The sequence below is a fragment of the Mesorhizobium sp. B2-1-3A genome (assembly GCF_006442655.1).
Lineage (GTDB): Bacteria > Pseudomonadota > Alphaproteobacteria > Rhizobiales > Rhizobiaceae > Mesorhizobium.
Window position 1 is genome coordinate 55658 of record NZ_VFWK01000009.1, and the last position, 111567, is coordinate 167224.

A 111567-nucleotide genomic window follows, 5' to 3' on the forward strand; every position below is an offset into this window, starting at 1 on the left:
CGAGGACGTCGTCTACGTCGCCCGCATTCCCGGCCGCCGTATCCTCAGCGTCTCGCTCGATGTCGGCACGAGGCTGCCGGCCTATTGCACGTCGATGGGGCGGATCCTGCTTGCCGGCCTGGCATCAGGGGAACTGGACACATTTCTCGGCCAGGCGACCATCGAGAGACGAACGCCAAAGACCATCACCGATAAGCGTGCGCTGGCCGGCGCCATCGGCAAGGCGAAGGCGGACGGCTTCGCCATTGTCGACGAGGAGTTGGAGCTCGGCCTGCGCTCCATTGCCGTGCCGATCCGCGACCGGGCGAAACGCACGGTCGCGGCCATCAATGTCTCGACCCAGTCGGCGCGGTTCACCGTCGCCGAGATGGAGCGGGAAATCCTGCCGGCACTGCTTGGAGCCAGAGAGCGCATCGAGGATTTCTTTGTCGTCTAGACCGCGTCTGGCGACCTCAATGCTTGATCCGGTCCCGCATCGCGTACCATAGCATGCCCAGCACATAGAGCGGCCCACGCAGCGCCGTGCCGCCGGGGAACGGCATGGGCGTGAGCGTCGAGAACAGATCGAGCCGTGAGGCATCGCCGGTGATCGCCTCGGCGAGCAGCTTGCCCGACAGCGTCGACAGGATGACGCCCTTGCCGGAGTAGCCATGCGCGAAATAGACCTCGCCATAGTGCCCGACATGCGGCAGCCGCGACGTGGTCACCGAAACCAGGCCGCCCCAGGCATGATCGATGCGGCAACCCCTGAGCTGCGGAAACGTGCCTTCCATATGCGGCCGCACGAAGCCGGCAATGTCGGCCGGCGGCGACGGCGTGTAGCGCTCGCCGCCGCCGAAAAGCAGGCGGCCATCCGCCGACATGCGGTAGTAGTTGACGACGAAGCGTGTATCGGACACCGCGACATTGGCCGGGATGACATTGCGTTCGCCCTCCAGCGGTTCGGTGGCGACGATGTAGTTGCCGACCGGCATGATGCGGCTGTTGACGCGCGGCTCCAGCCCGTGCAGCAGCGCATCACCCGCCAGCACGACATGTTTGGCCCGGACCGAACCCTTCGATGTCGAGACGCGGATCGAAGGCTCGCGCTCCAGCTTCACCGCCACCGAATTCTCATGGATGACGACGCCCGCAGCCACTGCCGCGCGGGCAAGGCCGAGCGTGTAGTTCAGCGGATGCATGTGGCCGCCGAGCGACTCATACATCGCGCCGTGATAGGGCGTGTCGACCTTGGCCCGCGCATCCGCCGCCGATAGGATCTCGACCTCGCGGAACTTCATCACGCTTTCCAGGCATTTGGCCTCTTCTTCCAAATCCTTGAGGTCGGAGCCGTTGACCGCGCCCACAAGATGGCCGGTCAGCCGCAGGTCGCAATCGATCTTGTGGCGCTCGATGATGTCGAGCACCAGGCCGCGCGCCTCGAAAGCAAGGTCGAACAGCACCTTCGCCCGCTCGGGACCGTAGAGCTTGACCAGACCCTTGGCGCCCTTGCGCAGGCCGGGGATCATCTGGCCGCCATTGCGCCCCGAAGCCCCCCAGCCGATCTTGCCGCCTTCGAGCAGCACCACCTTCAGGCCGCGCTCGGCGGCGTGAAGCGCGGCGGACAGCCCGGTGCAGCCGCCGCCGACGACGACCAGGTCGGCCTCGACATCGCCGACAAGCGCCGGATGGTCCGGCGCCGGATTGGCCGTGGCGACATAGTAGGATTTGCCGATATCGAGACCGGAATTGAAGCCTGTTGAAGATGCCATGATCACACCTTCAGCAGCAGATGGTCGCGTTCCCAGCTCGTCACCACGCTCTGGAACAGGTCGAGCTCGACACTCTTGACGCGCAGATAGGTCTGGAAAAAATCCTCGCCGAGCAGTTTGCGCACCGGGTCGCAAGCCTCGAAACGATCGAGCGCCTCCTCCATGGTCTTCGGCAGCGTGCTCTTGATCTTGTAGGCATTGCCCGACGCCTCGGCCGAGCGCGCCAGCTTCTGCTCGACGCCGAGATAGCCGGCGAGCAGCGAACCGGCGATTGCCAGATAGGGATTGGAATCGGCTCCCGGCAAGCGGTTCTCCACGCGCCGCGCGGCGCGCCCGCCGGCCGGCACGCGCAGGCCGCAGGACCGGTTGTCGTGCGACCATTCGATGTTGGCCGGCGCGCTGTGGTTGGGCCTTATGCGGCGGAACGAATTCACATTGGGTGCGAACAGCGGCATGATTTCCGGGACAAATTTCTGCAGGCCGCCGATGAAATGGCCGAACATCTCGGTGTCGGCATCATCGTCGCCGGCAAACAGCGCGTTGCCCGCCTCGTCGACCACGGACATGTGCAGATGCATCGAGCTGCCGGCCTGCGCGGCGATCGGCTTGGCCATGAAGGTCGCATGCATGCCGCATTGCTGCGCGGCCTGGCGCGTCAACCGCTTGAACAAAAGCACCTGGTCGGCCAGCGGCAGCGCGTCGCCATGCAGGAGATTGATCTCCAGCTGCGCCGTGCCCGATTCATGGATCAACGTGTCGAGCGGCAGCCCGGCGGCCGCGGCATACTCATAGACGCGCCGGATCACCGGCTCGAACTCCTCGAGCGCCGCCATGTCATAGGGATGCTGCACGGTTTCAGCGCGGCCATTGGCGCCGACCGGCGCGGTCAGGGGCTTGTCCGGATCGGGATTGTGCGCGGTCAGATAGAACTCGACCTCCGGCGCCACCACGGCCCGCCAGCCGCGCTGGCGGTAGAGATCGAGCACGGCGCGCAGCACATGGCGCGGCGAGGCCATCCATGGCCTGCCGTCCATGTGGAAGGCGTCGGCGAAGACATAGGCCTTCCCCGCCCCGGCGCCTGGCGCCAGGCACAGCGTCGAAACGTCAGGCACCATGCGCATGTCCGGGTCCGAATAGGCAAAACCCTCGTCGATCGAGCCGGAATAGCGGCCGTCGATGCTGACCAGGAAAGCGCTGCTTGGCAGATAGAGCGCGCGGTCTTCCAGCGCCTTGAGGAATTTTACCGTCGGCAGCGCCTTGCCGCGCAGCACGCCGTTCATGTCGGGCACCAGGCATTCGACCTCGTTGATGCCGTGCTGGGCCAGCCAGGCCTTGGGGTCGTTGGTTGCGGTATTCGTCTTCTTGTCGAGCATTTCGTTCACGTCCGTATCAGGGAGAGTATGGCTTGCGCGGCCACGTCCGTTCCGGGTTTCAGCGCCATCTGGGCTGCATTGTCCCTCAGGCGGGCGCGCATGGCGTCATCGGCCAGCAGGCCGAGAATGGCTCTCTCCAATACTCCTTCGGTCCAGCCGTCGCGGCCGATATGGTCACCGGTGCCGGTCTCTTCGGCGCGGCGCGCATTGTCGTGTCCGTCCCAGCAATAGGGCATGATCAGCGACGGCACGCCGAAGCGCAGCGCCTCGCAAAAGCTGTTGTTGCCACCATGGTGGATGAACAGGTCGGACTTCGCCACCACCGAAGGCTGCGGAAACCAGGCGTCGAGATAGACATTGTCCGGCACCGCGCGATAGGCGTCGCGCAGGCCGCCGGCATTGACGATGAAACGCGCCGGCAGCCTGTCGAAGACGGCGAGCATGCGCTCGATCAGCGCGACATCCATGGCCCCTAAGCTGCCGAAGCTGACATAGACCAGCGGTCCGCCATTGCGCGGGAAGACTGGCACTTCGAATGGTCCTTCCGACCGCACACAGCCTTCGAGATAGACGAAGCGGGCCGGATCGAGCGGCTCGGCACGCTCGCGGCGCACGATCGTCGGCGTCAGCAGCAGGTTGAGGTCGGGCGAGCTTTCCAGGAACAGGCCCTTCGGCAACGGCGCCAGGCCGGCGTCCACGCGAAAACGGTTGAAGCGGTCATGCACCGGCGCGGAGGCCGCGAGATAGCGGGCCTCGAACGCCGCGCGTTGCGGGTCATCGGCGCCGAGGCCGGATAAATAGGGTGGCACCCGGGCGTCGGGCAGCTCGGTCTCGGCGCAGGAGACGACGCGCACCCAGGGACAGCCGGCGGCGGCGATCGCCGGGAACATGATGACATTGTCGAGCACCACCGCGTCGGGCTTCAGCCGCGCCAGCAATTGGCGTAGCGGCCCCTCCGCATTGACCGCCGTATCGACGATCGCCTGCCAGGTCGGCGCGACATAGGTTTCGAGCTGGTCGATCGGGCTGAGCCTGAAATGCGGCAGGTGCCGGCGCACGAAGGCCTGCCAGTAGCTCTGGCGCTCGCTGTCGCTCAGCGGCTCGTCGGTCGGCAGCTGGTATTCCTGGAAACCATAGTCGGCAAAGACGCCGGAGAAGCCGGCATGGCAGATGAAGACCGGCCGGGCGCCCTTGGCACGCAATGCCTGCGCGATGCCGACGCAATTCAGCGCCGCCCCGAAACTGGCTTCGGGAAACAGCGCGATGGTCGGGCTGGCTTTACGCGTCAATTAATCCTCTTCATTCCGGCCGGCTGATCATGCCGAACAGCGCGGGTGCGCCGCGGCTGGCCGCCTGCGGTCGCTGGTTGCGGGAGAGCCGCAGGTGGATGCGAAGCAGATCTGCAGCCACCTCATACTGCCGGCTTTCGAGATGGTCGAGTATGTTCAGGTGTTCCAGCAAGGATTGCCGGAGCCGGAAGACGTTGACGCCGCCATAGAGGCCCGGCAGCCGGCGCAGCCTGAGATGGTCGGCCAGCGCGTCGGCGACGAAGCGATTGGCGCAACCCTCAGCGATCATGCCGTGAAAATCGATGTCCAGCCGCTGGAACTCGCGCGTGTCGAACGCGGCATCCGGCAGCGCCGATAGCGCGTCCATGCCTTGGCGCAAGGCCGCCGCCCGCGCGCCGTCCAGCCGGAAGCCCGGCGTCAGGATCGCCACGGGCTCCAGCACCAGGCGGAATTCATAGCTTTCGCCTTGCGCCTCAGGATCGTCGGGCGTGCGGCGGAACAGCCATGACTGGCCGGGCGCACGGTCCAGAAGATTCTCTTCCGTCAGTTTATTAAGCGCTTTTAGTACCGTCTTCCTCTCGGCACTGTAGCGTCGCATCAACGCTGCGGCGGTCACCGTCTGGTCCAGCCTGCGCGCCGAGCGGTCGCGCAGGATCGCCTCGGCCAACTCGTCCTCCTCCGCGCTGGGAAGCTCGGTGGCAATAGCCGGCTGCGCGGCGAGGTCGACCGCCAGGTGGTAACCGGTATCGGCCTCCCAGCGCACGACGCCCCGTTCCGCCAGCAGGCTGAGTGCCGCCCGCACCGGCGTGCGCGAGACATTGCACAGCGAAGCGATCTGCTGCTCGGGCAGGCGCGCGCCGGGCTCGAAGCCACGCTGCCGCGCCACATCCAGGATCCGCTGCGCCAGATCGAGATGGTTGGTGCGAGGTCGTCGGGCTGCGGCTTGCATGACTGGTCTCGGGGGACGGATGGGACCTTACTGGTTTGGCCGATCGCCGGGACAAGCGCAATCGGCCAGATTCCTCGGTCGGTTGGCAAATTATGGATTGACGTACTTTTTTCTGCAATAGTACTGTCAGCGCAATCGGCGATAAAAAGACCGAGGGAACAGGATCGAGGGCAGCGGCGTGGGTCGCACCCGGTCCAGCACAGAATTCGACGATCAACCGGAATGGGAGTCTGCCATGACCGCTACCAGCCCGCGGCGCCGTGCGCTCAAGGTTTCTTCAATCGCTGTCGGCCTTGCCCTGGCGCTGTCCGCACCGGCAATGGCCGCCGGCCTCGTCATCTCCAACTGGGACGGCTACATGGCGCCCGATGCCATGGCCGCCTTCAAGACCGCGACCGGCGTCTCCGGCGAAGTGGTGGTGCACGCCACCAATGAAGAGATCATGGGCAAGCTGATCGCCGCCGGCGGCAAGGGCTATGACGTGGTCTTCGTTTCCTCGCCCTTCGCCGAAGTGCTGAACAAGCTCGGCCTGACCGAGCCGATGGACCACGCCAAGATCCCCAACCTCGCCAACCTCTATCCCGAGGCAACCAAACTGCCGCACGATGTCGGCAACGCTTTCTCCGTGCCCTACACCTGGGGCACGACGGGCCTCTGCTACCGCTCGGACCTCGTCAAGGCGGCGCCAACGAGTTGGAGCGACCTGCTCGCTCCTTCCGACGAGCTGAAGGGCAAGACCACCATGCTGGCGACCGATCGCTGGCTGCTGGCCGCCGGCCAGCTCGACAAGGGCTTTTCCGTCAACGAGACCGATCCGGCCAAGATGGCCGAGGTCAAGGACCTGCTGATCTCGGCCAAGAAGACCCTGCTCGCCTATGACGACACCACCTTCTATTCGAAGCTGGTTTCCGGCGAGGCGCTGATGGTGCAGGCCTGGGACGGCTGGTGCAATTACGGCATCGCCGAAAAGCCGGAGATCAAGTACGTCATCCCGAAGGAAGGTTCGGACCTGTGGGTCGACACGATGGTGGTGATGAAGGCTTCCGAGCACAAGGACGACGCCTTCAAGTTCATCAACTTCATGCTCGACGCCAAGAACCATGCCTGGGCGGCGCAGAACATCGACTACAAGGTGCCGAACAAGCCTGCGATGGAAAGCCTGCCGGCCGACTTCCTCGCCAAATTCCCCAATATGGCGATGCCGGTGGCCGATCTCGTCAAGTTCGAGCAGCTGCGTGACGTCGGCGAGGCCCAGCGCGACTATTCCAAGATCGTCAGCGAGATCAAGGCCGCGCAGTAAGCGGCTTGGACATCACGGCCGGCGGCGCTTCGTCTGCCGGCCCTGAGCGGTACCTTAAATTGTCCCAGACCCGACTTCGCTCCTCCTTGCTGATGGCCCCGGCGCTGGTCTGGCTGACCGCGCTGATGGTGGTGCCGTGCGCACTGGTGCTGGCGCTCGCCTTCTTCCGGCGCGGCATCTATGGCGGCATCGACTACACCTTCACGCTGGAGAATTTCGGGCTGGTCTTCGACCCGCTCTATGCCGGCATCTTCCTTAAATCGGCGCGCATCGCCGGCACCGCCACCCTGATCGCGGTGGTGGTCGGCTATGCCGCCGCTTATGCCATCGCTGCCGCGCCGCGCCGGTGGCAGCCGGTGTTCCTGTTCTTCGCCGTGCTGCCGTTCTGGTCCAACTACCTGATCCGCACCTATGCCTGGATCGTGCTGCTCAACCGCGAAGGCCTGATTACGCAACTGCTGCGCTGGTTCGGCTACACCGGCGAGCCGCCGTCGATGCTCTATACCGAAGGCGCCGTCATCGCCGGCTTGGTCTACAATTATTTGCCCTTCGTCATCCTCGCCTGCTACGCGCCACTGTCCCGGCTCAACCCGGAGCTTGCCGAAGCCTCGCGCGATCTCGGCGCCTCGGCCGCCACGACCTTTCGCCGTGTGATCCTGCCGCTGACCGTGCCCGGCATCGCCGCCGGCGCGGTCTTTGTCTTCGTGCTGTCGATCGGCAACTTCGTCACCCCGGCGCTGCTCGGCGGCGGCCGTTTCCAGATGATCGGCAATCTGGTCTACGACCAGTTCCTGACCGCCAATGACTGGCCCTTCGGCGCAGCGCTCGCCATGGCGCTGATCGCCATCATGCTTCTGGTGCTGATGGCGCAAGCGCTGGCCGCCGATCGCGCCTCGGGCCGGGCGGCGGAGGCCAAAGAGAACGCCGATGGCTGAGCGTTCCCCAGCCACACGGCGCACGCTCTGGTTCGTGCTCACCCTCGTCTTCGCCTTCCTCTACATCCCGATCGGCGTGCTGGTGGCCCTGTCCTTCAATGAAGGCGGCCTGCCGACGGCATGGTCGGGCTTTTCGCTGAAATGGTATGTCTCGCTGGCCAACAACTCCGCGATCCTTTCCGCCGCGCTCAACACGCTGATCGTGGCGCTGGTTTCCACCGCCATCGCCACACTGCTCGGCACGCTGCTGGCGATCGGCGTCGAGATGCGCCGGCAATATGGCAAGGGCCTGGAAGCGCTGATCTTCGCGCCGATGATCATTCCCGACATCGTGCTGGCGATCGCGCTGCTGTCGTTCTTTTCCATGCTCAACCTGACCATGGGGCTGCACACCATCATCCTCGCCCATGTCGTCTTCAATCTCGCCTTCGTCTGCTCGGTGGTGCGTGCCCGGCTGAAGAGTTTCGACTGGTCGATCGTCGAGGCCTCCGCCGACCTCGGCGCCTCCGCCGTGACCACCTTCCGGCGCGTGACCTTGCCGGTCATCCTGCCGGCGGTGATCGCCGGCGCGCTCCTTGCTTTCACGCTTTCGGTCGACGAGTTCATCATCGCCTTCTTCACATCCGGCGCCGGCCGTGCCTCGACCACACTGCCGATGCAGATCTACGCAATGATCCGCTTCGGCATCACACCGGAGATCAATGCGCTGGCGACCATCGTCATGGCTGTCTCCATCACCGCGTTGACCCTGTCACAGCGGCTTAACAGGGGGATTATCGGCCAATGAGCGAACCGCGCACGCTGCTGGCCATCGATCATGTGTCGAAGAAATTCGGCCGGGTCACCGCAGTCGACGGCATCTCGCTCGACATCCGGGAGAACGAATTCTTCGCGCTGCTTGGCCCCTCCGGCTGCGGCAAGACCACGCTCCTGCGCATGCTGGCCGGCTTCGAGACACCGACCGACGGACGCATCCTGCTCGACGGCAAGGACATCGCCAGGACGCCGCCCAACAAGCGGCCGGTCAACCTGATGTTCCAGTCCTACGCGCTGTTCCCGCATATGAGCGTGCGTGCCAATGTCTCCTACGGGCTGGAGATGGAGCGCTTGCCGGCTAAAGAAATCCGCTCCCGCGTCGACGCCATCCTGGCGACCACCGAACTGGTCCCGTTCGCCGACCGCAAGCCTGAGCAATTGTCCGGCGGCCAGAAGCAGCGCGTCGCGCTCGCCCGTGCCCTGGTCAAGCGCCCCCGGCTGCTGCTGCTCGACGAGCCGCTCGGCGCGCTCGACAAGAAACTGCGTGGCGCCATGCAGCTGGAGTTGAAGCGCCTGCAGCACGAGGTCGGCATCACCTTCGTCATCGTCACCCACGACCAGGAAGAATCGCTTGTCATGGCCGACCGCATGGCGGTGCTGAAAGACGGCAGGCTGCTGCAATGCGACACGCCGCACGCGATCTATGAACATCCCGCCGACCGCTTCGTCGCCGATTTCATCGGTGTGATGAATTTCGTGCCCGGCAAGGCCGCCGCCGATGGCGTGCTGGCCGCGAACGGCGCGCGCGTCGCCGGCGAGGTTCCCGCCACACTTTCACCTGGCGCATCGGCTGTTGCCTCGGTGCGGCCCGAACGCATCCGATTGTTTCCGTCAGCCGAGACCGCCAACCGCACGACCGGCACAGTCGAGGCGCTGGCCTATCACGGCCTCGACCTGCAGCTGCATGTCCGCACGCCTTTGTCGCCAAAACCGTTCCTGGTGCGCGTCACCGCGGACGCCGCCGACCGGCGGCCTGTCGCATCAGGCGACCAGGTCGAACTCGGTTGGGACGCCGCCGACGTCAGAATTTTCGCAGAATGAGAGGAGCAGCTGATGGCCCAGAAGACGATCGCCTTTTTCCCTGAAGCCGCCTACGGCCCGGCGCTCAATTCCGTCGGCATCGCGCAAGCCATCGAGGCGCGCGGCCACAAGGCTGTGTTCCTGTCCGATCCCGGCTTCGTCGAGGTCTACAGGGGCTATGGTTTCGAGGCGCATCCGGTGAACCTCTCCGAACCGATGCCGCCCGAGCAGATGGCGAAATTCTGGGAGGATTTCATCAACGGCCACATCCCAAATTTCCGCAAGTCGCCCTACGACCAGGTCGACAATTACGTCAAGGATTGCTGGACCGCGATCGTCGACAGCGCCAAATGGGCGCAAAAGGATCTGCCGCGCGTGCTGGCCGCCATCAAGCCCGACGTGATCTGCGTCGACAACGTCATCCTGTTCCCGGCCATAAAACAGTTCGGCAAGCCGTGGGTGCGCGTCATCTCCTGCTCGGAAAACGAGATCGAGGACGAGGATATCCCGCCGCATCTCTCCGGCTGCGGCGAGAACGACCATGCCGGGCACCAGCGCTACCGCGACCATTTCAACGCGGTGATCAAGCCGATCCATGACGACTTCAACGCCTTCCTCACCGCCAACAACGAAGCGCCCTACCCGACCGGCCAGTTCTTCGAGGCCTCGCCCTATCTGAACCTGCTGCTTTATCCCGAGGCCGCGAAATTCAAGCGCCGCCATCCGCTCGACCCGGCGAAATTCCAATATCTCGAGGGCTGCGTGCGGCAAGAGAAGCCTTATGCGGTGCCGACCTTCGCGAAGAACAATGATGGCCCGCTGCTCTATGTCTCCTTCGGCAGCCTCGGGGCCGGCGATGTCGATTTGCTGAAGCGTATCATCGCGACGCTGGGCAAGACGCGCTACCGCGCTCTGGTCAATGTCGGCGGCTACAAGGACCAGTACACGGACGTACCCGGCAACGTCATTGTCGAGAGCTGGTTTCCGCAGCCTTCGGTCATCCCGCAGGTCGATGCGGTCATCCACCATGGCGGCAACAACTCGTTCACCGAGTGCCTCTATTTCGGCAAGCCCGCCATCATCATGCCCTATGTCTGGGACGGCCACGACAACGCCACCCGGGTCGAGGAAACCGGCCACGGCTTCGGCATGCCGCGCTACGACTGGAGCGATGCCGAGCTGATCGCGAAGATCGAGACCTGCCTGACCGATCCCAGGATGAAGGCGAAGCTGGCCAGGACATCAGCACAGATGCACGCGCAGAATGGACCGGAAAAGGCGGCCGGATTGCTGGAGGCACTGCTGTGACCTCTTCCGCCCCACACCTCCACCAGGCCTCCACCCGCACCGACCTCGTCGACTGGGGCGCCCAGCCCGATGCACTGGAAGGCGCCTCGCATTCCACCGGCAGGCTGGTGCACAAAGGGCCGAACAACCAGCCGGAATCCGGTATCTGGGTGTGCACGCCAGGCCGCTGGCGGCTCTCGATCCCGCGCGATGAATTGTGCCATTTCGTCGCCGGCCGCGCGACCTACCGGTCGGATGTCGGTGAAGTGATAGAAGTATCGGCCGGGACCGTGGTCATGTTCCCCGCCGGCTGGACGGGCGAATGCACGGTGCATGAGACCATGCGCAACGTCTACATGCTGGCCTGACCGAGGAACTGATATGCCGACACCGCACTGGCCAAAGGCCTCAACCGTGGAACTGGACGACTGGGGCGCGGGCAGCAACACGCTTGCCGGCGCGCCGCGCGCCTCCGGCAAGATCCTGTCGCGGAACCCGGACGGATCGAGCGAATGCGGCCTGTGGTCCTGCACGCCGGGCACCCGCAAGGTCACCTTCGCCGCCGACGAGTTCTGCCACTTCCTGTCCGGCCACGGCAGCTATGTCCACGAGAACGGCGAAGAGATTCCGGTCGAGGCCGGCACGCTCGTCTTCTTCCCCGCCGGCTGGACCGGCATCTCCATCATCACGCAAACGCTGACCAAGGCCTTCATGTGCCGGTGAGCTCCATTTCAAGGAAATCGATATGACCACGCCCATCATGCAATCCCCCTTGGCCATCACCGACCTCGTCGACTGGGGCGTCATCCCGACCATGATCGAGGGTGAGTCCCATACTTCTGGCAAGCTGCTCTACAAGGGGCCTGAAGGCCGCTCCGAATGTGGGCTGTGGGTCTGCACACCGGGCAAATGGCACTGCCACGTTACCCGCGACGAATTCTGCCACTTCCTCGAAGGCCGCTGCACCTATGTCCATGAATCCGGCGAAGTGATCGAGATCGAGCCCGACACGGCGGCCTTCTTTCCGCAGGACTGGAAGGGCGTCTGCACCGTCCATGAGACGATCAAGAAGGTCTACATGATCCGCTGAGCCTTCTCCGATCAGTCTTCAAGGAGCACAGAATGCATTTCTCGCCCGATCGGCCGACCTTCTTCGTCAATCCGGACTACCGTTCGATGGCCGGCACAACAAAACCGGTGATCGATCCCGCGACGCTGGAAACCGTCGGTGCGATCACCGCAGCCAGCGACGGCGAGATAGACGCCGTACTCACAGCTGCGACCTTGGCGCAACTTGCCTGGAAAAAGCTCGACGCCAAGAGCCGGGCGAAACACCTGCATGCCGTCGCCAACGCCATCGAGGCGGCGGACTTCACGCGCTGCGCCGAACTGATGGTGCGCGAGATGGGCAAGCCCTATCCCGAAGCCATCGGCGAAATCGCCAATTGCGCGCCGATCTTCCGCTACTATGCCGAGATGGCGCGCGACGACGCCGGCAAGGTCGCTGGCACGACGCAGGCCGGCTCCTTCCAGTATGCGCGCTACGAGCCCTATGGCGTCTCCGTCCACATCATGCCCTACAATTTTCCGATCCTGCTGATGTGCTGGACGGTGGCCGCCTCGCTTGCATCAGGCAATGCCTGCGTCATCAAGCCGGCCGAGGCGACGACGCTGTCGACGCTGGACTACATGGCCGTGTTCCGCTCGCTGCCGGAAGGCCTCGTCTCCTGCCTGCCGGGCGGCGCGGCCACGGCGCAGGCCTTGATTACTTCGGATCGCACCCATGCGGTCGCCTTCACCGGCTCGGTCGCCGCCGGCAAGGCGGTCGCGATGGCCTGCGCCGAGCGCATGAAACCTTGCGTCATCGAGGCAGGCGGCAGCGATCCGCTGATCATCAGCGAACACGCGCCACTGGAGGTCGCGGCCGCCGGCAGTGTCACCGCCGCCTTCCACCTCACCGGCCAGGTCTGCACCTCGGCCGAGCGCTTCTTCGTCGTCGATGCCGTGCACGACCGATTTGTCGAATTGTTCGCCGAAAGGACCCGCGCGCTGCGCATCGGCAACGGCATGGACAAGACCGAGATCGGGCCGCTGGTCAGCGAAAGCGCGCGGGCCAAGGTGATGCGGCTGGTCGATGACGCCATTGCGCACGGAGCGAAGGCCGTCACCGGCGGGCGCATCCCGCCGGCGCACAACACCGGCTGGTTCTACGAACCGACGATCCTGACCGGCGTCACCCCGGACATGGCGATCGTGCGCGAGGAATGTTTCGGGCCGGTCGCCGCCATCTGCCGGGTGAAGGATTTCGACGAGGCGATCCGGCTCGCCAATGACAGCCCGTTCGGGCTCGGCGCCTCGGTGTTCACGACGGACCTCGCCGAGGCACATGAGGCGGCCGAGCGGCTCGAAGCCGGCATGGTTTGGGTCAACAACCCGCTGATCGACAATGACGCCCTGCCCTTCGGCGGCTGGAAGGCGTCCGGCCTCGGCCGCGAACTCGGCCGCCAAGGGCTCGACGCCTTCCGCCGTTCCAAGATGGTCATCATCGACCACAAGCCAGAAATCCAGGGCTGGTGGTATCCCTACCCGGACAGCTGGTTCCGCGAGACCGGCGGCCGCAAGCATGTGTGAGATATGCGGCGCGGCACAGCCGCGCTGCTCCGACGACTCATGCCTCGATTGCTTCCACCAAGGCGCGCGAGACCGAGGCAATCGTCGCATTGCGCTTGGCCAGGCTCTGCTTGGTACCGGTCAGATAGACCGACATCAGGACCGGATTGCCTGACATCGGCCAGATGACCGCCGCGTCATTGGTGCTGCCGTGTTCGCCGGTGCCAGTCTTGTCGCCGCATTTCCAGCCTTTCGGCAATCCTGCCCTGATGCGGTCGTCGCCGGTCTTGTTGGCGACCAGCCAGTCGACGAGCTGCGCCCGGCTCTTTTGCGACAGGCTGTCGCCGAGCGTGAGGCGCTCGTAATCCTCGATCATGGCCAGCGGCGAGGTCGTATCGCGGGGGTCGCCCGGCACGGATTCGTTCAGCTCCGGCTCGATCCGATCGAGCCTGGTCACCGTGTCGCCGATCGAGCGCAGATAGGCGGTCAGTTGCGGCGGTCCGCCAAAGGAGGCCAGCAGCAGATTGGCGGCGCCATTGTCACTCACCGTCACCGCGGCCTCGCAAAGCTGCGCCACCGTCATTACTCCGCCGGCATGGTTCTTGGTCGTTGGCGAGTTCGCGACAACGGCGTTATGTGGCACTTCTATGCTGCGGTCGAGCTGTTCGATGCCGCCGTCGACGCGATGCAGGATGAACGCCGCGGCAAGCGTCTTGAAGGTGCTGCACATCGGAAACAACTCGTTCTCGCGATAACCGAACTGCACCGCCGTCCCCGCGATCCGGCAGGCAACACCAAGCCGACCGCCGCTTTTCGCCTCGATCCGCCTTATTTTCGGCAAGACGCCATCAAATTTTGTCGGGCTTGTTGCCGCCTTCGCCACCGCGCCAAGCGTGATGGGGGCCGTCAAAACCACTGCGAGACCACCAATGAAACTGCGTCTGCTCGTCATGTCCACACTCTCTGTTGCCCCGCGCCGCAGAACTGGACCGGATCCGACGCCATCGCAAACGAGTAAACGTCGCCTCCGCCATAAGAAAAATTAGGGCTGCACCCGATGAAGCGATCGCATCTTCCGCTGAACGGCCTGCGCGCCTTCGAGGCCGCCGCACGGCATCTCAGCTTCACCGGCGCCGGCCTCGAACTGCGCGTCACCCAGGCCGCCATCAGCCATCAGGTCAAGGGCCTTGAAGAGGTGCTTGGCGTCCGGCTCTTCCGCCGGCTGCCGCACGGGCTGACTTTAAGCGATGAAGGCGAAGCCTTGCTGCCGGTGCTGAGCGACGCCTTCAACAGGATCAGCATCACGCTCGACCGTTTCGAGGGCGGCCGCTTCCATGACATCGTCACTGTCGGCGTCGTCGGCACCTTCGCCTCGGGTTGGCTGATCCCGCGATTACCGCTGTTCCACCAGGCCTATCCGGACATCGAATTGCGCATCTCGACCAACAACAACCGGGTCAACCTCGCCGCCGACGGCCTCGACTTCGCCATCCGCTTCGGCGACGGCTCCTGGCAAGGGACGGACAACACGCCGCTGATGTCGGGTTCGTTCTCGCCTGCTTGTGCGCCCGACATAGCCGCGCGCCTGCGCGACCCCTCCGATCTCGCCCGCGAAACGCTGCTCTGCTCCTACCGGGAGGACGAGTGGCTGCGCTGGTTCGAGGCGGCGGGGCGCCATTGCCCGCCGATCAAGGGCATCGTCTTCGATTCCTCCGTCACCATGGCCAACGCCGCCGTCCAGGGCGCCGGCGTCGCGCTGCTGCCGGTCTCGATGTTCAGCCGGGAGTTTGGTTGCGGCCAGTTGGTGCAGCCCTTCGGCAGCACGGTCGATGTCGGCCGCTACTGGCTGTCGGCAAGACGCAGGCGGCAGAACTCGCAGGCGATGACGACCTTCGCGGACTGGCTGACGGCGGAAACAGCTCGGAGCAATTCCAGAAAAAGTGTGTAGCGGTTTTCCCGGGAAAAGCGCTTGGCGCTTTCCCTGGGGAATTGCGCAAAATCAGGGGTCAGCCGATGCTTTCGCCGCCGTCGATCACCAGCGCCTGGCCGGTCATGAAGGATGACCGGTCGGAGACGAGGAACAGGATCGCCTCGGCAATCTCCTCGGCACTCGCCCAGCGGCCCATCGGGATCTTGGTGCGGACATAGGTCTCGATCGCCTCGCGTCCGCCCATCTGGGCGATGAACGGCTCGTTGAACGGCGTGTCGACCCAGCCCGGGCAGAGCGCGTTGACGCGCACATTGTGCCGGGCATAGTCGAGCGACATTTGCCGCGTCATCGCCACCACCGCATGCTTCGATGTCGCGTAGGCGATCATCTCCCGGTCGTAGAAGACACCCGAATTCGAGGCGGTGTTGAGGATGACGCCGCCGCCTTGCGCGATCATCGACGGCATGACGATCCTCGCCGCCAGGAATTGCGCCCGCACATTGACCCGCCACGAGGCATCCATGCCGTCGGTCCCGACCTCGGTCAGCGTGCCGCCGACCTGGATGCCGGCGTGATTGTGCAGGATGTCGATGCGACCATGCTTTTGGAGCGTGCCGGCAAGGAGCTGCTCGACATCGGCGTCATCCGAAACGTCGGCGGCAATTGCCTCGGCACTGCCGCCCGCCGCGCGGATATCCGAAGCTGTCGCCTCGCCGCCGGCCTGGTCCCTGTCGGCGATGACGACCATCGCGCCTTCCCTGGCCATGATCATGGCGCCGGCGCGGCCGATGCCGGAGCCGGCGCCTGTCACCACGGCGATACGGTCTTTGAGGATCATGATGCGGCTTTCAGTTGGACGGCTTGCGCTGGCGCAACTGCCACTGGGCAAGCACCACGAGCAGCACGGAAGCGACGAGCACGATCGTCGCGATGGCGTTGATCTCCGGCGTCACACCGCGCCGGATCGAGGCGAACACATAGATCGGCAGCGTCGTCTGCGCGCCGGCGACGAAGAAGGCGACGATGAAATCGTCGAAGGAGAAGGTGAAGGCGAGCAGGAAGCCGGCGACCACCGCCGGCATGATCTGCGGCAGCACGATCGAGCGGAACGTCGTCAGCGGCGTGGCGTAGAGATCGCTGGAGGCCTCGACGAGATTGCGGTCGAGGCTGCCGAGCCGCGTGCCGACGATCATCGTCACCAGCGCCATCGAGAACAGGCCATGCGCCGCGATGATTGATCCATAACCAAGCGACAGTTTGGGCGGCTGGTCACCAGGCCAGATCGAGGCCAGGAACGGATTGACGACGGCGAACAGCTGGACGAGCGCGACCAGCGTCGAGATGCCGATGACGACGCCGGGAACCACGATCGCGGCACCCAGCAGCGCGTCGAAGACAGCCCGGGTTCTGACCCCGACCCGCGCCAGGCCGAGTGCCGCCGCCGTGCCGCACACCGCTGCCAGAAGCGCGCTGGTGGTGGCGATGAACAGGCTGTTCTTCAGGGCCTCGACCAGGAACGGATTGGACAGCGCCGTGCCGTACCACTGCACCGAAAAACCGGTGAACTCGCTGGCATGGCGACCGGCATTGAACGAGAACAGCACGACCAGTGCGATCGGCAGATAGAGGAACGCAAAGATGGCGGTGACGAAGGCGCGCATCAGATCAGGTCCACACGGCGAGCGCCCGAGACGCGGGTCGAGATGCGGTTGGCCACGATCAGCACAACCACCGAAACCAGCACCAGCGTGATGGCGATGGCCGATCCGAACGGCCAGTTGCGCGACTGCAGGAACAGGTCGACCAGCGCATTGCCGATGAAGAACACCTTGCCGCCGCCGAGCAGCGTCGGGATCAGGTATTCGCCGAGCAGCAGGATCATCACCAGCGAGAAGCCGGTCATCACGCCCGGCAGCGAGAGTTTCAGGGTCACGCCGAGGAAGGTCGACAGCGGCGTCGCGCCGAGATCGGCGGATGCTTCCAAGAGCCTTCGGTCTAGCCGCTCGAGGCTGACATAGATCGGCAGGATCATCAGCGGCAGATAGCCATAGACGATGCCGAGCAGCACGGCGCCCGGCGTGTTGATCAGCCTGACATCCTCGATGCCGACAAAGGCGAGCAGCGCCGGGATACCGCGTCCGCCCAGAATGTACATCCAAGCATAGGTCCGCATCAAAAGGCTGGTCCAGAAAGGAATGACGACGAGCGCCAGCAGGATCAGCCGCCAGCGCTGCGGCGCCTGCAAGGCGAGATAATAAGCAACCGGATAGGCGACGAGCAGACAGGCCAGCGCGCCCACCGGCGCCAGCACCATCGTGTTCCAGAAGGCCGTCGCCCGCGCCGGAAGGTTGGCATACTGCGCGAAGGTGAAGGCGGCCTGATAGCCGCCTTCCGGTGCCCGCTCGCCGACGCTGAAGACGGCAATGGCGATGAACGGCAGCACCAGGAACACCACCAGCCACGCCGTTGCCGGGGCAAGCAGCAAGGCGGTCAGGAAATTATGACGAAATCTGTTGCCGCGCATTTGAAACCGCCCCTATGCCGGCGGGCATGCGCCCGCCGGTCAATTGTCCGCGTCAGGCCGGCGCTCAGGCCGACTTGAAGCGCGCCATCAGCTCGGCGCGGCCCGGATCGGTCAGCGTTGCCGCGGCGCCGAACTCCAGCGGCGTCAACAGGTCGGCCGCCGGATAGAGGATCGGATTGTCGAGCACTTCCTTGGGCAGCAGCTTGTTGACGCGAGCGTCGGTCGAGGGCGCGCCGTTTGCAAGGTGCTCCTTCACCGCGACCTGCGGGTTCATCAGATAGTTGAGCAGTGCATAGCCGGCCGGCTTGTTCGGCGCGTCCTTCGGGATGGCGTAGAAGTCGGTCCAGATCTCGCCGCCCTCCTTGCCCAGCACATAGGCGATCTCGGGAATGTCGCGATGCAGTTGCGCGCCGTCATTGGTCCAGCACATGGTCATCCAGGCGTCGCCCGCGCGCATGCCCGGCTGATAGTCGGACGAGACCGCGAACAGATGCGGCTTGACCTTCAGCAGCAGTTCCTCGGCCTTGGCGAGTTCGTCCTGCTTGAGCGAGTTGAAGGAGTAGCCATAGTATTTCAGCGCGTTGCCGATCGTGGTCAGCTGGTAGTCGTGCACCATGGTGCGGCCGTCGCCCTCGGCCATGGCCGTGTCCCAGAACTCCTTCCAGCTCGTCATCGGCTTGGTCAGCTTCTTGGTGTTGACGGCGAAACCTGTCGTGCCCCAGTTCTTCGGCACGGCGTAGATCACCTTGTCGATCGTGCCTTCCGAGGTGAAACGCGGGTCTTCCTGCGTGCCGTCGAAATTCGGCAGCTTCGCCATGTCGAGCGGCTCGATGATGCCGAGCTTCTTGTAGGTCGAGATCGTGTAATTGGTCGGCACGAACAGGCTCCAGCCCGAGGCGCCGGCCTGCAGCTTGGCCAGCATCTCCTCATTGGAGCCAAACACGTTGACCTCGACGGCGACGCCGGTGTCCTTCTTGAAGTTCTCGAAGGTCTGCGGATCATGGTAGTTGGGCCAGGTGGCGATCGACATGCGGTCGCCGAGGTTCTCAGCGGCAAAAGCCGGCGTTGGCATGATGCCGATCTCGCGCGCCATCACCGCCGTCGCGATGCCAAGGCCGGTAAGGCCCAGGAAGTCGCGGCGGCCGATCGAGCCGCGCTTGAGGCGCATCAGTTGGTCGACGAAGTTTTCAGGGCTTATCGGCAGTCCGTCACGATATGATTTCGACATTTTGGTTTACCCTCTGGTTGGTCCCGTTGTTCTTGGTTTCCGGAAACGCCAACGGCGTTCCGGCGGCATAGCCGATGGCGACGGGTTCGCCCGGCTTGAAGAGATTGCCTTGGCCGATCAGATGGTCGGCCTTGGCCAGCAGCGTTCCGATGCCCTGGACCTCGATCGCGTATTCCGCGGTCGAGCCCAGGAAGATGCGGTTGCGCACTATGCCCTTGAGCGGGCCGCTTTGCGGAGCGCCGAGGCTGAGTGATTCCGGGCGCAGGCTGACCGAAACGGTCTCGCCTTGCCGCAACGCGGTCCGCTTGCGCGCCGCTATGACGGTGCCGTCGGCCAGCGCCACATCAACCAGATCGCCTGAATGCCCGGTGACCTTGCCGCTCAACAGATTGGTCTTGCCGACGAAATCGGCGACGAACAGATCGGCCGGTTCGTCGTAGATTTCGCTCGGCTGGCCGAGCTGGACGATGCGCCCGCCATTCATGACGCAGACGAAATCGCTCATCGACAGCGCTTCCTCCTGGTCGTGAGTGACCAGCACGAAGGTGATGCCGATCTCGCGCTGCAGGTTCTGCAACTCGATCTGCATGTCGGTGCGCAGCTTCTTGTCGAGCGCGGCCAGCGGTTCGTCGAGCAACAGCACCGCCGGCTTGTTGACCAGCGCGCGCGCCAGCGCGACACGCTGCTGCTGCCCGCCAGACAGTTCGTGGATCTTGCGGCCGCCATAACCGGCAAGCCGCACCATTTCGAGCGCTTCGCCGGACCGTTGGCCGATCTCGCGGGACGACAGCCGCGGCCGTGCCTGGCGCAGCCCGTAGGCAACGTTGTCCTCGACATCCAGATGCGGAAACAGCGCGTATTGCTGGAACACCATGTTGACCGGCCGCCGATAGGGCGGCGTGCCGGCCATGTCCTGGCCGCGGATGAACACGTGGCCTTCGCTCGGCTGTTCGAAGCCGCCGATCATGCGCAGGCACGTCGTCTTGCCGCAGCCGGACGGGCCGAGCAGGGCGACAAAGGCGGAGGGCGGGACAGAGAGATCGATGCCGCTGACCGCGGTCACCGCGCCATAGCGCTTGGTGACGCCGCGAAACTCGATGTCGGGCACTGCGGTCAAAGGCTGCGGGCTCCAGCAACAGGGCTATTCCAGGACGCTACCAGAGCCAATGGCGACTAGTATATACCTCGCAGGTGGTATATCTGATCTATTTTCTTGTTTAAGGGGGTAGGGATTGGGTGCGTCCCGCAGCGACGAATACAGCCGGCTCGCCGCCCTCGTCGCGGCGACGCGGGAGACGAGCGGCGACCTGTTCGGCAAGGCGATGGTCGATTGGCTGCGCCAGCATGTCAGCTTCGACCATTGCGTGGTCTTCGGTTATCGCGGCGCCTCGCGCCCGCCATTGCTGTTCGAGACCTTCTCGCCGGCCGAAAGCCATGTCTTCGTCGCGCTCTACCAGGAAGGGCCCTATCTGCTCGATCCATTCCACCACGCCGCGGTCGAGCGCAAGGAAGGGTTCTGGCGCATGCGCGAACTGGCGCCGGACCGCTTCTACGCCAGCGAGTATTTTCGCTCCTATTACAGCCAGACCAGGCTGGCCGAGGAGGTCGGCTTCTTCGTGCCGCTGCCCGGCAAGGACGCGCTTGTGCTGTCGCTGATGCGGCTGCGCGCTTCGGGCCCGTTCGGGACCGCGGACGCCAGGCTTCTGCGCGACATGGCACCGGCCGTGATCAGCTTCATCAGGTTGCGCTGGCCTGCCCTTCCCGCCGACCAGCCAGCTGAAGTCAGACAAGATGAGACGATCGCCGCGGTCAACGAGTTCGACCGTGCCCATATCTGGAAGAGTCTGTCGCTGACGCCGCGCGAAAAGCATGTGGTCGACCTGGTGCTGCAGGGTCACTCGACGGAATCGATCGCCAGAGCCATGCGCATCGTGCCGGGGACCGTGAAGGTCCACCGCCGCAACATCTACCGCAAGCTCAAGATCAAGTCGCAGGCCGGCCTGTTCGCCCGCTTCGTCGAGATCATCGACGCGCGGATTCGATAACCGCCACAACCATCAGCAGTCATCTGATCAGGCGGTCGCGTCGGTCTCCCAGGAACCGGTCTCGGCCATCCGCTTCAGCAGTGGGGCTGGCTTGAACACGTCCTTGCCGGTCTGCCGGGACCAATGCTCGAGCCGTTCGACAATCCTGGCTCCGCCTTCGAGGCCGGCCCAGAACATCGGACCACCCTTGCCGATGGGAAAACCGTAGCCATTGACCCAGACGACGTCGATGTCCGAGGCGCGGGCCGCGATCTTTTCTTCGAGGATCTTCGCCCCCTCGTTGATCATGGGATAGAGCGTGCGCTCGATGATCTCCTCGGCGCCGATCGCGCGCGGTTCGATGCCCCGCTCGGCCGTCTTGTCGCGGATCAGCGTCTCCACCTCGGGATCGGAAACGCCGGCCCGGGCGCCGGCCTCGTAGAGGTAGAAACCACGGCCGGTCTTCTGGCCGAAGCGCCCCTGCTCGCACAGCGTGTCGGCGATCACGGCCGTCAGGCCGCGCGCCTTGCGGTTGCGCCAGCCAATGTCGAGCCCGGCGAGATCGCCCATCTGGAACGGCCCCATCGGCCAGCCGAAATCGGTGAAGGCCTTGTCGATCTGGCTGGGTGTCGCGCCCTCCAGCAGCAGCGCTTCCGATTCCGAGCCGCGCGCGGCCAACATGCGGTTGCCGACGAAGCCGTGGCAGACGCCGACGACGACAGCCACCTTGCCGATCCGCCGCGCCAGATCAACGACGGTCGCCAGCGCATCCGGCGCGGTCTTTTCGGCGCGAACGATCTCCAGCAGTTTCATGACATTGGCCGGCGAGAAGAAATGCAGGCCGAGTACATCCTGCGGCCGCGAGATCGAGCCGGCGATCTCATTGATGTCGAGATAGGAGGTGTTGGTGGCAAGGATGGCGCCCGGCTTGGCGACGGCATCCAGCTTGCCGAAAACCTCCTTCTTGACCGCCATGTCCTCGAACACCGCCTCGATGATCAGGTCGCACTCGGCGAGATCGGCATAATCGGTCGAGCCCTTGAACTGGGCGAGCCGCTGACGCTTGGCGTCTTCGGTCAGGGAACCGCGCGAAACGGAGACCGCATAGTTTTTCTCGATCGTGCCCAGCCCGCGTTGCAACGCCTCCCCGCTGGTTTCCAGCAAGGTCACGGGATAGCCGCCATTGGCGAAGGCCATGGCGATGCCGCCGCCCATCGTGCCGGCGCCGATGACGCCGACCCGGGCAATCCTGCGCTTGGGCGTGTCCTTGCCAGAAAGCTTTGCCGCCTCGCGTTCGGCGAAGAAAAGATGACGCTGGGCGCGCGACTGGTCGCTGCCGACAAGCGTCACGAACAGCGCGCGCTCCGCCGCCAGCGCCTCGTCGAAGGGCAGCGTGACGGCATTGCGCACCGCTTGCGCACAAGCGATCGGCGCTTCCAGCCCGCGCGCTTTCCTGGCGAGGTCGGCGGCCTCGGCATCGAAAGCCCTGAGGTCGGTTTCCTTGAGCCCGTCATCGCGATCACGCACCGGCGTGAAGGGGCCACCCTTGCGGGCGATTTCCCGGGCGAAGTTCACGGCATGCGTGGTCAGATCGCCTTCGAAAACGGCGTCCACGAGACCGGCGGCATGCGCCTCGGCCGCACCGATCGGCGTGCCCGAAACGATCATCTTCAGCGCCTTCACCGCGCCGACGAGGCGCGGCAGCCGCACGGTTCCGCCGCCGCCCGGCAATAGCCCAAGTTTCACCTCGGGAAGGCCGAGCCTGGCGCCGGTATCGGCAATGCGGAAATGGCAGCCAAGCGCCAGTTCCAGGCCGCCACCGAGCGCGGTGCCATGGATGGCGGCGACCGTCGGTTTGGCGATGGTCTCAAGCATGACGATCAGAGCGCGCAGATCGGGCTGTTGCACCGGCTTGCCGAATTCCGTGATGTCGGCGCCGGCAACGAAGGTCCGTCCAGCGCAGGCAATCACGATGGCCGCGACCGAAACATCATCGCGCAAGGAAACCAGCGCGTGCATCAGCGGTTCGCGGACATGAAAACTCAGCGCGTTGACCGGCGGATTGTCGATGATGACGACGGCAACGTCGCCGTCCCGGCTGACCTTCACGAAATCGGACACACAAACCTCCCAGCAATGGTGAGCGGCCTAGCCGCGATCGGGATTTACAGGGCTATGGCGCGGATGGGAACCAGATGCCTGCCTGGCACAATGTTTACCGTTTGGATCAGCGCCGGCCGGCACCCTCCGCCACCAGCATCTCCGGCATCGCGGTATCGATGGTGCGCCCGCCACGCCAGGAGGCGAAAGCCGCGACAAGGTAGAGAATGGCCGAGAAGGTGAAGGCGAAGACCAGGCCATGCTTGAACGGCCCCGACATCAACTCAGGGAAGAAGACGTGGCCGGTCAGCGTGTCGATGCTCTGCTGCGGCAGCGCGTGCAGCACATTGGCCGGGATCAGTTCGCCCATCGGATTGTAGCCGAGGAAGGCTGCGAACAGGCTGGCGACCGGCGGCATGTTGGCGATCTGGTGAGCGACCGCTTCAGGCACATGCTGTGCTAGCAGGCCGGCCTCCATGCTCTGCGGCAGGCTGGCGGCGAGGCCGACGATCATCAGGCTGAAGAACAGGCCGATCGACAGCACCTGGCCGGCATTGGTGGTGGTGGCGCGCATGCCGGAGGCCTGGCCGCGTTCGCGCGCCGGCACCGAATTCATGATCTGCGTCGAGTTCGGCGCCACGAACAGGCCGGAGCCGAGACCGTTGAGGAACAGGAGCGCGGCGAAAACCGTGTAGGAGAAATCGGCCGGCAGCGCCATCAGCGCCACGAAGCTTGCGGCGCCCACGACCATGCCGCCGACCGCGAACGGCACGCCGCCGACCCTGTCTGAGAAATAGCCCGAGACCGGCCCGGCGATAAGGAAGCCGACCGTCAGCGGCAGCATGAAGATCGCCGACCACAGCGGTGTCTCCTCGAAGGAATAGCCATGCAGCGGCAGCCAGATGCCTTGCAGCCAGACGATGAGCATGAATTGCAACCCGCCGCGCGCTATGCCCGAGGCGAGATTGGCTATGTTGCCATAGGCGAAGCCGGGGATGCGGAACAGTTTCAGGTCCAGCATCGGCTTGGCGACGCGCTGCTCGATGAAGACGAAGGCGATCAGCGAGACGAAGCCTATGGCAAACAGAACAAGCACTTTCGGGCTGGTCCACGCCATCACCTGGTCGCCATAGGGCTGCAGCCCGTAGGTGATGGCGGTGAGAATGAGCACGAGGCCGAGGCCGAAGCTGATATTGCCGAGCCAGTCGATCGTGTGGGTGGAGCGGTTCGGCGCGTCGTGCAGCTTGAGATAGGCCCAGACCGTGCCGACGAGGCCGAACGGCACGTTGATCCAGAACACCAGACGCCAGTCGGTATCGGCAAGCAGGCCACCGATCAGAAGTCCGACGAACTGGCCGCCAATCGCCGCCACGACATTGATGCCGAGCGCGAAGCCGCGCTCGTTTTCAGGAAAGGCATCGGTGAGCAGCGCCGTGGAGTTGGCCATGATCAGCGCGCCGCCAATACCCTGGATGATGCGCACGGATATCAGGTACATCGCGGCGAAATCGCCTTGTCCCGGCAGCAGGCTGAGCGCGATCGAGGCGGCGGTGAAGACGGCAAAACCGAGATTGTACATTTTCGCCCGGCCGAACTGGTCGCCGAGCCGGCCGAAGGCGACGACCAGCACCGCGGTGGCGATCATGTAGCCGATGATCGCCCAGAGCAGATAATTGATATTGCCGGGATCGAGCGCCTTGAGGCCGATGCCGCGGAATACCGCCGGCAGGCTGATCAGCAGGATCGAGCCATTGATGGCGGCGGCCAGCATGCCGAGCGTGGTGTTGCTCAGGACCATCCATTTGTGGCTCTGCGGGCTTCTGTCTGCGGCGGTATTCATGATGGTAACGTCCAACAGTGCTGGCGCGGTTGCCGTCAGCGCTATATATGAGGATAGTCTCAGGTTTGGAAATATGAGGATGGCCTCGGAAAAAGCAAGAGTGTCGGCGACGAATCCGCGTGCACCGCAGCAAAAAAGAGGGCGCGAACGGGTCGCGGCACTCATGGCGAGCGCGGCGGCGCTGTTCGTTGAGAAGGGTTTCGACGCCACGACGATGACCGAGATCGCCGCCCGCGCCGGTGCCGCCATCGGCACGCTCTACCTTTTCTTCCCGACCAAGGAAGCGTTGGCGCAGGCCATTCTGGCCGAGAACGCGGAAACCCTGTCCACTCAGCTTGACGCCTTGCAGGAACAGGCCAGGGGCTTGGCGCCGGCAGCGATCGCCGACGCACTGTTCGAGGTGCTGGGCCGTTTCGTCGCCACGCACCCGGTCTATTCCGCCTTGCTCGACCTGCCCGGCGACGATGGCTGGCGCCGCAAGATGCGGGCACGCCGGCGCGACCAGATCGCCGCGCTGTTCGCGCAAGCCGAGCCACCGCTTCCAGCCGGCCAGGCCGAGCGGCTCGCCGTCATCGTGCCGCAGCTGATGCGCATCCCGCTGGCGCTGGTCGGCGAAAAGCGGTTGCGCGATGGCGTGCTGGAGGAGCTGAGGCTGATGCTTGCGCGGCACCTCGAGGACAGTGCGTAACGGGACGACTCAGCGCACTGCCTTCTCGCCACCCGCAGCCGTAATCACCCCGACGATGATGAGCCCCGTCAGCAGCAGCCGCACGCCGGCGCTGACGCCGAACGTGTTGAGCATGGTGAGCAGCAACACCAGGAACAGCGCCGCGCCCCACACACCAGGCACATTGGCCTTGCCGCCCGCGACCGACGTGCCGCCGATGACCACCACGGCGATCGAGGCCAGCAGATATTCATTGCCGATATCGACATTGGCGCCACGGAAATAACCGGCGAGCAGCGCACCGTCGATGCCGCCGAGCGCCCCAGACAGCGTATAGGTGAGGAAGCGGATGCGGCCGACATTGACGCCGGCGAGCCACGCGGCGCGGATGTTCTGGCCGATCGCCAGCACCGAGCGGCCATAGATCATACGCTGCAAGGCGATGGCCGCCCCGATGGTGAACAGCACGGTCAGGATCGCCAGCACGGGAATGCCCAGGATCTGCCAATTGGTGAAATCGGCGAAGCCGGGCGGCGGCTTGATCTGCAGCCCGCGCCCATAGCTGATGTCGATCGACTGGATGATGAAGCTCGCCGACAAGGTGGCGATGATCGGCGGAATGCGCAGCGCCCAGATCAGCAGGTAGTTGACCGCGCCGATCGCCGCGCCGCAGGCGAGCGCCGCCAAGAGGCCAACGACGATCATGGAATCGCTGCCGGCCATCACCTTCATGGCAACGGCGCTGGCGAGCCCGATATTGGCCGGCAGCGACAGGTCGACATTGCCGGGCCCGAGCGTGATGACGAACATCTGGCCGACGCCGACGATGACGGTGAAAACGGCGAGCGAGAGCGCCGCCGTCACCATGCCGCCGGCGCCATAGCCGCCGGTGAAGGCGATCGTCGCCAGCCACACGACAAGCGCGCCGACGAACGACCAGATCCAGGGTTTGGCGGCCAGCGATTTCACCAATGCCATCGCTCACCTCTCCCTGCGGCTGATCAGCACCCGCGCCGCCAGCACGATGATCAGGATGGCGCCGTTGGCGGCCACCTGCCAGTCGGGTGGAATGTGCATGAAGGTGAGCAGCGGCGAGGCCGCCAGCGCCAGTGTCAACGCGCCGATCACCGCGCCGATCGGCGACACCCGGCCGCCGACGAATTCGCCGCCGCCGAGGATGACGCCGGCGATCGCCAGCAGCGTGTAGCCATTGCCGATATTGGCGTCGGCCGAAGTGGTGATGCCGATCAGCGCCATGCCGGACAGCACGCCGAACAGGCCGGCCATCGCGAACAGCACGACCTTGGTTTTGAGCAACGACCAGCCGGCACGTCGAAGCGCTGCCGGATTGCCGCCGGAACCGCGCAGGATCGCGCCATAGGAGGTGCGCATCAGGCCAAAATGGACAATGAGACCGATCAGCAGCGCCGCGATGATCGGGAAGGGAATGAATGGCGGCTTGAACGACATGATCGCCAGCAGCCAGTCCGGCGCCTTGCCGCCGGGCTTGGGCAAGACGAGAATGGCCAATCCCTGCCAGACGAAGCTCATGCCGAGCGTCACCACGATCGACGGCAGATTGCGCAGATGGATCAGCGCGCCGAGCAGCGCATAGATGCCGATCGAGCCGAGCAGGATGGCGACGCCGACGAGCGGCGCGTCCTTCAGCCAGGTCGCGGTGACGCAGCCGACGAAACCGACGAAGGTGCCGATCGACAGGTCGAGCTCATTGCCTGATATGACAAACATCTGCGCGATCGTCGCCAGCGCGATCGGGATCGCCAGGTTCAGCATCAGGCTGAAGCCGAAATAGCTGATTGCACGCGGATTGAGCCAGGCAATGGCGAGCAGCACCAGCGCCAGCGACAGCGCCGGCAGCAAGCCACGCAGCAGGCGGGCGCGCGCCGCCGCATTGCGCGCCGCCGCCCCTTTGAAGCCATTGTCGATGGATGCTGCCGTCATCTCAGGCCGCATCGCCGAACGAGGACTGGATGATCTTCTCCTCCGTCAGTTCGTCGCGCGTGAGGTTGGCGACGATGCGGCCGTTCTTGAAGACATAGACATGGTCGCAATTGTCGAGCTCTTCGGTTTCGGTCGTGTACCAAAGGAAGGTGCGGCCACGGCCAGCCTCCTCGCGCACGAGGTCGTACACTTCGAGCTTGGTGCCGATGTCGACGCCGCGCATCGGGTCGTCCATCAGCACGATCTGGGCATCGGAGCCGAGCGCGCGGGCAAACAATGCCTTCTGCTGGTTGCCGCCCGACAGCGAGAAGATGTTGTTGTTCATGTCGGGCGTGCGGATGCCGATCCTCTTCTGCCAGACCTCGGCAAGTTCAGCCTCGCGCTGTGGCGAGATCAACAACCCCTTGCGCAGGCGCGCCAGCGAGCGGATGCCGATGTTTTGCGCGATCGACCATTGCGGGAAGATGCCGTCCGACTGACGGTCGCCCGCGACAAGCGCCACTGGGGCGGTCACCTCGATCCCTGTCCTAGCACGCGAGGCTCCGCTGAAGATCGCCAGCAGCAGGTCGGTCTGGCCATGACCGGCCAATCCGGCAAGGCCGATGATCTCGCCGACGCGCGCCTCAAGGTCGGCGCCATCCTGCTGCGCGGCGGGCCGTGCCCGCACCCGCAACGGACCCGCCCCAGGCTTCGCGGCAGCGGCTTGCGCCGCGATCTTGCGGCGTGCTTCCGCTCCGCCCATCACCGTCACCAGCCGGTCGCGGTCGAAGACATCAGCCGCATCCGACGCCACCACCTTGCCGTCACGCATCACCACGATGCGGTCGGCGTTCTTCAACACCTCGCCCAGCACATGCGAGATCAGGATGCAGCTCTTGCCGCCGGCGACGAAGCGGCGCACGAAGGCCAGCAACTGGCCTGATGTATGCGCGTCGAGCGACGATGTCGGCTCGTCGAGAATGACGAGGTCGAGCCGGTCCTGCGTGACCGTGAAGGCGCGCGCCACCTCGACCATCTGGCGCCGCCCGATCGAGAGGTCGCCGACAATATCCCAGGCCGAGATGCCATGGTCCGGGAAGATCTCGTCCAGCTTGGCGGTGATCAGCGTGGCCGCCTTGCGCCGCCAGCCGAAGCCGGAGAGCGAGGCATGGTTGATGCGCGTGTTCTCGGCGACGCTGAGATTGGGGCACAGTGACAGTTCCTGGAACACGCAGCGTATGCCGAGTTTTTGCGCACGCGACACCGAGTAGTTCTCCTCGATGCCGCCATGCACGCCGATCTTGCCGTTGTCGGGCGCCATAGTGCCCGCCACCATGTGCATCAGCGTCGATTTGCCGGCGCCATTGTGGCCGACCAAGCCAACGCACTCGCCAAGCCCGACATGAAAATCCACCCCGCCCAGCGCGCGAACGGCGCCGAAATGTTTTTCGGCGCCGTTCAGTCTGATGATGTCAGCGTTCCCTTCAGGCATGCTCAACGGTACCCGCTCGGCGATACGGACGGCAACGCTGCCGCGATGCTCACTTGATGTTGGCTTTGATGGCCGCCATTGCATCTGCCTGGCTGTATTCGTGGGTGGCGACGCCGCCTTCCTTGATCTTCGGCAGCGCTGCCTCGAAATCGTCCTGGGTGAAGGCCAGATACGGCACCAGGAGATCGTGCGGAATGTCCTTGCGGCCGTCGAGCACCTGTTGCGCCACCCAGAAGGCAAGCGAGGACACGCCGGGCGCGATCGAGGCCGACCAGGTCTGGTAGCCGTCCTTGTCCTTCTGTTCCTTCCACCACTTCAACTCGTCCTGGCGGTTGCCCATGATGATGGTCGGGCGCGGCTTATTGGCGGCGGCGAAAGCCTGGGCCGCGCCATAGCCGTCACCGCCCTGGTCGACGATGCCGACGACATCGGGCAGCGAGGGCAGGATGGTCGCGACCGCTTTCTGCGCCGTCGTCTGGTCCCAGTCGCCGGTCACCGAACCGACGATCTTGAATTCGGGATGGGCGGCGACGCCTTCGAGGATACCGGCATGGATGGCATCGTCGATGGACGTGCCGGCAAGGCCGCGGATCTCCAGCAGGTTCCCGCCCTTGGGCTGGAACTTGGCCATCTGCTCGATTTCCTGCTTGCCCATGTCCTTGAAGTCGACGACCACGCGGTAGGCGCAGGGCTCGGTGACGATGCCGTCGAAGGAGACGACGACGATGCCGGCGTCGCAGGCCTGCTTGATGGCGCCGTTGAGCGCGTCCGGCGAGGCGGCATTGATGACGATGGCGTCATAGCCCTGCAGGATCAGGTTCTGCACCTGGGCTGCCTGCGTCGGCACTTCCTTGTCGGCGGTGGTGAAGATGTCGGCCGCGCCGACGACCTTGTCGTCGACCGCCTTCTTGGTGACGATGCCGTAGCTGTCGAGCATGGCCTGCCGCCACGAATTGCCGGCGTAATTGTTGGAGAATGCGATCTTCTTGCCGCTGGTGTCGGCAAGTGCGGTGCCGGAGGCCAACATAGCCGCCAGCGCACCCAGAACGAGCAGTTTCTTCATATGATTTCCTCCCGAAGTTGCTAGTTTTGCCTGATGATCGTTACGCGCAGTCCCTGTTTTTTATCTATTGTCAGACAAATGCAGACGAACCGCAAGCTGTCAACTGCAAAGCTTGGCATGCCTTCGATCAACTTGCGGTGCGATGATTGAAAAAGCCGCCGGCCCATGGTCTAGGAGCACGACAGGAGGCCATTTGATGGCAGTAACGCCGACCGTTGCCAAAGGCGCGCCCGGAATACCGGCGCGCTGGACATCAAGCGCCAAGAGTGGCGTCGGCACCGCGTTTTCAGCCAAGAGCCCGCTCTGGTTCACCATCAGTCACGGCATCTTGAACGAGATCTACTATCCGCGTCTCGACAGCGCCTGCACGCGCGACATGGAACTGATCGTCACCGGCCCCGGCGGCTATTTCTCGGAAGAGAAGCGAGACGCCGCGCACGCCATCGCGCCGTTCGAGGACGGCGTGCCTGGCTACAGGCTGACCAACACCGCGACAGACGGCGCCTACCGTATCGAAAAGCGTATCATTACGGATCCGAAACGGCCTGTTCTGCTGCAGGAGATTGCATTCGTACCACTGAAAGGTCCGGCGGCCGACTTCCATGTCTACGCGCTGCTTGCCCCGCACCTCGTCAATGCCGGCATGGGCAATACCGCCTGGGTTGGCGAACACAAGGGCCAGCGCATGCTCTTCGCCACGGGGCGCGGCGTCTCCCTGGCGCTGGCCTGCTCACTGCCCTGGCATGGCTGTTCGGCCGGCTATGTCGGTTTCTCGGACGGATGGCAGCAATTGCAGAATGGCGGTGCGCTCGATCCCTCCTGCCAGCGGGCGGAAGACGGCAATGTCGCCCTGACCGGCGAGATCGGCTTTTCCGCTGGCAAGACCACGGCCTTGCTGGCGCTTGGCTTCGGCGCTTCGCCGGAAGCAGCCGCGGACCTGGCGCTGGCCAGCCTCAAGCAGGGTTTCGACGCCGCCGCCGAAACCTATGTCGGGGACTGGCGGACATTTCAGACCGGGCTTGAGAAGCTCGACCGCCGCACCGCCTCCGGGCTGAACACCTATCGTGTGAGCACCGCGGTTCTCGCAACGCATCTCTCGGTCGCGAGACCCGGCGCCGCCGTTGCCAGCCTGTCGATCCCATGGGGCTTCAACAAGGGCGACGACGATCTCGGCGGCTACCATCTGGTCTGGCCGCGCGATCTGGTCGAGACGGCTGGAGGTTTCCTTGCCGCCGGCGACGGCAAGCAGGCGCTGCAGATCCTGGCCTATCTTCGCTCGATCCAGCAGCCGGACGGTCACTGGCCGCAGAATGTCTGGTCGGACGGCACCGCCTACTGGCCCGGCATCCAGATGGACGAATGCGCCTTTCCGCTGCTTCTGGCCGACGCCTTGCGCCGCGCGGGCTATCTGCCGCGTGCCAGGCTCGCCGATTTCATGGCAATGATCGAAACCGCCGCCTCGTATGTCGTGCGCAACGGCCCCGTCACCGGCGAGGACCGCTGGGAGGAGGACGCCGGATACAGCCCGTTCACGCTGGCCGTCGAGATCGCCGCGCTGCTTGCCGCCGCCGACATGCTGGATATCACCGGAAAGAGTGAGCCGGCAAGCTACCTGCGCGAAACCGCTGATTGCTGGAACGATCAGGTCGAACGCTGGACCTACGTCACGGGCACCCAGCTCTCCATCGACGCAGGCGTCAGAGGCTATTATGTCCGTATCGCGCCGCCGGACGATGCGGGCGCCGCTACGCCGAAGGACGGCTTCGTGCCGATCAAGAACCGTCCCCCGACCGACACCGACAAACCGGCGGAAGCCATAGTCAGTCCCGACGCCCTGGCCCTGGTTCGCTTTGGCCTCAGGGCGGCCGACGATCCGCGCATTGTCAATACGGTTAAGGCCGTCGATGCGCTTTTGCGTTGCGATCTGCCGCAAGGCCCGGTCTGGTACCGCTACACCAGTGACGGCTATGGCGAGCACGAGGATGGCACGCCTTTCGACGGCACCGGCCAGGGACGCGCCTGGCCGCTGCTCACCGGCGAGCGGGCGCATTACGAGCTTGCCGCCGGGCGCAAGGAGAAAGCCGCGCAGCTTCTCGAGACTTTCGAGCGCTCGGCGGGGATCGGCGGATTGCTGCCGGAGCAGGTCTGGGATGCCGATGATATCCCTGAGCGCGAGCTGTGGCTCGGCAAACCGTCCGGCAGTGCCATGCCGCTGGTTTGGGCACATGCCGAGCACATCAAGCTGTTGCGCTCGTTGCGCGACGGCGCGGTCTTCGACATGCCGCCGCAAGGCGTCGAGCGCTACATCAAGGGCAAGACAAGCTCGCCGCTCAGGACATGGCGCTTCAACAACAAGATCCGCACCATCCCGGCCGGCAAGGTTTTGCGCGTCGAGCTTTCGGCGCCGGGCGTTGTCCATTGGAGCAGCGACAAATGGCTGACGATCCAGGACCACAAGACCAGCGAGAACGCTTTCGGCGTTCATCTGGTCGATCTGCCGGTCGCCGGACTGGAGCCGGGAGACACCCTCGTCTTCACTTTTTTCTGGCCCGATGCGATGCGTTGGGAGAATGTCGACTTCAGCGTCGGCATTGACGCATCATGATTAAGGCAGCGGCGCCGATAGATTTGTTCTTTCCTCAAACAATCGGGACGAAACCATGCAGATCGGAATGATGGGACTGGGCCGGATGGGCGCCAACATGGTCCGCCGCCTGATGCGCGACGGCCATGAATGCGTCGTCTACGACATCAACCCCGCCAGCGTCGCGGCCCTGGTGAGCGACGGCGCCCTGGGGGCGGCATCCCTGACGGAATTTGTCGGCAAGCTCGCCAAGCCGCGCTGTGTCTGGCTGATGCTGCCGGCGGCGATCACCGGCAAGATCATCGACCAGGTCGCGGCGCTGATGGAGCCCGGCGACATCGTCATAGACGGCGGCAATTCCTATTATCACGACGCCGTCGACCAGGCCGCGAAACTGGCCACCAAGGGTATCCATCTTGTCGATGTCGGCACCAGCGGCGGTGTCTGGGGCCTGGAGCGTGGCTACTGCCTGATGATCGGCGGCCCGGACGTGGCGGTGCAGCACCTCGATTCCATCTTCGCCACGCTGGCGCCGGGCGCCGATGCCGGCTCGCCCGCTCCCGACAAGGCGGCCGGGAACGCGCCCTTCGGCTATCTGCATTGCGGACCGAGCGGCGCCGGCCACTTCGTCAAGATGGTGCATAACGGCATCGAATATGGCGTCATGGCCGCCTATGCCGAAGGCATGAACATCCTGAAATCGGCCAATGCCGGCAAGCGGCAGCGCACGGCGGACGCCGAGACCAGCCCGCTGGAGAACCCGCAATATTATCAGTTCGACATCGACCTTCCCCAGGTGGCCGAGGTCTGGCGCCACGGCAGCGTCATCGGCTCCTGGCTGCTCGATCTCACCGCCGGTGCGCTGAAGAGCGATCCTGGCCTGGCGAATTTCGGCGGCCGCGTTTCGGATTCGGGCGAAGGCCGCTGGACGCTGAAGGCCGCGATCGATACCGGCGTCCCGGCGCCGGTGCTGTCCTCGGCCTTGTTCGACCGCTTCTCCTCGCAAGGCGAATCCGAATTCGCCGACAAGCTGTTGTCCGCCATGCGCTATGCCTTCGGCGGCCATGTCGAGAAGCCAAAGGCTGGCCAGTGACGCCGCAGGGGGAGACACACGCATGAGCCAGGAACGGTCCGACACGCTGGTGCTCTTCGGAGCGACCGGCGACCTCGCCCACAAGAAGATATTTCCAGCGCTTTACCAGATGGTCGCCAAGGGCACGCTCACCGAACCGGTGATCGGCGTCGCCTTCGACGCCTGGGATTTGAAGCAGCTTCAGGATCGCGCCCGCGACGGCATCGTCAATGCGCTGGGCAAGATCGACGAGAAGGTGTTCGCCAAATTCGCCTCGCTGCTGCGCTATGTCAGCGGCGACTATCGCGACCCGGCCACGTTCGAGAAGCTGAAGACCGCGCTTGGCAGCGCCCAGCGGCCGCTGCACTACATGGCGGTGCCGCCGACCATGTTCGAGACCGTCGTGCAGGGCCTGGAGCAGTCCGGCACCGCGCATGGCGCGCGGCTGATGGTGGAAAAACCCTTTGGCCATGATCTGCAATCGGCGCGCTGGCTGAACCGGGTGCTGCACCTGGTGTTCGACGAACAGTCGATCTTCCGCATCGACCACTATCTCGGCAAGGAAGCGATCCAGAACCTGCTCTATTTCCGTTTCGCCAATTCCTTTCTCGAGCCGATCTGGAACCGCAACTTCGTCGAGAGCGTGCAGATCACCATGGCCGAGGATTTCGGCGTCGAGGGCCGCGGTAAATTCTATGACGATGTCGGCTGTATCCGGGACGTAATCGAGAACCACCTGCTCAACATCCTCCTGCTGCTGGCCATGGAACCTCCGGTCGGGCGCTCCGCCGACGACCTGATCGACGAGAAGGTGCAGGTGCTGCGCGCGATCCGCACGCTGACCAGGGACGATGTCGTGCGCGGCCAGTTCACCGGCTACCTCGCCGAGCCCGGCGTCAAGCCGAACTCGCCGGTCGAGACCTTCGCGGCGGTGCGCTTCTTCGTCGACACCTGGCGCTGGCAGGACGTGCCGTTCTTCATCCGCGCCGGCAAGAACATGCCGGTGCATGTCACCGAGGTAGTGGTGCGGCTGAAGCGGCCACCGCTCGATGTCTTCGACCCGATCAAGCCCGCCGACCAGAATTATGTGCGTTTCCGCATCGACCCGCAGGTGGTGATCGCTATCGGCGCCCAACGCAAGGCGTCCGGCGACGACATGGTCGGCGAGCAGGTGGAACTGACGGCGCTCGACGACAGCAAGGCCGACATGCCGCCCTACGAGCGCCTGATCGGCGACGCCATGAACGGCAACGGCCAGCTCTTCACCCGCCAGGACGCGGCCGAGCTCGCCTGGCGCATCGTCGGGCCGGTGCTTGGCGACACCACGCCGCCGCATCTCTACGAGCCGAAGACATGGGGGCCGGCAGACGCCATGGCCGGCTTCGGGCCGCCCAATGGCTGGATCGACCCGGTGGCATGAGCGGAGGGGACCCGATGGCCAAGGCGGTGAAGCAAACGGCAACCGGCCCCGAGCAGATCGTGCTGGCGATCGACATTGGCGGCTCGCACGTCAAGATCCTGACCAGCGCCGGCGGCACGGAGCGCCGGGACGATTCCGGCCCGGACCTGACGCCGCAGCAGATGATCGACAAGGTGAAGAAGCTCGCAGAGGGCCTGTCCTACGATGTCATATCGATGGGCTATCCGGGCCCGGTGCGTCGCAACAAACCAGTGCTCGACCCGATGAATCTCGGCAAGGGTTGGGCCGGCTTCGATTTCGCCGCGCAGTTCGGCAAGCCGGTCAAGGTGGTCAATGATGCGCTGATGCAGGCCATCGGCAGCTATGAAGGCGGGCGCATGCTGTTCCTGGGCCTCGGTACCGGCCTCGGGGCGGCGATGGTCTTCGACAATGTCGGCCAGCCGATGGAACTCGCCCATCTTCCCTACAGGAAAGGCCGGAGCTTCGAGGACTATGTCGGCGAGCGCGGCCTGGAAAAGTACGGCAAGAAGAAGTGGCGCAAATACGTCTTCGACGTCGTCAACCGGCTGCGCGCCGCTCTGCAGCCAGACTATGTCATCATTGGCGGCGGCAATGTCGACAAGCTCGACGAGTTGCCCGCCGAGTCAAGGCGCGGAGACAACACACGCGCCTTCGAAGGTGGATTTCGTCTGTGGCGAGACAAGGCCTTGATCGTCTGATATTATTACAGTTTAGTATAGTTGTTCAAAATAACGTGTGACGGCGCGCTAAATCATTGCGTTACGCAGATTTGCCGACTAGGAGTTTCGCCGCACTGCCCGGCGTGCTCCAGTGGATACGCTCAAGACGCTTCAGCATTTTTGATTTTGTGCCTCGTCCTGTCGAAAGCGATTCTGATTTTCGAGGCCGTGCGCCACAGACGGAGGATACATTGACCGACGATAGCAACGACGCTCGCAAAGACATCGACCTTCTCGAGCTGACCGCCCACATCGTGTCCGCTTACGTCGAGAAGAATCGCCTGCCCGTCTCCGGCCTTGCCGACCTCATCGCCAGCGTCGCCACCTCGATCGGCGGGCTCGGCAAGCCGGCCGTGCCAGTGGCGGCCCCGCTGGTTCCCGCTGTCAACCCGAAGAAGTCGGTGACGCCGGATTTCATCATCTGCCTCGAGGACGGCAAGAAGTTCAAATCGCTGAAGCGTCATCTCGGCGTGCATTTCGGCCTGACGCCGGACGCCTATCGCGCCAAATGGGGCTTGCCGGCGGACTATCCGATGGTTGCGCCCAACTATGCGGCCTCGCGCTCGGAACTGGCGAAGTCGATCGGCCTCGGCCGCAAGGCCGTCGAGGTGGTGCCCGTCAAGGCCAAGGGCCGGAAGGCCAAGGTCTCGGCCTGAGAAGATCAGTCCTGAGCCAATCGTTAGGACGACTGGAACAGAAGCCTGCCGGCGAATTCGCCTTGGCAGGCTTCACGTTTTTGTGGCTTGGATGAACCGGACAGGTTTTTGGGGGGAAGCGAAGCCATGAACTACACCAGGATGGTGATCGAGAAGGAAGCACCGGAGGAGTACGGCTACGACCGTATCCGCTACAATCTCTCCGAAAGCTCGATCGCCGATCAGAAGCTTTCCGACATCGGCCTGTCGCTGCCGGACCTGACGCTGTTCTACGGCGAGCATCGCGGCGACAAGGACTTGCGCGCGCTGGTCGCGGCGCAGGATGCCGGCATTTCGCCCGATGATGTGCTGGTCACCGCCGGTGCCGCCGGCGCGCTGTTCATCATCTCGACCTCGCTCTTGTCGGCGAGCGACCATCTCGTCGTCATCAGGCCCAACTACGCCACCAACATCGAAACCCCGAGGGCGATCGGCTGCGCCATCAGCTTTGTCGACCTCGCCTTCGAGAACGGATTTGCCATCGATGTCGGGGCCATCAAGGCGGCGATCCGGCCGAATACGAAACTGATCAGCGTCACTTGCCCGCACAACCCGACCGGCACGATGATGTCACGCGCCGATCTCGACGCACTGGTGGCGCTCGCCGAGGCCAACAACTGCCATTTGCTGGTCGACGAAACCTATCGCGATCTCTCCTATGGCAGGCGCCTGCCGTCGGCGGCCTCGCTGAGCAAGAAGGCGATCAGCGTCTCGTCGCTGTCCAAGGCCTTCGGCATTCCCGGCATCCGCATCGGCTGGCTGATCACCAGGGATGCCGCCCTTCAGGAGACATTCCTCGCCGCCAAGGAGCAGATCGGCATCTGCGGCAGCGTCATCGACGAAGGCATTGCGCGCGGCATGCTGGAGCGCCGCGACGCGTTCTTGGGCGCGCTGCTGCCCGAGATGGCCAAGCGCCGCGATATCGTCCAGGCCTGGATCGACCGCGAGCCGCTGGTCGACTGGGTGCGGCCCGAAGGCGGTGTCGTCGGTTTCCCGCGCCTCAATGTCGAACCCGGCTTCGACCTCGACCGCTTCTATGGGAACCTGCTGGAAAACCACGGCACCTATGTCGGCCCCGGCCACTGGTTCGAAATGGAAAAGCGCTTCTTCCGCGTCGGCTTCGGCTGGCCGACGGAAGCCGAGTTGAAAGGCGGCCTCGAAGCCATTTCGGCGGCGCTGCGGCAGTAACTTCCTCGTGCAGTCGAAGGAAAAGGTGCAAGGTCCCTTGATCCTGCACCGATTTTACCGCATATGCGCGCCGAACTTTACTAAGTTTCATTGGCCGGAACAGCGCCCATTCGGGAAGTGCCCCGCCAGCCGGTGCAATCGCAACGGGGCCTCATTCCATGACATCCGTACAAACTTCGCCGGAGCAGCGCTACGCCGCCTTCCGGCACAAAGCCTTCCTCAGCTACTGGACGGCCCGCTTTCTCACCACTTTCGCGACCATGATCGTCTCCGTCGCCGTCGGCTGGCAGATCTATGATTTGACGCGCGATCCCTTCGACCTTGGCATTGTCGGCATCGTCCAGTTCCTGCCGTCACTGCTTTTGGTGCTTGTCACGGGTGTCGTCGCCGACCGCTTCGGCCGCCGCCTGATCATGGCTCTGGCAACGGTGGTCGAGGCAAGCTGTGCGCTTGTGCTCCTGTATTTCACGCTGCACGGCCTCGTCAGTCCGCTGCCGATTTTCGTCATTCTGGCGCTGTTTGGCATGGCGCGCGCCTTCTACGGGCCGGCCTCGTCGTCGCTGTTCGCCAATCTGGTGCCACCGGAGGATTTCGGCAACGCGATTGCGTGGAACTCGTCCGCCTGGCAGACGGCGACGATCGTCGGCCCGGTCGCCGGCGGCCTGCTCTATGGCGTCTCGGCCGAAGCCGCATACGCCGTCGCCTCAGTGCTGATGCTGGTGGCCGGTCTGCTGATCTTCACCATTCCCAAGCCCGCCCAGCAGACCGCCACCGACAAGCCGACGATGGAGACGCTGTTTGCCGGCTTCCGCTACATCTGGAGCGAGAAGATCGTGCTCGGCGCCATCTCGCTCGATCTCTTCGCCGTGCTCCTGTCCGGCGCCTCGGCGCTGCTGCCTGTCTATGCGCGCGATATTCTTGAACTCGGCCCATGGGGCCTCGGCCTGTTGCGCTCGGCGCCCGGCATCGGCGCCATCTGCGTCGCGGTGTGGCTCGCCGGGCACCCGCTTCGCGACAATGCCGGCAAGATCATGCTCGGCTTCGTCGCGGCATTCGGCGCCTGCACCGTATTGTTTGGCCTGTCCACCGTCACCTGGCTGTCGATCGTCGCGCTGGCCCTCCTCGGCGCCACCGACATGTTCAGCGTCTACATCAGGGAGACGCTGATCCAGTTGTGGACGCCGGACGCGGTGCGCGGCCGCGTCAACGCCGTCAACCAGGTCTTCGTCGGCGCCTCCAACGAAGTCGGCGAATTCCGCGCCGGCACCATGGCGGCGCTGATCGGCACCGTGCCGGCGGTCGTGATCGGCGGCGTCGGCGCCATCGCGGTTGCCGGCCTGTGGGCGTATCTGTTCCCGCAATTGCGTAAGGTGCGGCATTTGAACGGGCGCAACTGACGGCCGGCAAGATACATCACCCTGTCACAGGACCTGCCATGATTACCTGTCACCTGAAATATGTCATCGATCCCTACAAGCTTGCCGAGTTTGAAGACTATGGCCGTCGCTGGATCGGTCTGGTCAATCGCCTCGGCGGAAACCATCACGGCTATTTCCTTCCGAGCGAGGGAGCCAACAATATCGCCTATGCCATGTTCAGCTTTCCGAGCCTCGCCGACTACGAGGACTATCGCAAGCGGATGGCTGCCGATCCGGAATGCCAGGAAGTGTTCGAAACGGAAAAACGCAATCGCAGCATTCTCAGCTATGAGCGCAGCTTCATGCGGCCGGTGCTCGAACCTTAGAGAAAGCTATCGCACCGCCACCTCGCCAAAAACCATCCGCAAAAACTCGTCCAGCCAGCGCTTCAGGTGCATGTCCCAGATCAGCCGGCCGCCGAGATGGTCGCGGCCGGGCTGCGCGCCCGGCAACTCGAAGCGATGCGCGCCGCGCACCACCCAGCGCTGCATCATCACCCTTGTCAGTTCGCCATGGAACTGGATGCCCCAGGCATTGTCGCCGTAGCGGAAGGCCTGGTTGGGGTAGGTATCGGCCGTCGCCAGCAGCGTCGCGTCCCTCGGCAGCGAAAAGCCCTCGCGGTGGAACTGGTAGACCATGTCGGGCCAGTGCATCAGCTTCTTGCCGGCCTCGGTCGCCTTGAGCGGATACCAGCCGATCTCGACCAGCCCTTCGCCATGCCCCTCGACCTTGCCGCCGAGATGGTTGACCAGCATCTGCGCGCCGAGGCAGATGCCGAGGCATGGCCGGTTCTCCTTGAGCGGAATCTCCAACCAGTTGGTCTCGCGGCGAACGAATTCGTCCTCGTCATTGGCGCTCATCGGCCCGCCGAACACCACCGTGCCGGCGTGGCCATCCAGCGTTTCCGGCAAGGCGTCGCCCAGCGGCGGCCGGCGGATGTCGAGCTCGAAACCCTCTTCGATAAGCATGTGGCCGACGCGTCCGGGGCTTGAATTCTCCTGATGCAGGACGATCAGGATTTTTGGCTTCGAAGGCGTTCCGTGCGGCATCTGCAGGCGAGATCCCGTCTATTCGTCGCTGGAGGTTCCACGCGCGCCCGGCACATGCGCCGCCGCCTTGCGGCGCGCCTCGACCCGGTCATGGCGCTCGACGCCGATCAGCTCGGCGACACGCCAGACCGTATTGTCCTCGAGTTCATGCAACTCGCCATCGGCATAGACGATCTCCCACATCAGGCCGATGAACGCCTTGCGCCCCTCGGCGTCGAGATGGCGCTTGAGCACGCTGGTGAAGGCATAGAGGTCGATCGCCTCGTTGTCGGCGCGTTCGCCGGCGGCGGCGAGTGCTTCGAGTTCGGCGCCGCTGATCGAATAGCTCTCCGCCAGCACCGCCTTGAACCGCTCCCATTCGACGTCCTGGCGCACGCCGTCGGCGTTCATCACATGGTAGAGCAGCGCCGAGGCGGCGACACGAGGATCGTCCGTGCTGGCATGCGCGCCGGCGCCGGCCGGCAGGTCCCTGAGAAACGACAGAACGCGTTCGAACATCAATCCATTCCCAAACGGCCCAAGGGCCAAGTCAATCACCCGAAGGCCAAAATCAAAACAGCCGGAACCGGCGCGGCGCCTTCTCCGCCTCGTCGTCCGGATCGACGCCGGGATCGTCCGGCAGGCGCGTCAGTTCTTCCGCCGGCTCCACGGCCTCGGCATCGGCCGGCACCGCCGCGAACGCCGCCGCCGTGACCGGCGTAACGTCGTCTTCCCGGCTTTCGGTTTCCTTGCCCCTCGCCTCGTCAGCCGGGGCGGCATGATCGATCACGTCGATCGGCTTTTCACTGGCCGGCTTCGCCAGCGCTTCGATGACCGGCACGGCGGCGTCAGGCGCATCGTCGCGGCTGTCGATCAATTGGCCAAGCCGCTCCATCGGCGCGCGCCACTCGAAGGCGTCAAGCCGTCCGGTGATCGGCGACACCGGCGCCCAGCGTTCCGACACGACGCCGTCGGCCACCCAGGCCGGGTCACGCGGTGCCCGCAAAGCCTTGGAAAGCAATTGCCGAACCTTGCCCTGGTCGCCGGTCTCGGCCTCCTCGATATCGGCCAGAAGCAGATAAGCGCCCTCGCGGCGGTCCATGCGGATCGCGGCCTCGGCTTCGCTGCGGGCGGTCGAGAAATCCTGCGCGTCGAGCGCCGCACGCGCCACCGTCATCGAGGATTCGGCGTGGTTCTTCTTCATTTCCTGCAGCTTCTTGGCCCTGTTGAGGCGGTCGAGCACGGCGTCACCCGGACGAGCATGGGTGTAGAGCTCTGCGATCTCGGGATGCGGCTCGGCCCTCCACGCCGTCTCCAGGATCTTGGAGCCTTTTCGCACATCGTTCTGCTTGAAGAGCGCTGCCGCGGCGGCAACGGCGGCCGGCGCGAAATCCGGCCTGAGCTTGTTCGCCTCCAGCGCCGCTGTCCTGGCGGCGGCGGGATCGCTCTCGGCGAGCGATTGCGCCTTGGCGGTCAACAGCACGGCGCGATGGCGGCTGGCGGCGTCGCGTTCGATCTGCCGCGTCGACTTCTGCGCGTCGACCAGTTTCAAGGCACCGTCCCAGTCACCGCGCGCCGTCAACTCCTCGAGCGTCGATTCGGCCGCCCAGGCCAGTTGCGGCGCGACGGCGGCGGCACGGCCTGCATAGTGCCGGGCTGCATTGCGGTCGCCCAGCCGTTCGGCTTCGAGATAAAGCCCGCGCAGGCCGAGCAGCCGCATTTCGGGATCGTCGAGCATGCTCTCGAATTTCTGCCGCGCGCCTTCATGGTCGCCTTCGAGCAGCGACGCCTGCGCCTCAAGCAGATGGATCAGCGGCTCCTGGTCGGAACGGATCAGTTTGGCCGCTTCCTTGGTCTTCTTGCGGGCCAGCGCGCCATCGCCGGCGCCGGCGGCGATCATGCCGGTCGACAGCGCCTGGTAGCCGCGGTCGCGGCGACGCACGCGGAAATAGCGCGAAATTGTGTAGGGGCTGTTCCAAAGCGACCTGACCAGCCACCACAGGATCATCACCGCGGCGACGACGGCGACGATTGCCACCGCCGCCACCATCAGGCTGACCTGGTACTGGTAGCCGTTGAAGGTGACGACCATGTCGCCCGGCCGGTCGGCCAGCCAGGCAAAGCCCAGCCCGAGCGCGAAGACGACGATGAGGAAGACGAGCAGGCGGATCATCGTTTTGCCCTCATGCCTTCATCGCGCCGGAGATCAGGGCGTCGACCTGGGTTTCGACCTCGATGCGCGCCTTCAGTTTGCCGGCAAAGTCGGCGCCGGCGGCCTTCGCGGCCTCAGGCAGCGAATTATACTCGCTGAGCGCCTTGGCATAGTCGCCCTGGGTTACCGCCACTTCCATGCGCGCCACGGTTTCGGGTGCACCCACACCCTCGACAGCGCCGATCGGCCGGACCTTGACCAGCGATTCGGCGCTCGACATCAGGTTCTGCAGGAAGCCGGCATTCTGGTCGACGGGCGTGGCGGCGGCGACCATGGCATTGGCGGCGGCATCCATCTGCGAGGCGATTTCGGTGCGGGTCGGAACGCCCTTCTCGGCATAGGGCCGCAAGGCCGCGAGTTCAGGCGCGTTGGGAGAGATCGCGGCCAGCGTATCGAGTTCCGCCGAGAACGGCGCGCCGCGTTCGAGCGCCGACTTCAAGGCCGACGCGGCAATGGCGAGCGCGATCTTGGGCTGTCCCGCCGCCGCCTCGACCTTGCCGGAAAGCTGCGACACCGACTGCTCCAGCGCGGTCAGCCGGCCGTCTTGAGCCTTCGCCGCCTCGCCGGACGATTTCACCAGCGCGTCGAGACCGGCCAGTTTTTCGTTGAGCGGGCCGAGATCGACCGGTGCGGCGCTGCCGGCCTTGCCGAGAGCGGCGAGCGCGGTTTCGATCTGCTTGACCTTGTCGCCAAGCGCGGCAAGCCCGGCACTGTCGCCTGCGCCACCCTGTTCCACTGCCGATTTCAGCGCCGCGACATCGGCCTTTACCTGCTCCAGACCCGAGGAAAGCCCAACCATCTTGGCCGCCGCGTCATTGTTGCCACCGGTTTCCTTCAGGCCGGCGATTTCGCTCTTCAGCGAGGCGATCTCGCCATTGACGCCATCCAGCGAAACACTGGCGCCGGAACCGGGCGCGCCGAGCAGGCCTGCAAACTGCAAGCCGCCGGCGCCGACCAGCGCGATGACGCCGCCGATAAGGCCGGCGGCAATACCGTTGACGCCGCTACGCTTTGCCGGAGGAGGAGTCGGCGCCATTTTTTCGCCCCGCGTCTCGGTTCTTGCCTTGCTGTCGTCGGCGCGCTTTGCCGACGCGTCCTCGAAATTGTAGTCCGAGGCCTTGGCGCCGTTGGATGGCGCATCCGAACCGGGATAGGGCAGCTCCGGCCCAGTGGCTTTGGCTTCCACGGGCGGCTCTGTCCCGGCCTGCCCGGCGGCATCGGCGTGTTCCCAGGGTTCAAGGTCGGTCTGGTCGGCATGCACCGGCTCTTCGGGAATCTCTGCTTGAGCCCCTTCCGCGGCCTGAGCTTCTTCGCTTGTCGCTGACGGCTTCGTGGCATCCTCGTCGACGATACGGGAGACGGCGCCGGGTTCGAGATCGATGGTCACCGGCTCGCGGCGGCTTTTCGAGTGTCGCATCTTCGGCGTCTTGACCATGCCTGGCTCCGCAAAATTCGCTTCGTCTCAACGCCTGGCGGCGCGTGATGGTTCACAAAGGGTCTAGCACATCACCAAGCGGTGAAAAGGGGCGGTGTGATGACGCGGGTCAGCGGGGCGGCGGCAAAAGTGCCAGCAGGGCTTCCTCATCGGGCTCTTCGGCGACGCGGATTGCCTTGCCGCCACTGTCGTCGAAGGCAGCGGCGATGCGCGCGGAAAGAGCGAAAAAGCGTGTCTTTTCAAAGACCCCTTGCAAGGCAGGCCGTGTGGCCAGGCCCCGCATCGCGGCGGCCGCCTTGGCCGAATAGAGCAGCACCGCATCGACCGGTCGGCCGGACAGAAGCGCAAGGATGGTATCATCCGAATGCCGCGCCGGAAGCGTGTCATATGTCTCCAGGGCGTGGACCAGGACTCCAGCCGCTTCGAGCCTCTGCTCGAACACCGGAAACCGCACGCGGCCGCAGGGATAAACGATTGCCTTGCCGGGAAACGCGGCCGCAAGGCTATCGGCAAGCGCCTCGGCATCGCCGGCGCCTTCAACGACCGACGAGAATCCCATCTTGCGCGCCGCCTCGGCGGTCCTGGCGCCCACGGCGTGGCAAGGCAGGGCGGCAAGCGCCGCGATCACGTCCTTCGGGGCATGACGCAAGGCATTGGCGCTGGTGACGGCAACGGCGACAGCGTCATCTGGAATCAGCCCGGCATCGACAGGCAAAGTCGCCGTTTCAGTCAGGGGCAGGAGAACCGGCTGAAAGCCTGTGTCCTGAAGCCGCCGGGCCGTGCGCGAGGCGCCCGGTTCCGGTCTGGTCACCAGGACGCGAAGCATGTTCAGACCCAGCCGTCGAAGAACTTTTCGCCGGCCTTGGCCCGCACCGTCCGCGCGGCCTCATCGCCGATGCGGGCGGCATCCTGTGCTGCCCCTTGCAGTTCGACCGTGTGCGACTGCGTGCCGTCGGGCGAGATGATCAGGCCGGCGAAGGTGAGTTTTCCAGCATCGATCGCCGCATAGCCGGCGATCGGCGTGCGGCAGGAACCGTCGAGCGCCGCCAGGAAAGCGCGCTCGCAGGCCAGTGCCTGTCCGGTCGGCACATCGTGGATCGCCACCAGCATCCTCTCGGCAGCGCGATCGCCGATGCGCGTCTCGATGCCGATCGCGCCTTGGCCGGGCGCCGGCGGGAAGATCTCGAGCGGCATCAAATCGGTGGCGACATGTTCGAGCCCCAGCCGCTTCAGCCCGGCATAGGCGAGGATGGTTCCGGCCGCGACGCCTTCGTCCAGCTTACGCAGCCGCGTCTGCACATTGCCGCGAAACATCACCACATCGAGATCCGGCCGCATGCGGCGGATCAGCGCCTGCCGCCTCAGCGACGAAGAGCCCACCTTGGCCCCGCGCGGCAGTTCGGCGATTGTCTTCACCGCCTTGCCGACAAAGGCGTCGCGCGCATCCTCGCGCGGCAGGAAGGCGGAGAGCTCAAGGCCGTCGGGCAATTGCGTCGGCATGTCCTTGGACGAATGCACGGCGATGTCGATCGCGCCGGCGAGCAGCGCTTCCTCGATCTCCTTGGTGAACAGGCCCTTGCCGCCGGCCTCCGACAGGGGACGGTCCTGGATGCGGTCGCCGCTCGTCGAAATGACGACGACCTCGAAGGCTTCCGCCGGCATTTTATGCGCGGCCATCAGCCGCGCCTGCGTTTCATGCGCCTGGGCTAGCGCCAGCGGGCTGCCGCGTGTTCCGATTTTCAAGGTTGTTTGCATGGCGCGCGGTCCGTGATAACCCCCGGCCAGAGCATTTTGCAGCCAAGTGGAGCCACATGGCGTCGCGGAAATGCGGCTGGAATAACCGAGGCCTTTTCGGGCTTTCTCCTAACGGGGAAAGGCCCGATAAACAATCTCTTGGGATAGCGACGAATTGATCCGTGTTCTGGGCATTGAGACGAGTTGCGACGAGACAGCCGCCAGTGTCGTGGCCCTCGAAGGCGACGCCGCGCCGAAGATCCTGTCCAACGTCGTGCTTTCCCAGATCGAGGAGCATGCCGCCTTCGGTGGCGTCGTGCCCGAGATTGCCGCGCGCGCCCATGTCGAGGCGCTGGACGGCATCGTCGAGGCGGCCCTTGCCGATTCGGGCACGGCCCTTGGCGACATCGATGCCATCGCCGCCACCGCCGGCCCCGGCCTGGTTGGCGGCCTCATCGTAGGGCTGATGACGGCCAAGGCGATCGCCGCGGCGGCGGGCAAGCCGTTGATCGCCATCAACCATCTCGAAGGCCATGCCTTGACGGCACGGCTGACCGACGGGCTTGAGTTTCCCTATTTGCTGCTGCTCGTCTCCGGCGGCCACACGCAGATCCTGGCCGTGCGCGGCGTCGGCGACTACCAGCGCTGGGCCACCACCATCGATGACGCGCTCGGCGAAGCTTTCGACAAGACCGCCAAGATGCTCGGCCTGCCCTATCCCGGCGGCCCGAATGTCGAGAAGGCGGCACAGAGCGGCGACGCCACGCGCTTTGCCTTTCCCAGGCCGATGAAAGGATCGGCGCAGCCCGATTTCTCCTTCTCCGGCCTGAAGACCGCCGTGCGCCAGGCCGCGACGGCGATCGAGCCGCTGAGCGATCAGGACGTCGCCGACATCTGCGCCTCGTTCCAGGCGGCGGTCGCCGATGCGCTCGCCGACCGCGTGTCGCGCGCGTTGGCACGGTTCAGCGAAACATTTCCCGGGACGAAAACCCCGGCGCTGGTCGTCGCCGGCGGCGTCGCCGCCAACCGCACCATCAAGGCGACGCTGGAGCGGCTCTGCGCCCTGGCCGGTTTCACCTTCGTCGCGCCGCCGCTGAAGCTTTGCACCGACAATGCGGCGATGATCGCCTGGGCCGGCATCGAACGCCTGCGCGAAGGCATGGCGCAGGAGAACGGCTTCGATTTCGTGCCGCGTTCGCGCTGGCCGCTGGACAGCATCTCGGCGCCGATGGTCGGCTCCGGCCGGCGCGGAGCCAAGGCGTGACGGGTGAAGCCAAGAACAATCCAGGCAAAAGCGGCTGGCGTGTCGCAGTGCTCGGCGGCGGCGCCTGGGGCACGGCACTGGCGCTGGCCATGCTGCGCGCCGGACACGCGGTGCGGCTCTTCGCGCGCGATCCGGAAACCGTGGCCGCGATCGGCCGGGGCCAGAACCCGCGCTACCTGCCCGGCATCGCGATTGCGCCCGGGATCGAAGCGACATCGGACATCAGGACAGCGCTCGCCGGTGCCGATTGCGTGTTGGCGGTGACCCCGGCGCAGTCCTTGCGGGCGACGCTGGCGGCCGCGAAGGACCATATTGCGGACGGCATCCCGCTCGTTCTCTGCGCCAAGGGCATCGAGCGCGACACCGGCGCCTTGCTGTCGGCGATTGTCACCGAGATCCTGCCGCGAAATCCCGTCGCCGCCTTGTCAGGCCCGAGCTTCGCCACCGATGTCGCCCGAGGCCTGCCGACAGCGGTGGTGGTGGCCGCCGGCGACGAGGCCCTGGCGGCCGACCTCGCTGCCCGCTTTTCCGCGGAGAACCTGCGCTGCTATTCGAGCGATGACCTGATTGGCGTCGAGATCGGCGGCGCCCTCAAGAATGTCTTTGCCATCGCCGCGGGTGCGGTCACCGGCGCCGGGCTCGGCGCCAGCGCCCAGGCCGCGATGGTGACGCGTGGCTTCGTCGAACTGCGCCGCATCGGCGCCGCCTTCGGCGCCCGGCCAGAGACCCTGATGGGGCTTTCCGGCCTTGGCGACCTGCTTTTGACCTGCTCGTCGGCGCAATCGCGCAATTTCGCCTACGGGCTTGCTCTCGGGCAAGGCAAGGCGCTTTCCGGGCTGCCGCTGGCCGAAGGCGTGCCGACGGCGGCGATCGCCGCTCGCATCGCCGCCGAACGCGGCATCGACGCCCCGATCATCGCCGCCGTCGCTGCCATACTGGACGGCACCATCACCATCCGCCAGGCTGTGACGGCCTTGATGACCCGGCCGCTCAAGACCGAAACCAACGATTGATCCCCCTAGCTTCAATCCCAAGACCAGGAGAAAAACCATGCTGTTTGCTTTGATTTGCAAGGACAAGCCGGGAAGCCTGCAGGTGCGCCTCGACACGCGGCCCGAGCATGTCGCCTTTCTCGAAGGGCTGAATGGCGACAAGAAACTGGCCTTTGCCGGTCCGTTCCTCGATGCCGACGGCAAGCCCAATGGCAGTCTCGTGGTCGTCGAGGCGCCGGATCTGGCAGGAGCGCAAGCCCTGTCGGCCGCCGACCCCTATGCCAAGGCCGGACTGTTCGAAAGCGTCGAAATCCGCCCATGGAACTGGACGTTCAACAAGCCGGCGGCTAGTTAATCCCGGTCGCTCGCAGCAGGACCGCAAGGAGGAGAAGAAATGAACTACTGGCTGTTCAAATCGGAGCCGTTCAAGTTCTCCTTCGAGATGCTTAAGGCCAAGGGCAAGGCCGGCACGCAGTGGGATGGCGTACGCAATTACGCCGCCCGCAACAACATGAAGGCCATGCAGATCGGCGATCTCGGCTTCTTCTACCATTCCAACGAGGGGCTGAACGTGGTCGGCATCGCCGAGGTCTGCGCGCTCGCCCATCCCGACACCACGTCGGATGATCCGCGCTGGGAATGCGTCGACGTCCGCGCTTTCAAGGATGTGCCCAGCCCGCCGACGCTGGCGGAGATCAAGGCCAACCCGAAGCTTGCCGAGATGGCGCTGGTGCGGCTTGGACGGCTTTCCGTGCAGCCGGTCACCCCGGCCGAATGGAAGGAAGTCTGCCGCATGGGCGGCCTGACGCCGGCTCCGTGACGGCACTCACCCCGCACGGCGCCAGGCAATTCATCCTCGACAACACGGCGCTGATGGCGCCGCCGCACGTGCCTGAGATTCTGCTTCATCTTGCCGATGAAGCGCACGATCTTTGGCAGCGCACCGAGGACGAACTGGTCGAGATCGGCCTGCCGCCACCCTTCTGGGCCTTTGCCTGGGCCGGCGGCCAGGGCCTCGCCCGCTATATCCTGGACAATCCCGACACGGTGCGGGGCAAGCGCGTGCTCGACTTCGCCTCGGGTTCTGGCCTTGTCGGGATCGCCGCCGCCAGGGCGGGTGCCGCCGAAGTGACCGCCGCCGACATCGATCCGTTCTGCGCCACCGCCATACGCCTCAACGGCGAGGCCAATGGCGTCGGCATCGATTTCCTCGGCACGGACTGCATCGGCACCGATGCGGGCTGGGACGTGATCCTCGCCGGTGACGTTTTCTACGACAAATCCTTCGCCGACCGCCTCATGCCATGGTTCGCAACGCTCAAGGCGCGTGGTGCCGAGATCCTCGTCGGCGATCCCGGCCGGTCGTACCTGCCAAGATCAGGGCTGGAACCGCTTGCGGTCCATGAGGTCGCCGTCACGCGAGCACTGGAGGATTCCCTGGTCAAGCGCACCACCGTCTGGCGCTTTGCTTGACGCCACCGCCGAACAGGCGTTTCCATAAAATCCGCATCGGAGGGGCAAGCTCATGGATTTTTCGGCGGTGAACTGGCTGGCGGTGATCGCCGCCGCCATCTTGGCCTGGCTGTTCGGCGCCGCCTGGTACATGGCCCTGAGCAAGCCGTGGCTGAAGGCGGCCAGGCTCGATGCGTCGACGATGAAGAAATCGCCGCTGCCTTTCGTCATCAGCTTCATCGCCGAACTGGTCATGGCCTATATCATGGCCCTGGTCGTCGGCGCGGTGACCGGCGGTGAGCCGACACTGCTTGCCGGGCTTGTCTTCGGCTTCGTGCTCTGGCTGGGTTTCGTCGCCACAACGCTGTCGGTCAACCATCGCTACGAGAATTTCGGCTGGGACCTGACCCTCATCGATGGCGGCCACTGGCTGGGTGTGCTGTTGATCATCGGTGCTGTGATCGGCTGGTTCGGCGCCGCGGCAAGCTGAGAGTGGGTTGACGATGGCAGACGAGTCCGGTTTCCCGCGCGACCTGGTGTTCACCCGGGTCTGCCACGTCAAACAGGGCTATGACGACCGGCGCCGCCACATTGTCCGCGAGTTCGAGCGGCGCGGTGTGCCGGTCTATTTTTACACGGACTGGGACCGTCCGGATATCACTCAGGAGATTCGCGACGAATTGATCGCGCCCGCCTTTACCCACCCGCCGGCCGTCTCGCTGGCGCTGAAGCATGTCGGCATCTGGCGCGATTTCCTCGAGACCGACCAGCCTTATTGCCTGGTGTTCGAGGACGACGTGTTCCTCGCCCGCGACTTCGTCGCCAAGTTCCGGCAGGGACTGGCAGAGCTCGGCAGCCCCAAGCGCAAGGCCGTCATCTATCTCGGCAATGGCAGCAACTACTACACGCCGAGCTGGGAACTGCGAAGGGGTCAAAGGCTCTACCCGGCACTGCATGCCAGATGCACCGATTCCTACCTCATCACCCGTCCGGTCGCCGAGGCCCGTTGCGCCTGGATCGCCCAGAACAAGATATACACGTCGATCGACCACCAGGTCGAACAGATGGACGAGAAGCTTGGCATTGAAATGCTGTGGTTCGAACGGCCGATTGTCGAACAGGGGAGCGAGAATGGAGCGTTTCAAACCTCCATTTCCGCGAAGAGATACCCGCGTTTGTACAAAAGCCTGAAATGGAAGTGGAAGAAATACACCCGCATGATCTTCGGCCACAACGCCAGGTCGTGAGCTGAATTTGGCCGTGATGATCTATGCCTTGTCCATCGTTCGCGTCCTGGCCACTTCCTCCAGTATCCATTCACGGAAAGCGACGATGCGGGGGTCGTCGACCATCGCCTGGGGATAGACCAGGAAGTAGGCGTATTCGGGTGCGACCTTGATGCTGAGCGCGAAGGGCTGCACCAGCCGGCCTTCGGAAAGGTCGTTCGCCACCATGGCGAAATCGGCGAGTGCGACGGCGTTGCCGTCGAGCGCCGCCTGGACCGCGTCCGTGGAGGTGCCGAAGACAACGGTGCGGCTGTCGTCGAAATCGTCGACACCGGCCGCCGCCATCCACATGCGCCAGTTCGGCCATGTCACGCCCTGCCGCGCCCATTCGATATGGGCGAGCGTGTGGAGGAAGAGGTCGCGCGGTTCGCGCAATGGTGGCCCGGACGCCAGCAGGCCTGGGCTGCACACCGGAATGATGATGTTGTCGAACAGGCGGTGCGCGCAAAGCCCCGGATACTTGCCGGCGCCGAAGCGGATGCCGACATCGACATCATCCAGGTCGAAATCACGCAGCCCGTAGGCGATGTCGAACCTGAGCTCGATCCCCGGCCTTTGCTTGCGGAAATCCTCGACGCGCCGCATCAGCCATTTCGCCGCGAACTGGGCATCCAGCGTGACCTTCAGGAACTCCGTCCCGCGTGCCATCTTGCGCGCCCGCATGACCGCCCGACCAAGCAGGTCGAGCGTGTCGGTCGCGGCCTCGAACAGCACCGTGCCCGCCTCTGTCAGACGGATGGTGCGGCTGGTGCGCGTGAAAAGCACGATGCCGAGCTGATCCTCGATTTCCTTGATCTGGTGGCTGACCGCGGCCGGCGTCAACCCAAGCTCGTCGGCGGCGCGGGTGAAATTGAGGTGACGCGCAGCCGCCTCCAGCGTCCTCAACGCTCGCGTTCCCGGCAGCAGGGTTGCCATCAGCGCGCGACCCGAGGAAAGCGTTCCATAGCACTTCAATCCTCAAATAAAACTTGATGATTGAGAAAAAACTACTCGTTTCCTTCCAAGATTTCAATCCGGCATGATGCGGGCACTGAAACACCATCAAACCGGATTTGAAGTCCGGAAGAACGGATCACACCATGTCTCACGTCGCTCTTCACCCCGCTTATACCGCCCGGTCGGCACGGCTGTCGGCGATCCGCGACTGGCTGCGTCAGGCCAGGGTCGCGGTCAACCTTCCGCACCAGAACGTCGAGGACCTCTCCGATCGCCAGTTGCGCGACATCGGCGCCGGGCGCACGGACATCGCCCGCGCCATGGACCGCGAGATCGGCCGGCTGGGCCTGCTCGACATCGGCTGGCAGCAGCCGAGACGGAGGTGAATGGGGGAGTAAGGCAGTAAGGCAGTACGGCAGTAGGGGAAAGCCAAGGCAGCATCGGAAGTCACGCCCTACTGCCCTACTGCCCTACTGCCCTACTGCCCTTTCCTACCTCACCACCCTCACCACCGTCCGGGCCGACAGCAGCGGCAGCAGCCGCGCCATCGTGCGTGCGCTCACCGCGACGCAGCCTAGCGTCGGCGTGAAACCGGGACGCGCCAGGTGGAAGAAGATGGCGCTGCCGCGCCCCCTGCGGCGTGGCGCGATGTTCCAGTCGAGCACCAGGCAGGCGTCATAGAGATCGTCGTCGCGCCGCATGCGTTCGTGGCTGGCGCGGTAGGGAATCCTGACCGGACGGTTGTAGTTGCGGTCGTCAGGCACTTCGCACCAGCCGAGATCGGGCCCGATCGGCGTCATCGCCAGACGCGTCCGGCGGCCACCGGCAAACTGATCTCCCCGGAAATAACCCGACAGGATCCGCATCGAGCCGAGCGGCGTGGCGCCGTCGCCCTCGCGCTTGTCGGCCGAAATGCCGCCATGCCCCAGCGCACAGGCAAACACCGCATTGCCGGCCTGCAGCAGGCCCTGGCTGGGATGGCCGGGCCTTGCCCGCACGGTCAGCACGCGCAGCCGTTTTACCAAAATTGAGGCGGCTGCATTGCGATCGCGTTTTTTCTTGTATGATCGTGCCACGGAACAAATCACTGTGATCGGCTATTGTGTCGGCCAGCTTCCGCATAAATACGCAGCGGTCAACTGAATTTCATTTTCAAAACAACGGATTGATCCATGACTTCACGCACCATCCTGATCGTCGACGACGATGACGACCTGCGCGGCACGCTGGTCGAGCAACTCGCCCTCTACGAGGAATTCGACGTGCTGCAGGAAGCGACTGCGGCAAAAGGCGTCGCGGCGGCACGCGGCGGCCTCATCGACCTGCTTATCATGGATGTCGGCCTGCCCGACATGGATGGCCGCGAGGCCGTCAAGATCCTGCGCAAGGGCGGCTACAAGGCGCCCATCATCATGCTGACCGGCCACGACACCGATTCGGACACGATTCTGGGTCTCGAGGCCGGCGCCAACGACTATGTGACGAAGCCTTTCCGCTTCGCGGTGCTGCTGGCGCGCATCCGCGCCCAGTTGCGCCAGCACGAGCAGAGCGAGGACGCCACCTTCTCGGTCGGCCCCTACACCTTCAAGCCCAGCCAGAAGCTGCTCATCGACCCACGTGGCGGCAAGGTGCGGCTGACGGAGAAGGAAGCCTCGATCATCAAATATCTCTATCGTGCCGACCAGAAGGTGGTGACGCGCGACGTGCTGCTCGAGGAGGTCTGGGGCTACAATTCCGGCGTCACCACGCACACGCTGGAAACCCATGTCTATCGTCTGCGCCAGAAGATCGAGCGCGATCCTTCCAATGCGGAAATTCTTGTGACAGAAAGCGGCGGCTACAAGCTGGTTCCTTAAACATTTCATTATCCAATGAGCAATTCCAGGAAAAGTGTGGGCGGTTTTCCGTCCGGAATTGCGAAAAACTAAAGGAATAGAGCGGTCTGGGCGGGACCGCTTTCGGGTGCGATCCTGTTGGAGGGTATTCGGGATCGGCTCGTGAAGGAGGATTGGACTGACCGTTCGGGGACGCAGCTAGAGATGGCGTTGGATGACGACATCCGCATCCTGTCCGCCGTGAGGCTCTTCGAGGGTTTCACGCAGGAACAACTGCGCCTGCTCGCCTTCGGCGCCGAGACCACCGTAGTGCGGGCCGACCACAAGCTCTACCGCGAGGATGACGAGGCCGATTCGGCCTATATCGTGGTCAGCGGGCGCATCGTGCTCTATCGCGAGCAGAATGGCCAACGCATCCCGATCGGCGAGGCCGGCCCCGGCACGATGCTCAGCGAACTGGCATTGATCGCCGACACCAACCGGCTGACCAGCGCGTCGGCCGAAATCGACTCGGAGGTGATCCGCCTCAGCCGCAAGATGTTCCGCCGCATCCTGGAGGAATATCCCGAAGTCGCGGTGAAACTGCACCAGCGCATCTCCGAGGAATTCCAGGCCATGATCCGCCGTATCGAGGAACTGGCGTCACGGTTTTCAGGGTGAAATGCCGGCAATCGTCGGTCGCAGCCAGGAACTACCCTTCGACATCGGCTGGAGCCGCCCTCCACGAATTGGCAGGAGCTTCGGCACACCTAGTCCAGATCGAACCGCGCAATGACGGGCACATGGTCCGAGGGGCGGTCCCAGCCGCGTGCCGCCCTCAGGATTTCGTAACCGGCGAAATCGGGCACAAGGTTGGGCGACGACCAGACATGGTCGAGCCGCCGGCCCCGGTTCGACGCTTCCCAGTCCTGCGCGCGATAACTCCACCAGGTGTAGAGCTTCTGGTCGGATGGCACGTTGAGCCGCATCAGGTCGACCCAGTTGCCGGCGAGCCGCATCGCCTCGAAGTTTTCGGTCTCGACCGGCGTATGGCTGACCACATTGAGCAATTGCTTGTGCGACCAGACGTCGTGCTCGAGCGGGGCGATGTTGAGGTCGCCGACCAGCACCGAAGCGGACACCTCGTTGTGCTCGGCGCGGATGGCGTTCATCTCGGCGACGAAATCCAGCTTGTGCCTGAATTTCTTGTTAATTTCGGGATCCGGCTCGTCGCCGCCCGCCGGAACGTAGAAATTGTGCAACAGGATCGTCTTGCCGCCGGCGCGCACCGTCACCGACAAATGCCGGCTGTCCTCGATCTCGCAGAAACGGCGTTTTTCGACCACCTCGATCGGGCGCCGCGCCACGGTGGCGACGCCGTGATAGCCCTTCTGGCCATGGAAGGCGATGTGCCCGTAGCCGAGCTTGCGGAATGCCTTTTCCGGGAACAGTTCGTCTGGAACCTTGGTCTCTTGCAGGCACAACACATCGGGGGCGTACTCATCGAGCAGGCGTTCGACGATCGGCATGCGCAGGCGCACGGAGTTGATGTTCCAGGTGGCGATGGAAAAGGGCATTGGCAATCCGGGACAGCGTACTTCCAGCCAGGACCGATGAATCCTGGCGGAGAAGACGCCTTTTGAGGGAGTCAGTCCGGAAACTGCCAGCCGGGCGCCACAAAGACAAGCCGAAGCGTGTTGCGAACCTTTTGAGATCGGTCAAAGGCCGCCCCAACTTCGTCAGCCCTGGGCGAAGCAGGCGCGCAGCGCCGTCGCGGAGACCCTGGGATGACGAAAGCAGGGGCCTGCCGAGTTGGCGATCAGCGGGTCTTGGTGTTCAGCTCGCGGTTGGCCGTGTAGTCGATGGCAAAAGTGTCGGCGGCGAAGTTGACGCCTTCCTTGGTATTGAAGATCATCACCGTAGTGTCCTTGCCTTGCGCGTCGGTGATCGTCCACTGGCGCAGATCGTAGGTCTTCGGATCGAACATCATGGTGATCATCGCATTGCCGAACACCGACTTGTCGGCGAGCTTGATGGTGGTGAGGTCGTCCTCTTCCTTGACGCTCTTGACGCGATCACCGGAGAGGTCGATGCGGTCGTCGAGCAGCAGCTTCAGCGGCGTCTTGGACAGCGGATAGAGATCCGACGTGTTCAGCTTCTTGTTGAGGATGACCACGGACTTGCCGTCGGAAATCACCCGGAAATTCGACGCTCCGTCATAGTTGAAGCGGATCTTGCCCGGCCGTTCCAGGAAGAACTTGCCACCGGTCTGCTCGCCCTTGGGGCCGAACTGGACGAATTCGCCGCTCATCGATTTGACCGCGGAAAAATGGTCGGCGATTTTCTGCGCGGCCGTGGGCACGGCCGCCTGCGCCGAGGCCAGCAACTGGAACCCGGGCACCACATTGATGGCGGCGGCACCCGCAAAGGCAAGGCCGAGGCCGAGCAGCTGACGACGGGTCGGGGCAAAATCGCTGAGTGCGGAAAGATCGTTCTTCATGTCGGTCACTCGCTTGATGATTCTGTATCTGTCGCTGTCCTGAACCCCCAGTTGGGCTGAAGTTTGGCGGCGCATCCTCGCTTCAACGCGCCGCAAGGTTCAAGGTTGCGGCCGGCTTCCCGTCAGAACTTGTCCTCTTCGGTCGGCACCAGGATTTCGCGTTTTCCCGCATGGTTGGCCGGGCCGACAATGCCTTCCTTTTCCATCTTCTCGATGATCGAGGCGGCGCGGTTGTAGCCGATGCCGAGACGGCGCTGGATGTAGCTGGTCGATGCCTTGCCGTCGCGCAGCACCACGGCGACCGCCTGGTCGTAGGGGTCGTCGGAATCCTCGAAATTGCCGCCACCACCACCGCCGGAACCGCCCTTCCCTGACGGCTCGTCGTCGTCCTCGTCGTCATCCTCGGTGATGGCGTCGAGATATTCGGGCACGCCCTGCAGCTTCAGGTGCCCGACGATCTTCTCCACCTCGTCATCGGAGACGAAAGGACCGTGCACGCGCTGGATGCGGCCGCCACCGGCCATGTAGAGCATGTCGCCCATGCCGAGCAGCTGCTCGGCGCCCTGCTCGCCCAGAATGGTGCGGCTATCGATCTTCGACGTCACCTGGAAGGAGATGCGGGTCGGGAAGTTGGCCTTGATGGTGCCGGTGATGACGTCGACCGACGGACGTTGCGTCGCCATGATGACATGGATGCCGGCGGCACGCGCCATCTGTGCCAGGCGCTGCACGGCGCCTTCGATGTCCTTGCCGGCGACCATCATCAAGTCCGCCATTTCGTCGATTATGACGACGATGTAGGGCATCGGCTCGAGGTCGAGATTCTCGGTCTCGTAGATCGCCTCGCCGGTCTGGCGATCGAAACCGGTCTGCACCGTGCGCGATATCTTTTCGCCTTTTTTCTCGGCCTGCTGAACGCGGGCGTTGAAACCGTCGATGTTGCGCACGCCGACCTTGGACATCTTGCGGTAGCGGTCCTCCATCTCCCGCACGGTCCATTTCAGCGCCACCACCGCTTTTTTCGGATCGGTGACGACGGGCGTCAAAAGATGCGGGATGCCGTCATAGACGGAAAGTTCGAGCATCTTCGGATCGATCATGATCAGCCGGCATTCCTGCGGCGTCAGTCGGTAGAGCAGCGACAGGATCATGGTATTGATGGCGACCGACTTGCCCGAGCCGGTGGTGCCGGCGACCAGCACGTGCGGCATCTTGGCGATGTCGACGATGACGGCCTCGCCATTGATGGTCTTGCCCAGCGCCAGCGCCAGCTTGGCCTTGGTCGTCTCGAAGTCGCGGCTGGCCATGATCTCGCGCAGATACACCGTCTCGCGCTTGGCATTCGGCAATTCGATGCCGATGGCGTTGCGGCCGGGCACCACGGCGACACGGCAGGCGATCGCGCTCATCGAGCGGGCGATGTCGTCGGAAAGGCCGATGACGCGAGACGACTTGATGCCGGGCGCCGGTTCCAGCTCATAGAGGGTGACCACCGGACCGGGGCGTACGGCGATGATCTCGCCCTTGACGCCGAAATCCTCCAGCACGCCTTCGAGCAGGCGCGCGTTCTGCTCCAGCGCGTCCTTCGACAGGCTCGGGTCCTTCGCCACGTTCTTCGGTTCGGACAGGAAATGCAGCGACGGCATCTCGAACGTGTCCGAGCCGATCAGCGAGGTCTGCGCCTCACGCTGGACGCGCGCGCCGGGCACGGGGCGCGCCGCCGGCGCCGCGACACGGGTCGCCGCATCGGAGCGGAAGTTCTGCACCTTGGCGTTCGGCGTGGCGCGACGCTTGACCGGCTCGTCGTCGAGATCGACATCCTCGTCGCCATTGTCGAAACCGGCATCGAAGACATCGTCATCGTCCGGATCGACGGAGACGCTGCGGTCATTGACCATGGCGGCGAAGAATTCCGGCTCGACGCGGGCGCGACCATCCGGGCTCATGCGCTGCTCCGCGAATTCGGCCGATTCGACCCGTTCGGCGGCGCGGCGCCATGCGGTGGAGCGCTGCTCCATCTCCGGCTCATACTCCTCCCGCTCCTGCCTGCGGCGTACCGCGCGGCGATGCATCCAGGCACGCAACGAAAGCCACCAATGCGTGATGGCGCCGAGTGCCAATATGCCCTCGTCGCCTTCATCCTCGTCATTGTCGAACAGAAGATCGTCCTCGCGCGGGTCCGCGGCCGGTTCTTCCATCACGGCGAAGCCGTTCTTGCGCCCGATCAGCGCCGAGCCATAGGCGAACAGCCAGAGCGCGGGCGCCGCCAGCAGAACGGCGAGCACGCTGGCGATCAGTCCGGTCGGATAGCCGCCGATGAGGATGCCGGGAATCTTGAGCACCATGTCGCCGAACACGCCGCCGAGGCCGGTGGGCAGCGGCCAGGTCTTGGGTGGAACGATGCAGCCGGCGATGGCGGCGGCAAGCAGCGCGAAGCCGAACCAGAACAGCCCGCGCTTGGGCAGCCTGTCGACACCGCGCGCCAAAAACAGGAGGTACCCCCAGATCACAGCCGGGACCAGCGCGGCAACCGCGGCAAGGCCGAAGAACTGCATGGCAAGGTCGGAGAACACCGCGCCGGCATAGCCCATGGCGTTGGTGACGGTGTTGTTGGTGGCGTGCGAGAAGCTTGGATCGGCAACGTTCCAGGTGGCGAGGCTGGCAATCCCGAAGGCCACCGCCAGGAACATGCCGGCACCGACCAGCCGGCCGACCTGGCGCCGCGCGAAAGCCTGGATGCCGTGCCCCGTATCGGCCAGCGCGAGCGGTGCTGAAGCCCCTGAACGCATGCTCTTCCCCGTCAGATTGCCTGGCCAGAGCGCATGACGCACTCCGGCAGATTCGGAGGTCAGACTAGCCGTGGGAAGGTTAAGGCCGCATTAACCATGGCTTTTTACCGATGCCGCCCCGCGGACAGGAATGGCGGGCCGCGAAGCCCGCCATTCTTGTCTTGAAACATCGAAGCGATCGGGGCCTTCCGGACCCGATCCCGCGCGATCATTTGTGACCGGCGTACATCATCAGGTTGGCGCAGAATTCGGCATGAGGCTTGCTCATCGCCGCGTCCTGGCACTCCTTCATCATCGTGTCCTGCTTGTCCTTGGCCGTCGAGGCCCAGGCTGCCTTGAAGTCCGCTTCCGACTTCATGGTCTTCATGCCGGAATCGGTGAAGAACGGCGCCATGTTGTCAGGCTCGTCGAGCGCGCCAGCAAGTGCAACACCGCTGAGCATCGACAGAGCCAGCGCTCCCAGGAAGATGTTCTTAATGTTCATCAGTTGGTTCCTTCCCTGTTGGTAGCGAGCGTCGGAACGGCGCTCGCTAACCCCAGTACGGAGCCGGGAAGCCCTATGTTTCTTCCCTTTGGCCGATCACGCGAACGTGATCATTCCGAAAAACGATTCCTCCTTCATCTTTTCGAAGCGTACGATTTTCCAAAAAAAGAGGCCCGAATTGCTTCGGGCCTCAATGCGTGAGCCTCTTTCGAGAACGTCACGACGGGATCTCTGGAGCAACTCCGGTGAAAACCGAACCGTGGTCTTCAGGTGGAAGTTGCGTGAAATATGGGGCCGGCGGGAGGAGGATCCGCCGGCCCCTTGGCGAGGCTGGCCTTACGGCACCACTTCGCCATGCTGGGAGATGTCGAGGCCTTCGACCTCTTCCTGGGTCGTCGGACGCAGGCCGACCAGCGCCTTGACGATGTAGAGGATCACGAAGGTGGCGATTGCCGTCCACAGGATGGTGAAGACGATGCCGTAGAGCTGCTTGCCGACGGACGCACCCGACGACAGGCTGTTGATCGCCGGATCGGCGAGCAGGCCGGTCAGCAACGCACCAACCACACCGCCGACGCCATGGACGCCGAAGGCATCGAGCGAGTCGTCATAGCCGAACATGTGCTTCACCTTGACCGCCGAGATGTAGCAGACCACGCCGGCAACGATGCCGACGATGAAGGCGCCGGTTGGGTTGACGAAGCCGGAAGCCGGCGTCACCGCGACCAGGCCGGCGACGGCACCCGAGATGATGCCGAGCACCGAAGGCTTCTTGGCGACGATCCATTCGGCAAACATCCAGGCAAGGGCCGCCGCGGCGGTGGCGACCTGGGTGTTGAGCATGGCGGCACCGGCAAGACCGTCGGCCGCCAGTTCCGAACCGGCGTTGAAGCCGAACCAGCCGACCCACAGCAGCGAAGCGCCGATCACCGAATAGACCAGGTTATGCGGCGCCATGTTGGTGGTGCCATAGCCTTCGCGCTTGCCCAGAACCAGGGCGCAGACGAGACCGGCGACACCGGCATTGATGTGGACGACCGTGCCGCCGGCGAAGTCGAGCACGCCGGCCGCGCCAAGGAAGCCGCCGCCCCAGACCCAATGCGCGATCGGCGCATAGACTACCAGCAGCCACAGCGCCATGAAGATCAGCAGCGCCGAAAATTTCATGCGCTCGGCGAAGGCACCGGCGATGAGGGCGGGCGTGATGATGGCGAAGGTCATCTGGAACATCGAGAAGACGAATTCAGGAATGTTCGCGACTCCCGGCGCCCACAGCGTCGAGGTGGTGATGCCGTGATGAAAGAATTTCGAGAAGCCGCCGAGATAGGCATTCATGCCGCCGCCGTCGGAGAAGGCCAGCGAATAGCCGAACATGAACCACAGGATCGTCACCAGGCAGGTGATGGCAAAGCTCTGCATGATGGTGGCGAGCACGTTCTTCTTGCGCACCATGCCGCCGTAGAACAGCGCCAGGCCCGGGATGGTCATCATCAGCACCAGCGCCGTCGAGGTCAGCATCCAGGCGGTATTGCCGGTATCGAGCACCGGTGTGGGGGCGGCGGCCGGTGCGGCGGCGGCAGCGGCCGGAGCGGCTTCCTGCGCGAAGGCGGCGACGCTGCCCAATGCTGCGAGAGCAAGCGAGCCCAGAAGGGCCGCCCGTCCCGTCGTCTTCAAGGTGGAAGAAATATTCATTGAACTCTCCATTGGAATACGTGTTCGCCGCTTAGAGCGCGTCGGTGTCTGTTTCGCCGGTGCGGATACGCACCGCCTGGTCGATGCCGAAAACGAAGATCTTGCCGTCGCCAATCTGGCCGGTCTTGGCCGCGGCGGTGATGGCTTCGACGGCCTTGTCGACCGTGTCGGCACTGACCGCGACCTCGATCTTGATCTTCGGCAGGAAACTGACCGCGTATTCCGCTCCGCGATAGATTTCCGTATGCCCCTTCTGACGCCCGTAGCCTTTGACTTCGGTGACGGTCAGGCCCTGGATGCCGACGGCGGTAAGCGCTTCGCGTACCTCGTCCAGCTTGAACGGCTTGATGATTGCCATCACGATTTTCATAAGGTTTCACCCTTTGCTGTTGCGGTCCCCCGCGTTTGCACGACTTCACCGATCCCAAGGAGCCGGAGAGTGCTCCCAAGGATTCAAGCTCCGTGCCAAGTGCCGAAGCAGCGTGTTAACTTGTTGTAAACAAAGGGAATGGGGTGGCCGAGGTCAGCAGGCGTCGGTCCCTGCGGCGCGCCACATGCTCAAAATTTGTGCAATTTTTCCATTTTGCCTATTTTGCCGGCTTTGAGCATGGCGCGAAAGGGAGGAGCCCGGTTTTCTCGGACAAACGGTTTTCGTTTGTCCAGCCATCCTGCTCAAACAAGACTCGCAATGCTCAACGCTTGAGCCGGATCAGGCCTTCCTGGGCCATCGAGGCGATCAGCGTGCCGTCGCGGGCATAGAGCGTGCCACGGCTGAAGCCGCGCGATCCCGAACTCGAAGGGCTGTCCTGCGCATAGAGCAGCCAGCCGTCGAGCGAATGCGGCCGGTGGAACCACATGGTATGGTCGAGGCTCGCCGCCTGGATATCGGGATCGAACAGGCCGCGCCCATGCGCGAAGGTCGAGGTGTCGAGCAGCGTCATGTCGGAGAGATAGGCGAGCAGCACCGATTGCAGCGCGCGGTCGTCGGGAACCGGCCCGGCAAGACGGATCCAGACATTCTGCCGGGGCGGCAGCTTGTCGCGACTCTCATAGTGCTGGAGATTGACCGGCCTGAGCTCCAGCGGCCGCTCACGCGCCCAGAAACGGCGCACCGCCTCCGGCACACGTTCAGCCTTTTCGAGCAGCTGCCGCTGGGTCTGCAGGCCCTCCGGAGGCGGCACGTCGTCAGGCAGCGCGAATTGATGCTCGAGCCCCTTTTCATCGACCTGGAACGAGGCTTCCAGCGAAAAAATCGCCTGTCCGTGCTGGATCGCCAGCACGCGTCGCGTGGTGAAGGAGCCGCCGTCGCGGATGCGGTCGACCTCGTAGACGATCGGCACCTTGATATCGCCCGGCCGCATGAAATAGCCGTGCAGCGAATGCACGAAACGGTCCGGCTCGACCGTGCGCTGCGCCGCCACCAGCGCCTGGGCGATAGTCTGGCCGCCGAACACGCGCTGCCACTCCACCTGGGGGCTGCGACCACGATACAGATTGTGTTCCAACCTCTCGAGGTCGAGAATGCGCAGAAGCTCGTCCATGGCCGCCGTCATTTTTGTGACCTCGCCGCAAAATTGCTATGGCGGTTTCCGACAGGAAGGACGAGCCGTCAAGGGCGCAAGCCCAGTCGGTGCGCAAGGAGCCAGGACAATGGAACGCAAGGCGGACGCCAAGATCAGATCCGGGCTCGATGTTCTCGTTGCCGGCGCCGGCTATGTCGGACTGGCCGCAGCCGTCTCGCTGAAGCAGGCGCGGCCGGGTCTTGCCGTGGCGTTGGTCGATGCCGCGCCGGCCGGCGTCTGGCAACGCGATGGCCGCGCATCGGCCATTGCCGCCGCCGCCTGCCGCATGCTCGACCAGCTCGGCGTCTGGGCCGAGATCGCCCCGCAGGCGCAGGCCATCACCGAAATGATCATCACCGATTCGCGCAGTTCCGATCCGGTGCGCCCCGTCTTCCTGACCTTCGGCGGCGAAGTGGCGCCGGGCGAGCCCTTCGCGCACATGGTCGCCAACAAGGCGATGAACGGGGCCTTGCGCGCCAGGGCCGAAAAGCTCGGCATCGACATTATCGAAGGCGTCGCGGTGCAGGGTTTTGAGACCAGCGGTGCCGGCATCACGGTCCATCTGGCCGACGGTGCGACGCTGACGGCGCGGCTGCTTGTCGCTGCCGACGGCGTCAATTCGAAGCTGCGTGACATGGCCGGCATCAAGACGGTGAAATGGGAATACGGCCAGTCCGGCATCGTCTGCACGGTAGCGCATGAGCGGCCTCACAATGGCCGCGCCGAAGAACATTTCCTGCCCGCCGGACCCTTTGCCACGCTGCCGCTGAAACCCGATGAGGACGGCACCAACCGTTCGTCGATCGTCTGGGTAGAACGCACGGAAGATGCCAAGGCGCTCGTGGAAGGCGACGATCTCGTCTTCGAGCATGAGCTCGAACAGCGCTTTGGCCTGAAGCTCGGCGAGATCCGTGTCGCCGACAAGCCGCGCGCCTGGCCGCTCGGCCTCAGCATCGCGCGCGCCTTCGTCGCGCCGCGCGTAGCCCTTGCCGGTGACGCCGCCCACGGCATCCACCCGATCGCCGGACAGGGCCTCAATCTCGGCTTCAAGGATGTGGCGGCACTTGCCGAGGTGATCGTCGAGGCGGACCGGCTCGGGCAGGACATCGGTGCGCTCGACGTGCTGGAGCGCTACCAGCAATGGCGCCGTTTCGACACGGTGCAGATGGGCGTCACCACGGATGTGCTGAACCGGCTGTTTTCCAACGACATCACCCCACTGCGCACCGTCCGCGACATCGGCCTCGGCCTCGTCGAGCGCATGCCGCGCCTGAAGGAGTTTTTCATCCGGCAGGCCTCGGGACTGTCGGCCAGTACGCCGAGGCTGCTGAAGGGCGAGGCGATCTGAGTCTCTCGCCAGCACCCGACTTCGTCATCCACGGGCGAAGCAGGAGCGAAGCTCCGTCGCGAAGACCCGAGGATCCATGCCGCGACCTTGGTCGCAGGGTGCGGCGGAGCAGAATTCTGCACCGTGGCGACGCTTCCGAGTCCCGGCATGGATCCTATGGTCTGCGCCGCGTCGCTTCGCTCCTTGCTCCGCCATAGGATGACGACGCAGCGGATGTTTGGCGCCAATCGTCGGGCCGGCGATCTCAATTCACTTCGAAACCCAGCTTCTGCCGCAGCCTCAACATGCGCTGGTCGGCGATCTCAAGGCGCTTCTCGCCGCCTTGGGCCGCACGGTTCACCATCTGCAGCAGGTCGTTTCGTTCAGATACGTCGAGGCGCTCGCGCAGGAACGGCGCCAGCTTGTCGATGACGACAGTGGTGTCGTCGATCTGTGAGGCCGCCCACTTGGCGTAGATCACCGCCTCGTCGGTCTTCTTCTTGTCGGCGATCTCGGAAATGACCGCGCGGATGACGGCCTCGCGCCGCGGCAGGACAGGCCCACTCTCGGAGACGATCGATGTGATCAGCGTCGCAGCGGCCACCACCGGATCGTCGATCGCCGTCAGCGGCGACAGGGCCGCCTGGTTGCGCAGCTTCTTGCGCCTGATGTTGCCTTGCACGCGCCCGACGACATCGGCGACCTCGCGCGCGGCGTCGTTCATGGCCTTCACCCGGTACCACCAGAATGCCGCCGCCCCGAGCACGCCAATGACAGCAATCAGGAACGGCATGTCGAAATCCCCCCAGGAATCCGACGGACGATAAGAGAACTGCCGCGTCGCTTCAACACGCAAGAGTTGCCGCTGGCGAAGAAAAACAATTTGCGGCTGGCGTAGCCTGGGCGACCGGACAAGCCGATTTGCGAGCCCGACCGCCAAGGCCAAGCGCCGCCTATGACCCGGGTATGTCATAGATCGCCCTGACCTCGATCGTGCCGAGTTCGGCCAGCGGAATATCGGCGGCAATGTCCAGCGCTTCCTCGAGAGTGTCCGCCTCGATCATGACGAAGCCAAGCAACTGCTCCTTGGTTTCGGCGAAAGGGCCGTCGGTGACAAGGCGCTTGCCCTTGCGCCGTCGCACCGACTTCGAGGTCTTCACCGACTGCAGCGCCTGCGCGATGATCAGCTTGCCCTGTTGATCCAAGGACCTGTCATAGGCCAGCGAATCTGCGTCGAGCTTGGCTCCGCGCTCCACGGTCAACGCATGGAGGTCCTTTTCCTCACCATAGACCAGACAGACATATTTCATTGCGCGCTCCCGTGCCGCGAGGAACCATAGGATGCGGCGGCGTGCGTGTCAGCCTTGCCGTCGACCGCGGCGATGTGGTTGAGAAGGCATACGGCGACGCCGATGACGGCAACAGCCGCCAGCAGCCTGCCGAAGCCGGCCGCCGGCGGATCGAGCCATAAATCTTCCTGTCGCCCAGCCTTATGGCCTGGCCCCTTCCACAACGCGAAAAACAGATTGTCCATGTGAACCTCCATCCGGCCACAAATCCCATGGCCGCCCCCAGGACGGCCGGGCCGGATGGAAGTCGACATTTTCGCACGCGCTTTTTTTCAGGAAAAATCTCGGCGCGACACCAATGTCGCGGTTTCCGTTGCGATCGCGCGGTGGCCTTCCCCCGCGCCCGCGCTATAGTTGACAGGAACGCCGGCGCCGGGCCGGCGCAATCGAGGCCAAGGAGGACTTCATGGACCGCACCGCAACCGCCGTCTGGAAAGGCAATCTGAAAGAAGGCAAGGGCACGCTCGACAGCCAGAGCGGAATCTTGAAAGGAACGCCCTATTCGTTCAAGGCGCGCTTCGAGGATGAAAGCGGCAAATCCGGCACCAATCCGGAAGAGCTGATCGCGGCTGCCCATGCCGGCTGCTACGCCATGCAGCTTTCGCATTTCCTGGCCGAGAACGGCACGCCCGCCGCCGAACTCGACGCCAAGGCCGTCGTGACCCTGGTCCCCGGTACCGGCATCACCGGCAGCGCGATCACGCTCGTCGGCAAGGTGCCCGGCATCGATGCGGCGAAATTCAAGGAATTGGCCGAGAAGGCCAAGGCCGAATGCCCTGTCTCCAAGGCTCTAGGCGCCATAAAAGTGTCGCTCGACGCCAGGCTTGGCTAGGGCAATTCCTGGAAAAGTGTGAAACGGTTTCCCGGGAAGGCGTGTAGCGCTTTCCCTTGCGAATTGCGTCGAAGCAAGAGTTCGAGCAAGACGACCTTGATTGCAGGCGCCAGCCTCCGGGCTGGCGTTTTGCGTTTGAGGATCAACCCTTAAGCGTCGCCGCCCGCACATCGGACGGCGTTGCATCGTAGCGGCGCCGGAACGCCCGGTTGAAATAGGACAGGTCGTTGAAGCCGGCCTCGAAGGCGATCGCGGTGATGCTGCGGCCTGAGTGGCGCGGATCTGACAGCATGCGATGCGCGCGCAACAGGCGCTGGCCGAGCATGAAGTCCGATAACGACGTCCCCTCACCCTCGAACAGCTTCCGGATATAACGGGCTGAAAGGCGGTGACGGCGGGCGATGTCTTCGGCCGACAGGCCGCCATGCCCTCCATGGGCCACAATATCGGCCTTGATGGCGCGCAGCCGCGCCACGCGCACGCCGCGCCCGCGCGCGATTTCGGCCGCCTCCCGGGTCGCCCCCATGGCCAGCGCCACGAGGTCGAACATGTGCGCCGTCGCCAGATGCCAGGTCTCCGGCGTCAGCGCGTCGCCGGCATCCTGGAGCGACTGCACATAGTCGAGCAGCAGCCGCATCGCCCCGCCGCCGGTCGCCAGGGGCTGCATCAGGGCTCGCGCCGGATCGCCGATCAGCGGTGAAAGTTCTCTCAGCGAAAAGCTCATATTGACGAAGCGAAAGCCGCCGGGCTGGATGACGTTGAGGCCGACCTCTTCACCGCTCATCATCAGCGCCTGGCCGTTGCCGACCGCCTCCTCGCGGCCGCGATGCTTCATGACGCTCGCGCCATCGAGAGCCGCCAGCAGGATGAGATCGTCGCTTTCGATCAGCGATGTCGAGTGATGGACGCGGAATTCCGAGGAGGTGCCGGTGGCGATGCCGAGACCCGGCAGGGCGCGCACCTTCATGTCGACCTGGGTGGGACCGAGCGGATCGAGGTCGACCTTGAGCACCGTGCGGCCATAGACCTCGCGCATGACCTCGATACGGTCCCGCTCGGGAACCATGTCGGTAATCAGTCGAAACGAGGCGGTTGACCCCATCGTCGCCGTCATCGGCCCCCCCTGCCAGAGCGCGCATATGCGCCGTGACCCCGAAAACGTCAATACAGGGCCGTTTGGGCCGTTTTTAGGGCCGCTGCGTCCAAGCTGGCCTCATTCCCCGGACCTAGTTTGCGGCGCGCTTCCGGCCCGGAGGGCGCAAACCGAAACAACCACAAGGGGGTTCGATGTATCATTTGCAGCTGTTCAAGACCCTGTCGGGTCTCGCTTCGGCGGGCTTCAATCCACGCGTCTATCTGCTGTCCATCGCTCTCGGCGGAACCATTGCCGACCACCGCGACCTGAAGCGGCCGCCGCGCACCGGGGAGCGTCGGCCATGAGGCCGGCAACGAGCGCGCGCAATACGCTTCTCCGCCGGCCAGCGGCTCGACGCGGGCACGCAGCCTCGCGGCTTCAACCGCCCAGCGCGTCAAGCCGGGCGCGAAGTGCGGCGACTTCCTGCTCCAGAGCCTCCAGCCTCGCTTCCAGGTCGGAGTGAGGCAGGGCCGACGCGCTGCGCTGCGCCGATAGCACCGCGACGTCCACCGGGCCGGCGAGAAGATGCACATAACGGTCCTCGCGCTGGCCCGGCCCGCGCGGTATTTCCTGGATCAGCGGCGGACGGCGGCCGATCAGCATATCGAGTTCACCGCGCAGGTCTTCGATCGACGAAAACCGCGCCATGCGCTCGGCTCGAGCCAGAAGCTCGTGCGCCGTCTGCGGTCCGCGCAGCAAGAGCAGGCCGAGCAACGCGCTCTGCGGCGTGGTCAGCGAGAAGCGCTGTGCCATCTGATGTTCATAGCGCTCGACGCGCGAGCCGAACATCTGCCGCACAAGCCCCTTCTGCTCGAGCAGCTTCAATGCCCGGTGCACCTCTGTCTGCTCCAGCGCCATCACCGGCTCGCGCGCCGTCTTCTGGTTGGCGGCGGCAAGTGCTGCGTTGAGCGTCAGCGGGTAGACATCAGGCGTCAGCTCCTTCTTCTCGATCAGGCAACCGAGCACGCGCGCTTCGACGGGATTGAGGATAGGAAGGTCTTCGCTCATGAAAGTTGTTCAGCCTCCCGGCGGTAGAGATCGGTTGCAGGCGTTCGTTTGCGGGCTTGACGGGCATCACCCCTGACCATGCCGGCCAGGTTGATTTCCTCAAGCACTCCATCCAATGCCTATAGCCGCCACCGGATGCGCCGTTCAACCGTCATTTTCGCGGTTGCTGTGGTCACCGCCTGTCGTCGCCAGGCAAGGTCGCGGTCGAACCAGCCCCCACGGCGGATGCCGGCGGGATCAGCGGCGTTACCATCCGGCCCTCCTCCGCCTTGTAGAAATACTGGCTGGCCACCAGCCATCCCTTCAACGGCCGCAGCGGCGGGATGCAGGTCAGGAGCATGAATGGCAAGGTGGTGAAGAGATGCACCCAGTAGGGTGCTTCGAAGCGCACCTCGATCCAGAGCGCCAGCACCACGCTCGGCACGCATGCGAAGCAGATCACGAAGAAAGCCGGGCCATCGGCGGGGTCGGCGAACGAATAGTCGAGCCCGCAGACCTCGCAGCCCTTGCGCAGCTTCAGGAAGCCCTCGAACAGATGTCCCTCGCCACAGCGCGGACACCGTCCCCTTATGCCCGTCTCAATCGGTGAGAGGGGAGGCCATTCGCGATCCTGAACCATTTTGTTTTGCCCTTGTCTGCGGCGCGTGCATGGAGACCCCTGCCCCTTCGCGGTCACTCGCCCGCGTGTGACGGCATGACCTTGCTGGTCTCCACAGCGTCATTGATTGCACAATGTATGTGGTATGTATGCATACATTGTCAAGAGCAATCCCTACAAGCTCAAACCACCATCGACGATATGGCCGGTGACTGCGACAGAAGGTCCGCAACGATCCGCAGGCTGTCACGCAGATCGTCTTCGTTCGCGGCCGCGCCAAGTCCCAGGCGGACAGCCTCGGGCGGCGACGCGATGGCGAAGGCATCGCTCGCCACCACGCCGATACCGGCCGAGCGCAGCCGCGCGGTGAATTCGCCCCGCGTCCAGGGACCGGTCAGCCGCAGCCATGCGTGGAAACCCCGCGGGTCGGCCTGTCCGAAGCCGGGCGGCAGGATGGCGGCGGCGATCGCCTGCCGGCGACGCGACTCCTCGCGGATCGCGGCAAGCACCGCGTCCGCGGTTCCCTCCTCGATCCAGCGCGTCGCGATCGCGGCCGTCAGGGGGGAGGCCATGGAGGCGGTCGCCCTTATGGCGCCCGCCACCCTGGCGGCGGAGCGGCCGTCCGGCAGCACGAGATAGGCAATCCGCAAGGCTGGGGACAGGCACTTCGCCAGGCCCGCGACATGATAGACGAGATCCGGCGCAAGCGCGGCCAGCGGCGGCATGGGGTCGGCCGGCAAGGCGGCATAGGCATCGTCCTCGATAATGAGCACCTGATGGCGGCGGGCAATCTCGATGAGGGCCTCGCGACGGCCGAGAGGCAGGGTCGCGGTCGTCGGATTGTGCAGGGTCGGCGTGCAATAGAGGGCTTTTGGCCGATGTTCCGCGCACACCGCCTCGAATGCTTCGGGAATGAGCCCATGCTCGTCGATCGGCACGCCGACGAGATTGATCCTGAGATGCGCGGCCAGCGACCGGAAGCCGGGATAGGTCAGGGCCTCGACGCAGATCGTCTCGCCGGGTCCGGCGAGCACGCCGGCCAGCGCCAGCAGCGCGCCCTGTGCTCCCGGGCAGACCAGAAGCCGCTCCGCCGGAATGGCGCCGAGCCTCGGTGAAAGCCAGCGCGCGCCAGCGGCGCGATCCCGCGCGGTTCCGCCGGCCTCCTGGTAGCGCAGAAGCAGGCCCAGCCCGTCATCCGCCCGCAGATCGGCAATTCCATCCCACATCCGCGCGACCAGCCCGGCATCCTCGAACCGGGGCGGCAGGTTCATGCTCATGTCGACAAGGCCGGTCGAGGCGCCTCGCCCCTCGGCCGGTCGCCGAGCCCGGACATAGGTACCCTGCCCGACCCGCCCGTCGATCAGACCCCGCTTGCGTGCCTCGGCATAGGCGCGGCTGACCGTGGTGAAATCGATGCCCAGCGCATCCGCCAGCGCGCGCTGCGGCGGCAGTCTGAAACCGCCGGCCAGCCGGCCCGAAGCGATATCGGCCGACAGGGCATCGGCAATGGCGAGATAGACCGGTCCGTCGCCCTTGCGGATGACCGGCGTCCATGAAGCCTGATTGTCGTCCATTGTCTCGCCTCGTGATCCAGATGTATGGATATTGTATGTCACGACGGACGAATGCAAGGCCCCGACAATTGGCTGGCGACGGGAACACTGCCGGCGACCGGACGATCCGACCTTGCCGACACGGCAGCCCGCCCCTAGGACGGCAAGATAGTCGGCGTCAGACGCGCCGCTCGACCATCATCTTCTTGATCTCGGCGATCGCCTTGGCCGGGTTGAGGCCCTTGGGGCAGGTCTGCGCGCAGTTCATGATAGTGTGGCAGCGATAGAGCCGGAACGGGTCTTCGAGATTGTCGAGCCGCTCGCCCTTGGCCTCGTCGCGGCTGTCGATCAGCCAGCGATAGGCCTGCAGCAGCGTCGCCGGGCCGAGATAGCGATCGCCGTTCCACCAGTAGCTCGGGCACGAGGTCGAGCAGCAGGCGCACAGGATGCATTCGTAGAGCCCGTCGAGTTTCTCGCGGTCCTCGTGGCTCTGCAGCCACTCCTTGGCCGGCTGCGGCGACACCGTCTTCAGCCACGGCTCGATCGAGGCGTGCTGGGCGTAGAAATTGGTGAGGTCGGGCACCAGGTCCTTGACCACCTGCATATGCGGCAGCGGGTAGACTTTTACGGCACCGGAAATGTCGTCGCAGCCCTTGGTGCAGGCGAGCGTGTTGGAGCCGTCAATGTTCATGGCGCAGGAGCCGCAAATGCCTTCGCGGCAGGAGCGGCGCAAGGTCAGCGTCGGATCGATCTTGTTCTTGATCCAGAGCAGCGCGTCGAGCACCATCGGCCCGCAATCGTCCATGTCGACGAAATAGGTGTCGATGCGCGGGTTCTCGTCATCGTCCGGCGACCAGCGGTAGATGCGGTATTCCCGCAGGTTGGTGGCGCCCTCCGGCTTCGGCCAGGTCTTGCCCTGCTGGATCTTCGAGTTCTTGGGAAGCGTGAGTTCGACCATTACCTCAGGTCCTTTCGGATGACGAGCTTCAGCCCGGACCAGATTTCATTCACTGCGGCGACCTTGACGTCGACAAGGTCGCGCTTCAGCGCTTCAGTGCGCACGACACCTTCGGTGACATCGGTCGGCACTTTCGATGCCTTTTTCGGCCAGGACACCCAGACCATGCCGTCGCGCTTGATCGCCGCCTCGAGATCGCCCAAGCGATTCTCGATCTCGGCGCGCTGCCGGGTGAAGGCATGGACGGCATCGTATTTGAGAGCGGCCCCTGCAATCTGCGACCAATCGGCCAGCCGATTCACTTCGGCAAAAGCCACTGCATCGGTCAGGTCGTCGAGTTCCGGCGGCAGCGCGATAAAGGCAGCGGTCATGCCGTCCTTCAGGCCGAGCTTGGCCGGAAGAGGCGTGCCGGAATATCCCGTCGCCGCCAGCGCCATCGTCAGTACACCCTGGCCTTGGGCGCGATCTTGGCGAGGTTGATGCCGCCGTCCTTTTCGGCCAGCAGCGGCTCGGTGTGCACCGGCCGGTAGCTGAGCGTCACCTTGCCGTCCTCACCCACCCTCGCCAGCGTGTGCTTGCGCCAGGTGGCATCGTCGCGCGCGGAAAAGTCTTCCCGCGCATGCGCGCCACGGCTCTCCTTGCGCGCCTCGGCGCTGTAGACCGTGGTGATGGCATTGGCCATCAGGTTCTCCAGTTCCAGTGTCTCGACCAGGTCGGAATTCCAGATCATCGAGCGGTCGAAGACCTTGATGTCCTTGAGCTCGCCCCAGATTTCCGAAATGCGCTTGCAGCCGTTCTCCAGCGATTCCTGCGTGCGGAACACGGCAGCGTCTTCCTGCATCGCCTTCTGCATCTTCTCGCGCAGCACCGCCGTCGGCGTCGAGCCATTGGCATGGCGCAGCCCGTCGAAGCGATCCATGATCTTCTCGACCGAGGCTGCGTTGGGCGAAGGGATCGCCGCCTTGCGGTCGATGACCTGGCCGGCGCGGATCGCCGCGGCGCGGCCGAACACCACCAGATCGATCAGCGAGTTCGAGCCCAGCCGGTTGGCGCCGTGCACCGAGGCGCAGCCCGCTTCGCCGACCGCCATCAGCCCAGGCGACACCTTGTCGGGGCTGCGCGTTGTCGGGTTCAGCACCTCGCCCCAGTAATTGGTCGGCACGCCGCCCATATTGTAGTGCACCGTCGGCAGCACCGGGATCGGCTCCTTGGTCAGGTCGACGCCGGCGAAGATCTTTGCCGATTCCGAGATGCCGGGCAGCCGCTCATGCAGCACGGCCGGATCGAGATGGTCGAGATGCAGGAAGATGTGATCCTTCTTCTTGCCGACGCCACGACCCTCGCGGATCTCCAGCGTCATGCAGCGCGAGACGACGTCGCGCGAGGCAAGGTCCTTGGCCGACGGCGCGTAGCGCTCCATGAAGCGCTCGCCTTCGGAATTGACGAGGTAGCCGCCCTCGCCGCGCGCGCCTTCGGTGATCAGGCAGCCGGCGCCATAGATGCCGGTCGGGTGGAACTGCACGAATTCCATGTCCTGCAGCGGGAAGCCGGCCCGCGATGCCATGCCGCCGCCGTCGCCGGTGCAGGTGTGGGCCGAGGTGGCCGAGAAATAGGCGCGGCCGTAGCCGCCGGTCGCCAGCACCACCATCTTGGCCGAGAAGCGGTGGATGGTGCCGTCATCGAGATTCCAGGCGACGACGCCGGTGCAGGTACCGTCCGGCTCCATGATCAGGTCGAGCGCGAAATACTCGATGAAGAACTGGGCGTTGTTCTTCAGCGACTGGCCGTAAAGCGTGTGCAGGATGGCGTGGCCGGTGCGGTCGGCGGCGGCGCAGGTGCGCTGCACCGGCGGGCCTTCGCCGTAGTTCATCATGTGGCCGCCGAACGGCCGCTGGTAGATCTTGCCCTCTTCGGTACGCGAGAACGGCACGCCATAGTGCTCGAGTTCGTAGACCGCCGCCGGTGCTTCGCGCACCAGATATTCCATGGCATCGACATCGCCGAGCCAGTCCGACCCCTTGACGGTGTCGTACATGTGCCATTGCCAGGAATCAGGCCCCATATTGGACAGCGAGGCGGCAATGCCGCCTTGCGCCGCCACCGTGTGCGAGCGGGTTGGGAACACCTTGGTGATGCAAGCGGTGCGCAGGCCCTGCTCGGCCATGCCGAGCGTGGCGCGCAGGCCGGCACCGCCGGCCCCGACCACCACCACGTCGAACTTGTGGTCGACAAAGGTATAGCCTGCCGTGTTGGCTGATTTCGCGTCCTTGGCCAACTCAGCCTCCGAATGCCAGCTTGAGCAGGGCGAAGATCGAGGCGACGCCAACCGCTACAGTGAAAAATGTATTGAGCGCGATGAGCGCCAGCTTCATGCCTTCGCCATGCACGTAGTCCTCGATGATCACCTGCATGCCGAGCCGCATATGGATAAGGCCGGAGACCAGCACCAGGGCCAGCACCAGTGCGACGAACGGATTGGCAAGCGCCGCGCGCACCTCCGCATAGCCGGCGCCGTTGAGCGCGATGAGGAACCCGACGAAGAACAGTGTCAGCGGAATGTTGGCGATGGCCGTGAGGCGCTGCCGCCAGAAATGGCCGGTGCCCTCACGGGCGGAGCCGAGGCCGCGGACTTTCGCCAGCGGCGTGCGCATGTCGGTCTTGCCACTACTCATGGTCAGGCTCCTCGCGCCATATAGCCGGCGACCCAGATCAGCAATGTGAGCAGGATCGAACCCGCAAGCGTTGCCCAGGCGATCCTGGAGGCCGTGTGCTTTTCGAGGCCGGCGCCGGTATCCCAGACCAGGTGGCGCATGCCGCCCAGCATGTGATGCATCAGCGCCCAGGTGTAGCCGAACAGGATGAGCCGGCCGAGCCAGGTGCCGAAAGCCCAGTTGACCCAGTCGAAAACCGGTTGCGAGCTTGCCGCCGCCATCAGCCAGGCCGCGACCAGCAGCGTGCCGAAATAAAGCGCGCCGCCGGTGATGCGATGGATGATCGACATCGTCATGGTGATCGGCGGCCGGTACACGCTCAGGTGCGGCGAAAGTGGCCGTTCACGCCGGGCGAATTCGCGGGTGGCTGGTGATTTGCTCATGGCTCCCCCAGTTCGGCGTCTCTGGAGCCCCAGGTGGAAATGCGGCATTACCGCTTTCGGTTGCGACTTCGGACAGCCGGTTTCTAATGCTCTTTTTGCACCGCGTCAAAGCCAGAAAATCGTTTTGAAAACGTCATTTAGTCTGACAAACCGGCGGCCTTTCGCCTCAATCGATTAGAAGCCGGCACAGCGTTCGCTGCAGTGCGATAGGCCGCCGCGGTTTACGCGGGCCTCATCGCTTGCAGGTCTGTGGCGTGGAGCCCCTCTTCATCACCAGCGCCTCGCGCCCGTCGATCACGATTGCGTCATGCGTCGCGGCCTCCTGGTAGCGGCTGGACTGGTTGGCGGGCGACGCCGAAAACTCCTCGGTAGCACCGTCGGGCCCGACCACATGCAACGACGAGCCGAGATTCTGGATGGTGATCATGCCGTTATTGCCGCATCTGTAGGTGGCGGTGCCGATGCCGGATCGCGGCGCGGTCAGATCGGTGGTGATCTTGGTCGCGGGTGCCGGCGGCGCCGCGGCCGCTACGGACTGCTGAGCCGGCGGGGGCGGGACGGTGTTGGCCGCCTTCGGCGCGCCATCCTGCGGCACGCAGGCAGCAACGATACCGAGCAACGGGAAAACGGACACCCAAACCGTTCGGCGCAACGCCATATGCTGTCCTCCCGCGCGGCAGACTAGCCACGATGCCGCGCCAAGATCAAGGTTGCCCCTGCGTTACCCTCAGATCCATTCGATGCCGGCCGCGATGGTGCGGCCAAGCATGGCCGAATGATGGCCGCCGGGTTTTTGTCCAGACGGATATTAACCATGTTTATCGAGACATCGCCGCCAAACGCGCCGACCTCTTAACAAAGGTTAAGAAAAGGTTAATTTCTGATTCGAGGAGGCTGTGCGTGTCGCTCCAAAGTGCGTCGGCGGTTTTTGGGCAACGACATGCATCCTATCAACCTCGAACACGGAGGACGCCATGCGTTCGAACTCTGGCAGATCGCGCCTTGCGGCGATCATCGTGGCGGCTTCGGTTGCCGGCCTGGCTGTGCCGGCGCTCGCCGGGACCCGTCATCAGGACCGCGTCTACGCCGATTCCTTCGGCAATCTCGTCATCGACAGCGCCGCCGGCTACAAGCGCATCCTCGTCGGTGAGGGCAGGCTGGCCAAGCAGCTGTCCGACTACACCAGTGCCGGCCAGCCCAAGGTAATCTACCAGAACGAATCCGACGAGATATCAGGCTACAGCGATTGCTACCGGCCGCCGGTCTTCGTCAAAGGCCGCAGCTACATGTACGGGCTGTCCGACGGCGAAATGCCCGAACTCAGCCCCTGCCGCTAGCGTTGGCTTCCGACCCGGCTGACACCCGGGCATCCGCCGGCCCGGCGGAGATGCGCACGCAGTCGCGACCGGCATTCTTCGCCTGATAGAGCGCCTCATCCGCGCGCCGCATGAGATCGGCAATCTCCTCGCCCGGATGAAGTTCGGCGACCCCGAAACTCGCCGTGCAGCGGTTGTCCGCGGGCAGCCCGTCGATGGGCAGCGCGCCGAAAGCGCTGCGCGTGCCTTCGGCGAACAACCGGGCGGCGGCGAGGTTGGTCCCGGGCAGGATGATTGCGAATTCCTCGCCGCCGAGGCGGCCCGCGACATGGTGGCCGGCGGCGGCTTCGCGCAGGAAACCGGCAAAGGTCTCGATCACGCGGTCGCCGGAGGCATGGCCGAAACTGTCGTTGATGCTCTTGAAATGATCGAGGTCGGCGATGACCAGGGCGACCGGCACGCCTTGCCGCATCGCGCCAAGAACCGCGAGCTCGGCCTGTCGCGTGAAGGCACCACGATTGAGCAGTCCCGAAAGCGTATCGGTCTCCGACCTGCACGTCACTTCGGCAAGCGCCTCACGAACCAGGATGGCCAACATCAGCAGCGCCAGCGCCAGGGCAAAGACAGTGCCGAGCGATTGTGAGACCAGCGCGTAGCTGCTTTGCAGATAGGCCTGCGGATTGGCCCCCCAGCCGCCGAGCGCATGCGCGATGAACGGCTTTGAGGCGAACAGCAGCACGCTAGCGGCCAGCACGGCCATCAGGAGACGATCGAGCCGGCCATGCCTTTGCCTCGACGACCAGACGATGGCCAGCCCGACGAATTGCATGACGGCATAGGGAAGCTGGTAGGCCGCCATGCGAGCCAGCGACTGGCGCGGCAGGTCCTGGACGAGATAGACGGCGATGGTGGCGGCGAGGAGGAAGAACAGCATCGCCGGCCATGGCGGCGCGACGCCGTATTTGCGGGCCAGTCCGGCATTGAAGGCTATTGTTGCGCCAAGGAAAACCGCGAAGGCCGTCACCACCGGCAGCCGGGCATCGGTGAAGGCGGGAATGCTGAATTCGATGGCCGAATAGGCCATGCCCAGGACATAGCTTGATGCAAACCATCGTGCCGGAGCGCGGCCGGCATCATGGAACGCGACCGCCATGAAGGATGCCGCCAGCAGGCCGGCAACCGACAGATTGATCAACAGGATGAAGTTGGCGCCGCTCATCTCTTTTCGCCCCCCCCGAAAAGTGTGAAGCGGTTTTCGGACGGCATCATGCTCTATCTCTTTTGAATTGGGGACGGATCAGACTTCAGGTCGATTCGCCCTGAAATCATCCGGCTCTGGACGGCTCCGGCATGAACACCGCCTCCGGCCGCTCGAAGGAAAGGCGCACACTGTCGCGGCCATTTTTCTTGGCCTTGTAGAGCGCTTCGTCGGCACGGCGCATCAAGGGTTCCAGCGCTTCCTCGCCGCTGCGGGCCGCCACGCCGAAGCTGGCGGTGACCTTGGTGCCGGCGGGGAGCCCGTCGATGCCGCCTGCCGAATAGAGTGTGCGCACGGCCTCGGCGAACAGCCGCGCGGCGGCGAGATCGCTCAGGGGCAAGAGCACGGCGAACTCCTCGCCGCCGATACGTCCGGCCGCCCCTCGCGCGCCAGTAGCCGTGCGCAGCTTGGCGGCGAAATCGGCAATCACCCGGTCGCCGGCGGCATGCCCGTGCACATCGTTGAGCGTCTTGAAATGGTCGAGGTCGGCCAACACCAGTGCGACCGGGAACTTCGCCGCCGCGCAACGCTGCAACAGGAACTCGGCGCGTTCCTCGAAGCCGCGCCGATTGAGCAGGCCCGACAACGGATCGGTATGCGTCTCGGCCTTGAGCGCCTTCATCACGTCGAGTGCGGCGGCGGTGAACAGGCAAAGCGCGATCAGCAGCGACAAGAGCGCATGCGAGAGCAGTGCCGTCGTCCAGTAGGACGAACCGTAGAAACCGTCATAGCTGGTGAACGGCCCGTGCGCGATGACCACGATCAAAGTGCGCACGAAGAAATTCAGGCCCGACAGCAGAGACAGCAGGAACAGGATCTTCTCGGTTGGACCATTGTTGCGCACCGGCCGCAACTCGGCGGCGACCAGCAGGCTGATGCCACCGAAGGCAAAATTCATCGCCAGGATGCGCCAGGTGAGATCCGGCTCGACGAACAGGAACCAGCAAAATGACGCCAGGCCGCCGCCTGCCAGCACGCCGATCCCCACACGAGGCACCTTGCGGCCGTAGCGGGCGACGATGGCACCCGACAGGCAGCAGCCGGCGATTGTGAAGCAGATGTTGGACACCAGCTTGGTCAGCGCCATGCCGATGGGCAAGGTGAAATACTGGAACAGGAAGCCGGGTGCCGAAACACAGTAGCTGAACGCCAGCACGGCCAGATAGGGGCGGTGGCGCTGATAGGTCCATAGCACGAAGAAGGCCGCGCCGAGGGCCAGCGCGATCGTTGGATTGAGCAGCGCTATGAACAGGCCGGTGTCCAAAGGACCGTGACTTCCCCTCGTTTGACGTCGCGTAAGAGTGTAGAGGGCAAGCCCAAACAAGCGGTTAAGCCTGGAGCATGATGCCGAAAAGTGTGAAGCGGTTTTCGGACGACATCATGCTCTATCTCTTTGATTTAGAGGCGGATTCAGATTTCAGGTCGATTCGACCTGAAATCATCCGGCTCTAGGCGATTATGCGCGTTGCTCGGATGAAAAAGACCCCGGAACCGCGATGCGGTCCGGGGTCTGTCATACGTGGGAACGTGTGGACCGGCTGCTATTTCCAGTCGCGGATGTCGACGAAGTGGCCGGCGATCGCCGCCGCCGCCGCCATCGCCGGCGAGACCAGATGGGTGCGGCCCTTGAAGCCTTGCCGGCCCTCGAAATTGCGGTTCGAGGTCGAGGCGCAGCGTTCATGCGGCTTCAGCCGGTCGTCATTCATGGCCAGGCACATCGAGCAGCCCGGCTCGCGCCAGTCGAAACCGGCGGCCAGGAAGATCTTGTCGAGGCCTTCCGCTTCCGCCTGTTCCTTGACCAGGCCCGAGCCCGGCACGATCATGGCGTTGACGCGCGGATTGACGGTCTTGCCCTCGATCACCTTGGCGGCGGCGCGCAGATCCTCGATACGGCCATTGGTGCAGGAGCCGATGAAGACGCGGTCGAGCGTGATGTCGGTGATCTTGGTTCCCGGCGTCAGGCCCATATAGTCGAGCGCGCGCTGCTTGGAGGTGCGCTTGTTTTCGTCGGTGATATCGTCCGGGTTCGGCACGATGCCTTGCACGGAGACGACATCCTCGGGCGAAGAGCCCCAGGAGACGATGGGCGGCAGTTTCGCCGCGTCGAGCACGATCACCTTGTCGAAATGCGCGCCTTCGTCGGACTGCAGCGTCTTCCAGTAGGCGAGTGCGGCATCCCAGGCCGCGCCCTTCGGCGCGCGCGGCTTGTCCTTGACATAGGCGAAGGTGGTCTCGTCGGCCGCGATCAGGCCGGCGCGCGCGCCACCCTCGATCGACATGTTGCAGATCGTCATGCGGCCTTCCATCGACAGCGAGCGGATCGCCTCGCCGGCATATTCGATGACATAGCCGGTGCCGCCGGCAGTGCCGATCTCGCCGATGATGGCCAGGATGATGTCCTTGGCGGTGACGCCTTCCGGCAGCTGGCCGTCAACGCGGACCAGCATGTTCTTGGCCTTGCGCTGGATCAGCGTCTGAGTCGCCAGCACATGCTCGACTTCCGACGTGCCGATGCCGTGCGCCAGCGCGCCGAACGCGCCATGCGTCGAGGTGTGGCTGTCGCCGCAGACGATGGTCATGCCGGGCAAGGTAAAGCCCTGCTCCGGGCCGATGATGTGGACGATGCCTTGGCGGATATCGTTCTCGGAATAATACTCGACGCCGAAATCCTTGGCGTTCTTGGCCAGCGCCTCGACCTGGATCCGGCTTTCCTCGTTCTTGATGCCGAACTTGCGCTCGGGCGAGGTCGAGACATTGTGATCGACCACGGCCAGAGTCTTTTCCGGATGCCGGACTTTTCTGCCGCTCAGGCGCAGGCCTTCGAAGGCCTGCGGGCTGGTAACTTCATGGACGAGGTGGCGGTCGATGTAGAGCAGGCAGGTGCCGTCGTCCTGGCGGTCGACGACGTGGTCGTCGAAAATCTTGTCGTAGAGGGTGCGCGGTGCGCTCATGTGCGTAAATCCGTCGATATGAGAATGGGAAAGAGCAGACGCCGGGCAGTTCCCGGCGCGACAACCTGAACAGGTTGGCCTAGGTAAGTCGGCTGGTCAGCGCGCCGGACACGCGCGCGGAGAAGCGCGACGGCAGGCGTTTTCTGTCCTGCAGCACGAACCCCTTGTAGGCCGGATCGCCAAAAAGCTCTTCCATGGCGTGGCTCATACCAATGTTTTGGCTTTTCGGCAATTGCGGCGTGGCGGTGCCTTCTTCCTTCCCCCCTTGTGGGGGAAGGTGGATCGGCGCGTAGCGCCGAGACGGTTGAGGGGTGGGTGACGGAGTGTCGTCAGTGCCAAGCTGGAGCACCCCTCATCCGACCTCGCTTCGCGAGGCCACCTTCTCCCACAAGGGGGAGAAGGAAGAAGGCGCAGCTCACATCACCTCGAATACGAACGTCTTCACCAAAGCATCCGGCTCGGCGATGGCATAGCAGCGGAACCACGGGCTTTGCTCGACCAGGCGCCATTTGCCCGCCCGCTCCAGTTCGTCGAACACCGCCTGGAAGCCACCGCTTTCAAACACCTGGTCGCGTACGGTGAAGATGGCGTGGCCACCCTTTTTGGTGATGCGCACCAGATCGTGCAGGCCGGATGCCGGAGCGTGGCTGATGGTGAACACGCCGGTCGAGAAGAAGGCCCGGAAATGACCGTCCGGCCATGGCAGCGGTCCACCCAGCATCGCCTGTTTCAGCTCGCTGTAGGCGTTGCGGCTGCCGGCGATCTTGAGCATGTCATCCGACAGGTCGAGCCCGGCAATGTCACGATAGCCAAGCGCCTTCAGCGACGGCCCCGACAGGCCGGTGCCGCAGCCGGCGTCGAGCAGCGGCCCTTCACCGGCCGGAACATAGCGCGCCACCCAGGCGGTGATCAGGAATGGGAGCAGATAGCCGAGCGAGGCGGTCTCGCTGTCATAGGTCGCGGCCCATGCGGCGTAGGCCTGCGCCAGCGATTCCGGCGTGTCGGCGCCATAGACGGAATCCAGCGCCGCATTGGCTTTGTCGACGATCATGAGACCTCCCGAACCTGTATGTCGACAGGATCGTAACCCTGTCCGCGTCCAAAGACTATTCCTCGTGCTGGCGGCGCAAGCGCCGCTCCAGCGCCCTCAGCGCCAGCGACAGGCCGACGGTCAGGATGAGATAGATATAGGCTGTTATCGAATAGGTCTCGAAGAAGCGGAACGAGCCGGCGGCATAGACCTTGCCCATCTGGGTGATGTCGGCGACGCCGAGCACCGAGACCAGCGAGGAATCCTTGACCAGGGCGACGAAATCATTGCCGAGCGGCGGCAATATGGTGCGGATCGCCTGCGGAAACACGATCAGCCGGAAGCGTTGCGCGCGGCTCAGGCCAAGCGCCTTGGCCGCCTCGATCTGGCCCTTCTCGACCGACTGGATGCCGGCCCGGAAAACCTCCGAGATGAAGGCCGAGTAGCCGATGGTCAACGCCATGATGGCGCGCCACAGCAGCGACACGTCGCGCACCAGAAGCTCGCCGAGATAGCCGGCGTTTTGCAGCGGCGCGGTCAGCGCGTTCCAGGCCGCGACGAAGCCCGGTGCACCGGCAAAGGCGATCCAGAACAGCAGCACCAGGATCGGCACGCCACGGATGATCTCGACATAGAAGCGGGCGATCTGGCGCAGCCAGGGCGACGCGGACAGGCCCATCAAGGCGATGCCGAGGCCGATGATCGACGCCAGGGCGAAAGCGACCACAGTGACGAAGACGGTGACGCCGATGCCCTTGGCGACGGTGGCGAAGACCTGGGTGTAGAGATCGCTGGCCGCGATGAACAAAGCCGCCGCCAGGGCAAGCGCAGCGGCAACGGCAAGCCACCAGGGGAATTCGGCTTTGGTGGAGGAAGACGAAGGTGCCATCAGGCGCGGCTGGCAAGGCAGATATCGTGAAGGTCAGGTGCCAAGGCACCTCCTGTCCTGCCGGCAGGGCAGAGGGGGGTGCTCAAGCGCAAACTCAGCGCGATTTCCCGCACAGGCACTGCTGTCAACAACAGGGCCTACTGCCCCATCTTGTAGTCAAGAAACCACTTCTTGTTCAGCGCGTCGAACGTCCCGTCCGCCTTGAGCGCCGCGATCGCGGCGTTGACCGGCTTCACCAGGTCCGACCCTTTCGGGAAGATGAAGCCGAAATCCTCGGTGCCGAGCGGTCCGCCGATGAGTTTCAGCTTGCCCTCCGACGCATCGACATAGCCCTTGCCGGCGGTGCCGTCGGTCAGCACGACATCGACATCGCCCGACTTCAGTGCCTGCACCGTGGCGCCGAACGTCTCGAACAGTTTGATGCGCGGGTTCTGCTCATTGCCGTCGAGGACGCTGTAGACGGCGGTGTAGAAAGGCGTGGTGCCGGCCTGCGCGCCGATCAGCCCGTCCTTGAAGGCCCCGAAGGTCTTGGCGTCGGTGAAGCGGCTTTCGTCGCCGCGCACCAGCATGAACTGCTCCGAGCGCATATAGGGGTCGGAGAAATCGACCTTCTCCTTGCGGTCGTCCTTGATGGTGATGCCGGTCATGCCGATGTTGTACTGGTTGTCGGAAACGGCCTGGATCATCGCATCCCAGGAGGTGTTCTGGTACTCGACCTTGAAGTTGAGCCGCTTGGCGATCTCGTTCATCGCGTCATACTCCCAGCCGATCTGCTTGCCTGTCTTGGCGTCGATGAACTGCAGCGGCGGATAGGCGTTTTCGGTCACCACCACCACCTTTTTGCCGCCGAGGTCGGGCAGCGCCTGCGCGAAAGCGGCAACAGGCGCCAGGACGAGGGCAAGCAGGCCGGCCAGCAGCAGTTTCGACTTGGTCATGACACACTCCCGAAAATTGAAAGCGCCCGGATGGGCTTACAGGAAATCCGGCGCCGACTTTAGCTTCCCGCAAACGCCATGCAAGACGGTCCGCTGCGTCAGCGCGCGTGAAAGGGGATTCCAATGCCCTCAATTCAGGAATTTCGGGATGATCTGCTTATCTCGAGCCGGAGACCGGCGCTTCCGCATCCGCTGATCGATCATCGGTCGCAGCGTTGCGCAGACCGGCGACAAGATGGGTGAGTGTTGCGTGCAGCGCTTTCACTTCGCCAGGCTCCAGCGGCACGCTGCAGGCAAGTGCGGCGGACACATCCTTCATGTGAGCACGCAGCGCCTGGCCGTTGGCCGTCGGCTCGACGAGCACCCGGCGCTCGTCGGCGGCATCGCGCCGGCGGGTGACGAGCCCACCCGCCTCCATCCGCTTGAGCAGTGGCGTCAGCGTCGCGGAATCCAGGCCCAGCGCTTCGCCAAGCGCGCCAATGGTGCTCGGCGCGTGCTCCCACAGCGCCAGCATCACCAGATATTGCGGATAGGTGAGACCAAGCGGCTCGAGCAGCGGGCGATAAACCTTGGTCATCAGCCCGCTCGCCGAATAGAGCGCGAAGCACAGCTGCTGATCGAGCCGCGGCACGTGAAACGTCCCGGCGGCCTCCGCCGGGACATTTTTGGCTCTCGTTTCGACTTTTGTCGTCATGCCGCCTTTACCGAAAGCGCTACGTCGACATTGCCCCTGATGGCGTTCGAATAGGGGCAGATCTTGTGTGCCTCCGATACAAGCGCCTCAGCAGTCGCCTGATCAAGGCCTTTCGTTTCCGCCGCGAGCGCGACGCCGAGCTTGAAGCCCTCGCCATTGGGAAGCAGGTTGACGGTGGAGGTTATCGCGGCATCCTCGAGCGGCAGCTTCTGTTTGCGCGCGACGAAGCGGATGGCGCTTTCGAAGCAGGCAGCGTAGCCGATGGCGAAAAGCTGCTCGGGATTGGTGGCGCCGCCCGGCCCACCAAGCTCCTTGGGCATCGCCAGATCGACCTTGAGCAGACCATCGCTGGTCTCGCCATGGCCGGCGCGGCCACCGGTGACGTGAGCCTGTGCGGTATAAAGTGCCATATCATGTCTCCAATTATCCTGTGTACGATTATTTAGTACACAAGATAATGTGCCGTCAACACCCGGATCCAATTTCCGGAGCCTGAGGCGTTCACAGTCTGGTGAAACGAAAAAAGGCGGCCGAAGCCGCCTTTTTGAATGGGATTGCCGAAAATCTTATTCGGCCGGGGTCGCTTCAGCGGCCTTGGCGGCCTCAGCCTCGGCGGCGGCCTTCTTCTCGGCGGCTTCCTTGGCGGCCGTCTCGGCGGCCAGCGCCTGGGCAGCGGCGACCTTCTCGGCCTCGATGCGGGCCTTCTCGGCGTTCAGTGCGTCGCGCTCCTCATCGTTGAGCTTGCGGGCGCGCACGCCGGTGTTTTCCGAAATACGGGCCGACTTGCCGCGACGATCGCGCAGGTAATAGAGCTTGGCGCGACGCACCTTGCCGCGACGCACGATCTCGACACCCTCGACCATCGGCGAGTAGACCGGGAACACGCGCTCGACGCCTTCGCCGTAGGAGATCTTGCGGACGGTGAAATTTTCCTGGAAGCCGGAACCGGCGCGGGCAATGACGACGCCCTCATAGGCCTGGACGCGGGTGCGCGTGCCTTCGGTCACGCGGACCTGGACGCGCACGGTGTCGCCGGGCTGGAATTCGGGGAGCTTGCGCTTGGCTTCGATCTTGGCGGCCTGCTCGGCCTCGAGCTGACGGAGAATATCCATCTCAATAGTCCACTTCTTGTTCTTCCGACAGTCAGAGCGCCCTGCGCTCGCCTTGCAGTTCCATTGACCGCTCGGCTATGTCCTTTGTCTCCGAGACATTTTTGTCTCCAAGACATCGGACAGGGGCGACTACACCGTCATTGTTGACGGGCCCGGCAGATTTTTCTTCCGGTTCGGCGCGCACATACAGCTATTTCGGCGCTTTGTCACGCCCGAGCACGAGTCTTTTTTGCCTGCATGGCACCATTGTATTACCGGCCTTGCCGGGTTGCGCCCGCCAGCCAGGCTTCCTAAGCCTGGAATACCACAGTTTCCGCGGCGGCATTCCATGTCTGTCTTCGACGCCATCCTGCTTTTCCTGGCGGGCTTCCTGTCCGGCGCTGCCAACGCGGTCGCCGGCGGCGGCACCTTCATCACCTTTGGCGCCATGACATTGGTCGGTGTGCCGCCGATCGTCGCCAACGCCACCTCGTCGGTTACCCAATTTCCAGGCTACATCACCTCGACGCTCGCCTATCGGGACGACATCAGGCATTTCTGGCGCGGCGCCCTGCTGCTCTGCCTCATCTCGGCGATTGGCGCACTGGCGGGCGCCCTGATCCTGCTGGCGCTCGACAATCCCTCGTTTCGCGTGCTGGTGCCGTGGCTGCTGCTGGGCGCAACGGCGCTGTTTGCCGCCGGACCATGGCTGAGGCCGGCGCCAAAACCCGGCCAAGAGGCATCGGTGAGCTCACTCGCCGGCTCGCTGGCGCAATTCACCACCGCCATCTATGGCGGCTTCTTCGGCGCCGGCATGGGCGTGATGATGCTGGCAACGCTTGGCCTAACGCAGGCCGGCGACTACCACCGGCTGAATGCGCTGAAGAACATGCTGGCGGTGGTCATCGCGGCTGTCGCCATCGTCGTCTTCGTCTCGGGTGGCGTCGTCGCCTGGCCGCAGGCAATCGTCATGATCCCCGGCGGCGCGCTGGGCGGCTATGCCGGCGTCTGGATCGCCAAGCGCGTGCCGCAGAACGTGGTGCGCGGCTTCGTCATCGCCGTCGGCCTGTTTCTGGCTTTTTATTACTTTACCAAGGGCTGAGCCGTGTCACTCCGGCTCCAGACCGTCTTCGGATTCGGGCGGTTCGTAGTAGATATCGAGGTCGAGCTTTATGCCCCGGTCGCCCAGTAACTTCAGCGTCGGCGCGGTCAATCCCAAGCCCTGATTTCCCTCATCGAGCCAGACGCCGCAGAACATGTCGACCTTGAACCGCCGCACGAGATCGGCCCATATCGCGAGGTCTGACGTAAGGGTCTTCAGGATAGTTGCGATCTGATGATCGAGTTGATCGCCTTTTTCGTATCCCGACGACAGCCTCCAGAATCCGTGTAGCGCTATGCGGGGTGGTTGATTTGGGGGATAGGTACGAAGATCTCCCTTTCTGACCGCAGAAGTTGGTTCTCCGCCGAGCAATCTGGTCAGCTCAATGGGATCCAAATCGTCACCGGAGAATCTAAGACTTGCCGAGCTTTGAGCGATCTCAGCCATTGTCGGTCTTGCCGTTCTCCAGCAAATCCGGCCGCCGTTCTTTCGTCAGCGCTTCCGACTGCTCACGCCGCCATGCCGCGATCTTCTTGTGATTGCCGGAGATCAGCACGTAGGGAATCTCTCGTCCCTCGAATTCCTGCGGCCTTGTGTAGTGCGGATGTTCGAGCAGGCCGTTTTCAAAGCTCTCTTCCTCGCCGGACACGGCGTTGCCCATCACGCCGGGCAACAGCCGCACCACAGCGTCGAGCAGAACGAGCGCCGCCGGCTCGCCACCGGAGAGGATGAAATCGCCGATAGACACCTCTTCCAGGCCACGGGCCTCGATCAGCCGCTGGTCGACACCCTCGAAGCGGCCGCACAGGATGACGGCGCCCGGCCCGGCGGCGAGCTCCCGCACGCGGGCCTGCGTCAACGGTTTGCCACGCGGGCTCATCAGCAGGCGTGGACGCAAATCGCCTCCCGCAGAGGCGTGGTCGATCGCCTTGGCCAGCACATCGGCGCGCATCACCATGCCGGCGCCGCCGCCGGCCGGCGTGTCGTCGACGGTGCGGTGCTTGTCGGTGGCGAAGTCGCGGATCTGTATGGCTTCCAGCGACCATGTGCCCGCCTCGAGCGCGCGGCCCGCCAGCGACAGGCCGAGCGCGCCCGGAAACATCTCGGGATAGAGCGTCAGCACCGAAGCCTTGAACGTCACCGGTTGCCCCCGGCGTCGCGCGGTCCGCGCGGCCTGCCCTTGGGGTCGAAATCTTCCTCGCGCGGCGCTTCGCCATCCTCGTCCTCGACCAGCCCGGCTGCCGCCGGATCGACGCGGACAAAACCTTCGGCGATCGACACCTGCGGCACGGCGGCCTGCGTGAACGGGATCAGCACGCCCTTGCGGCCGGAAAGCGTCACGTCGAGAATGTCGCCGCCACCGAAATTGTGCACCGCGACCACCTTGCCGAGCGCGGCACCCGTATCGTCGCGGACTTCCAGCCCGATCAGGTCGGCATGATAGAACTCGTCCTCCTCGCCGTCGTCGGGCAGCATCGAGCGGTCGACGAACAGCTCCGTGCCGGCGAGCGCCTCGGCCGCGTTGCGGTCGCTGATGCCCTTGAAGCGCACCACGACGACGGTGTTGGCCGGCCTTATGTCCGTTATCTGGAAGGCACGGCCATCCCTGGCATAGAGCGGGCCATAATCGGCCAGCGCCATCGGCTCGCCGGTGAAGGTTTTCACCCTGAGTTCGCCCTTGATGCCGTGGGCGGCGCCGATAACGGCCATCTGGACGGGGTTTTGCGGCTTGCTCATCGCGAAATATCCTTTGGCCTGCTCTAGCCCCAGCCCGGCGTCATTTCAATGATCGCCCGCTGTCATTTCAATGACGAGCTCTTCACCGCTTCCTAACCCGAATACTCGAAAATGCCGTCATGCAGGAATTCCTCATCCCGGCCAAACCCGATCTCCAGGCGGCGCGTGAAAGCTGGCTGAAGATGCTCGCGCGTGAACGTCGCCTGTCACCCGAGACAGTGGAAGCCTATGAGCGCGACACGCGCCAGTTCCTGCATTTCCTTACCGGCCATTGCGGCGGCTCGCCCGGCATCTCCGATATCGCCAATCTGCGCCCGGCCGATCTGCGCGGCTTCCTCGCCGCCCGCCGCAACCAAGGCGTCGGCGCCCGCACGCTCGGCCGGGGTCTCGCCGGCATCCGTTCGCTGCTGCGTTTCCTGGAACAGCGCGGTCTCGCCAATGCGGCGGGTGCCACTGCCCTGCGCGCGCCGCGCCAGCCCAAGTCGCTGCCCAAACCGCTGACGGCGAGCGATGCCAAGCATGTGGTGTCGGTGGAAGGCCAACTGGCGGAAGAGCCCTGGATTGCCGCCCGCAACGCAGCCGTGCTGACGCTGCTCTACGGCTCGGGCTTGCGCATCTCGGAAGCGCTCGGCCTCGCCGGCGCCGATCTGGCCTCGGAGGCCGACACCGTGCTGCGCGTCACTGGCAAGGGCGGCAAGACGCGGCTGGTGCCGGTGTTGCCCGTGGCGCTCCGGGCAATCGCCGAATACCGCCGGCTCTGTCCCCATCATCTCGACCCGAAAGGCCTGTTGTTTCGCGGCGCGCGCGGCGGCCCGCTCAACCCGGCCATCATCCAGCGCGACATGGCGAAACTGCGCTCGGCGCTCAACCTGCCCGACACGGCGACGCCGCACGCGCTGCGCCACTCCTTCGCCACGCATCTGCTCGGCAGAGGCGGCGATTTGCGCACCATCCAGGAGCTGCTCGGCCATGCCAGCCTGTCGACGACGCAGATCTACACCGGCGTCGACACGGCGAGGCTGCTCGAAATCTACGAATCGGCGCATCCGAGGGCGTGAACGCCGATGGCGCCGCACAGGTATCGGTGGCCTCATAAACATTCGCGATTAGCCGAAGCGTTCCCAACTTCGTCATCCACGGGCGGAGCAGCCGCGCAGCGGCGTCGCGGAGACCCGAGGATCCATGCCGCGACCTTACTGACGGGTGCAGCGGAGCAGGATTCTGCACCGTTGCGGCGCTCGAGAGTCCCGGCATGGATCCTCGGGTCTACGCCGCGTCGCTTCGCTCCTTGCTCCGCCCGTGGATGACGAGGTCACAGCCGGTCGAAGACAATTTCAATCCCCTAATTAACCGTTTTGCCGCTTTTCACCCTTAGAACGGTGTCATGAAACGCGTCATTGCCATCGCCGACCGCGCAGCTTCCATCTCGCTGAAGCTGCTTGTCGCGCTCAACGTGCTGTTTTTCCTGTCCTTCCTTGCCGTGCTGTTGTTCGCGACCGGCAGGGCACATGCGGAAATCCCGACCTGCACCGGCGCCGACATGGTGTCGGCCCTGCGGAAGAGCAGCCCTGCCGCCTACAGCAAGATCGAGGCGGAAGCCGCCGCGACGCTCAACGGCAAGGGCCTGTTGTGGAAGCTCGAAAAACCAGGCGAGCAGCCATCCTACCTGTTCGGCACCATGCACATGACCGACCCGCGCGTCACCACGCTGCCGCCGCAGGCGCAGAAGGCCTTTGACGCCGCCGGCACCCTCATCATCGAGACCACCGACGTGCTCGACAAGCAGAAGATGATGACGGCGATGCTCAAGGAGCCGGACCTGATGATGTTCACCGACTCCACCACGCTGTCGTCCTTGCTGACGCCGGACGAAGCGGCGGCCATGAATGCCGCGCTCGATGCGCGCGGCATTCCGCCGGCAACTGTCGCCAAGATGAAGCCGTGGATGCTTTCGGCCATGATGGCGCTTCCGGCCTGCGAACTCGCCCGCCAGTCCGGCGGCGCCCCGGTGCTTGACGTCAAGCTGGCCGAGGGTGCCAAGGCCGCCGGCAAGCCGGTCGAAGGTTTGGAAACGGCCGAGAGCCAGCTGCGCGCCATGGCCTCGCTGCCGCTCGCCTTTCACATGAAGGGCCTCGTTGACACGCTGAAGCTCGGCGACAAGGTCAACGACATCAATGAGACCATGATCCTGCTCTACCAGCGCGGCGAAACCGGCATGTTCTGGCCGCTGTTCCGCGCCGCCATGCCCGAAGAGCAGAACGACGCGGCCGGCTATGCGGCCTTCGAGGAAACCATGATCACCAGCCGCAACAAGGTGATGATCGATCATGCCGAGCCGATCCTGGCCAAGGGCAACGCCTTCATGGCGGTCGGCGCGCTGCACCTTCCCGGCCCGGAAGGACTGGTCGAGGATTTCCGCAAAGCCGGCTATACTGTCACCGCCGTCAATTGAGTCGGATGGCAGCGGAAGGACCCAAACGCCGCGTTTTCGGCGCTTTCCTTCCCTAGCGTGAAACCCATTCAACGGTTGCGCGTTGATGGCTGTTGATTGATTATTTTCATCCACGGAGGACACTTTTATGGCGAATCCATCGAACGACACTCCCAGGCCAAGCGGCGGTGGCGGCAGCCCCTGGCTGATTGCGCTGGTCGTCGTTATCCTGGCGATTGTCGCGTATTACGTTTTCGGCAGAAGCGGCGAGCATCCGGCACCCGCCGAAGCGCCGGCGGCCAGCACACCGGCACCGGCCCCTGCGCCCGCTCCGGCACCAGAGCCAGCACCGGCTCCCGCGCCAGCTCCGGCCCCAGCGCCAGCACCCGCGCCTGCTCCGGCACCAGCGCCCGCACCCGCTCCGGCGCCTGCACCGGCCAACTGATCGGCTCGATACCAGATACAAACGGCCCGCTGAAAAGCGGGCCGTTTTGCTTTGAGCGATGACGCCTGGAAGGCCTTTCCAGAAACTCGCTCCGGTGAGTCAGCTGGTGTGGTTTTCGAGAACCGGAGCGCAGCGGACATTTGGGTCCGTGAGCAGCGCATGACCCCGAAAATCGGTCCGATTTTCGGAAAGGATCATGCGCCAGTCAAAAGTGTCACAGCGTCCTTTGCGCGTCCAAGAGGGCGCGCGGCGCTGTGAGAAGCGGAGAAAGCCGCACCAGATGGCCGCCGGAGTAGAGCTTATGAAAGGCCTCAGATATGGATCGGCTTGAAGAAGGTGGCCAACGCCGCTTCCTTCACCGCTTCCGACATCGTCGGATGCGCATGGCAGGTGCGGGCGAGATCCTCCGACGAGCCGCCGAACTCCATCAGCACCGCCGCCTCGTGGATCATCTCGCCGGCACCGAAGCCGACGATATGCACGCCAAGCACGCGGTCGCTGGCCTTGTCGGCAAGGATTTTCACGAAGCCGTCGGTGTGCAGCATGGCGCGTGCCCGGCCATTGGCGCTGAACGGGAATTTGCCGACCTTGTAGTCGATGCCGGCCTTCTTCAGTTCTTCCTCGGTCTTGCCGACCGAGGCGATTTCGGGGCTGGTGTAGACGACACTCGGAATGACCTCGTAGTTCACATGGCCGGCCTGGCCGGCAATGGTTTCAGCCACCGCCACGCCCTCGTCCTCGGCCTTGTGCGCCAGCATCGGCCCGGCGATGACATCGCCGATGGCATAGATACCAGGCACGTTGGTCTTGAGATGCCCGTCGGTCTTGACCCGGCCGCGCTCGTCGACCTCGACCCCCGCTTCCTTGAGACCAAGAGTGTCCGAAAAGGCGCGGCGGCCGGTGGCGATCAGCACGACATCGGCCGCGATGGTCTCGGCGGCGCCGCCCTTCACCGGCTCGAAGGTGACGGTCGCACCCTTCTTGGCCTTGGCGACGCCGGTGACCTTGGCGCCGAGCTTGAACTCGAAGCCTTGCTTGGAGAGCAGCCGCTGGAACTGCTTGGACACCTCGCCGTCCATGCCACCGAGGATCGTGTCGAGGAACTCGACCACGGTGACCTTGGCGCCGAGCCGCGCCCACACCGAACCGAGCTCGAGCCCGATGACGCCCCCGCCGACCACCACCAGATGGCCGGGAACCTTGTCCAGCGACAGCGCGCCCGTCGACGACACGATCACCTTCTCGTCGAAATCGACCTTGACGCCGGGTATGCCGGCGACATCCGAACCGGTAGCGATGACGATGTTCTTCGTCTCGATCTCCTCGACCTTGCCGTCCTCGCCGGTGACCGACACCTTGCCGGCCGCGAGCACCTTGCCGGTGCCGCGAAAGCTATCGATCTTGTTCTTCTTGAACAGGAAGGCGACGCCGTTGACGTTGGACGACACAGTCGCATCCTTGTGCGCCATCATCTTCTTCAGGTTCAGCTTCGGTGCGGCGATCTCGACACCGAGCGTATCGAAGGAATGGCCGGCCTCGGCGAACATTTCGGAGGCATAAAGCAGCGCCTTGGACGGGATGCAGCCGATGTTGAGGCAGGTGCCGCCGAAGGTCGCGTTCTTCTCGACCACCGCGACCTTCAGCCCGAGCTGTGCCGCCTTGATGGCGCAGACATAGCCGCCGGGTCCCGATCCGATGATAACGACGTCATAAGCCATGATACTGTCCTTCTGTTTTGAGCATGATGCCGAAAAGTGCGACGCGGTTTTCGGATAACATCATGCTCGAACTGCTTGAGAGCGCTCAGCGGCCGCCGCTGACATTCAGGATCGCGCCTGTCGTATAGGACGCGGCGTCGGATAGAAGATAGAGAACAGCAGCGGCGACTTCATCGGCCGTGCCGGCTCTTTTCATCGGCAGCGTGTCCTGGATCAGAGCCACCCGGTCCGGCTGTCCGCCGGAGGCGTGGATGTCGGTGTCGATGATGCCCGGCCGCACCGCGTTGACGCGGATGCCTTCCAGCGCCACCTCGCGGGCGAGCCCGACGGTGAGCGTGTCGATGGCGCCCTTGGACGCGGCATAGTCGACATAATTGTCCGGCGCGCCCAGCACCGCCGCGGCCGACGAGATATTGACGATCGCTCCGCCCTTGCCGCCATGGCGTGTCGACATGCGCTTGACCGCCTCACGGGCGCAGAGGATGGAACCGACGACATTGATGCGCATCATGCGTTCGAGCCGTGCCACGCTCATCTCGTCGACGCGCGCCTTGGCGTCGACGATGCCTGCATTGTTGACGAAGGCATCGAGCCTGCCCCAGGTGCGATCCACCGCGTCGAAGATGGCCAGGATATCGGCCTCGCTGCCGACATCGCCCTTGACCGAAAAAGCGTCGCCGCCGGCGGCCTTGATGTCGCCGACCAGCGCATCGGCGGCAGCCCGGTTCGAGGCATAGTTGACTGCCACGCGATAGCCGGCCTTGGCCCCGAGCCGGCAGACGGCGGCGCCGATGCCGCGGCTGCCGCCGGTGACCAGCAGCACTTTTTGCGCCTCGCTCATTCCTGACATCCCTTCAGCGTGAACACATCCGACGGCACTTTCGAGAATCCGCTGCCGCCATAGGCGGTTGACTGATGCAGCATCGGACCGAGATCCGGCAGGATCAGCGTCTTCGGCGCATCGACGCCTTCCGCCGGCAAGAGCCCGATGCTGCCCTTGTCGTCCGACGTATAGATGACGCCGTGCCAGGGGGTACAGGCGGCGAGTTCATCGCCCGTGGTGTCGCCTTCCGGGCATTTGTACATCAGCGCGCCGTTCGGCCTGGAAACACCTTCGTTCCACATGACGATGCCGTTCAGCACCACATTGTTGTCGAGGATCATGCGGAATGTGTTGGTGACGGTTGCCGAGGTGCCGGTCGGGGTAAAATCGATCTCGCTGCCGCTTTGAGGGTCGCCGTAGACGGCGAGTTCGATCGGACAGGCGGCGAAAGCGTTGGCTGAGATCATCGACGCGCAGACCGCTATCGATGCAGTCGACAGGCATTCCGACAAGAACGAACGGATCGTCACGGTTATCCGCCTTGAACAGCTTGATCGAGTATGAAGATCGTCGAGAGAAAATAGTCTATTTCGAACGCAATGTTGCCATTGCCGTCAAACGGAATGGCGTTCACCTCATATTTAAGGGTCAAGTTGCGAGAACTCTCCGCCAGCTCAATATAGATGTCGCGTTCCCGACCACCGCCGATTGTCCACTTGAATTCGCTCCTGTTCAGGAACTGCAGAGCCTTGGGCAAGGTATGTATGGCTATCGGCTTTGTGCCTGCAAAAGTCACGGGATGCCGACCCACATCGACGTCCAGATTGCCATGCCAAGTCGCCATCATTCCACCCGGTTGCAGTCTTCCGAAGACAGGTTCGACGTTAATCGACCGCAAACGATAATCAGGGCTGAAGAAGAACTCGCAATTCGCGCCGTAGATGCACCAGGCGGATTCGGTGTCTCCGTGGCGAAAATGATTGTCCGCCCGCACGTCCTCCGGATCGATCAAGCCTCGAACCGTTTCACGGCTGCTTTTACCGAGCGCGACAGGCCCTGCCCGGCCTGTCGCCAGAAGCTCGAACAGGTCGATTGGCTCGACAGACTCAGCCACCGCAACAGACCTAGAGATCGAGCACGAGCCGTTCCGGATCCTCCAGGCTTTCCTTGACGCGCACCAGGAAGGTCACGGCTTCCTTGCCGTCGACGATGCGGTGGTCGTAGCTCAGCGCCAGATACATCATTGGCCGGATCACGATCTGGCCGCCGACCACGACCGGCCGGTCCTGGATCTTGTGCATGCCCAGAATGCCCGACTGCGGCGCATTGAGGATCGGCGTCGACATCAGCGAGCCGTAGACGCCGCCATTGGAGATGGTGAACGTGCCGCCCTGCATGTCGGCGACCGACAGCTTGCCGTCACGCGCCGCGATGCCCAGCCGGCCGATTTCCTTCTCGATTTCGGCGATCGACATCTGGTCGGCATCGCGCACCACGGGCACGACCAGGCCCTTCTCGGTACCGACGGCGACGCCGACATGGGCAAAGTTCTTGTAGATGATGTCGGTGCCGTCGATCTCGGCATTGACCGCCGGGATTTCCTTCAGCGCGTGCGTGACAGCCTTGGTGAAGAAGCCCATGAAGCCGAGCTTCACGCCGTGCTTCTTCTCAAACACGTCCTTGTACTTGGTCCGCAGCGCCATCACCGCCGACATGTCGACCTCATTGAAGGTGGTGAGCATGGCGGCGGTCGACTGCGCTTCCTTGAGCCGCCGCGCGATGGTCTGGCGCAATTTGGTCATGCGCACGCGCTCTTCGCGCGAGGCATCGTCGCCGGAGGATGGCGCACGCACCGCGATCGGCGCCGGAGCCGCCTTCGGCGTCTCGGCCGGCTGCGACGGCGCGCCCTTGGAGATGGCGTCGAGCACGTCGCCCTTCAGCACCTGGCCGCGCTTGCCCGAGCCGGAAAGCTGGTCGACCGACAGATTGTTCTCGGCGATCAGTTTTGCGGCGGCCGGCGCCGGCGGCATCGAGCGCGGCTCGACCGCGCCGGCATCGCCGGCGATCTTGGCGGTCTCGGCCGCGGCCTGCTTGGTGGTCTGCGCCGCATCCGGGCTCGAAGCCTGCGCCACGGCCTGCGGCTTGGTCGCGGGTGTGGCGGCGGCGCCACCGGCCGAAATCGACCCCAGAAGCGCGCCGACGCCAACCGTTTCACCTTCCTTGACCGCGATCTCCGAAAGGATGCCCGCGGCCGCGGCCGGAACTTCCACCGTCACCTTGTCGGTTTCAAGCTCGACCAGCGGTTCGTCGACGGCAATGGCATCGCCGACCTTCTTGAACCATTTGCCGATGGTCGCCTCGGTGACGGATTCGCCGAGAGTGGGAACGCGGATTTCGGTAGCCATTGTGCCTGTCCGTTCTTGTCGGTTCTGTTCTATTCGCCTGCTTTATTCGCCAAGCGCGTCTTCGAGCAAGGCGGCGAGCTGGGCTAGGTGCTTGGACATCAATCCGGTCGCCGGCGACGCGGCCGCCGGCCGGCCGGTGTAGCGCACCCGCTGATGCTTGGCGTCGATATGCGCCAGCACCCATTCCAGGTACGGGTCGATGAACGACCAGGCGCCCATATTCTTGGGCTCCTCCTGGCACCACACCATCTCGGCGTTGCGGAAACGCGACAGTTCGGTGATCAGCGCCTTGGCCGGGAACGGATAAAGCTGTTCGACGCGCAGCAGGTAGATGTCGTTGATGCCGCGCTTCTCGCGCTCCTCGTAGAGGTCGTAATATACCTTGCCCGAGCACAGCACGACGCGGCGGATCTTGGAATCCTTGGTGAGCTTGATCGCCTGGTTGGGCAACAGCTGCGCGTCGTCCCACAGCAGCCGGTGGAACGAGCTCTCGCCCGAGATTTCCGGCAGCGTCGACACCGCCCGCTTGTGGCGCAGCAGCGACTTCGGCGTCATCAGGATCAGCGGCTTGCGGAAGTCGCGCTTCAGCTGTCGGCGCAGGATGTGGAAATAGTTGGCCGGCGTGGTGCAGTTGGCCACTTGCATGTTGTCTTCGGCGCAAAGCTGCAGGAAGCGCTCCAGCCTGGCGGACGAATGTTCCGGGCCCTGGCCCTCATAGCCATGCGGCAACAGGCAGACGAGACCCGACATTCTGAGCCACTTGCGTTCGCCCGACGAGATGAACTGGTCGAACACAACCTGGGCGCCGTTGGCGAAGTCGCCGAACTGCGCTTCCCACAAGGTCAGCGCCTTCGGCTCGGCGAGGCTGTAGCCATATTCGAAGCCCAGCACCGCCTCTTCCGACAGCATCGAGTTGATGACTTCGTAGCCGGCCTGCGCCGCCGACAGATTGTTGAGCGGGATGTAGCGGGTCTCGTCGCGCTGGTCGTAGAGCACGGAATGGCGCTGCGAGAAGGTGCCGCGCTCGGAATCCTGCCCCGACAGGCGGATCGGATTGCCGTCGAGCAGGATCGCGCCGAACGCCAGCGCCTCGGCCGTCGACCAGTCGATGCCTTCGCCGGATTCGATCGCCTCGCGGCGGTTTTCGAGGAAACGGATGATGGTCTTGTGCGCCTCGAAACCCTTCGGCACCTCGGTCAGCTTCTTGCCGATTTCCTTCAGCGTCTTGACCGGCACGGCGGTCTTGCCGCGCCTTTGTTCGTCCTGGTTGTCGGCCGTGCGCAGGCCGGACCAGGCGCCATCGAGCCAGTCGGCCTTGTTGGGCTTGTAGTGCTGGCCGACTTCCCATTCGGATTCCAGATGCGCGCGCCAGTCGGCCTTCATCTGGTCGAGCTCGGCCTGGGTGATGTGGCCCTCGGCGATCAGACGGTCGCCATAGATCTGCACCGTCGTCTTGTGGGTGCGTATGTTGCGGTACATGATCGGCTGGGTGAAGGCCGGTTCGTCGCCCTCATTGTGGCCGAAGCGGCGGTAGCAGAACATGTCCACGACCACCGGCTTGTGGAATTTCATGCGGAATTCGATCGCCACCTTGGTGGCATGGACCACGGCTTCCGGGTCGTCGCCATTGACGTGGAAGATCGGCGCCTCGATCATCTTGGCGACGTCGGACGGATAGGGCGACGAGCGCGAGAAGCGCGGATTGGTGGTGAAGCCGATCTGGTTGTTGATGATGAAATGCAGCGTGCCGGCGACGCGGTGGCCGCGCAGGCCCGACAGGCCGAGGATTTCGGCGATCACGCCCTGGCCGGCGAAGGCGGCGTCGCCATGCAGGAGCAGCGGCAGCACCTTGGCGCGCTCCTCCAGCGGCACGATCTCCTCGCGGCCGCGGCCGAACAGGTAATCCTGCTTGGCGCGCGCCTTGCCCATCACCACCGGGTCGACGATTTCCAGGTGGGACGGGTTGGCCGTCAGCGACAGGTGGACCTTGTTGCCGTCGAACTCGCGGTCCGACGAGGCGCCGAGATGGTACTTGACGTCGCCCGAGCCTTCGACCTCATCGGGGGCTGCCGAGCCGCCCTTGAACTCATGGAAGATGGCGCGGTGAGGCTTCGCCATCACCTGGGAGAGCACGTTCAGGCGGCCGCGATGGGCCATGCCGAGCACGATCTCCTTCATGCCGAGCTGGCCGCCGCGCTTGACGATCTGCTCCAGCGCCGGGATCAGCGCTTCACTGCCGTCGAGGCCGAAGCGCTTGGTGCCCTTGTACTTGACGTCGATGAACTGCTCGAAGCCTTCCGCTTCGACCAGCTTCGAGAGAATTGCCTTCTTGCCGGTGGCGGTAAACGAGATTTCCTTGTCGGCGCCTTCGATGCGCGCCTGGATCCAGGCCTTTTCCTCGGGGTCGGAGATGTGCATGAATTCGACGCCGAGCGTCGAGCAATAGGTGCGGGTCAGGATCTCCAGCATCTGCCGGATGGAGCCGAATTCGAGCCCGAGCACATTGTCGAGGAAGATCGGCCGGTCGTAGTCGGCTTCGGTGAAGCCGTAATTCTCGGGCGACAATTCATTGTAATCCTCGAGCGGCTTGGCGATGCCGAGCGGATCGAGATTGGCGTGCAGATGGCCGCGCATGCGGTAGGCACGGATCATCATGATGGCGCGCACCGAATCGCGCGTCGCCTGATGCACGTCGGCGTCGGAAAGAGCGACACCGTTGGTGACCGCCTTGTCCTTGACCTTCTTTTCCAGATGCTTCTCGACAATGCCCCAATTGCCGTCGAGCGCCGACACCAGCTCGCCATTGGCCTGCAGCGGCCAGGAGGGCTTGGCCCAGGAGGCACCCTTGGCATTCCTGCGTACATCGCCGGCATCGTCCTTCAGACCAGCGAAGAACTCCTGCCATTCGGGATTGACCGAGGCGGGATCGTCTTCATAGGCGGCATAGAGCGCGTCGATGTAATCGGCGTTGCCGCCATAGAGGAATGAGGTGAGCGAAAATTGGTCGTTGGCCTGATCTTGTCTTGCCATGTCGTTTCAGCGGAGCAGCGCTCCGTCTCCTTACGTTTGCGGCAGGGCCGCGATAGTGGGCGGTTCACCCGCCCTTCTTGTCCCCTCAAAAGCCAACGAACCGTCGTTGGCCCTCATTCCATAACCGGCGCCAGATTCAGCCCTTGATGGCTTCAACCAGCGTCGTGCCAAGCCGCGCCGGTGACGGCGAGACCTTGATACCGGCCGATTCCATTGCCGCGATCTTGTCCTCGGCGCCGCCTTTGCCGCCGGAGATGACCGCGCCCGCATGGCCCATGGTACGGCCCGCCGGCGCCGTGCGCCCGGCGATGAAGCCCGCCATCGGCTTCTTGCGGCCACGCTTGGCTTCGTCCTTGAGGAACTGCGCGGCGTCTTCCTCGGCCGAGCCGCCGATCTCGCCGATCATGATGATCGACTTGGTCTCGTCGTCGGCGAGGAACATCTCGAGCACGTCGATGAACTCGGTGCCCTTGACGGGATCGCCGCCAATGCCGACGGCGGTGGTCTGGCCGAGGCCGACATTGGTGGTCTGGAACACGGCCTCATAGGTAAGTGTTCCCGAGCGCGAAACAACGCCGACCGAGCCCTTGCGGAAGATGTTTCCGGGCATGATGCCGATCTTGCATTCGTCGGGCGTGAGCACGCCGGGGCAGTTCGGCCCGATCAGCCGCGAGGTCGAGCGGTCGAGCCGCGCCTTGACCTTGACCATGTCCATCACCGGAATGCCCTCGGTGATGCAGATGATCAGCGGGATTTCCGCCTCGATCGCCTCCAGGATCGCTTCGCCGGCGCCCGCCGGCGGTACATAGATGACCGAAGCGTTGGCGCCGGTCTTTTCCTTGCCTTCGGCGACGGTGGCGAAGATCGGCAGGCTTTCGCCCTTCGACCCGGTCCAGGTCTCGCCGCCCTTCTTGGGGTGGATGCCACCCACCATCTTGGTGCCGTGATAGGCCAGCGCCTGTTCGGTGTGGAACGTGCCGGTCTTGCCGGTCAGGCCCTGCACCAGCACCTTGGTGTTCTTGTCGACGAGAATGGACATCGGAGCCCTTTTCTAAAAGCCGTTGATCGAGGAAGGCGAGACGCGCTTGTAGACGCCGCTCACCATGTCTTGCCATGCATCGCTGCCGGCGGGTTTGAAATGCAATCGCATGCGGTAGGTGTCGGCATCGTCAAAAATATACGTCACGCGCGCCGAACCGCGCGGTGATGACCGCTCCAGATTGAGCTCGCCGCCGTTCCACGTGCCCGTGGCCGGCGAGGCCGGCACGAAACCCATCGAATCGAACTGGTGCATGGTGACGACGCTGTTTTGCTGGTCGAAGCCGAACACGTTGTGCGAACCGAAGGAAATCGTGCCGTCGCGGCGCTGGCGGTAGCGCTGCACCACGAACAGGCCGCCGAATTGTGCCTCCGCCAGCACCTCCGATGTCGCCGTGCCGCCATCGGCCCATTGTGTGTCCGCCACCTCCTCCTCGCCACGCCACGCGCCGACCAGCGCCTGCAGGCGCTGGTGATCGGCCGAGAGCGAGGAGAAGGAAGCCGCGTTCATTGGTCAGAGCCGCTTCAGGTCGGTGACGGTGAGATCGCTCTTGGCATTGCCGGTGTTGAGCGTCGTCGACGGCTCGAACATCAGCACCACGGGCTCTTGGGTCAGCGAACGCGGCCGATGCTCGACGCCACGCGGCACGACGATGAAATCGCCCTCGCCGAGCTCGACCGGACCGTCGCGGAAATCGATGGCGATGCGACCGCGCAGCACGAGGAAGGCTTCGTCCTCATGCTCATGCGCGTGCCAGTCGAAAGCCTCGCCGAACTTGGCGACCTTCGCCTGGCTGTCGTTGACGTCGCCGGCGATGTGCGGATCGAAGACCTTGGTGATCTTCTGATCCGCCGCCTCGACCAGATTTATCTTGCGCGGAGGCATCCGCTCAGCCCTTCACCGCCGCCACGATCTTCTTGGCCGCGTCATCGAGATCGTCGGCCGACACCACGTTCAGGCCGCTGTCGTTGATGATCTTCTTGCCGAGCTCGGCATTGGTACCTTCCAGGCGCACCACCAGCGGAACCTTGAGGCCGACTTCCTTGACCGCGGCAATCACGCCCTCGGCGATGATGTCGCACTTCATGATGCCGCCGAAGATGTTGATCAGTATGCCTTTGACCGCAGGGTCCTTGGTGATGATCTTGAACGCCGCCGTCACCTTCTCCTTGGACGCGCCGCCGCCGACATCGAGGAAGTTGGCGGGTTCGGCGCCATAGAGCTTGATGATGTCCATCGTCGCCATGGCAAGGCCGGCGCCGTTGACCATGCAGCCGATATTGCCGTCGAGCGCGACATAGGCGAGGTCGTATTTCGACGCCTCGATCTCCTTCTCGTCCTCTTCGGTGGTGTCGCGCAGTTCGAGCACGTCCGGGTGGCGAAACAGCGCGTTGTTGTCGAACGACACCTTGGCGTCGAGCACGCGCAGCCGGCCATTCTTCATGACGATCAGCGGGTTGACCTCGAGCAGGCTCATGTCCTTCTCGACGAAGGCCTTGTAGAGGATCGGGAACAGTGTGCCGCCATCCTTGGCCGCATCGCCGTCGAGCTTGAGGGCCGCGTTGAGCTTCTTAACATCATCCGCCGTCACGCCCTTTTCCGGGTCGATGGCGACGGTGATGATCTTTTCCGGCGTGTCATGGGCGACCGCCTCGATGTCCATGCCGCCTTCGGTCGAGACGACGAAGGCGATGCGGCCGACCGAACGGTCGACCAGGATCGACAGATAAAGCTCGCGCTCGATGTCGGCACCGTCCTCTATATAGAGACGGTTGACCTGCTTGCCGGCCGGGCCGGTCTGCTTGGTCACCAGCGTGTGGCCGAGCATCTCGTTGGCGTTGGCGACGACGTCGGCGACCGACTTCGCCAGCCGCACGCCGCCCTTGGCGTCAGGCGACAGTTCCTTGAACTTGCCCTTGCCGCGGCCGCCGGCATGGATCTGGCTCTTCACGACATAGAGCGGGCCGGGCAGCGCTTGTGCCGCGGCTTCCGCCTCGCTTGCCTTGAACACCGGCACGCCTTCGGCCACCGGCGCGCCAAAGCTCTTCAGCAGCGCCTTGCCCTGATATTCATGGATGTTCATGGGGAACTATCTCCAGGTCTTTGCCGGGGTTGTTTTTGGCGGGGTTTACTTCGAGGCGAGTTGCGGCGCGATCTTGACGCAGGCCTCGGTCAGGCCCTGCACCGTCGCCACCGAGCTTTCGAACATCTTCTGCTCGGCCTTGTTGAGGTCGATCTCGATGATGCGCTCGACGCCGCCGGCGCCGATCACCACGGGCACGCCGACATAGGTACCCTTGACGCCATACTGGCCGGAGAGGTGCGCCGCGCAGGGCAGCACGCGCTTCTTGTCCTTGAGATAGGCTTCGGCCATCTGGATTGCCGAGGCGGCCGGCGCGTAATAGGCCGAGCCGGTCTTGAGCAGGCCGACGATCTCGGCGCCGCCGTCGCGGGTACGCTGCACGATCTGGTCGAGCTTTTCCTTCGAGGTCCAGCCCATCTTGACGAGGTCGGGCAGCGGAATGCCCGAGACCGTCGAATAGCGGATCATCGGCACCATGGAATCGCCGTGGCCGCCGAGCACGAAGGCGGTGACGTCCTCGACCGAAACCTTGAACTCTTCGGCCAGGAAATAGCGGAAGCGCGCGCTGTCGAGCACGCCGGCCATGCCCACGACATGGGTCTTGGGCAGGCCCGAAAACTTCTGCAGCGCCCACACCATGGCATCGAGCGGGTTGGTGATGCAGATGACGAAGGCCTTCGGCGCGTACTTCTTGAGACCGGCACCGACCTGTTCCATGACCTTGAGGTTGATACCGAGCAGGTCGTCGCGGCTCATGCCCGGCTTGCGCGGCACGCCCGCGGTGACGATGCAGACATCCGCGCCCTCGATGCCGGCATAGTCGTTGACGCCGGTCAGCCGGGAGTCAAAACCATCGACCGGCGACGACTGCGCGATATCGAGCCCCTTGCCTTGCGGGATGCCCTCGGCAATATCGAACAGCACCACGTCTCCGAGGTCCTTGAGGCCGATCATGTGGGCGAGCGTGCCGCCGATCATTCCCGAGCCGATAAGCGCTATCTTGTTGCGTGCCATGTGAGGATGTTTTCCCTTTGTCTGTGACTGCGCCGAAATCTTTGACGACTTGATGACGGTGCCGAGGAAGAGGCCGGAATGCTGAGGAAACCCGCGAGATTTCGCCGCACCCAATAGCCCCGGTGCAAGATAAATTCAATCGATTATTTTGGAGTGAGCGTTTTCAATCGGTTAGATGGTTTGGGATTTACGTAAACGTCAAAGTTTGTAAGACGATCTGCCTAAGATTACACAATTAGGATGACAATCAGAAGGCTTGAAGAGGTGATGACGCCGTTGTGATGCTGGCCGCCGAGGATGTGAGCGTCAAAACTCGGCGAGAAAAAGGAGCGAGAAGGATCGCGGCCTTTCGGAAACTGTCCCCTTACGCCTGCGCGCGCGACGCTTCCGGGGCGAGCTTCTCTTTCCGCCGCTCAGCCCAGTCTTCCAGCCAGTCGCGACTCTGCATCTCGATCAGGCGTGACGCGGTGCGTTCGAACTCGAACACCTCGACACCGCGCTTGGCCACGTAGAGCTCTTGCGGCGGCGCCTCGGCGCTCACCACCAGGCGCACATGGTGGTCGTAGAGCGTGTCGATCAACAGGATGAAGCGCTTGGCCTCGTTGCGCTTGCCCTCGCCCAGAACCGGAACGTGGTCGATGAAGACCGTCGAGAAGCGTCCGGCGATCGCCAGGAAATCGCGCGCGCCGAGGGGTTTTTCGCAGAGATCGGCGAAGGCAAACCGCGCCGCGTCGCCGGCGGCAGCCGGCACCACGACTTGCCGGCCCTTCAGCGTCAGCGATGTCGCGGCCGTCGGCGCGCCGCGCGTCATCGTCTGCCAGGCCTCGTCGAGCGCGCGGTCGGCTTCCGCGTCGGCCGGCGTGACATAGACCGGCGTCCGGGCGAGCTTTTCCAGCCGGTAATCCTTGTCGCTGTCCAGCGACAGCACCTGTGCGTGCCGTTCCAGTATGCCGATGAAAGGCAGGAACAGCTGGCGATTGAGCCCGTCGCGGTAAAGATCCTCCGGCGCCACGTTCGAGGTGGCGATCAGCACCACGCCATTGGCAAACAGCGCCGAAAACAGCCTGGACAGGATCATCGCGTCGGCGATGTCGGTGACGGAAAACTCGTCGAAGCACAGCACCCAGGCTTGCTCGGCCAGGGCTTTTGCCACGGGTGGGATCGGATCGTCTTCCTTGACGTCACCGTTCTTGCGCGCCTGCCGATGCTTCTGGATGCGGTCCTGCACGTCGGCCATGAAGTCGTTGAAGTGGACGCGACGCTTGCGCCGGACCGGCAGCAGCTCGAAGAACATGTCCATCAGCATCGTCTTGCCGCGGCCGACGCCGCCATGGATGTAGAGGCCCTTGACGATGTCCCGCGTCTCGCGCTTGCGGGCAAACAGCCAGCCCAGCGCACTGGATTTGTGCGCCAGCCGTTTTGCCGAGATTTCCGATGTCAGCCGGTCGAGCGCGGCGGCAATGCGCTCCTGCGCCGGGTCGCGCTCGATCGCGCCGGTTTCCACCAGATGGTCGTAGCGCTGCCTGACGGTCGCATGGGTCTGGAGGCCGTCACGCAGATGCATCGGTCACGTCGTTGTTCAGAGCAGGATGCTCCGGGGAGAACTAATGTGTTTGAGATTCAGGTCAGGCCAAGCCGAGAATGTCGGCTTTCGAGAAGCCGCCGTTCACAGGCCGGCATCACCTGAATATCGGCATATCCAGCTTACCTTGTAAGCGAAATCGGCTGCCCGCTGGAAGTCTGACCGTCGAATTTCGAGCCACCCGAGGAATAGAGCCGCGCCAGCGAACCGCCATTCTCGTCATAAAGCGTCAGCTGCTTGCCGGCGACATTCCACGACTTGATGCCATCGATCGGCGCCGGGCAGTGCAGCGGCCCGGCGCGGAAGCCGGCGCCGAACTTGGTCTGCGGCGTCGCGATCTTGCAGCTCTGGCCGGAAACGCTGGCGTTCCAGACGCCGGCGACGCTTGCCGCGCTGAGATCCGAGGCACCGGCGGGTGCCGAGCCGTCCGGCGGCAAGGACGCGACCTGCGTGTTCGCCGGGGCGGTCGGGAACTGCGACGGGTCGGTGGCGCCGGGCGAGGCCGGCGGCGGCAACTGGTTGGAGGTCACCTGGCCAGCCGGGGCCGGCTGCAGTGGCGCCGGCTGCTGGTCGTCCATCGACGAGAACCGTGAGGTTGAGCAGCCACTCGCAACGAGCGCCGCCAGCGATACGGCCACCAAGCCGCTTTTCGAAAAATTCATTCCAACCTCCGTCGGATCCGGCTGGGGGGACGCCGTCCGCGCAATCTCTCACCCCCACCAAGATGGAGAAGGTGGCGAAATTTCAACCCGATATGGTTAAAATAGGGTTTGCAGCAAGATTTGTTGCAAATTTATCGCAATCAGGATGGACCGGACGGCTTGCTGCTCGGCCTCCGCGATCCCAGCTCCCGCCTTCGCCATTCGGCGCTTGCGCCGATCGGCGCAGGACCTATGTCTAGGGGCCGGAACGCTGGAGCAGACCTTGGCCGCGAGAAAGAAAGCCGCCAACCGCTATTACAGCGGTCCGCCCAGCGATCATTTCGATGGCACCTTGTTCTTCAATCCGGGCGGCCGGATGCCCGGCCGCTTCGTGGATCTGCTGAAATGGCAGTTCAACGGCCAGCGCGCGAAATGGCCCGCGACGAGTCCGAGCCCCTTTTCGCAGGCAAGGCCAGCCGCGAAGGTCGAGGGTGCCGAACTCACGGTGACCATGGTCGGTCACTCCACCTTGCTGATCCAGACCGCCGGGCTGAACATCCTCACCGATCCGGTCTGGTCGCAACGCACCTCGCCGTTTTCCTTCGCCGGGCCACGACGCGTCAATCCGCCGGGCATCGCCTTCCCCGACTTGCCGCCGATCGACCTCGTCCTGGTCAGCCACAATCACTACGACCATCTCGACCTCGCCACGCTGAAGCAGCTCAAGGCCGGCCATCATCCGCTGGTGGTCACCCCGCTCGGCAACGATGTCCTCATCGGCGAGGCGGTTCCCGGCATGCGTCTTTCGGCATATGACTGGGGTGACAGGGTCGATCTCGGTAACGGCGTTTTCGTCCACATCGAGCCGGCGCATCACTGGTCGGCGCGCGGCGCGCGTGACCGGCGCATGGCATTGTGGGCCGGCTTCGTCATCGAGACGCCGGGCGGAAAAATCTATTTCGCCGGCGACACCGGCTTCCACGACGGCATCAACTACCGGCTGATGGCGGCGAAACATGGCGGCTTCCGCTTCGCCATCCTGCCGATCGGTGCCTACGAGCCGCGCTGGTTCATGGCACCGCAGCACCAGAACCCGGAGGAAGCGGTGCAAGGCATGAAGCTGTGCGATGCCGCCTTCGCCGCCGGCTGCCACTGGGGCACCTTCCAGCTCACCGACGAACCGATGGACGAGCCGGTCCGCAAACTTGCCGAAGCGCTTGACGCCGAGGGCATGCCACGGGAGCGCTTTCGAGCCCTGCGGCCTGGCGAAGTCTGGAGAGTGCCTTGAACTCCGGCAGGGTTTGGCGTCTACCCCACGAGGGTTTCGCCCACCATCTCAAAGAACGGAGACGCATCCTATGAAATCGATCCTGGCTGCCCTGCTTGCCGCCACAATCTCCACCTCGGTGGCCTATGCCGGAGACATCGCCGATCGCGCCGCCGACGCCGAAAAGGCACTGCAGGCAGGGGATGGAGCTGGCGCGCTGGAGAAATTCCGCGGCGCCGAGGAAGCCTTGTGGCAAGCGATGCCGCTCGCCGTGCAGAATGTCAAACAGGTCGACACGGCCAGCGGCTTCGGCATCTACAGCGAGCGCGCCAATCACATCTACAAGCCCGGCGAGAAGGTCATGCTCTACATGGAACCTGTTGGTTACGGCTATGGCTCCGACGGCCTCGGCAACAGCCAGATCGCGCTTTCCGTCGACCTCACCGTGCTTTCAGACTCTGGCGAAGCCCTGGGCACGTTCGAGAAAATCGGCAGCGTTCAGGTCGCTTCCCGCTCGCACAACCGCGAACTCTTCTTCAAGCTCGACCTGTCCCTCGATGGACTGCCGCCCGGGAAATACAAATGCAATTTCCTCATGCATGACCAGAACTCGGCCAAGACCGCACCCTTCAGCACCGATATCGAGATCGCGGGCTGATGCATGTCGCCCAAAAGTGATCCCGGTTTTGGGGAACGACATGCATGAAACAGAGACCTAAAGCGCGTCGCATGAACCCGCTTCAACGCGACGCGCTTTAGGTTTTACCGCTGACATCGCCTCGCAAACCGCGGGAACCCAGGCACGACAGCCGCGTTCTTCATGCGGTTTCAAAATCTGTCGGTTTGCGAGGCATTCCCATGATCAAATGGATCATCATTCTCCTGATCATCGCCGCGGCGGCGAGCCTGCTCGGCATGCCGGCGCTGGCCGGAGCCGCCGCCACAGGCGCGCGCATCCTCATCGGCATCGTTCTCGTCATCTTCCTGCTGGTCGTGCTCGGCATCTTCGCGGTGACCTAAGAGACCTCGAAGGCGCCTGCGCACTGGTAATTCCCGCCCGTTTCCGCCATATAGCGCCAAATGGACACGGAATGACCGGAAGAATGGCAGGCACCGCCCCCTTCGCCAAGATGAACGGCATCGGCAACGAAATCATCGTTGCCGATATGCGCGGCCGTGCCGACCGGGTGACGGCGGCGGCCGCCCTTGCGCTGAACGCCGATGCCGCGACCCGTTTCGACCAGATCATGGCGATCCATGACGCCAAGACACCGGGCACGGCCTACTATGTCGACATCCTGAATTCGGATGGCACCGGTGCGCAGGCCTGCGGCAACGGCATGCGCTGCGTCGTCCAGGCGCTTGCCGCCGAGACTGGCCAAAAAACCTTCACCTTCGAGACCCGCGCCGGCATCCTCAACGCCAGGGAGCATGCCGACGGCACGATCTCGGTCGACATGGGCATGCCGCGTTTCGGCTGGCAGGAGATTCCGCTTGCCGAGGAATTCCGCGACACCCGCATGATCGAATTGCAGATCGGCCCGATCGACGCGCCTGTGCTGCATTCGCCTTCCGCCGTCTCGATGGGCAACCCGCATGCCATCTTCTGGGTCGACCGCGACGTCTGGTCCTATGAGCTCGACCGCTTCGGCCCGCTGCTCGAAAACCACCCGATCTTCCCCGAGCGCGCCAACATCACCATCGCCCAGGTCACGTCTCCCGAGAGCATGATCATCCGCACCTGGGAGCGCGGCGCCGGCTTGACCAAGGCCTGCGGCTCGGCGGCCTGCGCCGCCGTGGTGGCAGCGGCGCGCACCAAACGGACCGGGCGCAGCGTCAGCCTGTTGACCCCCGGTGGCGGCACGCTGCATGTCGAATGGCGCGACGACGACCACGTCATCCTGACGGGTACGGCCGAATGGGAATTTTCCGGCAGCTTCGACCCTTCGACCGGCACATGGGCCCGTGACACCGAAAGCGCGGCCTGATGTCGGTTGCTCTGTCCAGGAGCCATGATGTCGACGGCTCCCTTTCCGAGGCCCCCAGCCGCATTGATGTGGTGACCTTCGGCTGCCGGCTGAACACCTATGAATCAGAAGTGATGCGGCGCGAGGCCGAGAGCGCCGGTCTCGGCGCGCTGGATGGCGGCGCCGTCATCTTCAACACCTGCGCCGTCACCGGCGAGGCGGTGCGCCAGGCCAGGCAGGCGATCCGCAAGGCGCGCCGCGACAACCCTGGGGCGCGCATCATCGTCACCGGCTGCGCCGCGCAGACCGAGCCGGAAAAATTCGCCGCCATGGACGAGGTCGATCTCGTGCTTGGCAATGAAGAGAAGCTCAAGGCGCATTCCTATCGCGCACTGCCGGATTTCGGCGTCAACGACACCGAGAAGGCCCGCGTCAACGACATATTCTCCGTGCGCGAGACCGCCGGCCATATGGTCGATGCCATCGAGGGCCGCGCCCGTGCCTTCGTCCAGGTGCAGAATGGCTGCGACCACCGCTGCACCTTCTGCATCATTCCTTACGGCCGCGGCAATTCGCGCTCGGTGCCGATGGGCGCCGTGGTCGAACAGGTCAAGCGGCTGGCCGGCAACGGCTATGCCGAGATCGTGCTGACCGGTGTCGACATGACCAGCTTCGGCGCCGACCTGCCGGGCTCGCCCAGGCTTGGCAGACTGGTGAAGACCATTCTCAGGCAGGTGCCCGACGTGAAGCGCCTGCGGCTATCCTCGATCGATTCGATCGAGGCCGATGACGAATTGCTCGAAGCCATCGCCACCGAACCCAGGCTGATGCCGCATCTGCATCTGTCGCTGCAGTCCGGCGACGACATGATCCTGAAGCGCATGAAGCGCAGGCATCTGCGCGACCAATCGATCCGTTTCTGCGAGGATGTGCGCAAATTGCGCCCTGCGATCGTCTTCGGCGCCGACATTATCGCCGGCTTTCCGACCGAGACCGACGCCATGTTCGAGAACTCGATAAAAATCGTCGAGGAATGCGGCCTGACCCACCTTCACGTCTTCCCGTTCAGCCCGCGCGAAGGCACGCCCGCCGCGCGCATGCCGCAGCTGCGCCGCGAGATGGTCAAGCAGCGCGCCGCCCGGCTGCGCGCCGCCGGCGAAGCCGCGTATCGGCGCCATCTGTCCTCGCTGCCCGGAACCCGGCAATCGATCCTGATCGAGCGTGACGGCCTTGGCCGCACCGAAGGATTTACCCTTGCCGCGCTCGGCACCGGCGCGCCGGGCGAGATCGTCGAAGCGACAATTACTGGCCACGATGGTATCCGGCTGATCGCAGCCCCGCTTGCCGCACGCGCCGCCTGAGAAACGCAAAGCATGGCTGGTTTTTTCAAGAAGATATTTTCGTTCGGCAAGAAAGAGGTTGTCGAGGAGCGGATCGACGAGACCGCCCCGCTGCCGCCGATCAAATGGGACCAGCTCGATGCGCTGAAGCCTGCGGCCGAACAGGTCGTTCCGGAGTTCTTGAAGCGCGACGCGCCAGAACCAGCGCCCCACCCTCCCCTCGATGGGGAGGGTCGCCACGAAGTGGCGGAGAGGGGTGATGGTGCCGACGCCAGCGCCAGTCACCCCCACCCCCAAGCTTCGCTTGGGACCTCCCCCATCGAGGGGGAGGTAAAGGGCGCACCGGCCGAGCCAGATGCAGCTCCGTCACTAGAACCGGCGCCTGTCGAGGAGCCTAAACCCGAGCCCGCTCCAACCATACCCCCGGCGCCGGAACCGACCGTTCCAGCCGAGCCGGAACCTCTGCCGCAGCCCGCGCCGCAGGAGGAACCGACCCCCGCGCCAGAGCCTCCAGAGCCGCCGACGCCCGAGGAAATTCCGCTTCCCCCGGAAACTCCGGAGCCCACGCCTGAACCGCAGCCGCAAGAAGTCCCTGCCCCGGCGCCAGCCGAGCCGGAGATTGCGCCGCCGCGCCCGGAAAGGCAGCCCGAACCGGCGCCAATCGAAGTGCCGGCGACGCCTGCCGAGGCTCCGGTCGAGATACCAGCACCGGTCGAAGTGCCGCCGGCGGCGGCTCCTTCCGCACAGCCGACTTCAGAGGCTGGCGCCGCCCCTCAAGCGCCTTTGCCTCCTCTTGCGGACATCAAGGAAGTAGCGCCGCTCGCCGAAGCCGCGCCGACGCCTCACCCTCCCCTCGATGGGGAGGGTCGACGCGAAGCGGCGGGGTGGGGTGACAGCGCCGACGCCAGTCACCCCCACCCCCAAGCTGCGCTCGGGACCTCCCCCATCGAGGGGGAGGTAAAGCGCACGCCGGTCGAAGCTGCACCCGCGCCGGTCGAGGCGCAGCCCGTCATTGCCGAGATCGCGCCCGAGCCGCAGCCCGTCCCACAGCCAGCGCCGGAGCCGAAACCCGCCCCCGGCAAGGTGACCGTCGCCAAGAAGGTCGAGCAGAAGGCCGAGCCGCAAAAAGCGCCGGAGCCGGCGCCGAGGCGCTCCTGGTTCCAGCGCATGCGGGACGGGCTGGCCCGTTCGTCGCGCGAACTCACCGGCAACATCGCCGGCGTCTTCACCAAACGGAAGCTCGATGAGGAGACGCTGCAGGACCTGGAGGATGTGCTGATCCGCGCCGACCTCGGCATGGAGACAGCACTTCGTATCACCGACGCGCTGGCCGCCAGCCGCTATGGCAAGGATGTCTCCGACACGGACGTGCGCACCGTCATGGCCGCCGAGGTGGAGAAGGTGCTGACCCCTGTCGCCCGGCCACTGGAGCTCGACCTCTCGCACAAGCCGCATGTCATCCTGGTGGTCGGCGTCAACGGCACCGGCAAGACAACCACCATAGGCAAGCTCGCGGCAAAACTGACCGATGGCGGCCTGTCGGTGATGCTGGCGGCCGGCGATACGTTCCGCGCGGCCGCCATCGAGCAGCTGAAGATCTGGGGCGAGCGCACGAAATCGCCTGTCATCGCCTCCAAGCTCGGCGCCGATGCGGCGGGCCTCGCCTATGACGCCTTCGAGAAGGCCAAGGAGGCCGGCTCCGACGTGCTGATCATCGACACCGCCGGCCGGCTGCAGAACAAGACCGAACTGATGGCGGAGCTGGAAAAGATCGTGCGCGTGCTGGGCAAGCTCGATCCGGAAGCGCCGCACACCGTGCTGCAGACGGTCGACGCCACCACCGGCCAGAACGCGCTCAACCAGGTCGAGATCTTCCGCAACATCGCCGGCGTCAACGGCCTGGTGATGACCAAGCTGGACGGCACGGCGCGCGGCGGTATTCTGGTGGCGATCGCGGCAAAGCACAAATTGCCTGTCTATTTCATCGGCGTCGGCGAACAGGTCGACGACCTCGAGCCTTTCTCGGCAAGCGAATTCGCCAGGGCGATCGCTGGAGTGGCGTAACGGCATGATCCCTGTGAACGGGATCGTGCGTAAGAAGGAAGATCATGAACCCACCTATTCTCGAACGCGATCCGTCCGACCCGCAGAAAGAGAAGAAGGAAGGCGTCAATCCCCTGCTCAAGCTGGTGCTGGAGCTTGGGCCGCTGCTGGTCTTCTTCTTCGCCAATGCGCGCGGCGAATGGCTGGTGCAGAAATTCCCTGTCCTGGGCGAATTCGGTGGCCCGATCTTCGTCGCCACCGGCCTGTTCATGGCCGCCACGGCCATCGCGCTGATCGCCTCCTGGCTGCTGACCCGCACCTTGCCGATCATGCCGATGGTTTCGGGCGTCGTCGTCTTCATCTTCGGCGCGCTGACGCTCTATCTGCAGGACGACATCTTCATTAAGATGAAGCCGACCATCGTCAACACACTGTTCGGCGGCGTG

The 111567-nt window shown here is 64.3% G+C and carries 113 protein-coding genes and 1 pseudogene (2 of these 114 only partly in view); 45 read left to right on the plus strand and 69 right to left on the minus strand.

The genetic code is table 11. The features are described 5' to 3' along the window. A protein-coding gene (locus FJ977_RS31070) for an IclR family transcriptional regulator C-terminal domain-containing protein (protein WP_140775999.1) crosses the window boundary here: on the plus strand, positions 1–436 show its 3' portion. Its footprint begins 335 nt before the window's first position; only the last 436 of its 771 coding nucleotides appear in the window; its start codon lies beyond the left edge, outside the window; it ends in the stop codon at positions 434–436. Positions 437–452: 16 nt separating this feature from the next. Here the strand turns inward: FJ977_RS31070 and FJ977_RS31075 are convergent, their stop codons facing one another. The 4 genes from FJ977_RS31075 to FJ977_RS31090 are packed head-to-tail and all read right to left on the minus strand — an operon-like array spanning position 453 to position 5362. After that, positions 453–1751: an FAD-binding oxidoreductase gene (locus FJ977_RS31075; protein WP_181180123.1), complete on the minus strand. Its 1299-nt coding sequence runs from the start codon at positions 1749–1751 to the stop codon at positions 453–455. Positions 1752–1753: 2 nt separating this feature from the next. Further along, positions 1754–3124 (minus strand): glutamine synthetase family protein, encoded by a 1371-nt coding sequence (locus FJ977_RS31080; protein WP_140776434.1) that lies wholly within the window; start codon positions 3122–3124, stop codon positions 1754–1756. A gap of 5 nt (positions 3125–3129) precedes the next feature. Then, positions 3130–4413 carry a glycosyltransferase gene (locus tag FJ977_RS31085; protein ID WP_140776000.1) on the minus strand — a complete coding sequence of 428 codons (1284 nt, stop codon included), beginning with the start codon at positions 4411–4413 and terminating at the stop codon, positions 3130–3132. A 10-nt stretch (positions 4414–4423) separates the two neighbouring features. After that, positions 4424–5362, minus strand: coding sequence for a GntR family transcriptional regulator (locus FJ977_RS31090; protein ID WP_140776001.1), 939 nt, complete (start codon positions 5360–5362; stop codon positions 4424–4426). 235 nt (positions 5363–5597) lie between these two features. Between FJ977_RS31090 and FJ977_RS31095 the strand changes: the two genes are divergently transcribed. The 9 genes from FJ977_RS31095 to FJ977_RS31135 all read left to right on the plus strand — a co-directional run bounded on the left by FJ977_RS31095 (position 5598) and on the right by FJ977_RS31135 (position 13351). Continuing rightward, a complete protein-coding gene (locus FJ977_RS31095; protein ID WP_140776002.1) occupies positions 5598–6662 on the plus strand; it encodes a spermidine/putrescine ABC transporter substrate-binding protein in 1065 nt (354 codons plus the stop codon). A 92-nt stretch (positions 6663–6754) separates the two neighbouring features. Next, complete coding sequence (locus FJ977_RS31100; protein ID WP_140776436.1) at positions 6755–7597, plus strand: ABC transporter permease; 843 nt, start codon at positions 6755–6757, stop codon at positions 7595–7597. Then, positions 7590–8384, plus strand: coding sequence for an ABC transporter permease (locus FJ977_RS31105; RefSeq protein WP_140776003.1), 795 nt, complete (start codon positions 7590–7592; stop codon positions 8382–8384). Before FJ977_RS31100 ends, FJ977_RS31105 begins: the two co-directional genes overlap by 8 nt. Then, on the plus strand, positions 8381–9454 hold the full coding sequence (locus tag FJ977_RS31110; RefSeq protein WP_140776004.1) for an ABC transporter ATP-binding protein: 1074 nt from the start codon (positions 8381–8383) through the stop codon (positions 9452–9454). Before FJ977_RS31105 ends, FJ977_RS31110 begins: the two co-directional genes overlap by 4 nt. Positions 9455–9466: 12 nt before the next feature. Continuing rightward, a complete protein-coding gene (locus FJ977_RS31115) occupies positions 9467–10741 on the plus strand; it encodes a glycosyltransferase (RefSeq protein WP_140776005.1) in 1275 nt (424 codons plus the stop codon). Further along, the gene (locus FJ977_RS31120; protein WP_140776006.1) at positions 10738–11088 is read left to right on the plus strand and encodes a cupin domain-containing protein; all 351 of its coding nucleotides are present in this window, start codon (positions 10738–10740) and stop codon (positions 11086–11088) included. The genes FJ977_RS31115 and FJ977_RS31120 overlap by 4 nt, the downstream gene beginning before the upstream one ends. Before the next feature lie 13 nt (positions 11089–11101). Continuing rightward, complete coding sequence (locus FJ977_RS31125; RefSeq protein ID WP_140776007.1) at positions 11102–11443, plus strand: cupin domain-containing protein; 342 nt, start codon at positions 11102–11104, stop codon at positions 11441–11443. A 22-nt stretch (positions 11444–11465) separates the two neighbouring features. Continuing rightward, complete coding sequence (locus FJ977_RS31130; protein ID WP_027059488.1) at positions 11466–11810, plus strand: cupin domain-containing protein; 345 nt, start codon at positions 11466–11468, stop codon at positions 11808–11810. Positions 11811–11842: 32 nt separating this feature from the next. Beyond that, positions 11843–13351 carry an aldehyde dehydrogenase family protein gene (locus FJ977_RS31135; RefSeq protein ID WP_140776008.1) on the plus strand — a complete coding sequence of 503 codons (1509 nt, stop codon included), beginning with the start codon at positions 11843–11845 and terminating at the stop codon, positions 13349–13351. Positions 13352–13388: 37 nt separating this feature from the next. On the opposite strand, the gene bla is transcribed toward FJ977_RS31135, so the two are convergent. Next, positions 13389–14282, minus strand: a complete 894-nt coding sequence (bla, locus tag FJ977_RS31140; RefSeq protein WP_140776009.1) for a class A beta-lactamase — start codon at positions 14280–14282, stop codon at positions 13389–13391. Positions 14283–14387: 105 nt separating this feature from the next. Between bla and FJ977_RS31145 the strand changes: the two genes are divergently transcribed. Further along, positions 14388–15278 carry a LysR family transcriptional regulator gene (locus FJ977_RS31145; RefSeq protein WP_140776010.1) on the plus strand — a complete coding sequence of 297 codons (891 nt, stop codon included), beginning with the start codon at positions 14388–14390 and terminating at the stop codon, positions 15276–15278. Positions 15279–15336: 58 nt separating this feature from the next. Here the strand turns inward: FJ977_RS31145 and FJ977_RS31150 are convergent, their stop codons facing one another. From FJ977_RS31150 to FJ977_RS31170, 5 genes are all read right to left on the minus strand, one after another. Beyond that, positions 15337–16098, minus strand: a complete 762-nt coding sequence (locus FJ977_RS31150; protein WP_140776011.1) for a glucose 1-dehydrogenase — start codon at positions 16096–16098, stop codon at positions 15337–15339. Between the two features lie 10 nt (positions 16099–16108). Further along, positions 16109–16921 carry an ABC transporter permease gene (locus FJ977_RS31155; protein ID WP_140776012.1) on the minus strand — a complete coding sequence of 271 codons (813 nt, stop codon included), beginning with the start codon at positions 16919–16921 and terminating at the stop codon, positions 16109–16111. Continuing rightward, positions 16921–17784: an ABC transporter permease gene (locus tag FJ977_RS31160; protein ID WP_140776013.1), complete on the minus strand. Its 864-nt coding sequence runs from the start codon at positions 17782–17784 to the stop codon at positions 16921–16923. The genes FJ977_RS31155 and FJ977_RS31160 overlap by 1 nt, the downstream gene beginning before the upstream one ends. 64 nt (positions 17785–17848) lie before the next feature. Beyond that, positions 17849–19012: a spermidine/putrescine ABC transporter substrate-binding protein gene (locus FJ977_RS31165; RefSeq protein WP_140776014.1), complete on the minus strand. Its 1164-nt coding sequence runs from the start codon at positions 19010–19012 to the stop codon at positions 17849–17851. Continuing rightward, positions 18993–20129, minus strand: coding sequence for an ABC transporter ATP-binding protein (locus FJ977_RS31170; RefSeq protein WP_140776015.1), 1137 nt, complete (start codon positions 20127–20129; stop codon positions 18993–18995). Before FJ977_RS31170 ends, FJ977_RS31165 begins: the two co-directional genes overlap by 20 nt. A 115-nt stretch (positions 20130–20244) precedes the next feature. Between FJ977_RS31170 and FJ977_RS31175 the strand changes: the two genes are divergently transcribed. Continuing rightward, entirely contained in the window at positions 20245–21057 is an 813-nt protein-coding gene (locus FJ977_RS31175; RefSeq protein ID WP_140776016.1) for a LuxR C-terminal-related transcriptional regulator, read from the plus strand. A 27-nt stretch (positions 21058–21084) separates the two neighbouring features. Here FJ977_RS31175 and FJ977_RS31180 read toward each other — a convergent pair whose 3' ends face one another. Beyond that, positions 21085–23157, minus strand: a complete 2073-nt coding sequence (locus FJ977_RS31180) for a 3-hydroxyacyl-CoA dehydrogenase NAD-binding domain-containing protein (protein WP_140776017.1) — start codon at positions 23155–23157, stop codon at positions 21085–21087. A 106-nt stretch (positions 23158–23263) separates the two neighbouring features. Beyond that, positions 23264–24976 (minus strand): MFS transporter, encoded by a 1713-nt coding sequence (locus FJ977_RS31185; RefSeq protein ID WP_140776018.1) that lies wholly within the window; start codon positions 24974–24976, stop codon positions 23264–23266. Between the two features lie 100 nt (positions 24977–25076). On the opposite strand from FJ977_RS31185, the gene FJ977_RS31190 reads away from it, so the two are divergent. Next, the gene (locus FJ977_RS31190; RefSeq protein WP_181180124.1) at positions 25077–25664 is read left to right on the plus strand and encodes a TetR/AcrR family transcriptional regulator; all 588 of its coding nucleotides are present in this window, start codon (positions 25077–25079) and stop codon (positions 25662–25664) included. Positions 25665–25673: 9 nt separating this feature from the next. Here FJ977_RS31190 and FJ977_RS31195 read toward each other — a convergent pair whose 3' ends face one another. From FJ977_RS31195 to FJ977_RS31210, 4 genes are read right to left on the minus strand one after another with little or no spacing between them, the layout of a single operon-like run. Beyond that, complete coding sequence (locus FJ977_RS31195; RefSeq protein ID WP_140776020.1) at positions 25674–26621, minus strand: ABC transporter permease; 948 nt, start codon at positions 26619–26621, stop codon at positions 25674–25676. Between the two features lie 3 nt (positions 26622–26624). Then, positions 26625–27605, minus strand: a complete 981-nt coding sequence (locus tag FJ977_RS31200; RefSeq protein WP_181180125.1) for an ABC transporter permease — start codon at positions 27603–27605, stop codon at positions 26625–26627. Between the two features lies 1 nt (position 27606). Then, complete coding sequence (locus FJ977_RS31205) at positions 27607–29076, minus strand: sugar ABC transporter ATP-binding protein (RefSeq protein ID WP_140776022.1); 1470 nt, start codon at positions 29074–29076, stop codon at positions 27607–27609. Positions 29077–29125: 49 nt separating this feature from the next. Further along, positions 29126–30139 carry a substrate-binding domain-containing protein gene (locus tag FJ977_RS31210; RefSeq protein WP_140776023.1) on the minus strand — a complete coding sequence of 338 codons (1014 nt, stop codon included), beginning with the start codon at positions 30137–30139 and terminating at the stop codon, positions 29126–29128. A gap of 196 nt (positions 30140–30335) precedes the next feature. Between FJ977_RS31210 and FJ977_RS31215 the strand changes: the two genes are divergently transcribed. The 8 genes from FJ977_RS31215 (at position 30336) to FJ977_RS31250 (ending at position 39582) form a co-directional block, all read left to right on the plus strand. Continuing rightward, positions 30336–32744, plus strand: a complete 2409-nt coding sequence (locus tag FJ977_RS31215) for a glucan 1,4-alpha-glucosidase (protein ID WP_140776024.1) — start codon at positions 30336–30338, stop codon at positions 32742–32744. A 55-nt stretch (positions 32745–32799) separates the two neighbouring features. Beyond that, the gene (gnd, locus tag FJ977_RS31220) at positions 32800–33816 is read left to right on the plus strand and encodes a phosphogluconate dehydrogenase (NAD(+)-dependent, decarboxylating) (RefSeq protein WP_140776025.1); all 1017 of its coding nucleotides are present in this window, start codon (positions 32800–32802) and stop codon (positions 33814–33816) included. Between the two features lie 22 nt (positions 33817–33838). Further along, positions 33839–35215: a glucose-6-phosphate dehydrogenase gene (zwf, locus tag FJ977_RS31225; protein ID WP_140776026.1), complete on the plus strand. Its 1377-nt coding sequence runs from the start codon at positions 33839–33841 to the stop codon at positions 35213–35215. Positions 35216–35229: 14 nt separating this feature from the next. Then, complete coding sequence (locus tag FJ977_RS31230; protein WP_140776438.1) at positions 35230–35934, plus strand: ROK family protein; 705 nt, start codon at positions 35230–35232, stop codon at positions 35932–35934. Between the two features lie 212 nt (positions 35935–36146). Then, a complete protein-coding gene (locus FJ977_RS31235) occupies positions 36147–36611 on the plus strand; it encodes a MucR family transcriptional regulator (protein ID WP_056574785.1) in 465 nt (154 codons plus the stop codon). A 126-nt stretch (positions 36612–36737) separates the two neighbouring features. After that, the gene (locus FJ977_RS31240) at positions 36738–37838 is read left to right on the plus strand and encodes an aminotransferase class I/II-fold pyridoxal phosphate-dependent enzyme (RefSeq protein ID WP_140776027.1); all 1101 of its coding nucleotides are present in this window, start codon (positions 36738–36740) and stop codon (positions 37836–37838) included. A 158-nt stretch (positions 37839–37996) separates the two neighbouring features. Then, positions 37997–39235 carry an MFS transporter gene (locus FJ977_RS31245; RefSeq protein WP_140776028.1) on the plus strand — a complete coding sequence of 413 codons (1239 nt, stop codon included), beginning with the start codon at positions 37997–37999 and terminating at the stop codon, positions 39233–39235. 38 nt (positions 39236–39273) lie between these two features. Further along, positions 39274–39582, plus strand: coding sequence for an NIPSNAP family protein (locus FJ977_RS31250; protein ID WP_140776029.1), 309 nt, complete (start codon positions 39274–39276; stop codon positions 39580–39582). Positions 39583–39588: 6 nt separating this feature from the next. On the opposite strand, the gene FJ977_RS31255 is transcribed toward FJ977_RS31250, so the two are convergent. The 6 genes from FJ977_RS31255 to hemC form a co-directional block, all read right to left on the minus strand. Next, positions 39589–40305, minus strand: a complete 717-nt coding sequence (locus FJ977_RS31255) for a glutamine amidotransferase (protein ID WP_140776030.1) — start codon at positions 40303–40305, stop codon at positions 39589–39591. An 18-nt stretch (positions 40306–40323) separates the two neighbouring features. Beyond that, positions 40324–40803, minus strand: coding sequence for a TerB family tellurite resistance protein (locus tag FJ977_RS31260; RefSeq protein ID WP_140776031.1), 480 nt, complete (start codon positions 40801–40803; stop codon positions 40324–40326). A 52-nt stretch (positions 40804–40855) separates the two neighbouring features. Continuing rightward, positions 40856–42457: a heme biosynthesis protein HemY gene (locus FJ977_RS31265; protein WP_140776032.1), complete on the minus strand. Its 1602-nt coding sequence runs from the start codon at positions 42455–42457 to the stop codon at positions 40856–40858. Positions 42458–42467: 10 nt separating this feature from the next. Beyond that, positions 42468–43931 carry a COG4223 family protein gene (locus tag FJ977_RS31270; RefSeq protein WP_140776033.1) on the minus strand — a complete coding sequence of 488 codons (1464 nt, stop codon included), beginning with the start codon at positions 43929–43931 and terminating at the stop codon, positions 42468–42470. A gap of 109 nt (positions 43932–44040) precedes the next feature. Next, positions 44041–44757 carry a uroporphyrinogen-III synthase gene (locus tag FJ977_RS31275; RefSeq protein WP_140776034.1) on the minus strand — a complete coding sequence of 239 codons (717 nt, stop codon included), beginning with the start codon at positions 44755–44757 and terminating at the stop codon, positions 44041–44043. Between the two features lie 2 nt (positions 44758–44759). Next, the gene (gene hemC, locus FJ977_RS31280; protein WP_140776035.1) at positions 44760–45686 is read right to left on the minus strand and encodes a hydroxymethylbilane synthase; all 927 of its coding nucleotides are present in this window, start codon (positions 45684–45686) and stop codon (positions 44760–44762) included. 157 nt (positions 45687–45843) lie between these two features. Between hemC and tsaD the strand changes: the two genes are divergently transcribed. Genes tsaD through FJ977_RS31315 form a run of 7 tightly spaced genes read left to right on the plus strand, consistent with a single transcriptional unit; the run spans position 45844 to position 50620 of the window. Next, positions 45844–46929: a tRNA (adenosine(37)-N6)-threonylcarbamoyltransferase complex transferase subunit TsaD gene (tsaD, locus tag FJ977_RS31285; RefSeq protein ID WP_181180135.1), complete on the plus strand. Its 1086-nt coding sequence runs from the start codon at positions 45844–45846 to the stop codon at positions 46927–46929. Further along, a complete protein-coding gene (locus FJ977_RS31290) occupies positions 46926–47942 on the plus strand; it encodes an NAD(P)H-dependent glycerol-3-phosphate dehydrogenase (RefSeq protein ID WP_140776037.1) in 1017 nt (338 codons plus the stop codon). The genes tsaD and FJ977_RS31290 overlap by 4 nt, the downstream gene beginning before the upstream one ends. Before the next feature lie 37 nt (positions 47943–47979). Next, positions 47980–48276, plus strand: coding sequence for a YciI-like protein (locus tag FJ977_RS31295; protein ID WP_140776038.1), 297 nt, complete (start codon positions 47980–47982; stop codon positions 48274–48276). A gap of 39 nt (positions 48277–48315) precedes the next feature. After that, on the plus strand, positions 48316–48741 hold the full coding sequence (locus tag FJ977_RS31300; RefSeq protein WP_140776039.1) for an EVE domain-containing protein: 426 nt from the start codon (positions 48316–48318) through the stop codon (positions 48739–48741). Continuing rightward, positions 48738–49394, plus strand: a complete 657-nt coding sequence (locus tag FJ977_RS31305) for a methyltransferase (protein WP_140776040.1) — start codon at positions 48738–48740, stop codon at positions 49392–49394. The genes FJ977_RS31300 and FJ977_RS31305 overlap by 4 nt, the downstream gene beginning before the upstream one ends. 52 nt (positions 49395–49446) lie before the next feature. Next, on the plus strand, positions 49447–49863 hold the full coding sequence (locus FJ977_RS31310) for a DUF1761 domain-containing protein (protein WP_140776041.1): 417 nt from the start codon (positions 49447–49449) through the stop codon (positions 49861–49863). A 13-nt stretch (positions 49864–49876) separates the two neighbouring features. After that, positions 49877–50620, plus strand: a complete 744-nt coding sequence (locus FJ977_RS31315) for a glycosyltransferase family 25 protein (RefSeq protein WP_140776042.1) — start codon at positions 49877–49879, stop codon at positions 50618–50620. 21 nt (positions 50621–50641) lie between these two features. Here the strand turns inward: FJ977_RS31315 and gcvA are convergent, their stop codons facing one another. Continuing rightward, complete coding sequence (gene gcvA, locus FJ977_RS31320; protein WP_140776043.1) at positions 50642–51574, minus strand: transcriptional regulator GcvA; 933 nt, start codon at positions 51572–51574, stop codon at positions 50642–50644. 164 nt (positions 51575–51738) lie between these two features. On the opposite strand from gcvA, the gene FJ977_RS31325 reads away from it, so the two are divergent. After that, positions 51739–51981 carry a hypothetical protein gene (locus FJ977_RS31325; RefSeq protein ID WP_140776044.1) on the plus strand — a complete coding sequence of 81 codons (243 nt, stop codon included), beginning with the start codon at positions 51739–51741 and terminating at the stop codon, positions 51979–51981. A 105-nt stretch (positions 51982–52086) separates the two neighbouring features. On the opposite strand, the gene FJ977_RS31330 is transcribed toward FJ977_RS31325, so the two are convergent. Next, entirely contained in the window at positions 52087–52623 is a 537-nt protein-coding gene (locus FJ977_RS31330; protein WP_181180136.1) for a L,D-transpeptidase, read from the minus strand. 144 nt (positions 52624–52767) lie between these two features. Between FJ977_RS31330 and FJ977_RS31335 the strand changes: the two genes are divergently transcribed. Further along, positions 52768–53451, plus strand: a complete 684-nt coding sequence (locus FJ977_RS31335; protein ID WP_023737980.1) for a response regulator transcription factor — start codon at positions 52768–52770, stop codon at positions 53449–53451. Positions 53452–53634: 183 nt separating this feature from the next. Beyond that, positions 53635–54090, plus strand: a complete 456-nt coding sequence (locus tag FJ977_RS31340) for a Crp/Fnr family transcriptional regulator (protein WP_140776046.1) — start codon at positions 53635–53637, stop codon at positions 54088–54090. Positions 54091–54179: 89 nt separating this feature from the next. Here FJ977_RS31340 and FJ977_RS31345 read toward each other — a convergent pair whose 3' ends face one another. The 7 genes from FJ977_RS31345 to tesB form a co-directional block, all read right to left on the minus strand. After that, positions 54180–54986 carry an exodeoxyribonuclease III gene (locus tag FJ977_RS31345; RefSeq protein ID WP_140776047.1) on the minus strand — a complete coding sequence of 269 codons (807 nt, stop codon included), beginning with the start codon at positions 54984–54986 and terminating at the stop codon, positions 54180–54182. Positions 54987–55228: 242 nt separating this feature from the next. Beyond that, positions 55229–55909, minus strand: coding sequence for an outer membrane lipoprotein carrier protein LolA (locus FJ977_RS31350; protein WP_140776048.1), 681 nt, complete (start codon positions 55907–55909; stop codon positions 55229–55231). A gap of 122 nt (positions 55910–56031) precedes the next feature. Then, positions 56032–58698: a DNA translocase FtsK gene (locus FJ977_RS31355; protein WP_140776049.1), complete on the minus strand. Its 2667-nt coding sequence runs from the start codon at positions 58696–58698 to the stop codon at positions 56032–56034. Positions 58699–58906: 208 nt separating this feature from the next. Further along, entirely contained in the window at positions 58907–59182 is a 276-nt protein-coding gene (locus FJ977_RS31360; protein WP_140776050.1) for a hypothetical protein, read from the minus strand. 336 nt (positions 59183–59518) lie between these two features. Next, positions 59519–60874 (minus strand): ammonium transporter, encoded by a 1356-nt coding sequence (locus FJ977_RS31365; protein ID WP_056574714.1) that lies wholly within the window; start codon positions 60872–60874, stop codon positions 59519–59521. Positions 60875–60905: 31 nt separating this feature from the next. Then, complete coding sequence (locus FJ977_RS31370) at positions 60906–61244, minus strand: P-II family nitrogen regulator (RefSeq protein WP_010912291.1); 339 nt, start codon at positions 61242–61244, stop codon at positions 60906–60908. Between the two features lie 322 nt (positions 61245–61566). Beyond that, positions 61567–62427 carry an acyl-CoA thioesterase II gene (gene tesB / locus FJ977_RS31375; RefSeq protein ID WP_140776051.1) on the minus strand — a complete coding sequence of 287 codons (861 nt, stop codon included), beginning with the start codon at positions 62425–62427 and terminating at the stop codon, positions 61567–61569. A gap of 97 nt (positions 62428–62524) precedes the next feature. Here tesB and FJ977_RS31380 point away from each other — a divergent pair, with 97 nt between their 5' ends. Next, complete coding sequence (locus FJ977_RS31380) at positions 62525–63784, plus strand: ubiquinone biosynthesis hydroxylase (protein WP_140776052.1); 1260 nt, start codon at positions 62525–62527, stop codon at positions 63782–63784. Between the two features lie 244 nt (positions 63785–64028). On the opposite strand, the gene FJ977_RS31385 is transcribed toward FJ977_RS31380, so the two are convergent. The 3 genes from FJ977_RS31385 to FJ977_RS31395 all read right to left on the minus strand — a co-directional run bounded on the left by FJ977_RS31385 (position 64029) and on the right by FJ977_RS31395 (position 65297). After that, positions 64029–64556, minus strand: coding sequence for a hypothetical protein (locus FJ977_RS31385; protein WP_140776053.1), 528 nt, complete (start codon positions 64554–64556; stop codon positions 64029–64031). Positions 64557–64716: 160 nt separating this feature from the next. Then, positions 64717–65073, minus strand: coding sequence for a YciI family protein (locus FJ977_RS31390; protein ID WP_140776054.1), 357 nt, complete (start codon positions 65071–65073; stop codon positions 64717–64719). Beyond that, positions 65070–65297, minus strand: a complete 228-nt coding sequence (locus tag FJ977_RS31395; RefSeq protein WP_140776055.1) for a hypothetical protein — start codon at positions 65295–65297, stop codon at positions 65070–65072. Before FJ977_RS31395 ends, FJ977_RS31390 begins: the two co-directional genes overlap by 4 nt. Positions 65298–65518: 221 nt before the next feature. Between FJ977_RS31395 and FJ977_RS31400 the strand changes: the two genes are divergently transcribed. Next, on the plus strand, positions 65519–65944 hold the full coding sequence (locus tag FJ977_RS31400; protein WP_140776056.1) for an OsmC family protein: 426 nt from the start codon (positions 65519–65521) through the stop codon (positions 65942–65944). A 142-nt stretch (positions 65945–66086) separates the two neighbouring features. On the opposite strand, the gene FJ977_RS31405 is transcribed toward FJ977_RS31400, so the two are convergent. Continuing rightward, positions 66087–67058 (minus strand): AraC family transcriptional regulator, encoded by a 972-nt coding sequence (locus FJ977_RS31405; RefSeq protein ID WP_140776057.1) that lies wholly within the window; start codon positions 67056–67058, stop codon positions 66087–66089. 173 nt (positions 67059–67231) lie between these two features. On the opposite strand from FJ977_RS31405, the gene FJ977_RS31410 reads away from it, so the two are divergent. Continuing rightward, a complete protein-coding gene (locus FJ977_RS31410; RefSeq protein ID WP_140776058.1) occupies positions 67232–67384 on the plus strand; it encodes a hypothetical protein in 153 nt (50 codons plus the stop codon). A 73-nt stretch (positions 67385–67457) separates the two neighbouring features. Here FJ977_RS31410 and FJ977_RS31415 read toward each other — a convergent pair whose 3' ends face one another. From FJ977_RS31415 to FJ977_RS31455, 9 genes are all read right to left on the minus strand, one after another. Continuing rightward, complete coding sequence (locus FJ977_RS31415; RefSeq protein WP_140776059.1) at positions 67458–68087, minus strand: DUF480 domain-containing protein; 630 nt, start codon at positions 68085–68087, stop codon at positions 67458–67460. A 172-nt stretch (positions 68088–68259) separates the two neighbouring features. After that, complete coding sequence (locus tag FJ977_RS31420; protein ID WP_140776060.1) at positions 68260–68706, minus strand: DUF983 domain-containing protein; 447 nt, start codon at positions 68704–68706, stop codon at positions 68260–68262. A gap of 161 nt (positions 68707–68867) precedes the next feature. Beyond that, on the minus strand, positions 68868–70259 hold the full coding sequence (locus tag FJ977_RS31425; RefSeq protein ID WP_140776061.1) for a PLP-dependent aminotransferase family protein: 1392 nt from the start codon (positions 70257–70259) through the stop codon (positions 68868–68870). 157 nt (positions 70260–70416) lie between these two features. Next, a complete protein-coding gene (locus tag FJ977_RS31430; protein ID WP_010912301.1) occupies positions 70417–71196 on the minus strand; it encodes a succinate dehydrogenase iron-sulfur subunit in 780 nt (259 codons plus the stop codon). Further along, a complete protein-coding gene (locus tag FJ977_RS31435) occupies positions 71196–71633 on the minus strand; it encodes a DUF3052 family protein (RefSeq protein WP_140776062.1) in 438 nt (145 codons plus the stop codon). Before FJ977_RS31435 ends, FJ977_RS31430 begins: the two co-directional genes overlap by 1 nt. A 2-nt stretch (positions 71634–71635) precedes the next feature. After that, complete coding sequence (gene sdhA, locus FJ977_RS31440; RefSeq protein ID WP_140776063.1) at positions 71636–73471, minus strand: succinate dehydrogenase flavoprotein subunit; 1836 nt, start codon at positions 73469–73471, stop codon at positions 71636–71638. A 1-nt stretch (position 73472) separates the two neighbouring features. Continuing rightward, the gene (gene sdhD / locus FJ977_RS31445; RefSeq protein WP_140776064.1) at positions 73473–73868 is read right to left on the minus strand and encodes a succinate dehydrogenase, hydrophobic membrane anchor protein; all 396 of its coding nucleotides are present in this window, start codon (positions 73866–73868) and stop codon (positions 73473–73475) included. A gap of 2 nt (positions 73869–73870) precedes the next feature. Continuing rightward, positions 73871–74290 (minus strand): succinate dehydrogenase, cytochrome b556 subunit, encoded by a 420-nt coding sequence (gene sdhC / locus FJ977_RS31450; RefSeq protein WP_140776065.1) that lies wholly within the window; start codon positions 74288–74290, stop codon positions 73871–73873. A 232-nt stretch (positions 74291–74522) separates the two neighbouring features. Next, positions 74523–74948, minus strand: coding sequence for a hypothetical protein (locus FJ977_RS31455; protein ID WP_140776066.1), 426 nt, complete (start codon positions 74946–74948; stop codon positions 74523–74525). Between the two features lie 316 nt (positions 74949–75264). On the opposite strand from FJ977_RS31455, the gene FJ977_RS31460 reads away from it, so the two are divergent. Next, positions 75265–75627 (plus strand): hypothetical protein, encoded by a 363-nt coding sequence (locus FJ977_RS31460; protein ID WP_140776067.1) that lies wholly within the window; start codon positions 75265–75267, stop codon positions 75625–75627. Here the strand turns inward: FJ977_RS31460 and FJ977_RS31465 are convergent. The 9 genes from FJ977_RS31465 to rplS form a co-directional block, all read right to left on the minus strand. Further along, positions 75611–76825, minus strand: a complete 1215-nt coding sequence (locus FJ977_RS31465) for a GGDEF domain-containing protein (protein ID WP_140776068.1) — start codon at positions 76823–76825, stop codon at positions 75611–75613. The genes FJ977_RS31460 and FJ977_RS31465 overlap by 17 nt on opposite strands. A 106-nt stretch (positions 76826–76931) precedes the next feature. Then, positions 76932–78128 (minus strand): GGDEF domain-containing protein, encoded by a 1197-nt coding sequence (locus FJ977_RS31470; protein WP_140776069.1) that lies wholly within the window; start codon positions 78126–78128, stop codon positions 76932–76934. 277 nt (positions 78129–78405) lie between these two features. Continuing rightward, the gene (gene leuC / locus FJ977_RS31475; RefSeq protein ID WP_140776070.1) at positions 78406–79815 is read right to left on the minus strand and encodes a 3-isopropylmalate dehydratase large subunit; all 1410 of its coding nucleotides are present in this window, start codon (positions 79813–79815) and stop codon (positions 78406–78408) included. A 415-nt stretch (positions 79816–80230) separates the two neighbouring features. After that, on the minus strand, positions 80231–80866 hold the full coding sequence (locus FJ977_RS31490; protein ID WP_140776071.1) for a class I SAM-dependent methyltransferase: 636 nt from the start codon (positions 80864–80866) through the stop codon (positions 80231–80233). A gap of 55 nt (positions 80867–80921) precedes the next feature. Next, the gene (locus tag FJ977_RS31495; RefSeq protein ID WP_140776072.1) at positions 80922–81734 is read right to left on the minus strand and encodes an amino acid ABC transporter permease; all 813 of its coding nucleotides are present in this window, start codon (positions 81732–81734) and stop codon (positions 80922–80924) included. A 137-nt stretch (positions 81735–81871) separates the two neighbouring features. Then, positions 81872–82669, minus strand: a complete 798-nt coding sequence (locus tag FJ977_RS31500) for a transporter substrate-binding domain-containing protein (RefSeq protein ID WP_140776073.1) — start codon at positions 82667–82669, stop codon at positions 81872–81874. Positions 82670–82826: 157 nt separating this feature from the next. Beyond that, complete coding sequence (locus tag FJ977_RS31505) at positions 82827–83363, minus strand: MarR family winged helix-turn-helix transcriptional regulator (protein WP_140776074.1); 537 nt, start codon at positions 83361–83363, stop codon at positions 82827–82829. Continuing rightward, positions 83360–83773, minus strand: coding sequence for an organic hydroperoxide resistance protein (locus FJ977_RS31510; RefSeq protein WP_140776075.1), 414 nt, complete (start codon positions 83771–83773; stop codon positions 83360–83362). The genes FJ977_RS31505 and FJ977_RS31510 overlap by 4 nt, the downstream gene beginning before the upstream one ends. A 156-nt stretch (positions 83774–83929) precedes the next feature. After that, positions 83930–84475 (minus strand): 50S ribosomal protein L19, encoded by a 546-nt coding sequence (gene rplS, locus FJ977_RS31515; protein ID WP_027042867.1) that lies wholly within the window; start codon positions 84473–84475, stop codon positions 83930–83932. A 328-nt stretch (positions 84476–84803) separates the two neighbouring features. On the opposite strand from rplS, the gene FJ977_RS31520 reads away from it, so the two are divergent. Beyond that, complete coding sequence (locus FJ977_RS31520; protein ID WP_140776076.1) at positions 84804–85556, plus strand: sulfite exporter TauE/SafE family protein; 753 nt, start codon at positions 84804–84806, stop codon at positions 85554–85556. Between the two features lie 6 nt (positions 85557–85562). On the opposite strand, the gene FJ977_RS31525 is transcribed toward FJ977_RS31520, so the two are convergent. Genes FJ977_RS31525 through rimM form a run of 3 tightly spaced genes read right to left on the minus strand, consistent with a single transcriptional unit; the run spans position 85563 to position 87293 of the window. Then, positions 85563–86003, minus strand: a complete 441-nt coding sequence (locus tag FJ977_RS31525) for a DUF4279 domain-containing protein (RefSeq protein WP_140776077.1) — start codon at positions 86001–86003, stop codon at positions 85563–85565. Further along, positions 85996–86697 (minus strand): tRNA (guanosine(37)-N1)-methyltransferase TrmD, encoded by a 702-nt coding sequence (gene trmD / locus FJ977_RS31530; RefSeq protein ID WP_140776078.1) that lies wholly within the window; start codon positions 86695–86697, stop codon positions 85996–85998. Before trmD ends, FJ977_RS31525 begins: the two co-directional genes overlap by 8 nt. Further along, entirely contained in the window at positions 86694–87293 is a 600-nt protein-coding gene (rimM, locus tag FJ977_RS31535; RefSeq protein ID WP_140776079.1) for a ribosome maturation factor RimM, read from the minus strand. The genes trmD and rimM overlap by 4 nt, the downstream gene beginning before the upstream one ends. Positions 87294–87412: 119 nt before the next feature. On the opposite strand from rimM, the gene FJ977_RS31540 reads away from it, so the two are divergent. Together FJ977_RS31540 and FJ977_RS31545 are read left to right on the plus strand one after the other, a co-directional pair. Beyond that, positions 87413–88351: a tyrosine recombinase XerC gene (locus FJ977_RS31540; protein ID WP_140776080.1), complete on the plus strand. Its 939-nt coding sequence runs from the start codon at positions 87413–87415 to the stop codon at positions 88349–88351. A gap of 326 nt (positions 88352–88677) precedes the next feature. Next, on the plus strand, positions 88678–89745 hold the full coding sequence (locus FJ977_RS31545) for a TraB/GumN family protein (RefSeq protein ID WP_140776081.1): 1068 nt from the start codon (positions 88678–88680) through the stop codon (positions 89743–89745). A 735-nt stretch (positions 89746–90480) separates the two neighbouring features. On the opposite strand, the pseudogene lpdA reads toward FJ977_RS31545, so the two are convergent. From lpdA to FJ977_RS31615, 13 genes and pseudogenes are all read right to left on the minus strand, one after another. Next, a pseudogene (lpdA, locus tag FJ977_RS31555) lies at positions 90481–91896 on the minus strand (dihydrolipoyl dehydrogenase); the annotation flags it as partial. 76 nt (positions 91897–91972) lie between these two features. Continuing rightward, complete coding sequence (locus tag FJ977_RS31560; protein ID WP_140776083.1) at positions 91973–92728, minus strand: SDR family oxidoreductase; 756 nt, start codon at positions 92726–92728, stop codon at positions 91973–91975. Then, entirely contained in the window at positions 92725–93177 is a 453-nt protein-coding gene (locus FJ977_RS31565; protein ID WP_246683387.1) for a hypothetical protein, read from the minus strand. The genes FJ977_RS31560 and FJ977_RS31565 overlap by 4 nt, the downstream gene beginning before the upstream one ends. A gap of 65 nt (positions 93178–93242) precedes the next feature. Further along, complete coding sequence (locus FJ977_RS31570; RefSeq protein ID WP_140776085.1) at positions 93243–93824, minus strand: hypothetical protein; 582 nt, start codon at positions 93822–93824, stop codon at positions 93243–93245. Between the two features lie 10 nt (positions 93825–93834). After that, complete coding sequence (gene odhB / locus FJ977_RS31575; protein WP_140776086.1) at positions 93835–95115, minus strand: 2-oxoglutarate dehydrogenase complex dihydrolipoyllysine-residue succinyltransferase; 1281 nt, start codon at positions 95113–95115, stop codon at positions 93835–93837. A 42-nt stretch (positions 95116–95157) separates the two neighbouring features. Beyond that, positions 95158–98145 carry a 2-oxoglutarate dehydrogenase E1 component gene (locus FJ977_RS31580; protein WP_140776087.1) on the minus strand — a complete coding sequence of 996 codons (2988 nt, stop codon included), beginning with the start codon at positions 98143–98145 and terminating at the stop codon, positions 95158–95160. Positions 98146–98281: 136 nt separating this feature from the next. Further along, complete coding sequence (gene sucD, locus FJ977_RS31585; RefSeq protein ID WP_140776088.1) at positions 98282–99184, minus strand: succinate--CoA ligase subunit alpha; 903 nt, start codon at positions 99182–99184, stop codon at positions 98282–98284. A 12-nt stretch (positions 99185–99196) separates the two neighbouring features. After that, the gene (locus tag FJ977_RS31590) at positions 99197–99694 is read right to left on the minus strand and encodes a DUF1579 family protein (RefSeq protein WP_140776089.1); all 498 of its coding nucleotides are present in this window, start codon (positions 99692–99694) and stop codon (positions 99197–99199) included. Between the two features lie 3 nt (positions 99695–99697). Continuing rightward, complete coding sequence (locus FJ977_RS31595) at positions 99698–100069, minus strand: cupin domain-containing protein (protein WP_140776090.1); 372 nt, start codon at positions 100067–100069, stop codon at positions 99698–99700. Between the two features lie 4 nt (positions 100070–100073). Continuing rightward, positions 100074–101267 carry an ADP-forming succinate--CoA ligase subunit beta gene (gene sucC, locus FJ977_RS31600; RefSeq protein ID WP_140776091.1) on the minus strand — a complete coding sequence of 398 codons (1194 nt, stop codon included), beginning with the start codon at positions 101265–101267 and terminating at the stop codon, positions 100074–100076. Positions 101268–101312: 45 nt separating this feature from the next. Further along, positions 101313–102281: a malate dehydrogenase gene (gene mdh, locus FJ977_RS31605; RefSeq protein ID WP_056574603.1), complete on the minus strand. Its 969-nt coding sequence runs from the start codon at positions 102279–102281 to the stop codon at positions 101313–101315. Positions 102282–102645: 364 nt separating this feature from the next. Then, the gene (gene zapE, locus FJ977_RS31610; RefSeq protein ID WP_140776092.1) at positions 102646–103845 is read right to left on the minus strand and encodes a cell division protein ZapE; all 1200 of its coding nucleotides are present in this window, start codon (positions 103843–103845) and stop codon (positions 102646–102648) included. Between the two features lie 140 nt (positions 103846–103985). Next, positions 103986–104525, minus strand: a complete 540-nt coding sequence (locus FJ977_RS31615; protein WP_140776093.1) for a protease inhibitor Inh/omp19 family protein — start codon at positions 104523–104525, stop codon at positions 103986–103988. 262 nt (positions 104526–104787) lie between these two features. Between FJ977_RS31615 and FJ977_RS31620 the strand changes: the two genes are divergently transcribed. From FJ977_RS31620 to FJ977_RS31650, 7 genes are all read left to right on the plus strand, one after another. Then, complete coding sequence (locus FJ977_RS31620; protein WP_140776094.1) at positions 104788–105792, plus strand: MBL fold metallo-hydrolase; 1005 nt, start codon at positions 104788–104790, stop codon at positions 105790–105792. A gap of 70 nt (positions 105793–105862) precedes the next feature. Beyond that, complete coding sequence (locus FJ977_RS31625; RefSeq protein WP_140776095.1) at positions 105863–106429, plus strand: hypothetical protein; 567 nt, start codon at positions 105863–105865, stop codon at positions 106427–106429. Between the two features lie 200 nt (positions 106430–106629). Beyond that, positions 106630–106791 carry a DUF1328 family protein gene (locus tag FJ977_RS31630; protein ID WP_032932257.1) on the plus strand — a complete coding sequence of 54 codons (162 nt, stop codon included), beginning with the start codon at positions 106630–106632 and terminating at the stop codon, positions 106789–106791. Between the two features lie 83 nt (positions 106792–106874). Continuing rightward, positions 106875–107759 carry a diaminopimelate epimerase gene (gene dapF, locus FJ977_RS31635; protein WP_140776440.1) on the plus strand — a complete coding sequence of 295 codons (885 nt, stop codon included), beginning with the start codon at positions 106875–106877 and terminating at the stop codon, positions 107757–107759. Beyond that, complete coding sequence (mtaB, locus tag FJ977_RS31640) at positions 107759–109099, plus strand: tRNA (N(6)-L-threonylcarbamoyladenosine(37)-C(2))-methylthiotransferase MtaB (protein WP_140776096.1); 1341 nt, start codon at positions 107759–107761, stop codon at positions 109097–109099. The genes dapF and mtaB overlap by 1 nt, the downstream gene beginning before the upstream one ends. A gap of 12 nt (positions 109100–109111) precedes the next feature. Next, complete coding sequence (ftsY, locus tag FJ977_RS31645; protein WP_140776097.1) at positions 109112–111142, plus strand: signal recognition particle-docking protein FtsY; 2031 nt, start codon at positions 109112–109114, stop codon at positions 111140–111142. Between the two features lie 44 nt (positions 111143–111186). Next, positions 111187–111567: the 5' portion of a septation protein A gene (locus FJ977_RS31650; protein WP_140776098.1), read on the plus strand. The gene runs 294 nt beyond the window's last position; 381 of the gene's 675 nt are visible here — the first part of the coding sequence; the start codon lies at positions 111187–111189; its stop codon lies beyond the right edge, outside the window.

Excerpts from the sequence above, each read along its gene's own strand:
- FJ977_RS31075 (WP_181180123.1), bottom strand. The coding sequence starts at position 1,751 with ATGGCATCTTCAACAGGCTTCAATTCCGGTCTCGATATCGGCAAATCC.
- FJ977_RS31080 (WP_140776434.1), bottom strand. The coding sequence starts at position 3,124 with ATGCTCGACAAGAAGACGAATACCGCAACCAACGACCCCAAGGCCTGG.
- FJ977_RS31090 (WP_140776001.1), bottom strand. The coding sequence starts at position 5,362 with ATGCAAGCCGCAGCCCGACGACCTCGCACCAACCATCTCGATCTGGCG.
- FJ977_RS31095 (WP_140776002.1), top strand. The coding sequence starts at position 5,598 with ATGACCGCTACCAGCCCGCGGCGCCGTGCGCTCAAGGTTTCTTCAATC.
- FJ977_RS31100 (WP_140776436.1), top strand. The coding sequence starts at position 6,755 with ATGGCCCCGGCGCTGGTCTGGCTGACCGCGCTGATGGTGGTGCCGTGC.
- FJ977_RS31105 (WP_140776003.1), top strand. The coding sequence starts at position 7,590 with ATGGCTGAGCGTTCCCCAGCCACACGGCGCACGCTCTGGTTCGTGCTC.
- FJ977_RS31110 (WP_140776004.1), top strand. The coding sequence starts at position 8,381 with ATGAGCGAACCGCGCACGCTGCTGGCCATCGATCATGTGTCGAAGAAA.
- FJ977_RS31115 (WP_140776005.1), top strand. The coding sequence starts at position 9,467 with ATGGCCCAGAAGACGATCGCCTTTTTCCCTGAAGCCGCCTACGGCCCG.
- FJ977_RS31125 (WP_140776007.1), top strand. The coding sequence starts at position 11,102 with ATGCCGACACCGCACTGGCCAAAGGCCTCAACCGTGGAACTGGACGAC.
- FJ977_RS31130 (WP_027059488.1), top strand. The coding sequence starts at position 11,466 with ATGACCACGCCCATCATGCAATCCCCCTTGGCCATCACCGACCTCGTC.
- FJ977_RS31135 (WP_140776008.1), top strand. The coding sequence starts at position 11,843 with ATGCATTTCTCGCCCGATCGGCCGACCTTCTTCGTCAATCCGGACTAC.
- bla (WP_140776009.1), bottom strand. The coding sequence starts at position 14,282 with ATGACGAGCAGACGCAGTTTCATTGGTGGTCTCGCAGTGGTTTTGACG.
- FJ977_RS31145 (WP_140776010.1), top strand. The coding sequence starts at position 14,388 with ATGAAGCGATCGCATCTTCCGCTGAACGGCCTGCGCGCCTTCGAGGCC.
- FJ977_RS31150 (WP_140776011.1), bottom strand. The coding sequence starts at position 16,098 with ATGATCCTCAAAGACCGTATCGCCGTGGTGACAGGCGCCGGCTCCGGC.
- FJ977_RS31155 (WP_140776012.1), bottom strand. The coding sequence starts at position 16,921 with ATGCGCGCCTTCGTCACCGCCATCTTTGCGTTCCTCTATCTGCCGATC.
- FJ977_RS31160 (WP_140776013.1), bottom strand. The coding sequence starts at position 17,784 with ATGCGCGGCAACAGATTTCGTCATAATTTCCTGACCGCCTTGCTGCTT.
- FJ977_RS31165 (WP_140776014.1), bottom strand. The coding sequence starts at position 19,012 with ATGTCGAAATCATATCGTGACGGACTGCCGATAAGCCCTGAAAACTTC.
- FJ977_RS31185 (WP_140776018.1), bottom strand. The coding sequence starts at position 24,976 with ATGAATACCGCCGCAGACAGAAGCCCGCAGAGCCACAAATGGATGGTC.
- FJ977_RS31195 (WP_140776020.1), bottom strand. The coding sequence starts at position 26,621 with ATGGCATTGGTGAAATCGCTGGCCGCCAAACCCTGGATCTGGTCGTTC.
- FJ977_RS31200 (WP_181180125.1), bottom strand. The coding sequence starts at position 27,605 with ATGACGGCAGCATCCATCGACAATGGCTTCAAAGGGGCGGCGGCGCGC.
- FJ977_RS31205 (WP_140776022.1), bottom strand. The coding sequence starts at position 29,076 with ATGCCTGAAGGGAACGCTGACATCATCAGACTGAACGGCGCCGAAAAA.
- FJ977_RS31210 (WP_140776023.1), bottom strand. The coding sequence starts at position 30,139 with ATGAAGAAACTGCTCGTTCTGGGTGCGCTGGCGGCTATGTTGGCCTCC.
- FJ977_RS31215 (WP_140776024.1), top strand. The coding sequence starts at position 30,336 with ATGGCAGTAACGCCGACCGTTGCCAAAGGCGCGCCCGGAATACCGGCG.
- gnd (WP_140776025.1), top strand. The coding sequence starts at position 32,800 with ATGCAGATCGGAATGATGGGACTGGGCCGGATGGGCGCCAACATGGTC.
- zwf (WP_140776026.1), top strand. The coding sequence starts at position 33,839 with ATGAGCCAGGAACGGTCCGACACGCTGGTGCTCTTCGGAGCGACCGGC.
- FJ977_RS31230 (WP_140776438.1), top strand. The coding sequence starts at position 35,230 with ATGGCCAAGGCGGTGAAGCAAACGGCAACCGGCCCCGAGCAGATCGTG.
- FJ977_RS31240 (WP_140776027.1), top strand. The coding sequence starts at position 36,738 with ATGAACTACACCAGGATGGTGATCGAGAAGGAAGCACCGGAGGAGTAC.
- FJ977_RS31245 (WP_140776028.1), top strand. The coding sequence starts at position 37,997 with ATGACATCCGTACAAACTTCGCCGGAGCAGCGCTACGCCGCCTTCCGG.
- FJ977_RS31250 (WP_140776029.1), top strand. The coding sequence starts at position 39,274 with ATGATTACCTGTCACCTGAAATATGTCATCGATCCCTACAAGCTTGCC.
- FJ977_RS31255 (WP_140776030.1), bottom strand. The coding sequence starts at position 40,305 with ATGCCGCACGGAACGCCTTCGAAGCCAAAAATCCTGATCGTCCTGCAT.
- FJ977_RS31260 (WP_140776031.1), bottom strand. The coding sequence starts at position 40,803 with ATGTTCGAACGCGTTCTGTCGTTTCTCAGGGACCTGCCGGCCGGCGCC.
- FJ977_RS31265 (WP_140776032.1), bottom strand. The coding sequence starts at position 42,457 with ATGATCCGCCTGCTCGTCTTCCTCATCGTCGTCTTCGCGCTCGGGCTG.
- FJ977_RS31270 (WP_140776033.1), bottom strand. The coding sequence starts at position 43,931 with ATGGTCAAGACGCCGAAGATGCGACACTCGAAAAGCCGCCGCGAGCCG.
- FJ977_RS31275 (WP_140776034.1), bottom strand. The coding sequence starts at position 44,757 with ATGCTTCGCGTCCTGGTGACCAGACCGGAACCGGGCGCCTCGCGCACG.
- hemC (WP_140776035.1), bottom strand. The coding sequence starts at position 45,686 with ATGCAAACAACCTTGAAAATCGGAACACGCGGCAGCCCGCTGGCGCTA.
- FJ977_RS31295 (WP_140776038.1), top strand. The coding sequence starts at position 47,980 with ATGCTGTTTGCTTTGATTTGCAAGGACAAGCCGGGAAGCCTGCAGGTG.
- FJ977_RS31300 (WP_140776039.1), top strand. The coding sequence starts at position 48,316 with ATGAACTACTGGCTGTTCAAATCGGAGCCGTTCAAGTTCTCCTTCGAG.
- FJ977_RS31310 (WP_140776041.1), top strand. The coding sequence starts at position 49,447 with ATGGATTTTTCGGCGGTGAACTGGCTGGCGGTGATCGCCGCCGCCATC.
- FJ977_RS31315 (WP_140776042.1), top strand. The coding sequence starts at position 49,877 with ATGGCAGACGAGTCCGGTTTCCCGCGCGACCTGGTGTTCACCCGGGTC.
- gcvA (WP_140776043.1), bottom strand. The coding sequence starts at position 51,574 with ATGGCAACCCTGCTGCCGGGAACGCGAGCGTTGAGGACGCTGGAGGCG.
- FJ977_RS31325 (WP_140776044.1), top strand. The coding sequence starts at position 51,739 with ATGTCTCACGTCGCTCTTCACCCCGCTTATACCGCCCGGTCGGCACGG.
- FJ977_RS31335 (WP_023737980.1), top strand. The coding sequence starts at position 52,768 with ATGACTTCACGCACCATCCTGATCGTCGACGACGATGACGACCTGCGC.
- FJ977_RS31340 (WP_140776046.1), top strand. The coding sequence starts at position 53,635 with ATGGCGTTGGATGACGACATCCGCATCCTGTCCGCCGTGAGGCTCTTC.
- FJ977_RS31345 (WP_140776047.1), bottom strand. The coding sequence starts at position 54,986 with ATGCCCTTTTCCATCGCCACCTGGAACATCAACTCCGTGCGCCTGCGC.
- FJ977_RS31350 (WP_140776048.1), bottom strand. The coding sequence starts at position 55,909 with ATGAAGAACGATCTTTCCGCACTCAGCGATTTTGCCCCGACCCGTCGT.
- FJ977_RS31355 (WP_140776049.1), bottom strand. The coding sequence starts at position 58,698 with ATGCGTTCAGGGGCTTCAGCACCGCTCGCGCTGGCCGATACGGGGCAC.
- FJ977_RS31360 (WP_140776050.1), bottom strand. The coding sequence starts at position 59,182 with ATGAACATTAAGAACATCTTCCTGGGAGCGCTGGCTCTGTCGATGCTC.
- FJ977_RS31365 (WP_056574714.1), bottom strand. The coding sequence starts at position 60,874 with ATGAATATTTCTTCCACCTTGAAGACGACGGGACGGGCGGCCCTTCTG.
- FJ977_RS31370 (WP_010912291.1), bottom strand. The coding sequence starts at position 61,244 with ATGAAAATCGTGATGGCAATCATCAAGCCGTTCAAGCTGGACGAGGTA.
- tesB (WP_140776051.1), bottom strand. The coding sequence starts at position 62,427 with ATGACGGCGGCCATGGACGAGCTTCTGCGCATTCTCGACCTCGAGAGG.
- FJ977_RS31380 (WP_140776052.1), top strand. The coding sequence starts at position 62,525 with ATGGAACGCAAGGCGGACGCCAAGATCAGATCCGGGCTCGATGTTCTC.
- FJ977_RS31385 (WP_140776053.1), bottom strand. The coding sequence starts at position 64,556 with ATGCCGTTCCTGATTGCTGTCATTGGCGTGCTCGGGGCGGCGGCATTC.
- FJ977_RS31390 (WP_140776054.1), bottom strand. The coding sequence starts at position 65,073 with ATGAAATATGTCTGTCTGGTCTATGGTGAGGAAAAGGACCTCCATGCG.
- FJ977_RS31395 (WP_140776055.1), bottom strand. The coding sequence starts at position 65,297 with ATGGACAATCTGTTTTTCGCGTTGTGGAAGGGGCCAGGCCATAAGGCT.
- FJ977_RS31400 (WP_140776056.1), top strand. The coding sequence starts at position 65,519 with ATGGACCGCACCGCAACCGCCGTCTGGAAAGGCAATCTGAAAGAAGGC.
- FJ977_RS31405 (WP_140776057.1), bottom strand. The coding sequence starts at position 67,058 with ATGACGGCGACGATGGGGTCAACCGCCTCGTTTCGACTGATTACCGAC.
- FJ977_RS31410 (WP_140776058.1), top strand. The coding sequence starts at position 67,232 with ATGTATCATTTGCAGCTGTTCAAGACCCTGTCGGGTCTCGCTTCGGCG.
- FJ977_RS31415 (WP_140776059.1), bottom strand. The coding sequence starts at position 68,087 with ATGAGCGAAGACCTTCCTATCCTCAATCCCGTCGAAGCGCGCGTGCTC.
- FJ977_RS31420 (WP_140776060.1), bottom strand. The coding sequence starts at position 68,706 with ATGGTTCAGGATCGCGAATGGCCTCCCCTCTCACCGATTGAGACGGGC.
- FJ977_RS31425 (WP_140776061.1), bottom strand. The coding sequence starts at position 70,259 with ATGGACGACAATCAGGCTTCATGGACGCCGGTCATCCGCAAGGGCGAC.
- FJ977_RS31430 (WP_010912301.1), bottom strand. The coding sequence starts at position 71,196 with ATGGTCGAACTCACGCTTCCCAAGAACTCGAAGATCCAGCAGGGCAAG.
- FJ977_RS31435 (WP_140776062.1), bottom strand. The coding sequence starts at position 71,633 with ATGGCGCTGGCGGCGACGGGATATTCCGGCACGCCTCTTCCGGCCAAG.
- sdhD (WP_140776064.1), bottom strand. The coding sequence starts at position 73,868 with ATGAGTAGTGGCAAGACCGACATGCGCACGCCGCTGGCGAAAGTCCGC.
- sdhC (WP_140776065.1), bottom strand. The coding sequence starts at position 74,290 with ATGAGCAAATCACCAGCCACCCGCGAATTCGCCCGGCGTGAACGGCCA.
- FJ977_RS31455 (WP_140776066.1), bottom strand. The coding sequence starts at position 74,948 with ATGGCGTTGCGCCGAACGGTTTGGGTGTCCGTTTTCCCGTTGCTCGGT.
- FJ977_RS31460 (WP_140776067.1), top strand. The coding sequence starts at position 75,265 with ATGCGTTCGAACTCTGGCAGATCGCGCCTTGCGGCGATCATCGTGGCG.
- FJ977_RS31465 (WP_140776068.1), bottom strand. The coding sequence starts at position 76,825 with ATGAGCGGCGCCAACTTCATCCTGTTGATCAATCTGTCGGTTGCCGGC.
- leuC (WP_140776070.1), bottom strand. The coding sequence starts at position 79,815 with ATGAGCGCACCGCGCACCCTCTACGACAAGATTTTCGACGACCACGTC.
- FJ977_RS31490 (WP_140776071.1), bottom strand. The coding sequence starts at position 80,866 with ATGATCGTCGACAAAGCCAATGCGGCGCTGGATTCCGTCTATGGCGCC.
- FJ977_RS31495 (WP_140776072.1), bottom strand. The coding sequence starts at position 81,734 with ATGGCACCTTCGTCTTCCTCCACCAAAGCCGAATTCCCCTGGTGGCTT.
- FJ977_RS31500 (WP_140776073.1), bottom strand. The coding sequence starts at position 82,669 with ATGACCAAGTCGAAACTGCTGCTGGCCGGCCTGCTTGCCCTCGTCCTG.
- FJ977_RS31505 (WP_140776074.1), bottom strand. The coding sequence starts at position 83,363 with ATGACGACAAAAGTCGAAACGAGAGCCAAAAATGTCCCGGCGGAGGCC.
- FJ977_RS31510 (WP_140776075.1), bottom strand. The coding sequence starts at position 83,773 with ATGGCACTTTATACCGCACAGGCTCACGTCACCGGTGGCCGCGCCGGC.
- rplS (WP_027042867.1), bottom strand. The coding sequence starts at position 84,475 with ATGGATATTCTCCGTCAGCTCGAGGCCGAGCAGGCCGCCAAGATCGAA.
- FJ977_RS31520 (WP_140776076.1), top strand. The coding sequence starts at position 84,804 with ATGTCTGTCTTCGACGCCATCCTGCTTTTCCTGGCGGGCTTCCTGTCC.
- FJ977_RS31525 (WP_140776077.1), bottom strand. The coding sequence starts at position 86,003 with ATGGCTGAGATCGCTCAAAGCTCGGCAAGTCTTAGATTCTCCGGTGAC.
- rimM (WP_140776079.1), bottom strand. The coding sequence starts at position 87,293 with ATGAGCAAGCCGCAAAACCCCGTCCAGATGGCCGTTATCGGCGCCGCC.
- FJ977_RS31540 (WP_140776080.1), top strand. The coding sequence starts at position 87,413 with ATGCAGGAATTCCTCATCCCGGCCAAACCCGATCTCCAGGCGGCGCGT.
- FJ977_RS31545 (WP_140776081.1), top strand. The coding sequence starts at position 88,678 with ATGAAACGCGTCATTGCCATCGCCGACCGCGCAGCTTCCATCTCGCTG.
- FJ977_RS31560 (WP_140776083.1), bottom strand. The coding sequence starts at position 92,728 with ATGAGCGAGGCGCAAAAAGTGCTGCTGGTCACCGGCGGCAGCCGCGGC.
- FJ977_RS31565 (WP_246683387.1), bottom strand. The coding sequence starts at position 93,177 with ATGATCTCAGCCAACGCTTTCGCCGCCTGTCCGATCGAACTCGCCGTC.
- odhB (WP_140776086.1), bottom strand. The coding sequence starts at position 95,115 with ATGGCTACCGAAATCCGCGTTCCCACTCTCGGCGAATCCGTCACCGAG.
- FJ977_RS31580 (WP_140776087.1), bottom strand. The coding sequence starts at position 98,145 with ATGGCAAGACAAGATCAGGCCAACGACCAATTTTCGCTCACCTCATTC.
- sucD (WP_140776088.1), bottom strand. The coding sequence starts at position 99,184 with ATGTCCATTCTCGTCGACAAGAACACCAAGGTGCTGGTGCAGGGCCTG.
- FJ977_RS31590 (WP_140776089.1), bottom strand. The coding sequence starts at position 99,694 with ATGAACGCGGCTTCCTTCTCCTCGCTCTCGGCCGATCACCAGCGCCTG.
- FJ977_RS31595 (WP_140776090.1), bottom strand. The coding sequence starts at position 100,069 with ATGCCTCCGCGCAAGATAAATCTGGTCGAGGCGGCGGATCAGAAGATC.
- sucC (WP_140776091.1), bottom strand. The coding sequence starts at position 101,267 with ATGAACATCCATGAATATCAGGGCAAGGCGCTGCTGAAGAGCTTTGGC.
- mdh (WP_056574603.1), bottom strand. The coding sequence starts at position 102,281 with ATGGCACGCAACAAGATAGCGCTTATCGGCTCGGGAATGATCGGCGGC.
- zapE (WP_140776092.1), bottom strand. The coding sequence starts at position 103,845 with ATGCATCTGCGTGACGGCCTCCAGACCCATGCGACCGTCAGGCAGCGC.
- FJ977_RS31615 (WP_140776093.1), bottom strand. The coding sequence starts at position 104,525 with ATGAATTTTTCGAAAAGCGGCTTGGTGGCCGTATCGCTGGCGGCGCTC.
- FJ977_RS31625 (WP_140776095.1), top strand. The coding sequence starts at position 105,863 with ATGAAATCGATCCTGGCTGCCCTGCTTGCCGCCACAATCTCCACCTCG.
- FJ977_RS31630 (WP_032932257.1), top strand. The coding sequence starts at position 106,630 with ATGATCAAATGGATCATCATTCTCCTGATCATCGCCGCGGCGGCGAGC.
- dapF (WP_140776440.1), top strand. The coding sequence starts at position 106,875 with ATGGCAGGCACCGCCCCCTTCGCCAAGATGAACGGCATCGGCAACGAA.
- mtaB (WP_140776096.1), top strand. The coding sequence starts at position 107,759 with ATGTCGGTTGCTCTGTCCAGGAGCCATGATGTCGACGGCTCCCTTTCC.
- ftsY (WP_140776097.1), top strand. The coding sequence starts at position 109,112 with ATGGCTGGTTTTTTCAAGAAGATATTTTCGTTCGGCAAGAAAGAGGTT.